Raw genomic sequence first — 111,173 nt, forward strand, 5'->3', positions numbered from 1 at the left:
GGGTGTCAGGGAGTGTGGGGTCGGCGGGTATGACGAGGGCGGCGGCACAGGCCACCAGTGCGACCGTACCCGCCATGGCGAAGGCCAGCAGATAGCCGTGCAGCGTGGGGATCGGGGCACCCCCGACGAGGCTGGTGTGGTGGACCAGGATGGCGGCGACGGCGGCGCTGCTCACGGCCTGGCCGACGGTGCGCATCAGCACGTTGACGCCATTCGCGGACGCGGTCTGCCCGGCGGGCACGGCGCGCAGGATGAGGGTGGGCAGCGCCGAGTAGGAGAACGCCGTTCCCGTCGCGCAGACCGCGGAGCCCAGCAGGATCACCAGCAGGCTGTGGCTGTTGATGATGCGTATGCCGTAACCGGCGGCGATGACCAGGGTGCCGAGGGCCAGCGTCACCCGGGCGCCGCGGGCCGCCGAGATACGCGCCGAGACCGGCGAGAGCAGCAGCATGATCACCCCGCCGGGCAGCAGGACCAGGCCCGTCGCCACGATGGACAGCTCGAGGCCGTAGCCGGTCGCCTTGGGCGCCTGCACCAGCTGCGCCGTCACCAGGGAGTTGGCGTAGAAGGCGAAGCCGGTCAGGAGCGCCGCGATATGAGGCAGGGCGACGCGGGGACTGGTCGCCAGTTTCAGGTCGACCAGGGGGCGTGCGGCGCGCAGTTGCTGCGCCCACCACAGGCCGAGGACACAGACGCTCCCTACGAACAGGCCGAGGATCCGGGGGCTGGTCCAGCCCCACTGGCCGCCCTGTGACACCCCCAGCAGCAGACAGGAGAGCCCCAGGGCCAGACCCAGCGCGCCGGTCATGTCGAAGCGGCCCGGCTCGCGGACGGGCGACTCGCGCACCGCCCACCAGGCCAGCCCCGTCCCGAGGGCGCCGACCGCGGTCGTCCCCCAGAACATGACGTGCCAGCTGGCGTACTGAACCACCATCGCGGCGATCGGCAGGCCGAGGGCGGCGCCGATCCCGACGGTGGAACTCATCAGCGCCACCGCGGAACCCGTGCGCTCGGGCGGCAGTTCGTCCCGCAGGAGACTGATCGACAGCGGTACGACGGCGGCCGCGGCCCCTTGCAGGGCTCGGGCCGCGATGAGTATGCGGATGTCGGACGTGAGGGCGCACATGAGCGAGCCGACCGTCATCATCCCGAGGGAGATCAGCAACACCTTCTTCTTGCCGTACATGTCGCCGGCGCGGCCCAGCACGGGGTTGAGCACCGCTCCGGTCAGCAGCGTCGCCGTCACCATCCAGGACACGGCACCCGCCGACGCACCCGTCAGCCTCGGCAGGTCGGGCAGCAGCGGCACCACCACCACCTGCATGACGGCCATGAGGCTCCCGCCGAGCGCGAGGACCGGGACCGTCAGTCGGTCACGCAGTGCCACCATGAACACTCCAGAAATCGGCGCGAAGAAGAAGGGTGAATAGCAATTCACCATAGCTGGTGAATTGCTATTCACCCAAGGGGCGCCCTACTTCAGTGGGTGCTACCGGCGCGAGCGGGCCTGCACCGTGCGCGCCACGCGCGGACCCAGCCAGCGCTTGAACCGGCGCAGCGCCTCCAGTTGCCCGGCCGCGCGGTCGATCCGGTAGTACAGCTGCGGCGGGATGTACGGGAGCAGTGGAGAGTGCCGCTGGCCGAGCAGGGCGAACATCTGCGCCGGAGGGAGACGGATGTAACGCGGCAGGTTCTCGTACCACTGGGCGCTGTGCCGGGCGGCGCTCTGCACCGACAACAGCGCCGTCCTGCGCTCCTGTTCGTAGTGGGCGAGGGCGGCGGACAGTTCCCGGTGCTCGCCCAGGGCTCCGACCAGGGAGATGGCGTCCTCCAGGGCGAGGGTGGTCCCCGCGCCGATCGAGTAGTGCGTGGTGTGGGCGGCGTCGCCGAGCAGGACGAGGTTGCCGCGGCTCCAGGTGCGGTTGGTCAGGGTGCGGAAGTTCAGCCACTGCGCGCTGCCGTCGGCCTGCGCCCGCCCGATCAGTCCGTGTCCGCCGAGGAGGTCGACGAAGAGCTTCTCCAGCAGCGCCAGGCCGTCGGCCTCGCTCGCCCGGTCCAGCCCGAGACCGGTCCAGGTCTCCGGCGCGCACTCGACGACGCAGGTGCTCTGCCGGGCGCTGAATCCGTAGGCGTAGCACCAGATCCAGCCGTGGTCCGTCTCCACGAAGGCGAAGGTGAAGGAGTCGAGGACCTTGGTGGTGCCGAGCCAGATGTACAAGTTGCGGCCCAGGGTGATGTCACTGCCGAAGTGGTCGGCGTGACGGGCGCGCAGTGCGCTGTTGACTCCGTCACCGGCGACGACGAGATCGGCCTCGGGCAGCCGGTCCGCGGTGACCTCGTGCTCGAACTCGACGCGTACGCCCAGGGATCGGGCCCGTTGCGCGAGGAGGTCGAGCAGGGGCCGACGGCCGATGCCGAACCCCTCGTCACCGTGATGGACCGTCGTCCGGTCGCCGACGTGGGCGACTCCGTCGCTCCAGCACACCGAGTGGTCGCGGACGGCGCGCGCGGACTCGGGGTCGCCCTCGTGGAGTTTGTCGAGCAGGCCCGCCCAGTACGTCACTCCCCAGCCGTAGGTCGATCCGGCCGGGTTCCGTTCGTAGACGGCGATGTCGTGGGACGGGTCCTGGCGCTTCATCAGGATCGAGAAGTACAGGCTCGCGGGTCCGCCACCGACGCACGCGATCTTCACGCGCACTCCAATTCGTCACACAAAGCGGTCGATTGATCACGTAGAGTAGCAGGCGCCTGTGACCCCCGCGGTTCGCGCCAGCTTGCGGGCGTGAGCCGCGCCACCCGCCACCGGCCGCCCCGGGAAGATCATCGGCGGAGCGTCCGCCGGCCGGAGGAATTCCGCCTTCCGGTCGATCACGGACACGCGCTACAGCAAGATCATCTTGGTTCAACCTTGCACGACATTTACTTAATTGTCCTGATCGCGGCCAACCGACATCCGGCGATTTCTCCCGCTCTCCGACGAACCGATAGGCATATCGGGTCATCGACCGAGCTTGATCGCAGGAGGTCTCCGCATGCCGGAACTCACCCGTCGCCGTGCCCTCGGGGCCGCGGCCGCCCTCGCCGCCGCAGCCGGCACCCAGACCGTCGCCGTGGCCAGGGCCTCGGACACCGGACACCACGGCGGGCCCGAGGCCTTCGACGAGGTCTACCGGGGTCGTCGCATCACGGGCCGCGCCGTCGCCGGCGGCGGTCACCATCACGAACACGGCGCCGGGTACGCCGTGTTCATCGACGGGGTCGAACTGCACGTGATGCAGAACGCCGACGGCAGCTGGATCAGCGTCGTCAGCCACTACGACCCGGTACCCACCCCGCGGGTCGCCGCCCGCGCCGCGGTCGTGGAACTCCAGGGGGCACCGCTCGTCCCCCTCGGCATGCCCATGCCCCAGCAGTGACCCAGCCCCGTCAGCACACCGTGGAGTCCCGCACATGACCGTACGCAAGAACCAGGCGAACCTGACCGCCGACGAGAAGCGGCGTTTCACCGACGCGCTCCTCCAGCTGAAGCGCAGTGGCCGGTACGACGCCTTCGTCACCACGCACAACGCGTTCATCCTCGGCGACACGGACAACGGCGAACGGACGGGCCACCGTTCGCCCTCCTTCCTGCCCTGGCACCGCAGATTCCTGCTGGAGTTCGAGCGGGCACTGCAGTCCGTGGACGCCTCCGTCGCCCTCCCGTACTGGGACTGGAGCACCGACCGTTCGCCCCGTTCCACCCTGTGGGCCCCCGACTTCCTCGGCGGCACCGGGCGCAGCCTGGACGGCCGGGTGATGGACGGCCCCTTCGCGGCCTCCGCGGGCAACTGGCCGATCAGCGTGCGCGTCGACGGCCGTACGTATCTGCGGCGTTCGCTCGGCAGCGGTGCCCGTGAGCTGCCGACCCGCGCGGAGGTGGACTCCGTGCTCGGCATGGCGACGTACGACATGGCGCCCTGGAACAGTTCCTCGGACGGTTTCCGCAATCACCTCGAAGGGTGGCGCGGCGTCAACCTCCACAACCGGGTACACGTATGGGTCGGCGGCCAGATGGCCACCGGTGTCTCCCCCAACGATCCCGTCTTCTGGCTGCACCACGCCTACATAGACAAGCTCTGGGCCGACTGGCAGCGCCGCCACCCCGCCTCCGGCTATCTGCCACTCGCCGGCACCCCCGACGTCGTGGACCTCGACGAGACCATGAAGCCGTGGAACGACGTGAAACCGGCGGACCTGCTGGATCACACCGCGTTCTACACCTTCGACACCGTCTGACCGCGCGTTCACAGGTCCGGTCGCATTCGCCCCTCCTCTCCGGGAGGGGCGAACGTGACCCCACGCCGCTCGTCTGGACGTCCTCCACCTGCCAGCCGTCCGCGTACCCCATCCGCACGTGCGGTGCGGTGGTCTCCGTCCCGTCCTGATGCAGCAGGACGACGGGGCGCTCGGTGAGCACGACGGCGTCCTCCCACGGCCACCAGGCGCCCACCTGGTACAAGTGTTCTCCCTCGTGGACGAGGGAGATTCCTGCCTGCCTTGCGGTGGCGGGCTTGACGCCACGGGGACGCCTGCCGACTGCCCTCCCGGCAGCCGGGATCAGGGGGGCCATCCGGTACAGGTGCGCCCGTCACCGTCGGGCAACTCCGCCGGCAGGGCCGGCGCCGCCCGTGCCGACGGTTCGGACGAGGGCTGCCAGGCGGCACGGGTATGCACGGCTGCGGCCACCGGCTCGGGCAGCCAACCGTCCCCCAACGGGCCGGAGTTGACAGCCGGTGCGCCGCCGGCCGCTCGGGCCGGCCGGTCCAGCAACGTGGGCACGGTGGGCCGCCCGCCAGGCTCCTTGACGAGGCACTCCGCCACCAAGTCCCGTACGTCGGGCGGGAGTCGGCGCAGGTCGTGTTCCTCGTAGACGACCCGGAAGCTCAGGGCGTGCGCCGAACCGGTCCCGAACGACCCGGCCCCGGTGGCGGTGAAGGCCAGGACCGCGCCCAGGGAGAAGACGTCACGGGCCGGCGACCGGCTTGCCGGTCAGCTGCTCGGGAGACATGAACCCAGGCGTGCCCACCGCCACGCCGGTCCGGGTCAGCGCGCTCGCCTCCCCGGTCACCGAGATCCCGAAGTCGATCACCCGCGGTCCGTCCGGGGCGAGCAGGATGCTGGGCGGCTTGAGGTCCCGGTGGACCACCTCGGCCGCGTGGATCGCCTCCAGGGCCTCGGCAAGTCCCGCGCCGCGCGCCGGCACCGGGCCCTCGGGCCACGGCCGTGCGCCGCCACGGCATCGCCCAACGGGACCCCGGGCACCTACGCGGTCGCCAGCCACGCGGGCGAACCCTCCGGATCGGCGTCGACCACCCCGGCGGTGAACACGCCGTTCACCCGCCGGACCGCGGCGACCTCCCGGGCGAACCGGCGCCGGAAGTCACCGTCGTCCGCCAGTTCCGGGGCGCACCACCTTGACCGCGACCGCCCGCCCTCCCGGCGAACGCCCGAGGTAGACGCGCCCCATCCCGCCCGCACCGAGCCGCGCCACGATCCGGTAGCGCCCCACCTGACGCGGGTCCCCCGCCTCCGGAGCCTCGAACGCCTCCACGCAACCCCCTGCAAGGCCCCAAGCCCCGGGCCGGTGCCGAAGATCCCGCACCCTCCCCGACGCGCCCCGTCTTCGCACCAGTGTCCGCCACGCACTTCGGGGGCTGTCCGCCGGACGTTCGGCGGACAGCCCCCGAAGGAGACCGAGGCAGGGTGAGTACTAGGCGTTGCTGGGCTCGGCCGTACGGCACTCGGGGTGCCCCCAGCCCTGACCGTTCTTGGCGATGGGCTCGCCCGCCGCGTAGGAGCGGCCGCAGACGCAGCGGCCCGGGAACTTGGCCTTGATCGTACGGGCCGACGTGCCCTGCCGGGGCGTCTTGGCGGAGGCGGTGGCCGTGGTGCGGCGGCGGCCGGCGCCGGAGGGGGCCGGGGTGTCGGGGGACGGCGGGGGCTCCGGGGAGCCGAGGTCGCTGCCGGCGGGCTGCTGGGCGAGGGCTGCCTGGCTCGCGGCGCGGTCGGCGAAGTCGTTCAGCCGGTCGCCGTCGACCTGGTGGGCGGGGACGTAACGGAACTCCACGGCGCGGCCGTCGAGGAGTTCGTCGATACGCGCGACCAGTTCCTGGTTGGCGACCGGCTTTCCGGCGGCCGTCTTCCACCCCTTGCGCTTCCAGCCGGGCAGCCAGGTCGTGACGGCCTTCATCGCGTACTGGGAGTCCATCCGGATCTCCAGCGGGACGTCCGGCGCGATCGCCGTCAACAGGCGCTCCAGCGCGGTGAGTTCGGCGACGTTGTTCGTCGCCGTGCCCAGCGCTCCCGCCTCCCAGCGGGTGGGCGTCTCCGCGCCGTCGGCCACGACCCACGCCCATCCGGCCGGTCCCGGGTTTCCCTTCGAAGCCCCGTCACAGGCGGCCACCACACGTTCAAGCATGTCCCCGATCATGCCACGGTCCGGCGGCGGCTCCCCGCACGGGCCGGAGCACGCTCTCCCGCATCCGGGGGCTGGTGCCGAGCAGCCGCATACCCAGCAGCGTCGCCGTGTGCAGGACGTACTTGCCATCACGATGGCTGGCGACCAGCCCCCCGTCGCGCAGCACGCCGATCTGGTAGCTGGCGCTGGGCAGCGCGATCCCCACGGCCTCGGCCACCTCGGAGGTGGTGCGGGCACTCTGTCCGGCGACCTCGGTCAGTACGGCGGCCCTGGTGCGGCCGAGCAGGCGCTCGACCCCGCCGTCCGTACCGTCCGCGACGGCGAGCGGAGTCTTCGCCACCGGGTACACGAGCACGGGATCCAAACCGGGGTCCGCCAGCGCGGTCGGTCTGCGCCAGCAGAAGTAGGAGGGCACCAGGAGAAGTCCGCGGCCCTCCAGATACAGGTCGCGCTGGACCGGATAGTCCACTTCGAGCACGGGGGCATTCCAGCGCGCGACCGGGCGCAGGCTCTCCAGCAGTGCCTGGGTGCCGCCGTCGAGGAGGGCTCGGGCGCGCACCCCGACATCGTTGCCGACCGCCGTACGAATATGCAGCCAGTGCGGTTCCAGGAGACCGCGGAAGTAGATCCCCAGGGAGTTCGCCAGCACCTTGAGCGCGTCGCTGCCCGGTCTGCCCAGCGAGGCGGCCCAGTTCGGGACCGGACGCGACTCGGCCAGCCGCGACAGTTCGCGGACCAGTTGCACGCGCGGTGTGCGCAGCAACTGGTCGAGTCCGGCGGAAAGACCGCCGCCGGTGACCGGCGGGGTGAGGAAGTCCGGAATATAGCCGGTGGCGGGGATCAGGGCGCGCAAGGGGCGCAGCGCGCGGACCAGGTTCGAGTCACCGGAGAATCGTTGCCGCGCCGAGCGACGCCAATGTCCGAATTCCAGGGGTCCCTGGCCGGATTCCAGACGGCAGACGCTGCACATCAGTTCCCACAGGGGATCAGGCTGCCGGGCCACTCGAATGTTCTGAAGGTCGTCCGAAGTGAAGTGAATGCGGAGCATGAGGTCTCTTTCGCTCGCAATCCTTGTGGGGGGTTCGGCCGTTCGAACGTGCCGCAACCACAAGAGGGGACGAGTAACCGCATGCGCATGGTTGCCCGGGAGGCAAAAGGCCCGGTCCGCCCCGGAGGAATTCCGCCATTCTCCGGGGGGCCGGTCCGTGGGGGATCCGTGGTCCGATCAGGACACGTCGGTCGCCTTGGGCATCGCGCCCTCGGTCGTCTTGACGTCGATCACGGAGAACGCCGCGCCCTGCGGGTCACTCAGCGCGGCGAAGCGGCCGAACGGGCTGCTCATCGGCCCGAAGCGGAGAATCGCGCCCTGTTCGGTGGCCTTCGCGACCGCGGCGTCGCAGTCCTCGACGGTGAAGTACACGTTGAAGTACGGCGGGACCTCGGGCGGGAAGTCGTCCGTCATCCGCATCCGGCCGAGGACCGGATCCTCGCCGAGGTCGTACAGCCTGAAGTCGACGGCGTCGTCGTCCAGCTGCTTCATGCGGTATCCGAAGACGGCCGAGAAGAAGGTGTCCGACTTCTCGGGCTCACGGGTGAAGACCTCGGCCCAGCAGTACGCGCCGGGCACGCCCCGGGCCTCGAAGCCCTCGTGTCGGCCGGGCTGCCAGACTCCGAAGACGACCCCGCTCGGGTCCCGGGCGATCGCCATCGTGCCGAAGTCGCCGACCTGCATCGGCTCCATCAGCACCTCGCCGCCGTCGGTCCGGATCTTCTGGGCGGTGGCGGCGGCGTCGGGCGAGGCGAGGTACAGACACCAGGCGGACTGGCCCTCCTGGCCGGGCATGGGCGGGACGACGGCGGCCACCGCCTTGCCGTTCGCGTAGGCCTGGGTGTAGTTGCCGTACTCCGAGGACGACTCGCCGAACGTCCAGCCGAGCACCTCACCGTAGAAACTCTTCGCTCCCTCGACATCGCTGAACATCGCGTCCGCCCAGCAGGGCGTTCCCTCGGGCTGTACGGCCATGGCGTTCCACTCTCCCCGGTTCGTTACGGTTCATTCCGGTTTCACGCTAGCCAGCCTCCCTCAGGGCCGCGCGCCGAGCGGGACGCCCTGGACGACACTGGAGAGAGGCCTCGGGTGGTCTTCGACGGGACGGGGACACGGGATGATGCACGCGTGGGAAGTGGCCCGGCCCGGGCCGATCGAGGGGGAAGCGCTGCGTTTCGTCGAGCGGCCCGTCCCGGTGCCGGGGGCCGACGAGCTTCTCGTCCATGTGCGCGCGTGCGGGGTGTGCCGCACCGACCTGCACGTCACCGAGGGAGACCTGCCGGTGCGCCGGCCCCGGGTCACGCCCGGGCACGAGGTCGTCGGCGTGGTCGCGGCGACGGGCGAGGACGTGCTCGACCACGCGGTCGGCGACCGGGTGGGCGTCGCCTGGCTGCGCCGTACGGACGGCACGTGCGGGTACTGCGCGCGCGGGTCCGAGAACCTCTGCCCGGCCTCCGCATACACAGGCTGGGACGCCGACGGCGGCTACGCGGAGTACACGACCGTCCCGGCGGCCTTCGCCTACCGGCTGCCCGGCGAGGTGGACGACATCGCGCTGGCGCCGCTGCTGTGCGCGGGCATCATCGGCTACCGCGCGCTGCTGCGGGCCGCGCTGCCGGACGCCGGACGGCTCGGCCTGTACGGGTTCGGCGGCAGCGCCCATCTGTGCGCGCAGCTGGCCCTCGCGCAGGGCGCCACCGTGCACGTCCTGACGCGTGACCCGGCCGCGCGGCGGCTCGCGCTGGAACTCGGGGCCGCGTCCGCCCGGGGCGCGTACGACGAGCCGCCCGAGCCGCTGGACAGCGCGATCCTGTTCGCTCCGGTCGGCGACCTGGTCCCGGTCGCGTTGCGGGCCCTCGACCGGGGCGGGATCCTGTCGGTCGCCGGGATCCATCTGAGCGACACCCCGCCGCTGCACTACGAGAGCGACCTGTTCTACGAGAAGGAGCTGCGCAGCGTCACCTCCAACACCCGCCGGGACGGGCGGGACTTCCTGGCGCTGGCGGCCCGCCACGGCGTACGTGCCACGACGCACGTCTACCCGCTGTCCGAGGCACAGCGGGCCCTGCGGGACCTCAAGGCCGGCCGTTTCGACGGGGCGGCCGTGCTGGTGAACGAATTCCCGGCGCGCAGCTGAGCATGCGCGCCCGCGACGCACGTGCGTGGATGGAACCAGACGTGTGTGCGACGGTGGAGGTGGCATGACGGGCCGAGGCGGTGACGACGCTACGGGGGCAGGGGCGTCGTTCGCCGCGATGGAGGACGCCGTCGAGGCGATCGGCACCACCCTGGACGAGCGGACCACCTGCAAGGAGCTCGCGGAGTACGTGTGCCGGGAGGTCTGCGACGCCGCCGCGGTGGATCTGCTGCCCACGGACGTCCCGGCCGCACAGCACGCGCACGAGCCGAACCTGACCCGTGTCGCCACGGGTGGCCGGACTGAGTTGCTCACCCCTTGGACCCCGCAGGGCGCCCGCCCGCTGTCCGTCCAGGCGCTCGACGAGGGGCTTCCGATCACGGCGTCGCTCGACCTGTCCGGCACGGCCCCCCGGGAGGTCATGACGGTGCCGCTGCTGGCGCACGGCCACCTTTTCGGAGTGCTGCTGGCCGTCCGGCAGGGGCGGGCCTTCAGCGACCGGGGAACCGCCGTCACGCACTACGCGGCACGGCTCACGGCGGTCCACCTCGGCCACTCACGGCAGCACGACGCCGTACGGGACACCGTGCTCTCCCTGCAGCGGGCCCTGCTGTCCGAACCGGGCCGCCCGCATCCCAACCTCGACCTCGCCACCCGCTATCTGCCGTCCGGCAGCAGCGTCCTGGTGGGCGGGGACTGGTTCGAGACGGTACGGCTGCACTTCGGGCGCACTCTGCTGGTGGTGGGCGACGTCATGGGGCACGGGCTGGACGCCGCGGTGGACATGAACGCGTACCGCTCGATGCTGCGCTACGTCGCCTCGACGGATCTGCCGCCGCACCGGGTGCTGCGCCGCCTGGACGCGGCCGTCTCCGAGGACAGCGCCCGGCGTCCGGCGACCTGTCTGCTCGTCCAGGTCGACCCGGCCCGGGGCACGGCCACGCTGGCCAGCGCCGGGCATCTGCCGCCGGTCGTGTTCGCCGGGGACGGCACCGGGGAACTCCTGCAGCTGGCGGTCGGTCCGCCGCTGGGCACCGGCGTGGGGGGCTACGAGGCGGTCATGCGCGCGCTCGCTCCCGAGGACACCCTGATGATGTTCACCGACGGTCTGGTGGAGCGGCGCGGTGAGGACATCGACGCCTCGCTCGCCCGGCTGGCCGGGCTGCGGCTGCCTCCCGGGACCAGTGTCGACGCGGCCGTCGACCGGGTCCTCGTAGGGCTCGACGCCCGGCACGCGGAGGACGACGTGGCGCTGCTGGCAGCCCGCATCCGCCACCGTCCCCCGGCCTGAGGCCCGACGCCGCCGTGACCGACGTACGTCTTCCCCCTTCTGGCCCGCTGTGCTTGCCTGGGGACCCCTTTCGGCGGGCGGGGCGGGAGTTGCTTCATGCGGAGGCCGTGGATCGTGGGGGTGCTGTTGGCCGGGCTGCTGCTCGGCGCGTGCGGGGATCCCGCGTCGGGGCCGGAGCAGTCGCCGCCGGATCCCGCGTTGCCCACGGCCGCTCCGTCACCGACCACGACCACCGCCCAGCGCCCCGCCGCCTCACCCACCGCTCCCACGGCAGCTGACGCAACGGCGAAGGCGCCCACCGTTCTCTATCTCGGGGACTCGCTCGCCATGGAGAGCCAGAAGGTGCTCGGACACTCGCTCCGGGAGCAGGTGAACGCCCGTTACACGAGCGCCCCCTATTCCGGCACCACCCTCTGCGACTACCTGGAGGGGACCGGGGAGCGATCCCTCGTACCACCCGCGGCGAAGGCCGCCGCGCTGGTGCGCTCGCTGCGTCCGGACTTCGTGGTGCTCCAGTTCTGGGGCAACTCCTGGGGCTACACGCCCTGTATGGACGGCATCACGTACGACGAGGAACCGGCCACGTACGTCAAGCGGTACGCGGCGGACATGCAGCGGCTGACCGAGCAGATCGCGGACGCGGGCGGCGCCCGCCGGCCCCGGATCGTCTGGGTGTCGCAGGGTCCGGACCCGATCACCCCCGAGCGGATCCGGACCGTGAACGCGCTCTACGCGGCACGGGCCGCGGCCTCCCACGACCTGGTCGCCGACGCCGGGAGGACGGTGAGCCCGGCGACGGCCCGCTACACGTGGGCGCAGTACCTGCCGTGCACCGCGTACGAGCACGACCATCCGTCGTACTGCACCGAGCCGGGCCGCGACCGTACCGCCCTCCACCGCGACGACGACTATCTGCACTTCTGCCTGGCCCCGACCACATCCACCCCGAAGCCCTGCCCGGTCCGCTCCCCCGGCATCGCACGGATCACGCGCGAGATCACCCGCGTGATAGCGGACCGCTTCGGCTGACGGTCCTCGGAGCCGCCCTGCCAGGGTCTTGTGGGGCGGCGAGCGGGGTGAGGAAGGCGTTGCCGTGCGGGGTGTATCGCGTCGCCGTCCGCCCCTCGCGGCGCGAGCCGTTCACACCGCACCGGCTGGTCGGGGCGCTGCGTCAGGCAGGGGTGGGCGAGGACCAGGTCGTACTCCTGCCCACCGACCACCGCGCCGCCGACACCCTCGTAGACGGAGCCGACCGGGCCATCGTGTACGGCGGCGACGAGGGCGGCACTGCGTGCGTCAACGCCACCGCGATCCTCGTCGAGGGCGACCCGGCGCCGCTCGCTCGGGCGGTTGCCGAACGCCTGGCGATGCTGCCGCGTCTGCCTCCGCAGGACGAACGGGCCGATTTGCCGGTGGTCCCACTGAGCCGGGCCCGGGCGCTCAGCACCTGTCCGACGTCGGTGGCCGCGGGCGCGCGGGCCTGGCTCGCCGGCGACGGAAGTGCCGTGCTGCGCACCGAACTCCCCTTCCCTCGCGTGTGGCTGGCGCCCTGGAGCCGGTCGGACGGCATCGCCCCGCTGCGTGACACGCTCGTGCTGTCGGCACTGACGCGCGACCAGGCACTTCTGGATCAGCTGCTGGCGGAGCCCACCATCGCCAACGTGTACATCGGCGATCACCCGACCTATTGGATGGCGCCCGAAGGGGGACGCACGGTGACGTGGCGCCGGCGGTCGCGCCGGTCAGTGCGGCATGACCAGCATGACCGCCGCGCCCAGGGCCATCGACCCGTCCCAGAAGTGGCCGTACGGGGACCGAAGTACCGCCGAGGTCCCCGGTCCTGCACGCAGTACCGGCATGTCCCGGGTCAGCGACCACAGCGCGCAGACGAGCAGGCACAGGGCCAGCAAGACCGCCACCCGTGATCCGGCGGGTGGCGCGTGGTGCAGGGCGTGCAGGGCGTGCGGAGCGCGCAGCATCCAGACCATCGCGGTCATGCCGAGCGCGGAGGGCAGTCGCCGCACCGTCGCCGCCGAGCGGGACTCACCGGCCCTGCGCACGGGGGTGAGCGGGAACCAGAGAGCCGCGGCCGTGAAGAGAACGGTCTGTCCCATCCGCGACGGCACCGGCCCCCACGGCATCGCTGCCATGGCCACAGCCATGGCGGCGTGCAGGAAATGGTCGACGCGGCCGCGCCACGCCCCGCCGGACGGTGCGCACGCGTGCCGCACGGCGTAGCCTGCCGCGCCCACGAACAGCGCGGTCAGCAGGGCGTGCACGGTGTCGGCGGCGTTCATCACCCGGCGTGCCCTCCCGCGCGGCGGCCACCCATCGAGCGCCTCACTCGGTGGGCCGCGGGGCGCGCAGATGGGCGCGCTGCTCCAACTCCTCCTCGGAGACGAGTTCGAGCATGGGCTTGCCCGGCGCGCACATCATGGTCACGACGAACCGGGTCCGCGCGTCACCGAGCGCGTTGCCGTCCTGGTAGTGGATGACGTCGCCGCCCGGCTCCCAGAACGTGCCGCCGGCCTCCACCACCCGCTCGGGCTCGCCCTCCAGCTCGAAGCGGACCGCGCCCTCCACGACGTAACCGAAGGCGGGACCCGAGTGGCGGTGCGGCGGGCTTCCCGCGTCGCCCGGCTCCCACTCGACCTGGATGGTCATGGCCGAGGCACCTTCGGGGATCGTCAGTGGGGAGGCGTCCTGCAGCAGCTGCGCCGCCTTCATCCAGCTTTCCGTCGCCCCTTCGCCGCCGGCTCCGTGCATGTGCTCTGCGTGATGGTCCGACACTGTTGTGCACCTTTCGTGAGTCACCAGGTGGCCGGGGGGCAGAACTCCCCACCCCTTCGATCCTGTTGACCGGGCAGCGAGTGGATCTGTGACACGGAGTCGGCGCTCCGCGGCCGTGTTCGCGGAAAGTGTCACAACAGCGACGCAACGACGGTCCTAGGTGTGGTGGGTGGCTGATGTCGCCGTCACGAACGCAACCGCGGGGTCGCCGACCCCCTGACGGGAAGAGACGCAGATGAGGGTCGTTGTTGCAGGGGCCACCGGTGTGATCGGATCCAGGACCGTCGCCCGGCTCCGGGACCACGGTGTGGACGTCGTGCCCGTGTCACGCCGCGAGGGTGTCGATGTCATCACCGGACAAGGGCTCGCCGAGGCCCTGCACGGCACCAACGTGGTCGTGGACGTGACCGACGCACCCTCCCGTACGGAGGCGACGAGCGTCGCGTTCTTCGACACGTCCACCGCCAACCTGCTGGACGCCGCCGCCACGGCCGGCGTCGAGCACTATGTCGCGCTGTCCCTCGTGGGCGTCGACCGGATCAAGCAGGGCTACTTCCGCGCCAAGGCGGTGCAGGAGGAGCGGGCCAGGCGCTCGCCGACCCCGCACTCCCTCGTGCGCGCCACACCGTTCTTCGAGTCGGTGGACGCCCTGTCCCGCTCGACCGGCCACGCCGACGGGGTCCGCGTCGCGCCCGTACTGATCCGCCCGATGTCGACGGACGACGTCGCGGCCCGACTCGCCCATGTGGCCGTCGGACTGCCGCAGTTCGGTGCCTTGGAGATCGCCGGGCCCGAGGAATACCGCCTCGACGAACTCGCCGCCGAACTGCAGGCCGCCCGCGGCGACGCGCGCGGCGTGGTCACCGACACACGCGCTCCGTTCTTCGGCGCCGTGGTCGGCGAACGGTCGCTGCTGCCCGGCGCGACGGCCCACCCGGGACACGAGACGCTCACGCAGTGGCTCGCGCGGCACTGACCGCCGCGGCCAAAACCCGCGCCCTCTCCACCACTGTCCAGCGCGGGAACACGGCTCCCGCGCCCGCACCGGCTCCTCCTCACCCCACGCGCCACGACAGGAAAGACCCACATGACTGACCCGGCCCGGCCCGCTGAGCCCTCGACCAGCGAACTCGACCAACTGCCCGACCGCGACGCCGAAGAGACCGCCGAATGGCAGGCCTCCCTGGAGGCCGTCGTGCGCACCGCGGGACCGGACAGGGCGGCGTATCTCCTGCGGCGCGTGCACGCCTACGCGACGAAGGCCGGCGTCCCCGTGCCGGCCCTGCTGAGCTCCGACTACATCAACACCATCCCCGCGTCGGCCCAGCCCGACTACCCCGGCGACCTCGCCATGGAAGCCCGGATCACCGCACTCAACCGGTGGAACGCGGCCGCGATGGTGACCCGTGGTTCCCGCCTGGGCCTGGGCGGCCACATCGCCACGTACGCCTCGGCGGCCTGGCTCTACGAGGTGGGCTTCCACCACTTCTTCCGCGGCAAGGAACGGGACGGATCCGGCGACCAGTTGTACGTGCAGGGGCACGCCTCGCCGGGCATCTACGCCCGGGTGTTCCTCGAAGGGCGCCTCCACGAAAGGGAGTTGGACGGTTTCCGCCGCGAGACCGACGGCCACGGACTGCCGTCGTACCCGCACCCGAGGCGGCTGCCGTGGCTGTGGGAGTTCCCCACCGTGTCCATGGGGCTCGGCCCGCTCGCCGCCGTCTACCAGGCCCGCTTCAACCGCTATCTGCACGACCGGGGCATCAAGGACACGTCCGGCTCCCGGGTGTGGGCCTTCCTCGGCGACGGGGAGATGGACGAGCCCGAGTCGACGGCGGCGCTCGCGCTCGCCGCTCGGGAGGGCCTGGACAACGTCACCTTCGTCGTCAACTGCAATCTGCAGCGCCTGGACGGGCCCGTACGGTCCGGCTCCAAGATCGTCCAGGAGCTGGAGGGACGCTTCCGCGGAGCGGGCTGGAACGTGGTCAAGTCCTTGTGGGGCGAGGCCTGGGACACTGTCCTGCGCCACGACACCGACGGCTCACTCGTCCGCCGCCTCGGCGAGGTGCCCGACGCGCAGATGCAGACGTACGCCACCCGCGACGCCGCCTACATCCGCACGCACTTCTTCACCGGTGACCCGCTCTCCGGCATCGCGGCAGGGCTGAGTGACGCCCAACTCCTCGATCTCTTCGGGGAATCACGCGGCGGCCACGAGCCGCTCAAGGTGTATGCCGCATACCGCGCCGCGACCGAACACCGCGGACAGCCCACCGTCGTTCTCGCGCAGACCGTCAAGGGCCACACCCTGGGGCAGGGCTTCGCGTCGCGCAACGCCAACCACCAGATGAAGAAGCTCACTATGGACCAGTTCCGCGACATGCGCGACACACTGGATCTGCCCATCCCGGACAGCGCGCTCAGCGGCGACCTGGTCCCGTACTGGCATCCGGGCGAGAACTCTCCCGAGGTGCAGTATCTGCGCGACCGGCGCACCACTCTGGGCGGCCCCGCCCCCGCGCGCATCGTCGTCCCCAAGCCGCTGAAGCAGCCTCCCGCGCGACCCTTCGAAGCCCTGTACAAGGGGTTCGGCCAGCAGGAGGTGGCCACCACCATGGCACTGGTCCGCCTGGTCAAGGACCTGATGCGGGACGAGGAGACGGGGCCGCGCTGGGTGCCGATCATCCCCGACGAGGCCCGGACGTTCGGCATGGAGTCGCTCTTCCCGACGGCCGGGATCTACGCCCCGCAGGGGCAGAACTACGAGCCGGTGGACGCCGACCAGTTGCTGCACTACCGCGAAGCCAGGAACGGGCAGTTGATCGACGAAGGCATCACCGAGGCCGGTTCCATGGCCGAGTTCACCGCCGCGGCGACCTCGTACGCCACCCACGGCGAACCGATGATCCCCTTCTACATCTTCTACGCGATGTTCGGATTCCAGCGCACCGGCGACCAGTTCTGGGCGCTCGCCGACCAGATGGGGCGCGGGTTCGTGATCGGTGCGACGGCCGGCCGTACGACGATGACCGGCGAAGGTCTGCAGCACGCCGACGGCCACTCCCACCTGCTGGCCTCCACCAACCCGGCGACGGTGAGCTACGATCCGGCCTTCGCCTACGAGATCGCCGTGATCGTCAAGGACGGTCTGCGGCGGATGTACGGGGAGCGACCCGAGGACGTCTTCTACTACCTGACGGTCTACAACGAGCCCAAGCGCCAGCCTGCCATACCGTCGGGCGCCACGGTGGAAGAGGGCATCCTGCGCGGCCTGTACCGCTTCCGGGAGGCGGACGCGGACGCCACCGGGCCCCGGATTCAGCTGCTCGCCTCGGGCACGGCGATCCACTGGGCGCTCGAGGCACAGCAACTCCTCAGCCAGCATTGGGGTGTTCGCGCCGACGTGTGGTCGGTGACCTCCTGGACGGAGCTGCGCCGGGACGCGCTGGACGCCGACCGGGCCCGGCTCCGCGGCGAGGAACGCGTCCCGTACGTCACCCGGGCGCTCGACGGGGCCGCGGGTCCGGTCCTCGCGGTGAGCGACTGGATGCGTCAGGTACCCGACCAGATCAGCCAATGGGTCGCGCAGGACTACTCGTCGCTGGGGACCGACGGATTCGGCCTGTCGGACACCCGGGCCGCGGTGCGCCGCTACTTCCGGGTCGACGCCGAGTCCATCGTCGTCGCGGCGCTGGACCGGCTGGCCCTGGCCGACGAGATCGACCCCGCCATGGTCGCCAAGGCCCGCGATCGCTACGGCTGGAAGGGATGACCGGCCCGACCGGGCCTGCGGTCGCCGACGCCGGACGAGGACCTGGGGTGCGACGGCGCCCCGCGACGACACGAGGAGCACGCACCATCATGACCGTTTCCGTTCCCCTCCCCGCACTGGGCGAGAGTGTCACCGAAGGCACTGTCACGCGCTGGCTCAAGAATGTCGGAGACACCGTCGAGGCCGACGAACCTCTTCTGGAGATCGCCACCGACAAGGTCGACACCGAGATCCCCTCCCCCGCCGCGGGCGTCCTGATCAGCATCACCGTGACCGAGGACGAGACAGTGGAGGTCGGAGCCGAGCTCGCCGTCATCGGCCCAGCGGAAGAGGCTCCGCCACTGCCCGCCGGCGACCTCAAGTCTCCGGGCCCTGACGAGACCATGGCGCCCGTCCCCGAGGCGGCACCGCCCGTGCCCGCGCCCGACGCGGCACCGCCGGCGCCCGTCCCGTACGTGGCACCGCCCGTGCCACCTGCGCCGCAGCCCTCGGCGCCACCACTGTTCCTGCCCGAGACCCCGGCGCCCACGGCGGTGACCCGACCCGTACCGGCCGCCCCCTCCTCGTCGCTGCGGGGCCAGACCGCCCCATTGACCCGCATTCGCAGGCTCATCGGCGACAACCTCAAGAAGGCGCTGCAGGAGCAGGCGCAGCTCACCACCTTCGTCGAGGCCGACGTCACCTCGCTCATGCGGCTGCGCTCGCGCGCCCGGGAGGACTTCGCGGCGCGCACCGGCGTCAAGCTGTCCCCCTTCCCGTTCTTCGTCAAGGCGGCCGCCCAGGCGCTCAAGACCCACCCTGTCGTCAACGCGCGGCTGGACATGGACGCGGGGACCATCACCTATTTCGACACGGAGAACATCGGCATCGCGGTCGACACCGGCAAGGGTCTGACGACCCCGGTCATCAAGGCCGCGGGCGACCTGAGCATCGCGGGGATCGCCCGCGCGACCACAGCACTCGCCGACAAGGCCCGCACCGGCCTACTCACCCCGGACGACGTCTCGGGCGCCACGTTCACCGTCTCCAACACCGGTTCCCGCGGCGCCCTGTTCGACACGGTGATCGTGCCCCCCGGCCAGGTCGCCACGCTGGGTGTCGGCAACGTGGTGAAGCGTCCTGCCATCGTGGAGGCTGCCGACGGCGCGGCGGCGATCGGCATCCGCGACATGGTGTTCCTGTCGCTCTCGTACGATCACCGCCTGGTGGACGGTGCCGACGCGGCTCGCTATCTCGGCACTGTCAAAACGATCCTCGAGTCCGACGCCCTCGGTGCGGACCTCATGCCGGTCACGCGGTCCTGACGTCGCAATCCGCTCTGCTGAGCAGCGGAATCCGCGCTGCTTCGAAGGCCCCGGTCGTCTCATGGCGCCGGGGCCTTCGCGGCGCGTGCGTCGGTTCCCTACCGAAACACACGGTTGTCACAAAAGCGAAGTGCCGCCGGTCTTGGTGTGTATGCACACAGTCATCTCCGTGGCGCCGGATCCTGCGCCCGCGCTGAACGAGTACGCCGTCAGCGCCGAGTTCTACGACGTGCTCCAGGCCCAGCAGGACGAGCTACGGGTCCACCACCTCTACGGCGACGCCGTGCGCGGTGCCCGCCTCGGCGTCCTGGATGTGGGCGCCGGAACCGGTCGTGTCACGTGGATGAGTCTGCGCGAATCCAGGGTGGGCGTGCACGCCGTCGAACCCGCTCGGGCCATGCGGACCTCTCTGATGACACATCTGGCCTCGCTGCCCGCCGAGTCGAGGACACGCGTCACGGTTCATCCCCACCCGCTCGACCGGGCCGGGCTGTGCGACGTCGCGGACGTGGCCGTCTGCCACAACACCGTCGCCTGTCTGGCGCCTGCCGTGCGCCGCGCCCTGTGGCCGTCGCTCGCCCACGCCCTCGTCCCCGGCGGCACGCTCCTCCTCCAGCTCCCACCAACTCGCCTCCCCGGCAAGGACGTCGTGCGTCACTTCCCTGCGCAGCAGGTCGGCCGGCACGAGTACGGAGGGCGCATGGTGATGTCGGCCGACGGTGCGCGGATCCGCGCACGGTTCGACTACTGGGTGCGCGCGGGACGGCGCGTACTGCGCGAGCACACGGAGACGTTCTGGATGTGGCCGGCCTCGCGCGCGGAAGTGATCGGCGAACTGCGCGCGCACGGCTTCGTGCCGCTGCCCGACCCCACCGACGAGTCCGTGCTCGCCCTCGCTCTCGACAATTCAGGGCCCGGCTCGCCGGGATGACCGTCCCCCTCCGGGCAGGAATGCCACTCGCCCACAACCTCGTGGCAGCCCGGATGTCACAAGAACGCGTACTCGTCGGTCAACCAGTCATCCGGCATCCGGATGTCCCCTGACCAAAGGACAGCGCAACGTGACACATGTCGTGAGCGACGCGCAGGCGCCCGCCCGGCAACGGGACTTCTGCCTCGCCGGCCGAGAGAAGATCCCCCCACCCGCGGGCGGTGACCCCACCGCGTCCCTGCCCTATCTGTACGTGTCACCAGGCATAGGCCCGTGCCCGTGCCACGACAACGCCGGAGTCATCCTGTGACCGAGCAGTTCCCGTTGCCGAACCTGTCCACGGAGAAGGACTACGTGGGCACGGCCTTCTCCCCCATCTACACGACGACCGTGACCGTGAGCGGCGGCGTCGCCTCCCACGGGCGCGCCTCCGGCCGGGCAGTCTCGTCCGACGGGGCCCTCGATCTCGACCTGCGCATGCCCGCCGAACTCGGCGGGGACGGCCGGGCGACCAATCCCGAGCAGCTGTTCGCCGCCGGTTTCGCGGCCTGCTTCCACGGAGCTCTGAGCCTGGTGGCGCGCCAGGAAGAACTCGACCCCGCCGCCATCTCGGTGGACGCGACCGTCTCCTTCGGACGGGATCCGGACGACGGCGGCTATCTGCTGCACATCGCTCTGGTGGTGAACTGGCCGGAGGTGGATCCGGAGATCGCGACCCCGCTGCTGGAGCAGGCCGACTCGCTCTGTCCCTACGCGCGTATGGCGTGGCGCGGCACTCCGACCACCATCAGGCTGGCTTCCTAGGGCGGGCTGCCGGCCACCGTTCGCCGACACCGGTGGCCGCGCGGACCCGGCCGCCGCGGCGGTGCGGGAGGGCGTCGGCGATGTCGCCGGCGTCCGCCCGGACCGCGCCCCAGTCACCGTGGACGGCGGCGCCCCCGAGGTGGCGGAGCAACATCGGCTGTCAGCGGGGCCGGCCGGCGCAGCCCTCTCGGCACCTGTATGACCAAGCAACACGTAAAAGTGTGACAACCGTGTGATCCCCGCTTGCCCTCACCTCACACTCGCGCCCGCCGCTCCTGTCACAAGATGGACGATCACCCGGTCTGAAGGTTGAGTCGCGCACCATGCCTCCCGCCATGGCACGACCGGAAACGAGGAACTCCATGTCTGGTGTGAATCCCTTTGTGATCGTCGGAGGCGGCCTGGCCGCGGGCACGGCCGTGGAGGCCCTGCGCGAACGCGGCTACGACGGCCGCCTCCTCGTCATCGGTGACGAACGGGAGAGGCCCTACATCCGGCCCCCGCTGTCCAAGGGCTATCTGCTGGGCAAGGAGGACCGCGAGTCGATCTACGTCCACCCCGAGAACTGGTACGCCGACCACGACGTCGACCTGCTGCTCGGCACGACCGTGCGCACCGTCGACCCGCGCGCGACACTGGTCGAACTGGAGGGTGGCCGACGCATCGCGTACGCCAGGCTGCTGCTCGCCACCGGCTCGACGCCGCGCCGTCTGCCGGTCCCCGGAGCCGACCTGGAGAACGTGCTGTACCTGCGCCGGGTCGGCGACAGTGATCGGCTCAGGGCCGCCTTCACCGAAGGCGCGCGAATCGTGGTGATCGGCGCCGGCTGGATCGGCCTGGAGACGGCGGCCGCCGCCCGCCTGGCCGGGGCGGAGGTGACGGTCCTCGAGCACTCCGAGCTGCCGTTGCAGAAGGTCCTGGGCCGGGAGGCGGCCCAGGTGTTCGCCGGTCTCCACACGGAACACGGAGTGCGCCTGCACCCCCACGCGGAGGTCGAGCGCATCACCGCGAGCGACGGCCGCGCGGACGGGGTGCTGCTCGCCGACGGAACCCACCTGCCGGCCGACGCCGTCGTCGTGGGGGTGGGCATCACACCGAACGTCCGCCTCGCGCGGGAAGCCGGCCTGGAAGTGCGCGACGGCATCGTCACCGACGAGCATCTGCGCACCTCGGCGCCCGACATCTACGCCGCGGGAGACGTCGCCAACGCCTACCACCCTCGGTACGGCCGTCATCTGCGCGTCGAGCACTGGGCCAACGCACTCCACCAGCCCCGCACGGCGGCGGCGAGCATGCTCGGCGAGCACGCCGTGTACGACCGCCTCCCGTACTTCTACACGGACCAGTACAACCTGGGCATGGAGTACACGGGCCACACCGAACCCGGCGGAAACGACCGTGTGCTCTTCCGGGGCTCGACCGACAAGCGCCAGTTCATCGCTTTCTGGATGTCGGGGAACCGCGTCGTCGCGGGGATGAGCGTCAACGTATGGGACGTCATCGACCCGATCCGCGCGCTCATCGAGTCCGGGGCCGAGCTCGACGACGACGCCCTCACCGATCCCGCCGTACCGCTGAACAGCCTTCTGCCCCGGTCGGAGTCAATGACGGACCAAGCGCTCGCACAGCAGCAGGCGTGAGCGTTCCCGCGATGGCCCGTCGACAGAGTCACCCCGTCGCGGATTTCCGCCTCAGCCCGTACCAGCCCTCTCTCCCGCCGTCCCGCCGAGACAGGACCACACGATGACGACCACCTCCCCCACCCCGCTCTCCGTCGCGGACCTCGCGAGGTCTCTGGCCGCGGAGGCCGTCTCTCTCACCGCCCGCATCTCCGAACTGCGAGGCACCCTCGCACGGCTCGACGTACAGATGCAGTCGGTGTCCGACGCCCTGAAGCAGCTTCGGGCCGCCGACGCCGAGAAGGCGCCCGCGTCACCACACCCTCGCGGCGCGCCCTGAGCTCCGCTCACGAGTCGACGCCGTGGGCACGCGGGCAACGAAGGGTGGGGCTGCCAACTCGCAGCCCCACCCTCAGAATTTGATGCCGCGTCAGCGCGCGGCTCCCGCCGCCGCCTCGACGACGCGGACGACCTCACCCGGCCGCGAGACGCTCACGGCGTGCGACGCCCGTACTTCGGTGGTGTACGCGTGGGCACGGTCGGCCATGAAGAGCTGGGCCTTCGGAGGAATGTTGCGGTCCTGGGTGGCCACGAGGACCCACGAAGGAATGGTCTTCCAGGCCGGCTCGGACGCGGCCTCCTCCAGGGCGGTACTGGTCACCGGTCGCTGGGTGACGGCCATGATGTCGGTGGTGCTGCGCGGGACGTCGGCCGCGAACTGGTCGTGGAACGTGACCTGTTCGATGTAGAGGTCGGTGCCCTGGGAACCGTCGGGCAGTGTGGCCGGGGCGGGGCGCAGGGCCTCGCCCAGAGTGCTGCCGGGGAACTTGCCCGACAGCTCGACCGCGCTCTCGCCCTTCTCCGGCAGAAAGGCAGCGATGTAGACCAGCGCCTTGAGGTTCTTCACACCCTGGGCGGCGTCGCTGATGACCGACCCGCCGTAGGAGTGTCCCGCCAGCACCACGGGCCCGTCGATGTCTGCCAAGACCTCCTTCAGATAGGCGGCGTCGATGCCGAGCCCGCGCAGCGGGTTGGCCGCGGCCACGACCGGATAGCCCTCCCTCGACAGCCGCTGCACGACACCGTTCCAGCTGCTGGAGTCGGCGAACGCGCCGTGGACGAGAACGACGGTCGGCTTTCGGCCGGGCGGCGGAGAACCCTTGCCGGAGCGCGCCGGCGCGACCGACGTGGCAAGCAGAGCCGCGGCGACACTTGCCGTGGCCAGGAGGGAGAGAGGGCCGCGGGCGCGTCGGGGCAGAGAAGGTCGTTGCATGGCGGGGCCTTTCGGACTGGAGACTGCTTCGTCCGTCCGGTCGGACGGAAGCGCGGGTGAGGGGTTGGCGCACGGCCGGGGAGGGCCGCGCCGAGGAGAACGCCGGGTGCGTGTCAGTCGTCGTGGAGGGCGGTGCGCAGGCAGCGGACGGCCTGCTGCACGGCGGCGTCGGTGGCTCGCGTGTCCCGCACGGGGTTGAGCATCATGAAGTCGTGCAGGCTGCTGTTGTAGCGAATGCTGGTGGTCGGCACGTCGGCCTGGGTCAGCTTGCGGGCGTACGCCTCGCCCTCGTCGCGCAGAACGTCGTTGTCGTCCACGAGCACGAGCGCCGGCGGCAGTCCCTGCAGGTCCTCGAGCCGGGCCCGCAGCGGCGACGCCGTGATCTCCGCGCGCTGCGCCGGGTCGGTGGTGTAGCAGTCCCAGAACCAGGCCATCGCCTTCGCCGTGAGGTAGGGGCCGTCCGCGAACTCGCGGTAGCTCGGGGTGTCCTGGCCCGCGTCGGTGACCGGGTAGTAGAGCGACTGGTGGACGAAGGTCACGTCACCACGCCGCTTGGCCATGAGGGTCAGCGCGGCCGTCATGTTGCCGCCGACGGAACCTCCGGCCACGGCCATGCGGGAGGCGTCGAGGTCTTCCCTGGCGCCGTTCGTGGTGACCCACTGGGCGGTCGCGTACGCCTGCTCGATGGCGACCGGATACTTGGCCTCCGGGGACCGGTCGTACTCGACGAACAGCACGGCGGCCCGCGCGCCGACGGCGAGTTCGCGGACCAGACGGTCGTGGGTGCCGGCGTTGCCGATGACCCAGCCCCCGCCGTGGACATAGAGCACGACCGGCAGGGTGCCTTCGGTGTCGGCGGGCTTGACGATGCGGACCTGGACGTCACCGACGTCGGCGGGCACCGTGATCCATTTCTCCTGCACATCGAGCTTCTCGACGGGCGCGGACTGCAGATCGTCGAGCACCTTCCGCGCGCCGTCCGGGCCCAGTTCGTACAGGAACGGCGGGGTGGCCGTCGCATCGGCGATCGCCTGGGCAGAGGATTCGAGTACGGGACGGTTCATGTTCCTCCTCCATGTATCAGTGGGATCACGTACCGCGTCTACTGTCATGACCGTTGACCCGTCGAAGGTGTGACATCGATGTGAAACGGTGTTTGTCAGTGCTATCAGTAGGCGACTTCCTTCTGCTGTTCCGCGCGCACGGATCGGCATGCCGTTCGCGCGAGCGTGCAGGACGAGGTCGCGGTCATGCGGTTGGAGAAGGAGGGCCTGACGTCTGGTCACGACGAAGAGCTGAGAAAGCCGTACAGACAGGTCTCCCCAAGGAAAAGGGACCAGTGATGCCGGGGCGGCGCCGGCGTTCAAGCAGAGGTGCTCGCCTCGGCGCGGTCGCCGCGTGCCCTGCGACGTCGCACGGCACGGCGTTCGGCATCCGTGGTTCCGCCCCAGATTCCCTCCACGGCTGCCACGTTCAGCGCCCAGCCCAGGCATTCCCGCATGACGGGGCAGGTGTGGCACACGGCTTTCGCCTCGTCGATCTGGTCGAGTGCCGCGACGCTGCTGCTCGCGCCGATGGGAACGAAGAGTTCGGGGTCCATGCCCCGGCAGATGGCCAATTCACGCCAGTCCATGAGCTTCCTCCTGTGCGGAAAGGTGGATGGGTTCGCAAGCGCACGGTGCGGTGTTGTGCCCCACGCCGGGGAGACGCGAGCGCGGGACCCCGCACCACGTGGAAGCCGCTCCCGGCGTTCGCCCGCGTGCACGACAGGTGACACGTTCTTTGCGCTGAACCGTTGTGGCCATGGCTGTGAGGTCGCTTGGGGGCGCAATCCTGCCTGTGCCGCTCAGAACAGCGTCACGGTCTCTGACACGTGAGACCGGGCGGACCGTGCTTGTGTGACACCGAAGCGCCGGCCGGTTCGGCATCCGAGGCACACCGCCGCGGTCGCCGCCGCGATGTCACAAGACCTGTGCCTGCCTGGTCTCGTCTTTTCGAGACGGAGAAGGAGGCGGGCATGGAGTTTACCGACGGGGCGCTGCCGATCGGGGAATTGGTGGCCGAGCGGCGTCATCTACTGGATGTTGCGCTCTGGATGCTGAGCAGTGGCGGTGAGGCCGAAGCAGTGGTGGATGAGGCCTATCGGCAGTGGTACGGACTTCCCGAGTCGAAGCAGGCGGTCATCGAGGAACCCCGCGCGTGGTTGTCACACGTGGTGGGCGGGATCTGCCTGGAGCGCCTGACGCGGCCGGGCAGGCGGCGGCGTGGCGGGCCCGCTACGGAGCCGAAGGACGCGGCCGGTGAGCAGCGGCGCATGCTGGAACAGGAGGTCAGCACGGTGCTGTTGGGGGCGCTGGACGCGTTGTCCCCGGCCGAGCGGGCCGCGTTCGTGCTCAATGATGTCTTCGGAATGGCGCCCGGAACGGTGGCGACCATCGTCGGGCAGTCCGAGCCGGAGTGTTCCGAGCTGGCGGAACGGGCCCGGCGGAGTCTACGGGCCACGCGCGGGCGGCCGACGACACCGGAGCAGCAGGACGCGGTGGTGTGCGAGGTGCGCGAGGCGTGCACGCTCCAGGATCCGGAGCGGCTGATGGAGGCGCTGGCGCAGGACGTGACGGCGTTCTTCGACGGCGGCGGCAAGGTGCGGGCCCAGGTACGGCCCGCGCACGGGCGGGAAAAGGTTGCACGGAGTCTGCTGACACTGTTGGCCCCGCGTCCGCGCACAACGGTGGACCCGCACTCCGTCAACGGGCGGACCGGGCTGGTCGTGCGCTACGACCGGCGGGTCGCCGCGGTCATCAGCCTCGACCTCGCCGGCCCTCAGGTCGTTCAGGTCTGGGTCGTCGTCAACCCCGACAAGCTACGTCCCTGGAACGAGGCCGCTCCCAGCTACCGCTGACGCACCCACGCCATGCCGGTGCGGCCGGCGAGGACATGCCACGGCGGCCGCACCGGCGCGGGAGCGGCCCGCCTCGCCCACATCTGACCGGGATCGCTCCCCTCACACGCCGAGCGCGGTCTCGTACCGCGAAGGCGAGTCGAGGAACGCGGCGATCTTGCTCGGGTTGAACACCCACATCACCCGGTGAACGCCTTCAGTCGAAGCCGCCACCGTCATGAACGTCGTGGGGCGGCCACCCCGGAAGAGCAGCGCCCCGCTACGTCCGTTCGCCTCGACGAAGCGCACCTCCACCTCGCCCCAGAACCTCGGGAACGCGGTCGACAGATTCGCCACCCGCGCACGTCCAGCACCGGAACGCGAGCGGCGCCGCGCAGACCGTTGCCTTCGGCAGACTCACGGCCCCGGGTGTCAACAGCGCCTCCAGCGAGGCGACGTCACCCTGCCGTGCCGCCGCCACGAACGCCTCGAGCAGGCGCCTGTGCTCCCCCGCGTCGACGTTCTCGCGCTGTTCGGACGCGAGGTGCTTGCGCGCCCGGCTCAGCCCCGTGGCCTTTCTGTCGAGCGCGACGACCCGGCTGGCGATCAACGTGGCTAGTCCGCCCGTGTGCGCTGGGAGACCTACATCGGCCCGTGGATGCCGGAACCGCTCGACACGAGCAGCGATCCGGACGTGGGCGCGCAACGGGCATCCCAGGTTTGTGACAGATCCGCCGGGAAATTTTGGCGCCGTCGATCGGAATCGGACAGAGGGGATGTTCGGACACCTCGTTCGCGCCGAGGTCGGCCCCTGCGCCCACCATCATCGGAACGAAACGTTGTCACAACGTGTCCGGGCGGCCCTGGCGTCACCGCGAAACTCCTGGCCCGGACCACCGTCGGCAACCAGGACTCGCATCGGCCGGAATCGCGGCGACAGGACGCTCCCAACCCTGGCTGCGACTTCGAGGAGAAGCGGATTCACCGGGTACAGCCCCAGGCACCGTGTGCATGGATCTGACGTCTTCACGGCACAAGATGGATCCCCCATATGATGGGGAGTGGTACGTGTGGGGGGGGCGGACAATTCGAGGCGAGCCGTGCCCGGACCCGATCACACGGGTTGAGGACGAGAGGAACGCATGGTGTCTGTCACCCACGCGGCACATCACATCGAGGTCACCGCCGAGAGCCTGCAGGGGGACCTGGCCCGCCTGGAGGTCCAGAAGCAGGCGCTGGAGAGGGAACTGGCCGCGGTCGTCGCCCACCTCGGCTCCGTCCAGCGGGCTCTCAGCGCCCTTCAGATCCTCATGCCGCCCGCCGGATCGAGCTCTTCGGATGCTGCGGCCGCGACGCCCGCGCCCGGCCCCTCTGTGGTGGACCCGGCTGTGCCCACGGCCGCACCCCAGGACCAGGGAGTCGCGCCGGAGTCCTCCGAAGTGACGGGCGAGCAGAACAAGTACGGCAAGCTCACCGAGCAGATCCTGGACTACTTCTCCGGGGCCGGCGACACCGACGTACGGGCCCGCGATGTCGCGGCGGCGCTCGGCCGGGCCACGGACAGTGGGAGCATCAACGCGGTCCGCAGCACTCTCGACCGGTTGGTCGGCACCGCGCGGATCCGTCGCACGGGCCGCGGCCTTTACCGTGCCGCGTAGGTCATAGGCCCGGCGCGGCCAGGGTGCCGATACGGCACGCGATCCGGGCTCGGGACGAGGCTCAACCGTAGCGTTCTTTCGGCGCCGCTCCGGGCGCGTTCAATCCCTTTGAATATGATCGATCTCGCACTTGCCGAACAGCTCCGAAGTGTGGGCACGGAAAGACACGCAAAGCCCGTGCCCACACTTTTCCGGAACAGGCACATGGGAATTCCGTGCCGGGCTCGCAATTCCCCGCACGCCGGTGATCAGTCCGTGAGATCGACGCGCACCGTCGTCAGACCGGCGCCCATCGCCCGCACCGCGGCGCTGTTGAACCGCGGCAGGCTCTTCAGTCGCGCGCGGGCGTCGTCGTCGGGCATCACATGGGCGGTCCCGGTGTACCAGCGACCCCGGACGCGGACCCGGACCCTCGGGTCCGCCTGGATGTTGCGCACGTACTGCGAACGCTCGCCGTACTCGCTGACGAACCAGAACTCCCGTCCCATCAGACGTCCGCCGACCGGGGTCCGGCGCGGCAGCCCCGAATTGCGTCCCTTGGTCTCCAGCAGGGTCTGGATCGGCAGGCGCTTCAGGAGCGGATTGCCGATCCACCGCTGGAACGACGTGACGACGCGGTATTTCCGTTCGGGGTTGCGGGACATGCGGGGTCCTCCTGCTCGGTGCCGGGCACCATTGTGCGGGACCCCGCGACCGTCTCACGACCACCGTCAGGGTTGCGTTTCGATCAGACGGTTGAGGTGGCGGCGCGCGTCCTCGGTGCTCGGCGGGGGTGCCTGCCGCAGCCGTTGCGGGGCAAGACCGTCAGCGAGGGCGGGCAGCGGACCGTGCAGCCGTCCAGGCCGTCGGAGCCGAACTCCCCTTCGGTGACACCTCGTTCGGCCAGTTCGCGGATCTGGGTGCGCCAGGCGTCGTAGCACTCGGCCTGACCGCGGGCGAAAGCATGGTCCGGGTCCTGGCCCGTCGCATGGCTATGGCTATGGCTATAGCCATGGCTGGGTCTGGGTCTGGGGTCTGGGTCTGGGTCTGGGTCTGGGTCTGGGTCTGGGTCTGGGTCTGGGTCTGGGTCTGGGTCTGGGTCTGGCCATCGTGGCCGGCATCATCCGGGCACACGACGCCACACTCCCGGCGCTGATGTTCCCCGGGTGCAAGGCGCTGGGTCCGGGCAGCGGGGTCGCGACGCGAACAACCGCGCCTTGCCCCTGTCTTTGGTGAGGTGTGCTCGTGGCCGCGAGCGCAAGGAGCCTTCGCCGAGACGGCCACTCCCTCAGGGCTCGGCACGGCACCTGGCCGGTCCGGCCGGCCTCGGGATCACGACACTCGGAGCATCCCTCTGTGAACTTCGCGCTCAGAAAGTCTTGTTGGCCTCGTTGACATGCCGCAAGCACTCGCGTTTCACTCGACTCTCGTGCATGGCAACGTTGTCAGGCCGTCGGAGCGACCGACGCCGTTGCCCCTCGCTGGCGTTTTCCGTTCCCCGAGGACGTCAGCACCGATGTGCGAATCGTGAACCGCTGCGGAGGCAACCGATGGTCAGACCTCGACGTTCTACGGCGCCACGTGACCGAATGAGATTCCGCCAACGCCTGGCGGTGGTGTCCGTCCTGGGCATCGCCGTACTCCCACTCCCGGCGATCGGGAGCGCCCATGCCGCGAGCGCCGCGACGCCGGCCCTGGTGAAGGACCCCGCGTCCCTCGTCAACCCCCTCATCGGTACCTCCGGTGCGGTGGACACCTTTCCCGGCCCCGACATGCCCGCCGGCATGGTGCAGTGGGGTCCCGACACGACGCCCGACCGGCCCTCCGGCGGCGGCTACGAGTACAACGACAACAAGATCTCCGGCTTCAGCCTCACCCATGTCTCGGGCCCCGGCTGCGGCGTCGCGGGCGACCTGCCCGTCCTGCCGGTGACCGGCGCGCTGTCGGGCAAACTCGGCGACACGTCCGTCGGCTTCAGCCACGGCGACGAGCAAGCGGGTATCGGGTACTACAAAGTCACCGACGCGAACGGGGTGAAGACCCAACTGACCGACACCACCCGTGCGGGGCTGGGCACCTTCACCTTCCCCGCGGGCCAGCAGGCGAACCTGCTGTTCAAGCTCAGCGGGGGTGCCACGCAGGTGGACGGAACCCGAGTCCAGGTGGTGAACAAGAAGGAGATCAGCGGCTCGATCGACAGCGGTCACTTCTGCGGCGCGAGCAACAGGTACACGCTGCATTTCGACATCAAGTTCGATCGGCCGTTCACCGCGAGCGGCACCTGGGTCGGCAGCACCATCAACCCCAGCGCGACGTCGCTGAAGGCGGGCAAGGCTCAGCAGAACCTGCAGACGCATCCGTCGAGACCGCTCAAGGAGAAGCACTTCACCGTTCCCGCGGCGCCCTCCCCGACCGTGCACGGGAGCGGCACCACATCCTCGAGCAGGCCGTCCCCGGCGCCCAGCGCCGATGCGGGGTCCGGGGCATCCACCACGAGCAAGGCCGCCGTCGAGCCCCCCACCACGGGGGCGAACGGCATGTACCTGACCTTCGACACCTCCTCGACCCCGACGGTGAGGGCGAAGGTCGGCATCTCGTACACGAATGACGCCAACGCCGCGGACAATCTCACCACCGAGATCAAGAACTGGAACCTCGGCGCCGTCGAGCAGGCGAACCACGACGCCTGGAACGCGGTACTGAACAAGATCCGGACCGGCGGCGGATCCTCGGACCAGCAGGTGCAGTTCTACACCGCGCTCTACCACGCGCTGCTGCACCCCAACGTCTTCTCGGACGACAACGGCCAGTACATGGGCATGGACAACCAGGTCCACAAGCTGGCCAAAGGCCAGCAGGCCCAGTACGCCAACTACTCGGGCTGGGACACCTACCGCTCCCAGACCCAGCTGATGGCGATGGTCGAGCCCAAGGTCACCAGCGACGTCGTCACCTCGATGCTCAACGGCTACGACGAGACGGGCCTGCTGCCCAAGTGGGCCTCGAACAACGGCGAGAGCTATGTGATGGTCGGCGACCCCGCCGCCGGCATCATCGCCGACGCGTACGCCTTCGGCGCCCGGAGCTTCGACACCGACAAGGCACTCGCCGCCCTGCAGCACGAGGCCACCGCCCCGAACAACGACCGCCCCGGCGAGTCGGTGCGGGACTCCAAGGGCTACCTCCCGCTGGACGAGAACGACTACGGCTGCTGCAACTTCTACGGCCCGGTCTCCACGCAGCTGGAGTACGACTCCGCCGACTACGCCGTCGCCGCCTTCGCGAAGTCGCTGGGCAAGACGGCCGTGTACGAGAAGTTCGCCACTCGTGCCCAGGACTGGATGGACGTCTTCAACCCGCAGACCGGCTATGTCCAGGGCAAGAACAAGGACGGCCAGTTCGCGACCGGTTTCACCCCCGGCACCTCCAACGGCTTCGTGGAGGGCACCTCGGCCCAGTACACGCCGATGGTCCCGTTCAACCTGCAGCAGCTCATCCAGGCGCGCGGCGGCGCCAAGGCGTACTCGTCCTTCCTGGACAGCCTGCTCGACAACATCACGCGCCCCGGCAACACCGACGCCGACCTGAGCAACGAGCCCAGCGTGGAGATCCCCTGGGAGTACGACTACACGGGCCAGCCGTGGAAGACCCAGGCGGCCGTCCGTCAGGCCCAGCAGAACCTGTACTTCAACGCTCCGGTCGGCTCGTTCGGCAACGACGACCTCGGCGCGATGAGCTCCTGGTACGTCTGGTCCGAGCTGGGCATGTACCCGGAGACTCCGGGCACGGACACCCTGGCGCTCGGCAGCCCGGCGTTCCCGGTGGCCAAGGTGACCTTCGGCAACGGCAAGTCGGTGCAGATCACCGCGCCCCAGGCCGCACCCGACGCGCCGTACGTGCAGTCGCTCGACGTCAAGGACAAGGAGTGGACGACCTCCTGGCTGACGTACCAGCAGTTCGCGGGCGCGGGCACGGTCGACTTCACGCTCGGCACCGAACCCGACACGTCCTGGGCGTCCGACCCGTCGGCGGCGCCGCCGTCCGACACCACGGGCGGCGACCGGGTCCTGGCGGCGACCGGCCCCTCCAGCGACGGCCTGGTGCTCCAGCCGGGCGCGTCCGGTGACGGCACACTGGACCTGACCAACCTCGGCGGCAAGGCCGTCACGGTCGACTGGACGGCGACGGCGCCCTCCGGCGTCACGCTGGACACGACATCCGGCTCGGTGACGGTGCCCGCCTCGGGCAGCGGCGAAGCGAAGGTCCACGTGACAGCGGGCGCGGACGAGGGAACCTTCCCGGTCACCTTCGCGCTGACCGACCACGGCACCGGTACGGCCGTGAGCGGGGCCACCCTCCGCGTGGCCGTGGCCAAGGCCGGTGCGCTGTGGCCGTACGACACCAACGAGGGCATCTACCCCGACGGCGCCCGCTACTCGGGCGGCTTCGACGGCGGCGGTTGGGCGTTCTCGCAGAACGCGCTGTCGGCGGCGGGTGTCACGAGCGGGTCCACCGCCACGGTCGACGGCGTCTCCTACACCTGGCCGACGGTGACGTCCGGTCAGCTGGACAACCTGGAGATGGCCGGCCAGACCATCCCGATGCCGGCCGGTACGTCGGGTGCGTCGCTGGGCCTGTTGGGCTCGGCGGCCAACGCGCCGACCGACGGCAGCGGGGTCTCAGGCACGGTGACCGTCGCCTACACCGACGGCACCACCTCCCAGGCGACCGTCGGCTTCTCGGACTGGACACTCAACGGCGGGTCGAGCAAGCCGCTCCCGGGTGACACGACGGCCGTCACGACGGCCTACCGGAACACCGGGAGCGGAGGCCGGGACAACGTGAAGACCTACGTCTTCGCCACGAAGGTCCCGCTCGACGCATCCAAGCAGGTGGCGTCGATCACGCTGCCCGTGACGGGCTCGACGGGCACCGGCCACCTGTTCGCCTACGGCTTCGGCCAGTAAGAGCTCGGCACACGCCGACGAATTCGGGCCGGTTCCCGGGCATGAGCCCGGGAACCGGCCCCACGCGGGCCGGCCCGTCGTGCCGGCGGTCCGCTACTCGCCCGCGTACGCCTTCTCCAGGACCGCGATGTCCAGCTTGGACATCTTGTACATCGCCTGGGTCGTCCGGACCGCCTTCTCGGTGTCCGGGTCGCTGATCAGGTCGATGAGCCGGCTCGGGACGACCTGCCAGGACAGGCCGTACTTGTCCTTGACCCAGCCGCAGGGACCCGCCTCGCCGCCGTCCTCGACGAACTTGTTCCAGTAGTGGTCCACCTCCTCCTGGTCGTCGCAGTGGATCTGGAACGAGATGGCCTCGTCGAACGTGAACTGCGGGCCGCCGTTCAGCGCGACGAACTTCTGTCCGTTGGCCACGAAGTCGGCGGCCATCACGGAACCGGCGGTGCCATGCTCGGACTCGGAAAAGCGGACGATCCTGCCGAGCTGGGAGTTCTTGAAGATCGAGACGTAGTAGTGCGCGGCCTCCTCGGCCTGACCGTCGAACCACAGACATGTGGTGAATCCGTCGGCGGACATACGTACCTCCTGCGGCGGGAAAAGTTTCGTCATCTCTTTCGACCGATCGTCGTCCCAAAACTCATCGGCGTCGCGCGGGATTCTTTCGCCGGGGGGGAAGGCGGCGGCCGATCGCGTCGTTCGCCGCGCACTCCAAGGGGCGCTATAGCATGCGCGGACATGACTTCCTCCGCTGATCACTCCAGCCCTTCCTCCGCCTCGGACAGCGCGCGCATCGAGCCGTTCCGTATCGACGTCCCGCAGAGCGACCTCGACGACCTGCACCACCGACTCGATCGCACCCGCTGGCCCGACGAACTGCCGGGGGTCGGCTGGGCCTACGGCGTCCCGCGGGAGTACCTGCGCGAACTCGTACGGTACTGGCGGCACGACTACGACTGGCAGGCGGCGCAGGCACGGCTGAACGCATGGCCGCAGTTCACGACGGAGATCGACGGCGCGCGGATCCACTTCGCGCATGTCCGTTCCCCGGAGCCGGACGCGACCCCGCTGGTCATCACGCACGGCTGGCCCGGCTCGATCGTCGAATTCACCGACGTCGTCGGCCCGTTGACCGATCCGCGCGCGCACGGAGGCGATCCGGCCGACGCCTTCCATCTCGTCGTACCGAGCATTCCCGGCTTCGGGCTGTCCGGTCCCACCCGGGACACCGGCTGGGAGTTCCAACGGGTGGCCGCCGCCTTCGCCGAGCTCATGACACGGCTCGGCTACGAGCGGTTCGGCGCCCAGGGCGGCGACTGGGGCGGGGCCATCTCCCGGGAGCTGGGCCGGGCGTACCCCGAACGGCTCGTCGGTGTCCACCTGAACCTGCTGCCCGGATCGTCCGCGGCCACCGAGCCGACTCCCGAGGAACTGGCCTCGCTGAGCCCCGAAGAACGCGAGCGCACGCTGCTGTCGTGGCGACGGAGTCTGGAATGGCGCCGTGAGGAGGCCGGTTACGCCGAACTCCAGGGCACCCGGCCACAGACCCTGGCCTACGCGCTGACGGACTCTCCCGTCGGTCAACTCGCCTGGATCACAGAGAAGTTCAGGGCATGGACGGACGCGAAGGACCGCCCCGAGGACGCCGTCGACCGGGACCTGATGCTGACCAACGTGATGCTGTACTGGCTGACCGCCACGGCGGGGTCCTCGGCCCGCATCTACTACGAGCGGGCGCACGCGCACTACTGGGGCACCGCGCCCGAGCCGTCGACGACGCCGACCGCCCTGGCCGTCTTCCCGCACGAGCCCCAGGTACCGCTGCGGCACATCGCGGAGCGTACGAACAACATCGTGCGGTGGACGGAATTCGACCGGGGCGGACACTTCGCCGCGGCGGAGCAGCCCGAGCTGCTGGTCGAGGATGTGCGGTCCTTCTTCCGGGACCTGCGCACCGACGCCTGAGCACGGGTCGGACACCTGAGCCCCGGTCCCCGCCGGGGCCGCCGGTGACGTCGGTGACGCGGGTGGCACCCGTGACGGCAACCCCGTAGCCCCTCTGCCCGTGGCGAATCTGCTGCGGGCCGAGAAAGCTGATCCGCCAGGCCCTTCGGTCCGAGAGTGGGGAGCGCGGCGACGCCAGCCGCGCCACCACGAGGAGGACCGATGACTCCACTCATCACCGGCCGGTACCCGGCCCACGCACCGCGCGCCGAGGACGGCGACACCCCCGCGACCCGCTTCGACGACCATCTGGCCGCCCAGCTGCTCGCGCAGCGCATCGTCCTTCTCGGCACCCAGGTCGACGAGGTGTCCGCGAACCGGGTCTGCGCCCAGCTGCTCGTGCTGTCGGCGGAGGACCCGCGCACCGACATCAGCCTGTACATCAACAGCCCGGGCGGATCGGTGACCGCGGGGCTCGCGATCTACGACACCATGCGGCTGATCCCCAACGACGTCGCGACCCTCGCCATGGGATTCGCCGCGAGCATGGGACAGTTCCTGCTCAGCGTCGGCACCCACGGCAAGCGCTACGCGCTGCCCAACGCGCGGATCATGATGCACCAGCCGTCGGCGGGCATCGGCGGCACCACCGCCGACATCGAGATCCAGGCGCAGAACCTGGAGTTCACGAAGCAGGCCATCGAGCGGATCACCGCGGAGCACACCGGCCAGAGCGAGGAGACGATCTCCCGGGACGGCGACCGCGACCGCTGGTTCACGGCCGAACAGGCCAAGGAGTACGGCATGGTGGACCGGGTCGTGGAGTCGCTCGACGACGTCCGCCCGGCCGCGTCACGGCGACGGATGGGGCTCTGACATGGGTACGTACACGATTCCGAACGTCGTCGAGCGGACCCCGCAGGGTGAGCGGTCCTACGACGTCTTCAGCCGGCTGCTGTCCGAGCGGATCATCTTTCTCGGCACCGAGATCGACGACGGGGTCGCCAACGTCGTCATCGCGCAACTCCTCCATCTGGAGTCGTCGAGCCCGGAGAGCGAGATCGCGATCTACATCAACTCGCCCGGTGGGTCGTTCACTTCGCTCATGGCGATCTACGACACGATGACGTTCGTACAGGCGCCCATCTCGACGTTCTGCGTCGGCCAGGCGGCCTCCACGGCGGCGGTGCTGCTGGCCGGCGGCGATCCCGGGCGGCGGTTCGTGCTGGAGCACGCGCGTGTGCTGCTCGGCCAGCCCGCGAGTGGCGGCCGGCAGGGGACGGTGTCCGACCTCGCTCTCCAGGCCAAGGAGATGCTCCGTATCCGCGCCCAGGTCGAGGAGGTCCTCTCCCGGCACACGCACCACGACGTGCCGACCCTGCGCGCGGACATGGACCGCGACAAGGTGTTCACCGCGCAGGAGGCCGTGGCATACGGACTCGCGGACGAGGTCCTGAGCCGACGGCTCGCGACGGTCTGAGACCGGACCACCGCCAGGGCCCGCGTCCGCGGCGCGGTTCGCCGGGCAGGCCCTGGCCGGTCGGCCCGGTCAGGCGGCGAGGCACATGCCGTTGTGGTGCGAGGCCGACGGGGTGCGGCGGCGGGCGGGCCGCACCTGGGCGAGGCGGGTGAGTTCGCCCTGGGCCAGCGAGAGCAGATCGGTGAGCCCGAGGCCCAGGGCGCGCGCGGCGGCCGCGAGGACTTCGGACGAGGCCTCCTTGCGGCCGCGCTCCAGCTCCGAGAGGTACGGCATCGAGATCCGAGCCGCGTCGGCGACGTCCTTGAGCGTCCGCTCCTGCGCGAGCCGCTCGCGCCGCAGGACGTCACCCACCACGTCGCGCCACAGCGGCTCCCTGATCCTGGGCGCCCGTGGCGTCTGCCGGGGCGCGAGGGCCGGGCGGGGCCGCTGGGGCGCGTCGGCCACGGGGGCGGCGGGGCCGGTGGGACGGGTCGCCGGGCCGGTGGCCGGAGCCGGTGCGGTCGCCGGGCGGAGGGGAATGACGCGGGCTTCGTTCGGCGCTTGGTTGTTCACCCCTTCAGCCTAGAAGCGCCGAGCCACGACGGAAGGGATCGGCTCGGCATTCCGCTCTCGGGGGAATCGAGCCACGTCACCCGTGCGTCACTGCCCGACGCGCCGTCACTGTCCGACCCGCCCGTCGATCCGCTCGCGCAGGAAGTCCGCGTGGCCGTTGTGCCGGGCGTACTCCTCGATCAGGTGCACCAGCACCTCCCGCAGCGCGATCGGCTCGTCGTCGTGGGTGCCGGTGATGTCGAGGTCACGGGCCTCATCCACGAACCGCTCGGCGAAGGCCACCTCGGAGCGCCAGGTGTCCCAGGCATCCGCCACCACCTCGGGGTCGGGTACCGCGCCGTTGAAGTCGCCGTTCGGGTCGCCGTCCGAGCGGTAGTGCCGCGGCGCGTCCTGGCCGGCCAGCACCCCGCGGAACCAGGCCTGTTCGACCCCCGCCAGATGACGCACCAGCCCGAGCAGCGACATGTTCGAGGGCTCGACGGAACGCCGGGCCATCGCCTCGGCGTCCAGACCCGCGCACTTCATCTCCAACGTCAGCCGCTGGTCGCGCAGATACCCGACGAGCGTGTCCCGCTCCCCCACGAACCCCCCGTCGGAGCGCGGATCGTCGTCCGGGTGCACGAACATGTCCCACCACCCGAAGCTCCGCTCGGACGGGGTGTTCCCGGACTGGGGAGGCTGAGGAGGCTGGGGAAGTGTGGTGTCGGCCATGCCTACGAGCATCGGCGCACCGAACCCGATCCGCCACCGGTTTTCCGCCGCCCCGAAACGATGTCAAGTCGCCCGCCGTACCCGGGAGTCGGGGCGGGACCCGGCCCACGTCGATCGGGAGGAACCGGGTGGCCGGGGCCCTTCAGCCCCGTCAGCGCAGCCACTGGTCCTTCTCCGCGGGCCGGTACAGCGTCACGGCGCGTGTCACCTTGTCGAGCACCAGCCTCGGCGCCGCGACCCGGGTCACTTCGCCGTCGTAGGAGAACCGCGGGTCGCCGTGCAGCACTTCGAGCCGCAGGCCGCGCACCTGCGCCGTGGTGAGGACCCGGCTGTTGTGCAGGGTGCCGGTCAGGACGGCGAGCAGCAGCCGGGTCCTGGCCAAGGGGGTGCCGGCGTCGACGGCACGGACGTCGAGCAGTCCGTCGTCGAGCTGGGTGCGGTAGGTGGGGGCGAACCCGGCGGGGTGGTAGATGCCGTTGCCCGCGAAGAGGAGCCACAGGCGCTTGGGGCGGCCGTTGACCGAGACGTTCACGGGGCTGCCCTTGGTGAGGACCCTGGCCAGTCCGACCACCAGCGCGGGCCACTTCCCGATCCGCTGCTCCAGCTTCTCCCGGGCACCGACCAGGTCCGAGTAGACGCCGAGGCTGAAGGTGTTGAGGAACACCTGCTCCGGTCCGCCGGGGGCGCGGGCCCGCCCGAGGTCCGCGACGACCGCGTCGCCCGCCTGCACGGCTCGTACGACGTCCTCCAGGGTCTGGTTGCCGAGGTCGACGGCGAAGTGGTTGAAGGTGCCGCCGGGGAAGACCGCGAGCGGCAGGCCGAGCCGGGCGGCGATCTCCGTCGCGGCGTTGATCGTGCCGTCGCCTCCGCAGGCGCCGAGGGCGCCGCCCTCGGCCTTGGCCCGCCGGGCGGCCTGTTCCAGGAGTTCCACCAGGTCCTGGTCCTCCTGCGGCACCGTGATCTCGGCCTTGGGCAGCGCGGCGCGCAGATACGCGCTCGCGTCGGGGGTGTCGGCGCTCCAGGAGAGCCCGGAGGACGGGTTGACCACGATGTGCAGTCCGGCGCCCCCGGGCAGCGCCGGAGCGGGCCGCCGCGGGGGTGCCGCCGCGGCCGCCGCCTCCGGTTTGACCGGCCACCAGCGGGCGGTCAGCGCGGCGGCGCCGACACCGATCGCGACGCCCACGGCCACGTCGCCGGGGCGCCGGTCCCCCGAGCGCGTGCGGGCCATGGTCAGCGCCGCGGCGCCGGGCACCGCGAACAGGCCGTACCGGGGCGCTTCGAGCAGGACGCCGACGGCGAACGCGGCGGCCGATGCGACCCGGCCGGCCGCGCCCGGCGGCTGCGCCTTGCGGGCCGCGGGGCGCGCCAGCACGCGGGTCACGGCCGAGGCGATGGCGACGGTGCCGATGCCGCGCAGCGCGGCCCGGCGCGCGGTCCGGTTCCCCGACGCGCCGAGGGCCGCGGCGGCGGCGCCCCACGCGAGTCCGCCGGCCACGGTCCGCCGCCATCCGGAGGGCCCGGCCGGTCCCGTGCCCGCCCCGCCCGGCCACCACGGCGTGCCACCGCCTGTTCGTCGCCCCGTCCCGCGCCTTCTCATCTGAGGCCCACCCCTCGCGTCTCGACAACAGATCTCCTGGTCGGCAAGGTTGTGCCGCCGTTGTCCCTGTTCCCCGACTTCGCGCATTCATGGACCCCGGCCGGTGCGGGGGTCAGATGGTCTTGGGCAGCTTCACCACGGTCACGAAGAAGTCGTCGATCTGGCGGACCGCGGCGATGAACTGGTCGAGGTCGACCGGCTTGGTCACATAGGCGTTCGCGTGCAGTTTGTAGCTGCGCAGGATGTCCTCCTCGGCGGAGGAGGTGGTGAGGACGACGACGGGGATGTGGGCCAGTTGGTCGTCGGACTTGATCCGCTCCAGGACCTGGCGCCCGTCGTACTTGGGCAGGTTGAGGTCGAGCAGGATCAGGTCGGGGCGCGGAGCCTCGGTGTACTGGTTGGCGCGGTAGAGGAAGTCGAGGGCCTCCTCGCCGTCCCGTACGACATGCAGGGTGTTGCGGATCTTGTTGTCCTCGAACGCCTCGCGGGTCATCAGCTCGTCGCCGGGGTCGTCCTCGACGAGCAGGACCTGAATGGGTACGGCGGGGGTGCTCACGGGTGTGCTCCTTCGGCTGGGCGCGCTGCCTCCTCGGCCCCCAGGGCGGGTTCCGGTCGCGCCATGGGCAGGGTGAAGGACACGCGTGTGCCCGCACCGGCGGCGCCGTCCAGGGTGATGGCGCCCCCGTGATGCTCGACGATCTTGCGGCAGAGGGCAAGGCCGATCCCCGTGCCCTCGTACTCGTCGCGCCCGTGCAGCCGCTGGAAGATGACGAAGACCTTCTCCCTGAACTCGGGTTCGATGCCTATGCCGTTGTCCTGTACGGACAGCCGCCACGGTCCGTCCTGCGGCTCCGCCTCGCAGCGGACGGCGATCTCGGGCGGCCGGTCGGGGTGACGGAACTTCACGGCGTTGCCGATCAGGTTCTGCCAGAGCATGGTCAGGGTGGTGACGTCGCCCGTCACGGTGGGCAGCGGACCCTCCCGTACGACACGCGCACCCGTCTCCTCCAGGACCACGCTGAGGTTGCCGAGTGCCCGGTCCAGTACGTCGTCGAGGGCGACGGGGACCAGCTCCTCGCCGACGCGGCCGACGCGGGAGAAGGTCAGCAGGTCGTTGATGAGGATCTGCATGCGTTTGGCGCCGTCGACGGCGAAGTCGATGTACTGCTTGGCCCGGTCGTCCAGTTGGTCGCCGTACCGCTTCTCCAGGAGCTGGCAGAAGGACGCGATCTTGCGCAGGGGTTCCTGCAGATCGTGCGAGGCGACGTAGGCGAACTGTTCCAGCTCCGCGTTCGAGCGCTTCAGCTCCAGGGTCTGGGCGTCGAGTTCCTCGGCCTGCCGCTCCAGGAGGACCTCACGGGCCTGGGAGGCGGAGAGTTCCTCGACGATGCGGCGGCGCATCTCCTCGACGGCCCGTGCGACCCTTTCCAGGTCGCGTGGCCCGTCGAGCCGGATCCTGCGCTCGAACGCGCCGCCGCTGACGTCCACCGAGGCCGCTTCCAGAACCCGCAGAGGGCGCCCCACGATCCGGTGCAGCAGCAGGGTCAGCGCGAGGCCGCTCGCCAGGAAGGCGGCGAGCATGCCGCCGAAGAGGAGGTTGCGGGACCGGCGGCTGTCGTCGGCTGAGACGCGGGTCCGGTCGCGCAACTGCTGGATGTCCTTCTCCAGGGTGGCGAGTTGACCCCGGATCTCGTCGAACCTGGCCTTGCTCGCCTCCAGGGAGGGGGCTTGGGCGCTGCCGGGCGTGCGGGCCGCCTCGATCAGCGGCTCGGCGTAGTCGCGGCGCCAGGCATCACTGAGGCGTCCGGCCGTCTTCAGGTCCGCGGCGGCCTTGGCGTGGTCGGCGAGTTGCGTCGCCAGGCGGGCCTCGAAGGTCTTCTCGTCCCGTGCTCCGGACGCGTACGGATCGAGGAAACCGGCGTCCCTGCTCAGTACGTAGCCTCGTACGCCCGTCTCCTGGTCCACCAGCGAGGTCTCCAACTGGTAGGCGGTGGCGCGGGCCGGCTGGATGCGGTCGGTGAGCAGATCGGTGCGGTCGTCGGCGCGGGCCTGGAGGACACCGCCGGACACGGCGAAGACGATCACCAGCAGCACGTTGGCGGCCAGCACCACGTGGATCCAGCCCTGTACGGTCAGCCGGGCGACGCGTGGGGGCTTCGCGTCCTCGGGAGTGTCCGCCGTGGCGTCGTCCGGCCCCGGGGCGTTCGGCGTACGGGTCATGACATCCCGTCCGTCGCCAGGTGCAGGACGGCCACGTCGTCGGCGAGTCCGCCGTGGGAGGCGGTCAGCGCGGCGACGTCCTCGACCACCGCGTCGGCGAACGGGCGCCCGCGCAGGGCCTGGTGTTTCCTCGCCACCGCGAGCAGTCCTTCCTCTCCCAGCCGCCGGCCCGGGGCCACGACGCCCTCGAAGAGACCGTCGGTGAACAGCGTCACGGCGCTGATGTCGTGCGCGGGCAGCTCGGTCTCCGGCCAGTGGGTCCGGCCCGGAAGCAGTCCGAGCGCGGGGCCCGGGGCCGGCTCGAACAGCTCGATGCCACGCGAGGTGCTCACGAGCAGTCCCGGGTGTCCGGCGCGGATCACGCTCATACGGCTGCGGTCCTTGGCGATCCGCAGGACGGTGAGGGTGGCGAAGATGTAGTCCGCGGCGCGCTCGGCACCGATGATCTCCTCCAGGAGCTCGAGCTGACGCGTGCCCACGCATCCGGAGAGCACGGCGGCCCGCCAGGCCACCCGAAGACACACGCCGAGGGCGGCCTCCGCCGCGCCGTGGCCGGAGACGTCCCCGATCACCGCGTGCACGGTACCGTCCTCGCTCTCGACGACGTCGAAGAAGTCGCCGCCGAGCAGGGCGTGGTCCCGTCCGGGGCTGTAGCGCGAGGCCACCTGGCAACCGGCGCCCCGCAGCAGGGGTGTGGGCAGCAGTCCGCGCTCCAGGCGCGCGTTCTCCCGGGCCAGCAGCCGGCTCGCCTGGAGTTCGGCGCCCGAACGCTCCACCTGCTTGCGTTGCAGGGCGTACCGGACCGCGCGGCTGAGCGCCTCGGCGTCCAGGCCGTCCTTGGCCAGGAAGTCCTGCGCTCCTTCGGCCACCGCGGCGAGCCCGGCCTCGTTCTCGGCGACTCCGGTGAGCACCACGACGGCCGCGTCGGGCGCGGCGTCACGTACCTGACGGACCGCGCTGAGTCCGTGGGTGTCGGGCAGATGCAGGTCCAGCAGGACGCACACGGAGTACGGCGTGGCGTCGAGGAACACGCGTGCCTCGGCGAGGGACTTGCACCAGGTGACCTCCATCGGCAGTCCGCTGTCGGCCAGCACCTCCCGCACCAGCAGCGCGTCTCCGGCGTCGTCCTCGACCAGCAGCAGTACCGCGGTGGCGTCCAGGCCCCAGCGGGGATCCGCACTCCCCTGCCGGGGCACCGCGCCTCGTTCACCTGTCCGCGGCAGGCGATCCGCCACGCTCGCCCCCCTTGGATGACCCACGACGGCCATGGTCCGCTGTGAGCCTACTGGTACGTCCCTCCGGGTCAACGGCGAAGGGCGAGCCGGGCCTTGACGCACTTTCCGACCGGTACCCGCCCGACGGTCACCTCCGTCGCGAGCGCGTGCACGATCTCCAGGCCGTGCCGCCCCACGCGTTCGGGATCCCGGGGATAGCGCCGGGGCAGGGCGGCGCTGCTGTCGTACACGATGACGGTCACGGAGGTGTCGGTTCCCTCCAGTTCCAGGATGTACGGCCCATGGCTGTGCCGGTCCGCGTTGGTGACCAGCTCGCTGACGACCAGCAGGAGGTCGCCGGTGGCCTGTGTACCGATCTCGGCACACCACTCCGAACGGAGCTGTTCGACGAACAGCTCGGCGAAATGGCGCGCTTCGGCGATGCACCCCGGCTCGCCGGTGTAGTGCGCCGCCCGCCGAAGCGGTTCCACGGGCACGTCGAAGCCAGTCGGTATCACCGCTCCGTCCAAGCGCTCGGTCATGTGGGTCTCTCTCGGATGCCGGTACGTCGGGACATTGCGCGTCCGGACGCTGCTGCACAGGGGCTCGTACCCCGTGAAGTCCTCCACAGTCACCCCGATGTTCCCCCGTCCCGGTGGCTTCCGCACACGATTCCCACAAGGGAACGGTGTCAGCCCGACGCGGCAGGGCAGGGCCTCCAGGCGAGGCATGACCGGTCACCGAGTTCTCGGTACGAGCAAGGGGCGCGGACGGATGGACGGACAGGACCCCGAAGTACGGGACGGCATACCGCCCCGGGAACGGGACAACGCCCTGCTCCAGGCCGCCGACCGGCTCGCCGCCGCGGCGGAGATCCTGGTCTCCGTGTCGGCCCGTACGGCGGTCGCGGTCGACAGCAGACTCTCGCCGCCGCTGCTGCGCGCCCTGACCCTGGTGGGCACGGATCCGGGTCTGACGCTCGCGGCACTCGCCGAGCGGGCGCAGATCAGCCGCTCCCGGGCGAGCCGGGTGTGCGACACGCTCGAAGAGGCAGGGCTGCTGGCCCGTTCGCCGCGCACCGAGGACCGCAGGGGCGTCGGCCTGAGTCTGACCGGCCGCGGCCGCTCGGCCCTCGACCGGGTGCGGGATCGGCGCGCCGCCTGGATCAAGGACGCGCTGCTGCGGATGCCGGAGTCCGATCTGAGCGGACTGCTGGCCGCGCTGCGTTCGCTCGGCCCCTCCCTGGCCCATGGGCATCCGGAGCACGTGCAGACACCCGGGCCACCCGACCGGCCCGCCTGACACGCTCTCAGACCGCATCGGCCTCCAGTGCCTCCCCCACGCCGGGGAAGACCGGCAGCACGTCCGAGACGCCGGTGATGCCCAGCACCCGTTCCACGAACGGGGAGAGAGCGGCCAGCCGGAGCCGCGGGCCGAGCACCCCGTGGGCCCGCAGGACGACGTTGATCGTGGTCGAGTCCAGGAAGGTCACCGCGGCCAGGTCGAGGACCACCGCTCCCGGACCGGCGCGGCCCGCCGCCGCGAGGGCCTCGTCGAGCTCACCCGCGTTGTCGAGATCCACCTCGCCGCGGACCGCGATGACGGTCGAACGACCGGCCTCGCGCATCGACAGCGACATGGCCGCCTGACCTGGACTCCGGCCTGAATGCACAGCGATCCCTCGAAATGTTGTCGAATCCGCGGAGAGTGGGGTAACCGCATGGGGACGGTGCGCCACAACGCCGCGATGGAGCGGTGTCAGGCCCTACCGTAGCCGATCGTTGTCATTTGACAACAATTGCCGTCAGGCAACAATCTGGTGTTCCTGCGATCCCAAGTCCGGCGACCCGTGGGCCGGTTGTCGCAGTGATGGGGTCGCAGTGATGGGTCGCACCGAAGGGACGCAGATGGAGCTAACCGGTACCGGTCGCATGCCCGGGCTCCCGGCCGGACCCGCCGGAGCGCTCTTCGAGCTGGTCCAGCGCGGTCGCCCGGAACGCTTCGAGGCCTTCGGTGAGCCGGGCGACGTCCGCCGAGGACATCTGCTCCAGCACGGCCCGCACCTCGCGCGCACGGTGCTCCCGCAGTTCGCTCAGCACCTGCTCGCCGAGCGGGCTGAGGCCGACCTCGACCTCGCGCCGGCTCGTCGAACTCGGCACTCTGCGGATCAGGCCGACTGCCTCCATCCGGTCACACAGACGGCTGACCGAGGAGGGACGCGAGGCCAGGGCGTCACCGAGCGAGCGAAGATTCATGGACCCGCCCTGCTCGATCACGATCAGGGCCCGTAGCTGAGAGGGCGGCACCGGTCCGGACGGCGCGGACTCCTGCCCTCGACCCCACAGGAGTTCGAGGAGCTCCGAGACGGCGTCGAGGGTGTGCGCGGCTTCGTCTCGGGAGACGGGTGGACGGATCGAGCGAGGCACCGATCCACCTTGTCATCAACTCAAGGCCATTGCCAGCCGCGCCGGTCCACCGGAGCCCTCGAAACAGACCCCCGCGACCACGCAGACGCCCTCGCACGACCACCGCACGAGAAAGTCATCACGACCGTGACCTCTGTGAACGACGTCGACAGAGCCCTGCGCGCGGCACCGCCGCACGCGCTGCTCGACACCCTGCGCCCCCTCCTGACGGATGTCTGGGGGGCGATCGACGCCGACCTGCTGCTGGCGGACTACGGGATGACCGTGCTGCAGCCGGTCGAGGAGCCCGGCGACCCCGCGCGTGCCGTGTCCCTGCACAACACCCCCGAGAGCCGCGCCTTCGGCAGTCAGGAGCCGCACGAGGAACACCCCCGCAACGCCGAACGGACGCGCCTGCATCTGCCGGTCACCGCCCGGGGCGAGCGCCTGGGCATCCTCACCGTCCTGCTGCCCCCGGGGCCCGTGGCCCCCTCGGTGACCGACGAACTCGTGCAGGTCGCCGATCTGCTGGGCCACGCGATCGTCGTGGCCGAACGGGACACGGACGTCTACCGTCAGGCCCGGCGGGTCGGCCGGCTGACGCTGGCCGCCGAAATGCAGTGGGAGCTGCTCCCGGGCCGGGCCTGTGCCCGCGAGGAGTTCGCCGTCGGCGCCCAGCTGGAGCCCGCGTACGCGGTGCGCGGGGACAACTTCGACTGGTCCTCGGACGCGCACCGGCTCACCCTGTCGATCATCAACGGGATGGGGGACGGCATCCACGCGTCCTTGCTGACCCACCTGGCCGTCGGCGCCCTGCGCAACGCCCGCCGCGCCGGGCTCCCGGTCGCCGACCAGGCCAGACTCGCCGATCAGGCCCTCTACGCCCAGCACCACGGCGACCAGCACGTGTCGGCGCTGTTGCTCTCCTTCGACCTCGCCACCGGCAGCGCGCTCGCGGTGGACGCGGGCTCGCCCCGGATGTGGCGCCGCCGGGGCACGGCCGTGGAGCGGATCGAGCTGGAGGCGCAGCTGCCGCTCGGCATGTTCGAGGAGTCCGACTACGTGGCGCAGGAGTTCGGCGTCCTGCCGGGTGACCGACTCCTGGTGGTGAGCGACGGGGTGTACGACGCCCTGTCCCCGCTGGGCGAGGTCTTCGGGGAGCGGGCGCTGGCCCGTGCCGTGTCGGCCACCGCCCTGCTGCCCGCGGCCGACGTACCGCGCGCCGTCCTCGACGAGCTGGCCCGGTACCGCGTCACCGAACCGCTGGACGACGCGCTGATCGTGTGTCTCGACTGGTCCGGCAGCCCGGTCGGCACGCCGTCCGGCTGACGTCTCGCCCGGGTTCGGCCGCCGAAATGGCGGTGGCCACCGCGCATTCCCCGGTCCGCTCGGGGCACCCGGACCGGGCGGAATCCGGCCGACGGCGGCCGGGGCCCGAAGACCCGGAGGTGGACGGTGGACTGGTGGATGTGGCCGGTCGTCGTGGTCGCGGCCCTGGTGCTGCTGAGCGCGGCGGCGGTCTGGGTGCAGACGAGCAGACGGTCGGGGACCGTCATCGCCGTGCGGCGCGGGCACCGGTTCGGGAAGCGGGAGGTGTGATGAGCGAGTTGATGTCCGCGCGCGACCTCGGCGGACGGCCGGTGGTCACGCTCGGCGGTGAGGCGGTGGCGCGGGTCAAGGACACCGTCTTCGACGGGCCCGCGGGACGTGTCACCGGCTTCACGCTCAACGGCCGGGGGCTGCTCGCGGGCCCGCTGAAGCAGAGCCTGCCGTGGAGCGCGGTCCACTCGCTGGGCCGCGACGCCGTCATGATCCTCGGCCGGGGGGCCCTCGCCGAACCGGCCGCGGTGATCGCCCGGGACGAGGCGGCGCACGGCCGGGTGCTGGGCGCCAGGGTGCTCACGGACGGCGGCACGGAGGTGGGGAGCGTGCTCGACCTCGTCGTCGAGGCCGGTATCAGCGGCCGCGTGGTGGGGTTCAAGATCGCCGCCAGTCAGTCCCTGGAGTCCGGTTCGAAGCGCCGCCGCCGCAAGGTGTACGTCCCCCGGGGCGAGACGATCGCCGTGTCGGGACAGGCTCTTGTCATCCCCGCGGACGCGACCCGCTTCGTCGCGGACGACCTGGCCGGTTTCGCCACCCAGGTCGAGGCGTTCCGGCTGCGGGACACCGCCGACCGGACGGAACCCACACCGTGACGCTGTTCTCCGGGATCCGCGGCCTGCCGGTCGTCACGCTCGGCGAGGCGAACGAGCTCGGCGTCGTCAGGTCACTCACGATCGATGTCGTATCGGGGCTGATCGGCCAGGTACGGCTGTCGCCGGCCCGGGGTCGCAAGGAGTTCGCGATCGACTGGAGCGCCGTGCACGTGATCGGCCCGGACGCCGTCCTCGTCCGGTCGGGCACCGCCCTGGACACCGCCCCAGCCCCGGCGCCCGTGGACATCCTGGGCGTCCGGGTCCTGACCGAGGACGGGGACGAGCGCGGCACCGTGCGGGACATCGCCTTCGACCCGGTCACCGGCCTCGTCGAGAAGATGTGCACGGCCCTGGGCGACATCCCGGGCGAACGGCTGGTCGGGCTCGGGGACTACGCCCTGGTCGTACGGACCGGCTGAGGTCGCCTCAGTACCCGGGAGGCGTCAGGGCCGGCTCCGGCGCGTCGTAGGACGACGAGGTGTCCGGCGTCGTGGCGCCCGCACTCGCCGTGATGTCGGTGGTCGTGTCAGGAGACGTGCGACCGGAGTACGCCCCCGCCGACTCCGATGCCGTCGTGGCAGGGGCGGTGGAGGGGTACTCCGGATCCGATGACGAAGAAGTGGTCGGGGACGGCGCATCAGGCGACGACGGGTACGCCGAGGGGGAGGAAGGGGAGGCAGAGACGGAAGGGGGCGAAGACTTCGATGCCGGAGACTTCGGTGGCGCCGACGACTCGCTCACCGCGGGGGACGGCTTCGCTGGAGGAGACGTCTCCTTGTCCCGGCTGCCGTCGGAGTCGCCCCGGTGACGGCCGACCCATGCGTCGCGGTGGGGGTCGTAGATGACGAAGACGTCGATGGTGGTGGCGGCGGGCACGACGACCACCACGTTCTGCGACCGGTACGAGGCCCAGGTGTCACCGGTCCGCCTGGGCACGGTCTGCTGTGCGACCGCCGGTGTCAAGGGGTTCCCGCAGGCACAGCGCACGCGCGGCACCCCGTGGCCGTCGACGAGGACAGCCGTGCCCGTCTGGAGCACCGCCTGGTAGCTGGTGGCCGCGCCGCCCCCGTAGCCGTGGTTGGTGACGCGGGTGTCCATCCGCAGCTGTACGGGGGTGAGCGAGCGCAGGTAGGCGGGGACCTCGGTGGGCCGGACGTCCTCCACGGAGGCGAACGCCTTGTTCTTCGCCGGCTCCGCCTCGAGCGCCTTGACCTGCTTCTCCACATCGCAACTCGCGGTGTTGCGGGTGCCGCCGTAGAGCCCGGGTGCGGAACCCGACACACCGCGCGTCACATTGGCGGACTCCGGCGCGTTCGCCGCCGGTGTCACCGGCGCGAGGGAACTGTCCTTCGCCGTCGACTCCGTGAACGGGGCGGGACCCGATTTGCTCGCGGCCTGCAGGAACAACTCACCGCCCGACGCCGTGCCGGACGTGCCGCCCGAGCGGGAGAGGACGACACCGAGCACCACCCCGGCCGCCACGACCCCGGTGATCAGCGTCACCCGCGGCGCCGACTTCCACCAGGGACGGTCCGGGCCGCCGCCGTGACGGGGCCAGCCGCCGGGACCGCCACCTCCGGAACCGGCGCCGCTCGGCGGACCGGTCGGCGGACCGGTCGGCGGACCGGTCGGCGGACCGGTCGGCGGACCGGTCGGCGGACCGGTCGGCGGACCGGTCGGCGGTGGCGGGAGCGGGCGGCCCATCCCTTGGGTCGGAGCGTCGTCGGAGGCACCCGGCCGGGGGGAGCCCGACAGCGGTCCCGAGGGAGGGCCGGTGGGCCGGTCGGAGGACGGCGGGTCGACGCTCACTGACTCTTCCTCCGAGCGTAGGGATCTCGCGGCATCTCACGCCTTATATGCCGTTTCATTCCACAACGAGCCCATTGTGTGCTCCGGCCGGGTGTCCCCCGCAAGCTGACGCGGTCGGCCCTCCCGACGGGCGGTGGACCCCGGTGCTGCTTAGCGTGGCAGCGTGCGCATGCAGACACCGTCCGACCAGGTCATCGCCACTCCAGGCGAGCGGACGGCCGCCCGTCACGGCTGGGTCCAGGCCCTGCTGGCGGTGGTGGCCGGGGTGATCGTCATGCTCGCGGTCGCCGCCCTCGGGCTGTGGGGTGCCGGTGCGACGGGCCTGCCCGAGCACGCCTACCCACGGGTCGTCGCGGCCTCCGTCGTGACCGCGGTCGGCGGCACCATCGAGCTCGCGGGGGACGCGGGCGTGATCGCCGACACCCGGGCGGGACTGACGGTGATCCCTCTGTCGGTCACGCTCGTGGGGGCCCTGATGATCGCCGCCGGGTTCCTGCGGCCGCTGCGGCACCGGGCCGTCGCGGGTGCCGCCGAGTTGGCCGGCTGGGCCGCCAGGATCGCGGTCCTGTGGCTGCTGGCCCTCCTCGGACTCGCGCTCTACTCCCACCAGAACTTCAAGATCTCCCTCGGTACCGGGACGATCAGCGACATCGGCGACCTCATCGGGGTCTCGCCCGAGGTGGGCTTCAAGACAGCCGTGCCCGTGACGCTGTTCTACGGGGTGCTGTGGCTCGCGGGCGTCCTCGTCCTCGCCCTGCTGGTGTCGCGCGGAGCTCCGCTCCCGGCCCGGCTGCTGCGCTTCCAGGAGTCGGTGCGCCCGGCCGCGTACGCCATGGTCGTCCTGCTCCTCGCCTGCGTCGCGGCGGGAACGGTCGTCGCGCTGGTGGTGGCCGCGACGCGCGGACACGTCCCCGAGACCTTCGCGGTGATCTTCCTCGGGCTGCCCAACCTCGCCTGGCTCGCCTTCACGATCGGGCTGGGCGCCACCTGGCGGGGGCGCGTGGACGGGCCGTTCGGGCTGCCCGTGCCGCACGTCCTCGACCAGGTGCTGCGCACCCCGGACGTCTCCGCGGTCAACCTGCGCGCCCTGGGCCACTACGACGGCAGGGTGTGGTGGCTGCCGGTCGTCGACGCGCTGCTGCTTCTGGGCGCCGCGTTCCTGATGGCCGCCCGCTCACCGGCCCGGATGCGGGCCTGGCAGCACGCCGTCCGCATGGCCCTCGCGCTGGCGCTCGCGGTGCTCATGATCTGCCTGGTCGGCAGGATCTCGGCGCACTACGGCCTGTCGCTCATCGGCATCGGTGACGCCGGCGGCGGCCTCGCGGGCGAACTCTTCCTCGAGCCGAAACTCTGGAGCGCGCTCGGCCTCGCCGTCGTGTGGGGCCTGGTGACCGGGTTCCTCGGCGCCCTGCTGGCGAGGGGAATCCGCCGAAAGGGCGAGGTCGTCCAGGACACGGTCGGCTAGAAAGGCGGCGAGGAAGGACACCGGCGGCCAGGGCGGTCGGCTCCCGCGCCGTCAGCGGTCACCCGGCTCGTCCGCCACCCCCGGGACCAGACGGGTCGGTTCATGGTCGTCGGGCGCTCGTACGACACCTGTGCGCGCCCGGCCCGGAACGCTCCCGTTCCGCTCCCCGGTCGCCGCCGGTTCGTCCGCGACCGCGTACGTGCTCAGCCGCGTCCCGTCGGTGTACACCCAGCGCTCGTGCTCGGCGTCGTACAGCCAGAGGGACTCGCCGTCGACGACCACCCCGATCCGCTGCCCGCGCGTGATGCCGCGGAAGGACGCCCCGTCCAGCCGCCCGGCCGCGAGGTCCTCGGCCGCGCTCCGATAGCGGATGAGGGCCTGCTCGACGCGGGCGAGGAGCGGGCGCGGGTCGGCCGTTCGGGTGAGGGGGTCGCCCTCCGCGGGCGGCGGCTGCGGTACGGCGACCAGCAGCCGGCCGTCGACCCAGGCCGACCAGCCGTTGGCGCAGACGACCCGGCCCCAGTCACCGAGCCGCTCGACGAGCTGCACGGGGAGCAGCGCGTCGAGCGGCACGGTGGGCCGGGAGGGGTCCGGCGCCTCCCAGGCGGGCAGGCCGTCCGGCGGAACGACGTGCGTCGGGCGGAACTCGTCGGTCGTCGCCGGGTCGGGAGTCGTCATCGCACCTACTTCCGCATGACCTCGGGTTCGTGCCGCCGCAGCAGCCGGGCCACCACGCACCCGAAGACGATCGACAGCACGACCAGCATGCTCATGTTGACCAGCCACACGCTGGGCTCGTGCCGGAACAGCGGGTCGGAGGTGAGCGACCCCGGGACGATCCGGCCCAGGGCGATGGTCCCCGACATCGCGCCCAGGGCCCAGCGGGCGGGGACGAGCCAGGCCAGTTGCTCCATGCCGGGCACCCCGTGCAGCTTGAGCAGCGCGCCGCTGAAAACCACCTGGACGACGGCGATCAGCACCAGCAGCGGCATGGTGACCTCCTCCTTGGTCACCACGGCGGAGACCAGGAGGCCGAGCATCATCGCGCTGAAGGCCAGCAGGGCCACGGCCAGCGTGAGCTCGAGAAGCGGCGACATGAGGACACCTTTGCCGCGGGGCGCGTTGAGGTCGACGCCGAACAGCGCGACGAGGGTGAGGACGACGGCCTGGAGAACGGTGATGGTGCCGAGGACCACGATCTTCGACATCAGGTACGCCGACCGGGACAGGCCGACCGCGCGCTCCCGCTGGTAGATGACCCGTTCCTTCACCACTTCGCGTACGGCGTTGGCCGCGCCCGCCAGGACTCCGCCTATGCACAGGGTGAGCAGCGCGTTCATCGACGTCTCCAGCGTCAGTTTGCTGCCCGCGACGGCTCGGGCCATCACGCCCATGATGCACGGCAGCGCGATCATGACGGCGAGGAAGGTCCGGTCGGCGCTGAGCACGGCCGCGTACCGGCGCACCAGGGTGCCGAGTTGCGCGCCCCAGCTCTGGGCCTTGGGCGGCGGTCCGACGGGGGCGGCCGGGCCGGGCCGGAGCAGATGAGGCTGTGGGCTGGAGCTGTCGATGTACCGGCCCTGGAGCGGCGAGCTCCGGTACTCCCGCGCCCAGTCCCGGTCCTGGTCCCGCTCGAAGGCCTCGAAGGCTTCGGGCCACTGCTCGTAGCCGAAGTAGGCGAGCGCGTCTTCGGGCGGTCCGAAGTAGGCGACCTTGCCGCCGGGAGCGAGCACCAGGAGCCGGTCGCAGACGTCGAGGCTGAGCACGCTGTGGGTGACCACGATGACCGTACGGCCGTCGTCCGCGAGGCCGCGCAGCATGTGCATCACCGAGCGGTCCATGCCGGGGTCGAGACCGGAGGTGGGTTCGTCCAGGAACAGCAGCGACGGTTTGGTCAGCAGCTCCAGGGCCACACTGACCCGCTTGCGCTGACCGCCGGACAGACTGTGGATGGGCAGGCCGGCGCGCTGCTCCAGGCCCAGTTCCTGGATGACCTCGTCGACCCGCGCCTGGCGCTCCGCCTTCGCGGTGTCCTGCGGGAAGCGCAGCTCGGCGGCGTACGCAAGGGCGCGCCGCACCGTCAACTGGGCGTGCAGGATGTCGTCCTGCGGCACGAGGCCGATGCGCTGGCGCAGCTCGGCGTAGTCGCGGTAGAGGTCGCGGCCGTCGTACAGGACCGCTCCGCGGTCGGCGGGGCGCTGCCCGGTGAGGGCGTTGAGGAGCGTGGACTTCCCGGCGCCGCTGGGGCCCACGACGGCCAGCAGGCACTTCTCGCCGACGGGAAAGGACACCTGGTCGAGGAGGATCTTGCGGCCACGGTCGACGGCGACGGTCAGTTCCTGGACATCGAGGGAGACCTCGCCGGTGTCGACGTACTCCTGCAACTCGTCTCCGACGAGGCAGAACGCGGAGTGGCCGATGCCGACGATGTCACCGGGGGTGATCGCGGCGCGGGTGACGGGCTGCCCGTTGAGGAACGTGCCGTTGTGGCTGCCGAGGTCGAGGATCTCGTACGTCCTGTCCGGGTGGGCCAGCAGTTCGGCGTGCCGCCGGGAGACGACCAGGTCGTCGATGACCAGGTCGTTGTCGGCGCCGCGGCCGATGCGGACGGTGCGGGTGGGCAGCGGTCGTACGGTGGTCGGCCGTGGGAAGGAGCCGCTGGCCCAAGGCTGGAATTCGCCCGAGAGCCGCTGCGGGGTCTTGTCGGCGAAGACCGCCCGGGGGCCGTCGGAGGGGCTGCCGAAGTGGATGACGCTGCCGGGTCCGACGCCCCATTCGCGGACCCGCCTGCCGTCGGCGTACGTGCCGTTCGTGCTGTTCTCGTCCTGGATCGTCCAGTGGTCGGCCTCGGGCCGCAGGACCGCGTGGTGCCACGAGACCCGGACGTCGTCGATGACGATCTCGCTCGACGGGTCACGCCCGACGTGATAGTCGCGGCTCGGACTCAGCACCGTGGAGCCCGTCTCCGTTTCGAGGACGAGTTCGGGCGCCGTCGGCGCGACCGACCGCTCTCCCATGCCCAGAATTCTAGCTATTCGTTCACATATGCGCCTGATCAGCGGCTCATGGCGGCGAGACGAAGATGATCATCGCCGCCCCGGCGACCGGCGAGGACGTCACGATCGTCCTCGGCGTGCACCCGTACGCCCACGACCCGCGGCGGCGCACGCTCGTCTCCGACATCACCGACCTGACGCTGCTGGTCGGCGGGACCCTCCGGGACCCGCCCGGCGGCGGTCAGGCGGCGGTCAGGCGGCGGAGCTGCCGAGGGCGGCGGCGGTCCGCTGCATGCGCAGCGCGTCGACGGATTCGGCGAGCAGTTCGTACTCGGTGGTGTCGTCGCTGGTGGCGATGCGGACGAGCTTTCCGGCGGCCAACTCCTCGGCGACCAGCTCCTGCTGGAGGGTGTCACCGCACCAGGCGCGCAGGACGCTCGGCACGTCCGGGACGGTGTCCGCCACAGGCGCGATCGAGTTCGGCGGGAAGGTCGGATCGTCGGGCTGCGGATCGAGCCGCGACGCCATCCAGGAGGCACGGTCCCGCATCCACCACAGGGCCAGCGCCAGGGTGGGCGCGCGATAGGTCCCCAACGGGACGCCGATGCGTCTACCTCCGCATATTCCGTATGCGGTCACATGGCACAGGAATTCGTCGTGCACGATCGCTCCCCCATTGCAACGCTCTCCGCCGGCCCGGCCTCGCTTTCCCTGCGGCCTCGTTCACTACGTGCGGCTCGTTCGTGGTGCACGGTGGTGCTGCGCGCGTCGTGCATGGTCGTGCAGCGCGCGGGCGTGGCTGAATCGCCCTGTCACTCGAGTATCGCCACTCCTGACACTCTGTCACCATGCCATTCCAGCCAGTCTCCTGGCATATTCACTGCCCGGTTTGGCCGAAACGCGACTCGCTGTCCTTTACCCGGGAGGTAATCGACGCCCTCGGGCATCGGCGGGCATGGTTGCGGTATCGGATCCCGGCGGGGAACCACCGCCCGGAATCCACTGGCTGAGCAGCAACTACCCTACTTTCCACGGAGGTTGATCCACCATGTCCGCAGTCGACAACCGTTACGAGAACGCCGTCGCCCGCTACTTCGAGGCCTGGAACGCCACTGACCGCGATGCGCTCGCCAAGGCGGTCGCCGCCGCCTGGAGCGCGGACGGCAGCTACACCGACCCACTGGCCGAGGTCCGCGGGCACGACGGGATCGCGGCGGTGATCGCGGCGGCGCACGAGCAGTTCCCGGGGTTCTCCTTCCGGCCCGCCGGGCCGGTCGACGGGCACCACGACATCGCCCGCTTCGGCTGGGAACTGGTCAACGAGGCCGACGGCACGGCGCCCGTCGCGGGATTCGACGTGATCACCCTGGACGGCGACGACCGGATCCGCGGCGTGCACGGATTCCTGGACCGCGTGCCGACCCAGTGACGTTCCCGCGCCTCCACTGCTTCAGCGCGGAGTCCGATGAGTTTTCCCGCCTCCGGTGGTCTCTTGAGCAGGACACCCACCGGAAGCGGAGGACCACATGAACAGCGTCGGCAAGAAGGACAGGGCGGGCAGGCTGGACCAGCAGTTCAGCGCGGTGCTGCGCAAGAGCCCCGCCAAGGGCGGCTGGACCTATGTCGTCTGGCCTGAGTCCGTCGCCTTCTTCGGAACCCGCGGGCTGGTGAAGGTCAGCGGCACGATCGACGGGCACCCCTTCCGCAGTTCCTTCATGGCCCTGGGGGACGGCTCCCACAAGCTGCCGGTGAAGGCCGATGTGCGCAAGGCGATCGGGAAGCAGGAGGGCGACACCGTCACGGTCCGTCTGGAGGAGCGCCTCAGCCCGTGAGGGCCGCCCGTGCGACGTCACGGTAGCGCCGCGGCGCGACACCCGTCGTTCGTTTGAAGGCGTTGCTGAACGCGCTCTCGGACGTGTAGCCGACCCGCTGGGCCAGGGCCGACACCGACGTCTCACCGTCCCGCAGGGCCCGGCGGGCCAGACTCATCCGCCAGTCCAGCAGATACGTCAGGGGCGGCACCCCGGCCACGGCCCGGAAGCGCTCGGCGAAGGTGGTCCGGGACATGGCCGCCGCCCTGGCGAGCTCCTCCAGCTGCCAGGGGCGGCCCGGGTCGGCATGCATGAGCCGCAGCGCCGGGGCGATGCGCTCGTCGGCGAGGGCGCGCAGACGTCCGGCAGGCAGGGCGTCAGCATCCGTGAGATAGGCGCGCAGGACCTGGACGAACATGAGCTGGGCGAGCTGGTCGGCCGCGAAGTCGGCCCCGGCCCGCTCGGTGGTCAGTTCGCGCAGCAGCTGGTCGAGCAGCCAGCGCATGACCGGCGCCTCCTCGGCGCCGGACCGCACACACAGCAGCGGCGGCAGGGCGTGCAGGAGCAGCTCCTCGCCCGCCCGGCCCAGTTCGATGTGCCCGCCGACGAAGACGGCGTCCTCTCCTCCGCCGTAACGAATCACGGACCCGGAGGTGTCCGCGAAGAGTGTCGCGGCGTCCGCCGGCTCCACGGACGGATCGCTCGCGACCACGAACGCCCGGCTGCCGTCGAACACGGCCACATCGCCCGGCCCCAGCCGGGCGAACTCCGGCAGTCCGTGCAGGGACACCGACATGCCGCCCTTCACCATCGCGGCGATCTTGAGCATCCCGGGCGGCGGGAAGCGCAGCGCCCAGTCGCCACCGGCCGTGAAACCGCCGGAGATGACGCACCGGGCGTCCATGAGGCCGAGGGTGTCGGAGAGAGGATCCGCAGGCATGTCCGTACTATCGCGCAAGTAATGCGGACTATCAAGCATTCATCGTACGGAGACGCGGTTCTACGGTGGTCGGGAAGGCACACATGAGGAGAGCCGAACCATGACCACCGAGCAACAGCAGCAGCCCCTCCACTCCGGATTCGACGCCGCGTCCAGCGCCGAGGACGTCATCAAGGGCATCGACCTGACCGACAAGGTCGCCCTCGTCACCGGCGGCTACTCCGGCATCGGCCTGGAGACCGTGCGCGTCCTGCGGGCCGTGGGCGCCGAGGTCGTCGTACCGGCGCGGGACACCGCAAGGGCGCGGGCCGCCCTCAAGGGGATCGACGGCGTCGAGACCGCGCCCATGGATCTGCTGGATCCGGCCTCGATCGACGCGTTCGCCGAGCGTTTCCTCGACTCCGGGCGGCCGCTGCACATCCTCGTCAACAGCGCGGGCGTCATGGCGACGCCGCTGACGCGCGACGCCCGGGGGTACGAGGTGCAGTTCGCCACGAACCACCTCGGCCACTTCCAGCTGGTCGCCCGCCTGTGGCCGGCACTGCGCCGGGCGCACGGGGCCCGGGTCGTCTCGGTGTCCTCGTGGGGCCACCGGTTCTCCCCCGTCCTGTTCGACGACCCGCACTTCGAGCACCAGGCGTACGACCGCTGGGTCGCCTACGGGCAGTCGAAGACGGCGAACATCCTCTTCGCGCTCGGTCTCGACGAGCGGGGCAGGGCGGACGGGATCCGGGCCTTCGCCCTGCACCCGGGAAGCATCGTCGCCACCGGCCTGAAGAAGTACCTGGCCGAGGAGGACCTCAGGGCTGTCGGCGTCCTCGACGCGGACGGCCGGCCGATCCTCGACCCGGAGCGGCAGTTGAAGACCGTCGAGCAGGGGGCGGCCACCAGCGTGTGGTGCGCGACCAGCCCCCTGCTCGAGGGCAGGGGCGGCGTCTACTGCGAGAACAGCGACATCGCCCCTCCGATGTCCGCGGAGGAGGGCCGTGAGTGGTCCCTCGGGAACAGGTCGTGGAAGGCCGGCGTCGTGCCCTACGCCGTGGACCCGGTGGCGGTCGACCGCCTCTGGGAGCTCAGCGAGCGGCTCACCGCCTGACGACCGGACCGCACGGCCGGGTCGGCTTCTGCCACGGCCTGACCAGCGGGGCTCAGGCCTTGATGATCGCGTCGATCCGCGCCAGCTCCTCCGCGGTGAAGTCCAGGGCGCGGGTCGCCGCGACGCTGTCCTCCAGCTGCTGGGGGCTGCTCGCGCCGATGAGCGCGGAGGTCACCCGGCCGCCGCGCAGCACCCAGGCGAGCGCCAGCTGCGCCAGGGACTGGCCGCGGGACTTGGCGATCTCGTCGAGGGCGCGCAGCTGCCCGACCAGGTCCTCGGTGACCGTGTCGGCGCTCAGGAAGGGGCTGTCGCTCGCGGCGCGCGAGCCCTCCGGGATGCCGTCGAGGTAGCGGCTGGTGAGCAGGCCCTGCTCCAGCGGGGAGTAGGCGATGGAGCCGACCTGCAGCTCGTCCAGCGTGTCCAGGAGCCCCTCGTCCTCGGGGCGGCGGTCGAGCATCGAGTAGCGCGGCTGGTGGATCAGCAGCGGGGTGCCGAGCTCGTCCAGGATGCGGGCGGCTTCCCGGGTCTGCTCCGCGGAGTAGTTGGAGATGCCGACGTAGAGCGCCTTGCCCTGCTGGACCGCCGAGTGCAGGGCGCCCATCGTCTCCTCCAGGGGAGTCTCCGGGTCGGGGCGGTGCGAGTAGAAGATGTCCACGTAGTCCAGGCCCATCCGGGCCAGGCTCTGGTCGAGCGAGGACAGCAGGTACTTGCGAGAGCCCCACTCGCCGTAGGGGCCCGGCCACATCAGGTAACCGGCCTTGGTGGAGATGACCAGCTCGTCGCGGTGGTGCGCGAAGTCCGCCGTCAGGGCGTCGCCGAGCGCCGACTCGGCGGCGCCGGGCGGCGGACCATAGTTGTTGGCCAGGTCGAAGTGGGTGACCCCGAGGTCGAAGGCGCGGCGCAGGATCGCGCGCTGAGTCGCCACCGGCCGGTCGGGGCCGAAGTTGTGCCACAGGCCGAGCGACAGCGCGGGCAGCTTCAGGCCGCTGCGTCCGGTGCGCCGGTAGGGCATGTCCGCGTAACGGTCGGGGTGTGCGGTGTACAACGCGTACTCCTGGAAGGCCGGGAAAACAGGTCTCCACTCTCGCGCGGGCACGGTGCAGAGGTCCAACGGGAGAATCGGATGGGACTGAGCGACGGCGCTTCTCAATCGGCGACTACTGTGGTGCCCCATGGAACTGCGCCACCTTCAGCACTTCGTCGCGGTCGCCGAGGACCAGCACTTCACCCGGGCGGCGGAACGGCTGATGGTGTCGCAGTCGGGACTGTCGTCCTCCATCCGTGCCCTGGAGCGGGAGCTTCAGGCCCCGCTGTTCGTGCGCACCACCCGCCGGGTCACGCTCACGGAGGCCGGTCGCGCGCTGCTCGGCGAGGCGGAGCGGATCCTCGCCCAGGTGCGCTCGGCGCAGGACGCCGTGGCCGCCGTACAGGGCGTCCTGCGCGGCACGCTCTCCCTCGGCACCGAGCAGTGCATCGCGGGCGTCGACGTGGCCAGGCTTCTCGCGGCGTTCCGGCGGCGCCATCCCGACGTCGAGATCCGGCTGCGGCAGGCGGGTTCCGAGGCGCTGGCCGAGGAGGTCGCCGCGGGCCGTCTCGACCTGGCCTTCGCCGTCAGGACGCGGGCGGACGGGGACCAGCTGCGGTCGGTCCCGCTGACCAGCGAGCCGATGACCGTGCTCTGCCATCCCACGCACCACCTCGCGACCGCCGCCGTGGTCACGCCCCAGGAACTGGGCGGCGAGGCCTTCGTCGACTTCCACCCCGACTGGGGGCCGCGCCGCACCACGGACGCGGCCTTCGCGGCGGCAGACGTACGGCGGACGGTGGCGCTGGAGGTCAGCGACGTGCACAGCCTGCTGGAGCTGGTCCACGAGGGCCTCGGCATCGCCGTCGTGCCCCGCCACTTCGGCCACAAGCGCGAGGCCGGGGATCTCACCGCCCTCCCTTTCAAGGGCGCCTGTGAAGCCTCGTACGAGACGGTCGCCATGCTGCCGCCGCCGGACGCCACCAGCCCGGCGGCGCGGGCGCTGATGGTGCTTCTCGACACCCCGCAAGAGGGGGCCTGACACCACCCCCGGAGGGGCTCCAGCACTCCTGACCCGGCCCGCTGCCCGGCCGCAGACTCGTGGACGTCCACGAAGGCAACTGCGAGGCTGGAGTACGGAGATGACGGATCACACACGGCGGACGGTCCTGCGCGGGACGGCGGTCGCGGCGGCGGGCGGGCTCGTCGGCGCGATGGGAGGCCGGGTGGCAGCGGCGGCACCGGTGCCGGGCACTGCGGCACAGGGCGGGCATCGGTTCCCCTTCCTGGAGGGGGCGTTCAAGCCCGTCACCGAGGAGCTGACGGCGTTCGACCTACCGGTCACCGGACACATCCCGCGCGAGCTGAACGGCCGCTTCCTGCGCAACGGCCCCAACGTCCTGGGCCTGGAGGACCCGCGCGCCCACCACTGGATGCTCGGTGAGGGCATGGTGCACGGCGTGCGGCTGCGGGAGGGGCGCGCGGAGTGGTACCGCAACCGCTGGGTCCGCTCGGCCTCCGTGGCGAAGAAGCTCGGCGAGCCGTACCCCGGGCCCGTCCCGCCGGACGACTTCCCGTGCAACACCCATGTGATCGGGCACAGGGGACGGATCCTCGCACTCCAGGAGAGCGGGCCACTGCCGTACGAACTCGACCACGAGCTCGACACGGTGGGCACGTACGACTTCCGCGGCACCCTCGAAGGGGCCTTCACCGCCCACACCAAGTTCGACGCGGCGGCCGGAGAACTGCACGCGATCGCCTACTACCCCACCTGGGACCACGTCCGGCACCAGGTGATCGACCACACGGGCCGGGTCGCGCGGACCACGCGGATCCCGGTCGCGGACGCGCCGATGATGCACGACTTCGCGCTCACCGAGAAGTACGTCGTGATCTTCGATCTGCCCATCACCTTCGACCCCGCGGGAGCCGAGCGCGGCGACCTGGTGCCCTACGTCTGGAACGAGAAGCACCCGACGCGGGTCGGTCTGCTGCCGCGCGCGGGGGGCGAGGTCCGCTGGTTCGAGGTGGATCCGGTCTACTACTCGCACACCCTGAACGCGTACGACGAGGGCTCGTCCGTGGTCGTCGACATGACGACCTACCCGGCGCCCTTCTACGTCGCGGGCCGCGGCTCCGACGGACCGTACGGCGCCGGCACCGCCTCGCTCGAACGCTGGACGATCGACGTGGCGCACGGCCGGGTGCGCACCAGGACGCTCGACGACCGCCCCCAGGAGTTCCCGCGCGTCCACGAGGCGTTGGTGTCCAGGCGGCACCGTTACGCCTACACGGTCGCCGCCGCGGACATGACCCTGGCGTATCTGACACCCGACGGGAACCCGCCCGACCGGGCCTTCGCCAACGCGCTGATCAAGCACGACCTGCTGCGCGGGACCACTCAGGTCCACCGGCTGCCGCGGGACGCCGCCGCGGGGGAAGCCGTCTTCGTCCCCTCCGAGGGCGCACGGGCGGAGGACGACGGCTACGCGATCGCCTATGTGCACAATCCCGATCGCGGAGCCGCCGACCTGGTGATCCTGGCCGCCCAGGACTTCACGGGCGAGCCGGTCGCCCGGATCCATCTCCCGGGGCGGGTGCCGCTCGGCTTCCACGGGAGTTGGATTCCGGACGCGTGAGGGACCGCGATGCGCGATGGTGGACGCATGCATGCAAAGGACATCCTCATCGACGCGTACAGCCGCATCCAGGAAGAGGTCCATGCCGCCGTCGGGGGCCTGCCGCCGGACGTTCTCAACGCCCTCCCCTCGGACGACGCCAATTCCGTCTCATGGCTGGTCTGGCACCTCACCCGCGTCCAGGACGACCATGTCGCGGACGCCGCCGGGCTCGAGCAGGTCTGGCTCACGCAGGACTGGGAGAAGCGCTTCGGGCTCGATCTGCCGCGCCGGGACACGGGGTACGGGCACAGCTCCGCGAAGGTCGCCAAGGTGCGGGTCGACTCCGGTGACCTGCTGACCGGTTACTACGACGCCGTGCACGAACAGACGCTGGAGTTCCTGCGCGGGCTGACCGCCAAGGACTTCGAGCGGATCGTGGACGAGCGCTGGGATCCCGCGGTCACGCTGGGCGTACGGCTGGTCAGCGTCCTGTCCGACGATCTGCAGCACGTCGGACAGGCCGCCTATGTACGGGGGCTGGTTCAGCGGGCGTAGCCGGGCAGCACGACGTCCTCGATGAGGGCCTTGCGCTCGTCGAACGGGATGAACGCGCTCTTCACGGCGTTCACCGTGACCGTGCGCAGGTCCTCCACCGTCCAGCCCGCCTCCTCGACCAGCAGCGCCATCTCGCGCGTCATCGTGGTGCCCGACACCAGACGGTTGTCGGTGTTGAGGGTGACACGGAAGCCGAGGTCGCGCAGGGCGGTGATGGGGTGCTCGGCGATGGAGGTCGCGGCGCCCGTCTGGAGGTTGGAGGTCGGGCACATCTCCAGGGCGATACGGCGGTCGCGCACCCAGCCCGCGAGGCGACCGAGCTTGCCGTCGACGATGTCCTCGGTGATGCGGACGCCATGGCCGATGCGCTGGGCACCGCAGACCTGGAGGGCCTGGTGGATGCTGGGCAGGCCGTGGGCCTCACCGGCGTGGATGGTGAACGGGACGCTCTCGCCGCGCAGGTGCTCGAAGGCGGCGAGGTGGTCGGCGGGCGGGAAGCCGTCCTCGGCACCCGCGATGTCGAAGCCGACGACGCCGCCGTCCCGGAACGCCACCGCGAGGTCGGCGATCTCCCGGGTGCGGTCGAACATGCGCATCCCGCACAGCAGGGTGCCGACCCGGACCGGGGTGCCCGCTGCCGCCGCCTTGGCCATACCGGCCGCCAGGCCCTCCTGCACGGTCTCGACGACCTCGGGCAGGGTCAGCCCGCCGTTCACCATCAGCTCGGGTGCGTACCGGACCTCGCCGTAGACGACGCCGTCCTCGGCCAGGTCGAGCACGTACTCCTCGGCCGTGCGCAGCAGGCCCTCGCGGGTCTGCATCACGGCGAGGGTGTGCTCGAAGGTGGCTATGTAGCGCACCAGGTCACCGGAGTTGGCTGCCTCGTAGTACCAGGCGGCGAGCGCGTCCGGGTCGGTGGTGGGCAGCGTGTGGCCGACCGTCTCGGCGAGCTCCACGAGCGTGGCGGGGCGCAGGCCGCCGTCGAGGTGGTCGTGCAGCACGGCCTTGGGGAGGCGGCGGATGGTGTCGATGTCGATGCGGGGCGCGGTCATGCGTGTCGTTCCTCGGCAGGTTCTGAACAGATGGGTGGATGTCAGGCGGTGGCGGGCTGGAGCAGGTCCCAGCGGTTTCCGTACAGGTCCTGGAAGACGACGACCGAGCCGTACGGTTCGTGGCGCGGCTCCTCCAGGAAGGTGACGCCCGCCTCGCGCATGCGGGCGTGGTCGCGGGCGAAGTCGTCGGTGTGCAGGAAGAAGCCCACGCGCCCGCCGGTCTGGTCGCCGACCCGGCCGCGCTGCGCCTCGTCCTTGGCCCGGGCCAGCAGCAGTCCGCTGCCGCCGCCCTCCGTGCCCGGCTCGACGACGACCCAGCGGGAGCCGTCGGGCCGCGGCTGGTCCTCGACGAGCCGGAACCCGAGGGCTTCGGTGTAGAAGCGGATCGCCTCGTCGTAGTCGTCGACGACGAGCGTGACCAGCGCGATGCGTCGCATCGGGACCCCTTAGGTAGTTATACGTAACACGCTAGGGTACGGCATCCCACCGCATGCTCCCGCCCGCCCTGCCGCACGCTCCCGCCCGCCCCGCCCATGCCGAGTCGCCAGGTGCGGCGGGGTGCGGGACGCTGGGCACACCCTGGGCCTCCGTCGCCCGCCGGCGTCCGGCAAGGCCGCGCCCCACGCGCGGCGTTCATCTTTCGCGGCCGCCGCGGGAACGATCTCGGCGCGCCAATCGTCTACAGTTCTGTAGACCGTCTACAGAACTGTAGTCACCGCGGACGCGGTCTTCCGACGCGCCCGCACGCCCATCATGGAAGGGGCCTCCGTCGATGTCCGCAGCCCTGCGCGCCGCGCCGCCGTACGCGGTCGATGTCCTCCGGGCCCTGTCATGAGGCGTGCGGACGCGTCGGACCTCGCGGGATCGACCGCGGTCGGCAGCCTGGTCGCCTTCGTGCTGCTGGCGCTGGTCGTGACCGGCCGGGACGGCGCCCCGCTCTTCGGCGACCAGGACCTCAACGCCTGGTCCGCGGACCACCGCCCACCCGTGGCGCTGGCCGTGGCCCGCGGGCTGACCTACACGGGCACGGGCGTCCTGCCGTACCTGCTGGTCGCGCTGGCGGGTGTCGTCCTCGGTCGCACCGCACGACAGCGCATCCTCTTCGCCCTCGGCTGCGTCGGCTGTCTCGCCGCCGCCCAGGCCGTTCGGTACGGCGTGATGTCCCTCGTCGCCCGCCCCCGCCCCGCGACGGTGGAGTGGGCCACGCAAGCCTCAGGCTGGTCCTTCCCCTCGGGCCACACCACCACGTCCGCCATCACCGGCGGTCTGCTCGTCCTCGCGGTGCTCTCGCGGGCGCCCCGCGGCGGGCGGGCCCTCGCGGCGCTCCTCGCATGCTGGGCCGTCCTCGTCGGACTCACCAGGGTCTACCTGGGCGTCCACTGGTTCTCCGACGTGCTCGGCGGCTGGCTGTTCGCCCTGTGCTGGCTGAGCCTCAGCGTCTATGTCCTCGCCCGCATCGCCCCGCACACGTTCTCTTCCATATCGGCGCTCCGTCTCCGCCCTGGTCCCACGCCGACGGAAGAGCGCCCCGATGACTCCCACCCGCACCGCGAAGTCCCCCCTCACTCGGCTCCGTGACCGCCTCGGCTGGGCCGTCGGCGCGTCGTACCTCGCCGCCGCGGCCCTGCCGGCGCCGGGGCGGTGGTTGCGTCATCCGCACCTGATCGGGGCGGCCGGGTTACCGCACATCGCCTTCGAGACCCCGCGTCTCCTGCTGTCCCTGCTCCTGTTCACCGCCGGCCTGCAGGTGCCGGTCCACGCACTGCGGGCGTTGGTCAGGCACCCCGCCGCACTGCTGACCGGGCTCGTCCTCCATCTGGTCGCACCCCTGCTGATCATTCCGGGCGTCGCCTTCGCCCTGAGCCGGTCGCCCGACAGCGACGGGGGCAGCGGAATGATCGCGGCGATGATCCTGATCGTCGCGATGCCGGTGGCGGCCGGGGCCACCGTGTGGACGAGCAAGGGGGACGGCGACCAGTCGACGACCGTGGGCCTGGTGCTGGCGTCCACGATCGTCAGCCCGCTCACGATCCCGGTCACCATGACGGCCCTGTGCCCCCTGCTGAGCGGCGACTACGCGAACACGCTGTCGGGGGCCGCCCGGACCGCCGGACACGCCTTCGCGCTCACCGGAGTCCTGCTGCCCTGCGGCACCGGAATCCTGTGCCGGCTCGCCCTGCCGGACCGCGCGCTGACCCGCCTCCTCGCCGCCGCGGTCCCCACGGCGATGATCGGCTCACTGCTTCTGACGTACGTCAACGCCAGCGGTGTCCTCGGCCCCTTCCTCGCCCGTCCCGAACCGGTGCTGCTGGTGGCGGCGCTGGTCGTCGCCGCCACCGTCTGCGGCCTGTCGTTCGCCCTGGGCGGGATCACGGCCCGCGCGCTGCGCCTGGACGCTCCGGCGGGCGCCTCCGTGACACTGGCCTGCGGGATGAACAACAGCAGCGCGAGCGCGGTCCTCATCACGACGACCCTGCCCGACCGGCCGCACGTCCTGCTGCCGGTGCTCGCGTACAGCCTGCTGCAGAAGGTGGCCGCGGGGCGCGTCGTGCGGGCCGGGGGCAGGCCGGACGCCCGCGCATGACATCGTGGAGATCGACTCGGGGCCGGCCCCGCCGGCTCCTGCCCAGCGCTGCCCCACAGGAGTTGAGTGCGATGTCCGAGCTGCCGAAGCCGACCGGAGCCCCCGCCCATCAGAACGTGACCTTCCCCAGCGCCGGGACCACGGCCCACGGCTATCTGGCACTGCCGCCGTCCGGGCAGGGCCCCGGGGTGATCGTCATCCAGGAGTGGTGGGGTCTGACCGACCACATCGCGCAGGTGGCGGACCGGCTGGCCGCGGAGGGCTTCGTGGCCCTCGCGCCCGACCTGTACGGCGGCAATGTCGCCCATGACAGCGGCGAGGCCTTCCGGATGATGAAGGAGTTGCCGGTGTCGCGCGGCGTCGAGCTGCTCTCCGGTGCGGTCGATCATCTGCTCGGGCTGCCCGAGGTCACCTCGGACACGGTGGGCGCGGTCGGCTTCTGCATGGGCGGCGGCTTCGTCCTCTACCTGGCCGCGGCCGACCCCCGGGTCAGCGCGGCGGTGCCGTTCTACGGCGTGATCCAGGGTGAACTGCCCGACTTCTCCCGCCTGAAGGCACAGATCCTGGGTCACTACGGCGAACTCGACACGAGCATCCCGAAGGAGAATCTGGACCAGTTGAGGGAGGCGGTCCGGCAGCAGGCCGGCATTTCCGCGGACTTCCGTCTCTACCCTGCCAACCACGCCTTCTTCAATGACGGCCGATCGGAGACGTACGACCCCGAGTCGGCCGCGCGGGCCTGGGAGCGCACGGTGCCCTTCCTGCACGAGCAACTGGGCTGAGCGGGTCACCCGGGGCGGCCCGACGAGGACCGCCCCCGTGACGGGGCCCATCGGTCACTCGCCCGACCGATGGAGTGCGTCGAGGCGGACCATCTCGCCGTCGGTGAGCCGCAGCGCGCCCGCGGCGACGTTCTCGACGAGGTGGTCCGGGCTGCCGGTGCCGGGGATGGCGAGCACGTGCGGGCCCTGCCGCAGGGTCCACGCGAGGCGTACCTGCGCGGGCGTCGCGCCGTGCGCACGCGCGACGGCGAGCACCTCCTCGTCGCCGTCGCTGCCGCTTGCGCCCTGCTCACCGCCCTTGCCGGCGATCGCGAAGAACGGCACGAACGCGACGCCCAGCTCCCCGCACCTGCGCAGGAGTTCGTCGGTCCCGGCGTCCGGGGAGTCGAGCCCGTACCGGTTCTGCACGCTCACCACCGGCGCGATGGCCAGCGCCTCCTCGAGGTGCCGGAGCCCGATGCTCGACATGCCGAGGTGCCGGATCAGCCCCGCCTCGCGCAGCTCGGCCAGCGCGCCGAAGTGCTCGGCGATCGAGTCCTGCCCCATCCGCCGCAGATACACGAGGTCGAGGTGGTCGCGGCCCAACTGCCGCAGGTTCTCCTCGACATGGGCACGGAGCTGGTCCGGCCGGGCCGGGGTGCCCCACTCCCCCGCGTAGTCTCGGAACGGCCCGACCTTGGTGGCGATGACCAGGTCGTCGGCGTACGGGGCCAGCGCGCTGTTGATCAGCTCGTTCGCCGAGCGCACCGCCGAGAAGTAGAAGGCGGCGGTGTCGATGTGGTCGACGCCCAGCTCGATCGCGCGGCGCAGCACGGCGATCGAGCGGTCGCGGTCGCTCGGCGTGCCGAGGTGGAAGGCCGCGCTGCCCGTCAGCCGCATCGCGCCGAAGCCGATCCGGCGGACGGGGAGATCTCCGAGCGTCCAGGCGCCGGAAGCTGCCGCGGTGATCGTTTCCGAGGTCATCGCGGCAGTTTCGCACACCTTGTGCGGGCCCGGGCGGCTGCCGTCGAGAGCCGATCAGCAGGAGAGGTTGCCGCCGGCCGAGGTCCCGAGGACCTGCACGAAGCGCTGGTAGGCGTCCACCCTGCTCTGCACCTGGGCCGGGTTCTTGCCGTCGCACTCCAGGGAGCCGTTGATGCTGCGGATGGTCTGGCCGAATCCCGCGCCGTTGACCATGGCGTTGTGGCCCGTCATGCTGCCGGGACCCGTCTGGGTGTTCCAGTACCAGAGGCCGGTCTTCCAGGCCACGGCGGCATCGTTCTGTACGAGGTAGGGGTTGTTGAGGAGGTCGATGCCGAGCGCGTCGCCCGCGGCCTTGTAGTTGAAGTTCCAGCTGAGCTGTATCGGGCCGCGGCCGTAGTAGGCCGACTGTCCGGCCGGGCAGCCGTAGGGCTGGCTCCAGTCGCAGTAGTGCGGGTAGTTGGCGGTGTTCTGCTCCACCACGTAGACGAGGCCGCCGGTCTCGTGGCTGACGTTGGCGAGGAAGGCCGCGGCCTCCTGCTTCTTCACCGTGTCGCTGCCGGTGTTGGCGAAGGCCGGGTAGGCGCTCATCGCCGCCCGCAGGCCGCTGTAGGTGTAGAAGGAACTCCGGTTCGGGAACATCTGGTTGAACTGCGCCTCGCTCACCACGAAGCCGTCGGAGGGAGGCGTGGAACCTCCGTCGCAGGCGTAGGGGTCCCAGAACCAGGTGCTGATGGTGGGGTCGTAGCCCGGGTTGTCGTGCTCGGCGATGTAGGTCTTCCCGTCGGTGTAGCGGACGACGTCACCGGTGACGTACGACCTCCCGGCCACCCAGCTCGGATAGCTCGAACAGGCGGCGGCGGAGGCGCCGGCGGCCGGCAGCAGCACGGGGGTGGCGGACGCGAGGGCGAGGGCTGTCAGGACTGCGGAGATGCGGCGCCTCGACACAGGTCAACTCCTTTGCGGGACACGGCCGCTCCCCGTCAAGGGCAGCGCGGAGCTGAGCCTTGTACGCACGTGCCGGCGGGGCCGGCCACGGCATCGGGGGCGGCCGTGGTGGGGGGTGTGGAGCCACACTCAACCGCTTTGGTATGTACCAGTCAAGGGTGTAGACCAGTCAGATCTGACAACGTTGGCAGAGAGGCTCGCACAACGGTGCCCCGGCAGATCCTCAACGATCTGCCGGGGCACCGCCGGGGCCATCCGGGGCACTGCCGGGCCGGACAGGCCCTAGCCCAGCGGCTTCTCCAGCACCGCCTTGCGGTGGCTGAACGTCTCGAGGGAGTAGCGGCCGTGGTAGCGGCCCATGCCGCTCTCGCCGACCCCGCCGAACGGCAGGTCGGAGACGGTCAGATGGGCGAGCGGCAGACCGAGACCGAGGCCTCCGGAGGACGTCTCCTCGGCGATCCGCTCCCGGGTGGTGTCCGACTCGGTGAAGACGTAGAGCGCCAGGGGCTTGTCGCGGTCGTTGATGAAGTCGATGGCCTCGTCCAGCCCCGCCACCGTGACGATCGGCAGGATCGGTCCGAAGATCTCCTCCTGCATCACGGGGGCCTTGGGATCGACGTCGGCGAGGACGGTGGGCGCGAGGTACTTGGTGGCCCGGTCTCCGGTGCCGCCGATGACGGTGCGCCCGGAGTCCAGCAGCGAACTGAGCCGGTCGAAGTGCCGCTCGTTGACGATCCGCCCGTACTCGCCCGAGCGCCGCGGCTCGGCACCGAACAGGGCCTCGACGGCGCGGGCGAGCTCGGGCTCCAGCGCGCGGGCGGTCTGCGGGTCGGTGAGGACGTAGTCCGGTGCGACGCAGGTCTGCCCGGCGTTGAGGAACTTGCCGCGGGCGAGCCGGTCGGCGACGACGGACAGGTCGGCGTCCCGGTCGACGAACGCCGGGGACTTGCCGCCCAGTTCGAGGGCGACGGGGGTGAGGTGCTCGGCGGCGGCCCGCATCACGATCCGGCCGACCGCGCCGTTGCCGGTGTAGAAGATGTGGTCGAAACGCTCCGCGAGCAGCGCGGTGGTCTCCGGAACCGCGCCCTCGACGACGGCGACCGCGTCCGTGTCGAGGTAGCGCGGCAGCAGCCGCGCGACGGCCGCCGAGGTGGCGGGCGCGAGCTCGCTGGGCTTGACGACCACTGCGTTGCCCGCGGCCAGCGCGCCGAGCATCGGCGTCAGCAGGAGCTGTACCGGATAGTTCCAGGGGGCGATGACGAGCACGACGCCCAGCGGGTCGTACCGCGTCCAGGCCGTCGCGTCGGCGCCGAGGTGGGCGGGGACCGGGGCGGACTCGGGGCGCAGCCACTCGTCGAGGTGGTCGAGGGTGTGGTCGATCTCGCGCACGGTGAAGTCGATCTCGGTGCGGAAGGCCTCGGTGGAGCTCTTGCCGAGGTCCGCGTGGAGGGCCTCCGCGAGCTCGGCGCCGTGCGTGGTGAGCAGTTCGCGCAGTCGGCGCAGCTGGGTGGTGCGCCACGCGAGGGGCTTGGTGCGGCCGGAGCGGAAGGTGGCGCGCAGCCGGGCCACGATGCCGGCGGGCTGCTCGGGGGTGCGGTCGTTCACAGTGCCTCGCTGATCGGTGCGGACCTGGCGGCCCACGGGCGGTCGTCTTGAGCCGGAGGGCTCGGTGTAAACGCCAACCTTTCATGTGCCCAAATAAATTCCGGGTGCACGAGAAACACGTTCCGCGATCACGGCGTCACGGACGGAGGTCGGAGGGCGGGCTTCGCGGGAGTGCCGCGCGGGCCCGTTCGAGGTAGGCGCGCTCCGGTGCGCTGTCGGTCAGCGCGATGGCCGCCTCGTACGCCCGTACGGCCTCGGTGTGGCGTCCGAGGCGGCGCAGCAGGTCCGCGCGTACGGCGTGGAAGGCGTGGTAGCCGTCCAGGTCGAGCGCGTCCACGAGGGCGAGCGCCGGCTCCGGGCCCTCGACCTCGGCGACGGCGACGGCCCGGTTGAGGGTGACCACCGGGCTCGGGGCGAGCGCGGCCAGCTGGTCGTAGAGCTGGAGGATCTGGCCCCAGTCCGTGGCGGCCGCGGTCGGGGAGTCGCTGTGTACGGCGTTGATCGCGGCCTGGATCTGGTACGGGCCCGGCCGGTCGCGGCGCAGACAGCGGCGTACGAGGGTCTGTCCCTCGGTGATGAGATCGTGGTCCCACCGTGAGCGGTCCTGGTCGGAGAGGAGGATCAGGTCGCCGTCCGGTGTGGCGCGGGCGGGCCGACGCGACTCGATGAGGAGCATCAGGGCGAGCAGGCCGAGGGCCTCGGGCTCGTCCGGCATCAGCTCGACGAGGAGTCGGCCGAGCCGGACGGCTTCGGCGCAGAGGTCCTCCCGGCCGCCGTAGCCCTCGTTGAAGATGAGGTAGACGACCGCGAGCACCCCCCTGACACGGTCCGGGAGGTCCGCGTCGCGCGGGATGCGGTAGGGGATGCGGGCGTCGCGGATCTTGGCCTTGGCGCGGACGATCCGCTGCGCCATGGTCGGCTCGGGGACGAGGAAGGCGTGGGCGATCCGCGGCGTGGTCAGACCGCCGAGCAGGCGCAGGGTGAGGGCGACCTGGGCCTGGGTGGCGAGCGCGGGGTGGCAGCAGGTGAAGATCAGGCGGAGCCGGTCGTCGCGCACGGGGCCCTCCTCGGCCGGGTCGCCCCGGGCGTACAGCCGCTCGGCCTCGGCGTGCCGGGCCTCGCGCGTGGACTCGCGGCGCAGCCGGTCGACGGCGCGGTTGCGCGCGGTGGTGATGATCCACCCGGCCGGGCTGGGCGGTATGCCCGACTCCGGCCACTTCCGCAGGGCGGTGGTGAAGGCGTCCTGGACCGCTTCCTCGGCGAGGTCGATGTCGCCGAGGAAGCGGACGAGGACGGCGACCGCGCGGCCGTATTCGGCGCGGAACACGGCCTCGATGTCGGCGTTCGGGGTCATCCGTCCTCGGCTTCGCCCATGAAGGGCCGCACCTCGATGGGGAGCGTGGTCGCCACCGTCGCCTTGCGGCCCCATGCGAGCGCCGTGTCGAGGTCGGGTGCCTTGATCAGACAGATCCCGCCCAGGTACTCCTTGCTCTCGGTGTACGGGCCGTCGGTGACGAGCACGTCGCCGTCCTTGGCACGCACCACGGTGGCCGTCTCCGGTCCGTGCAGTCCCCCGGCGAACACCCACGCACCGGCCTCGCGCAGCTCCGCGTGGAAGACGTCGAGATTGTGCATGATCTCTTTCAGGATCTCGGGCGCGGGCGGCTCACCGGGCGGCTGCATCACGCTCAGCAGGTAGTACTTCATGTGTGCTCCTCGGCCGTGTCGTTCTCGGCTCGTTCTCGGGTGGTCTTTCACTGACTACACGAACCGGAGACGGCCGGATCGACACACGACACGACGACAGCGGGAGATTTTTTTCGATGACCACCGCACCGCATCCGCTCGTCGCGGCGGCCGGGCGGCTGGCGGCCGAGGTGCTGGCCCCACGGGCGGAACGCGTGGACCAGGAGGGCATGCCGGCGAGCAGCATCGAGGCGGTCAAGCGGTCGGGGCTGCTCGGGGTGAGCGCGCCGGTGGCCTACGGCGGGTCGGCCGCGCCCGCCGCGGTGGTCCGGGAGACCGCCGAGATCCTGGCCGGGGCGTGCTGCTCGACCTGGTTCGTGCAGACCCAGCACCACACTCCGGTGCTGACCCTGGCGAAGGGCGAACGCGCGGCGCGGGAACGGCTGTTGGGACCGCTGGCGAGCGGGGAGCTGCTGTCCGGCGTCGCGTACGCACAACTGCGGGCCTACCCGCGCATCCCTGTCCGGGTCACCCGTGAGCGTGGTGGCTGGCGCTTCGACGGGACGGTCCCCTGGTACACGGGCTGGGGACTGAACGACGTGCTGATGCTCGCCGGGGTGACGGAGGCGGACGAGGCGCTGTTCGCGTTCACCGAGGCGCGTGAGCAGCCCGGACTGCGCCCCTCGCCGCCGATGCGGCTGGCGGCGCTCACCGCCTCGCGCACGGTGTCCCTGGAACTGGACGGGCTGTGGCTCCCGGACGACGCCGTGGCCCTGCGCACGCCGTACGAGAGCTGGGCGGTCACCGATCGCCCCAAGAACACCAACGCCTCGCCGGCGGTCTTCGGGATCACCGCGTCGGCGCTCGGTCTGCTGGACGGCGATCCCGCGGCGCAGGAGACCGGGCAGGTGCTGCGCGCCCGCCTCGACGAGGTCAGACGGCAGGCGTACGAACTCGCCGACCACCCGGTGCCCACCGAGCGGATCGAGGAGCGGCTGGCGGTCAAGACGCGGGCGTACGACGTCATGCGCGCGGCCACGACCGCCGCGGTCGTGGCCGGTGGCGGGCGCGCGATGGACCTGGGCAGCCCGGCGCAACGGCTGGCACGCGAGGGGATGTTCCTGCTGGTGCAGGGGCAGACCGCCCAGGTGCGCGCCGCCCACCTCGGTTCGCTCGGTTCGCTCGGCTCACCCGGTTCACTCAGCCCGTGAAGGGCACCTGCGCGGCGGGGACGGACGTAGGTGCGAACGGGTGCTGCCACAGGCCCTGTGCGGCCAGGCGCGGCAGGACGCCCTCGCCGAACCAGTCCGGAGGCGGAGAGACGGTCCGGCTCCTCGGCGAGCGCGGCGGCGACGGCCAGGGCCTCGACGTCGTCGGCGATCGCTCTGGCGGACATCGCCTCAGCCCGCCGCGGCCAGCAGGGGCGCGCTGCCGAGGGCCGCCGAGAACTGGTCGACCACCTGGGTGAGGGCCTCGGCCGTGGCCGGGGCGACGGTGATGCCGCCGTCCTCGCCCGTGGTGATGTCCTTGTCGAGGGTGAACCAGCCCTGGACGATGTGCGCGGCGCCCATGGAGTTGAGGACCGGGCGTAGGGCGTAGTCGAGGGCGAGGACATGCGCGGTGCTGCCACCGGTGACGAGCGGCAGCACGGTCTTCCCGGTGAGGGCGTACTGCGGGAGCAGGTCGAGCAGGGCCTTGAGGACACCGGAGTAGGCGGCCTTGTAGACGGGGGTGCCGATGACCACGCCGTCGGCGCGGGCGAAGAGTTCGGTCGCCGCGACGATGGCGGGGTGCTTGAAGTCGGCGCCGAGCAGGGCGTCGGCGGGGATCGTGCGGACGTCGAGCGGGATCACCTCGTGTCCCTGCGCGGTCAGCCGGGTGTCCAGATGGCGCAGGAGCTTCGCGGTGCGGGAGGAGACGGACGGACTGCCGGAGACGGACAGGACGGTGGCCATGAGGTCCTCTTTCGGGAGCGGGAGCTGGGTGGGGAACGGAGTGGGGAACGGATTCAGACGTGCGCGGAGACGGACTCGGGCTCCGTCGCGGTCTCGGTCGCGGTCCCTGTGTCCGGCAGTCGCGCTACCAGTCCGCGCACCAGGGGCAGCACCCGACGGCCGAAGTCTCCACCTCCTCCAGAAGTCCCCGGCGAGTTCGGTGTGGTCCTCGGTCCAGATCTGGCGCGGGGCGCGGATGAACCCCTCGGAGCGAACGGACCTGGCGGTGCGCTGCCCGCTCCTGCTGGTGACCAGGCCGCCAAGGGCGTTGGGAACCCCGTCGCGAATTTCACAGGATTCACGGGATTCACGGGGTTCAGGGGATTCACGGGCCCTGCGGACATGCGGAACTCCTGTTGCGGATTGCGGGTACGCCGAATTCAGAGGGCGCGTTCATGACGGCGCACGGGATCGCGGAATTCAGGCGGTGTTGTGAGAACGCCGCACACGGCTGTCCGACGACAGCGGTGGGGCCGATGGGGTGCGGCGGATCCGGGGACTCAGGCCGCGATGCAACAGGAGGCGCTGGAGACGCGCGCGAGGTCGACATGGCGTCGCCGCGTGAGGTCCAGTCGCATCATCATGCCGTCGATCGTGGCAGCCTGCCGCGAGGGCAGTCAAGGAAAACCCGACCGGTCTCGTATCGCGGACCACCGAATTTCACGAACATGTGACAGGGAAGCCCTTGAACGGGCCGTGAAATGGCCCGCATTCCGCCGGCGCGCGGACAGAACAACTCGAATACATCGCGGCGGTCACCCGGCTCGGCTCACCGCGCCGGGCAGCCGAGGAAATCCGCCTCCCCCAGCGGGCGTTGAGCGAGACCGTGCGGAACCTGGAGCGCCGACTCGGCGTCGATCTGCTGGAGCGCAAGCGGTCCGGAGCGCGGATGCGCGCCGAGGGGCGGGAGCTGCTGCCTCACCTCATCAACGTGCCCCGACGGTCAGGGAATTCCGCGCGGCGCATCCGCTGACGCAGGTCGAGGTGGTCGCCGCCCAGCAGACGGCAGATCCACCGGGCGCTGTCGGAGGGCCGCCTCGACCTGGGCCCGGTGAACCATCTCGACGGCGACGACCTGCCCGCCGACTTCGAGACCACCGAACTGCTGCGCCGCTGACCGGTGGTGTGCCTGCGCCCGGACAGTCCGCTCGCCGCACTCGCCGCGGTGTCGGCGGCGGACCTGCTGGACGGACGCGAGGCACTGATCGCCATGCGCTCCGGGTACGTCATGCACCGCTGTCTCCACCGGTTCCTGGAGGGCCACGGCCCGGCCCTCTCGTACACGACCGACGGCGCGGAGACGGGCAAGCTCATGGTCGCCGAGGGGCTGGGTGCGACGGTCCTGCCCGATTTCAGGGTGATCGGGGATCCCTTCGAGCGGTGCGGCGCGATCACCCACCGGCCGCTCACGGACGACACGACACGGGTCCTGCCGATGCTGCGGCGCCGCCGGGCGGAGTCGGTGCCTCGTGAGGCCCACGACCCGCACGAGGCGTTCGTGCGCAGGGCGGCGGAGCTCGGCACCCTGCTCTCGGGTCGGTCCTGACCGGGGTCGTTCAGTCCTCGTCGCCGACCGGCACCACCACGAGGAAGGCGTCCGACTTCAGGTCCATCACCACCGTCGCGGGCTGCCCCTCGGTGCGGCGCCGGGCCGCGTACTCCTCCGCCGTCCAGGATCCGCGCGGGCCTCCCGCGGGAAACCGCTCCAACACCTTCGTGCCCCTCACGGCAGACACCTCCAGCTGTGACCTCGGACTCTCGTGTTCTCCCGTCTGCCCGCGATTCCCCCGGACATGTCCGCAAAGACTCCGCCGGACAGCTCCTGGGCGCATCCGACCGCCGTGTTCGCGTGGAAGAGATGAGAGAGGGAACACGGAAAGCCGGTGGCCCGGTGAACGACGGAGGGACCCATGAGCGACGACGATCCCCGCCCCGGCCCGCGCTGTCTGGTGACAGGCGCCACCGGCTACATCGGCGGCCGGCTGGTCCCCGAGCTGCTGGAGGCGGGTCACCCCGTACGGTGTCTCGCCCGCTCCCCCGCCAAGCTGCGCGACTACCCGTGGGCGGGCGACGCGGAGGTGGTGCGCGGCGACGTCACGGACGCCGACTCGGTCGCCGAGGCGCTGCGCGGCATCGACGTCGCGTACTACCTGGTGCACGCCCTGGGCACGGGCCACGACTTCGAGGAGACCGACCGGAAGGCGGCCCGGATCTTCGGCGAGCAGGCCCGCGCCGCCGGGGTGAGCAGGATCGTCTACCTGGGCGGCCTCACCCCGGCGGGTGTCCCCGAGGAACGCCTCTCGCCGCACCTCAGGTCGCGCGCCGAGGTCGGCCGCATCCTGCTGGAGTCGGGCGTGCCGACCACGGTCCTGCGGGCGGCCGTGATCATCGGTTCCGGCTCGGCCTCCTTCGAGATGCTCCGCCACCTCGCCGAACGCCTCCCGGTCATGGTCACGCCCCGCTGGGTGCGCACCCGGATCCAGCCGATCGGCGTACGCGACGTGCTGCGCACCCTGGTCGGCTGCGCGCGGATGCCCGCCGACGTCAACCGCGCCTTCGACATCGGCGGTCCCGAGGTCCTGACCTATCTGGAGATGATGCAGCGGTACGCCGCCGTCGCCGGGCTGCCGCGCAGGCTGATCCTGCCCGTGCCGGTGCTCACCCCCGGGCTCTCCAGCCATTGGGTCGGCCTGGTCACCCCGGTGCCCGCGTCCATCGCGCGCCCGCTCACCGAATCGCTGCGCCACGAGGTCGTCTGCCACGAACACGACATCGCCCGGTACGTCCCCGATCCCCCGGGGCGTCCGATCGGCTTCGACGACGCGGTGTCGCTGGCCCTGCAACGGGTGCAGGACGCCCAGGTCACCACCCGGTGGTCCTCGGCCTCCGTGCCCGGCGCGCCCAGTGATCCCCTCCCCACCGACCCCGACTGGGCGGGCGGCAGCCTCTACACCGATCGACGCGAACAGGCGGTGAACGCGCCGCCCTGGGCGCTGTGGCGGGTGATCGAGGGTGTCGGAGGTGAGAACGGCTGGTACTCCTTCCCGCCCGCCTGGGCGCTCCGGGGCCGGCTGGACCGGCTGGTGGGCGGTGTCGGCCTGCGGCGCGGACGGCGCGACGCCGCCCGGCTGCGCGTGGGCGACTCGCTCGACTTCTGGCGCGTCGAGGAGATCGAGCCGGGCCGTCTGCTGCGGCTGCGCGCAGAAATGCGACTGCCGGGCCTCGCCTGGCTGGAGATGTACGCCGAGCCCGGCGCCGAGGGCCGGTCCCGCTACCGGCAACGGGCCCTGTTCCATCCGCACGGCCTCCTGGGACACGCCTACTGGTGGAGCATCTCGCCCTTCCACGCCGTCGTGTTCGGCGGCATGGCCCGCAACATCGCCAGGGCGGCGGCCGAGGCCGACGTACTGTCCGGAGCGCGGCAGCCCGTCGCGCCGTCCCGCTGAGTCCCGCATCCACTCGCCGATGACCGCATCCGCCGGGAACCGCGGGCCCGAAGCAGTCATGGCCGCACTCGTCGCCGCGCCGTCACAGCACCGCCTCCCCCTGTCCCGGAGTCACCCCATGAACGTCTCGGTCGTCCTGTTCACCTCGGACCTGCGCCTGCACGACCATCCGGCGCTGCGCGCGGCGCGGGACGGCTCGGCCGCGCTGGTGCCCCTGTTCGTACGGGACGACGGCGTCGCGGAAGCGGGGTTCACGGCGCCCAACCGCATGGCGTTCCTCGCGGACTGTCTGGCGGACCTGGACGCCGGACTGCGGGAGCGCGGCGGCCGTCTCGTGGTGCGCTCCGGCGATGTCGTCGCGCAGGTGTGCAAGGTGGTCGCCGAGGCGGACGCCGACGAGGTGCACATGGCGGCGGGGGTGAGCGCCTACGCCCGCCGCCGTGAGGAGCGGCTGCGCACTGCCCTGGAGGGCGAGGGGTGCCGGTTCCATGTCCACGACGCCGTGATCACCGCGCTCGCGCCCGGCGCCGTCACGCCGTCCAGCTCGGACCACTTCGCCGTGTTCACGCCGTACTACCGGCGCTGGTCGCAGGAGCCGCTGCGCAACGCGGTCGCCGCGCCCCGGGCGATCCGGGTGCCGGACGGCGTCAGCTCGGAGGAGATCCCCTCCCGCACGGGTCTGTCCGGGCTGTCGCCGGGGCTGGCGCGAGGCGGCGAGCGGGAGGGCAGGCAGCGGCTCACGGCCTGGCTGCGGGCGGGGATCACCTCGTACGACGACGGCCGTGACGACCTGCCGGGCGACGCCACCTCCCGGCTCTCCCCCCATCTGCACTTCGGCACCCTCTCCCCGGTCGAACTCGTGCACCGGGCGCGCGCGGCGGGCGGCCCGGGCGCCGAGGCCTTCGTACGCCAACTGGCCTGGCGGGACTTCCACCACCAGGTGCTCGCCGCCCGGCCTGACGCGGCTGTGGCCGACTACCGCACCAAGCACGACCGTTGGCGCTCGGGGAGGACCGCGCGCGGGGACATCCGGGCGTGGAAGGAAGGACGCACCGGCTATCCGGTCGTCGACGCGGCGATGCGCCAACTGCGCCACGAGGGCTGGATGCACAACCGGGCACGGCTGCTGGCCGCCAGCTTCCTCACCAAGACGCTGTACGTGGACTGGCGGATCGGGGCCCGGCACTTCCTGGACCTGCTGGTGGACGGCGATGTCGCGAACAACCAGCTCAACTGGCAGTGGATGGCCGGAACGGGCACGGACTCGCGGCCGGGCCGCGTCCTCAATCCGGTGACGCAGGCCAAGCGGTACGACCCGGACGGGGAGTACGTCCGGCGCTGGGTGCCGGAGCTGGCGGGGCTCGCGGGCGGCGCGGTGCACGAACCCTGGAAACTCCAGGGCCTGGAGCGCGCAGCGTACGACTACCCGGAGCCCGTCGTCGAACTCTCCGACGGGCTGGCCCGGTTCAGGGCCGCCCGGGATCTTGGCTGAGCGGCATCGCGGCTGAGCGGCATCGCGGCTGAGCGGCATCGCGGCGGGTGGGACCGCAGATGAGACGGGGGCTCAGCGGTTCGCGACTGCGCGCGTGGCGGCACATGTTTTACTTTCCCTAAAGATTCCTCCGGCCCGCACAGCCGTACTGGTGAACGTCCGACACACCCGTACCGGATCCACGCACCGGATCCACCGAGCGGCCCACCGGAGCCTCACTCCGGGCCGCCGCCCCGCCAGGAGGCGCAATGCGCATTGCACGAACCGCAGGAACCGTCTTCGTGGCAGGTGCGTTGGTCATGACTCTCGCCGCGCTCGCGTATCCCAGCATGCTCGGACTGCAGACCACGGCCGCTGATCAGAGCCGCGTCATCGAAAATACTGCGACGGGCCCGGTGACCGAGGCCGACCGCGACTTCGTCGTCAAGGTGCGGGCGGCCGGCCTGTGGGAGTACCCCGTGGGGATGCTGGGTCTGCAGAAGGGCACCACCCCGGCGGTCCGGACCGCCGGTGACCACCTGGTCAAGGGCCATGCCGCGCTGGACGATACCGACCGCAAGGTCGCCGCCGCACTCGGCATCACCATCCCCAACAAGCCGTCTCCTCAGCAGCAGGGCTTCGTGTCGACGCTGAGCGGAGAATCCGGCAAACAGTTCGACACCGACTTCGCCAACATCCTGCGGATGACCCACGGTTCGATCTTCAACACCGTCGCCAAGATCCGGTCCACCACCAAGAACTCGCTGGTCCGCCAGCTGGCCGACCAGGCCAACGTCACGGTGCTCGACCACATCACGGTGATGGAGAAAACCGGGCTGGTCAACTTCGACCAGACGCTGTTCCAGCAGACCAGCCCACCGAAGCTGCCCGCCTCCGATCTCACGCCGCCCGCGCCCGCGCCGGGTGAGCCGACCGTCGTGCTCACTCCGCCCGCCGGCAGCTCCCCCTCGCCCACCGGCACGGTCGGCTGAGCCGTCCCGGCCCCACGGCGCGCGGGCGATCAGCTCCGGGTGACCGGGACGGGCGGGCCGTACAGGGCCGAGAGGGTCCCGAGGGCGTCCCGAAGCCCGGGCGGGCGGAGCATCCCCCGCACCGGGCGGCCCGCCCAGCCCGGCCCGCCGAGCAGCACGGCCGGGTGACTGCGGGCCCCCTTGACTCCCCACCGGGTGTCCGCGACATGCCGGGCCAAAGGCAGGTCGGCCGTCGAACGCGTCTGGGCCCACAGCAGTACGGCCTTCGGGCCCAGCCGTCGTACGGCGGCGGTCAGCGCCTCCGTCGGAACCGCCGCGCCGAACATCCGGGTCGGCAGGCCGAGTTCGACGAGCCCCGCGTGCAGCGCCTCCAGCGCCAGGCTGTGCTGTTCGCCCGGGACGCACGCCAGCACCACCGGACCCGCGGCGGCGGCGGCCTGGGTTCCCACGGGCCCGACCGGCGCGGCGGCACGATGCAGGGCACGTGAGATGTGCCAGGACAGCAGGTGTTCCACCTCCACGTAACGGTCGCCGGACGACTCCCACTTGCGTCCGACGGCGTGCAGGGTCGGCACCATCACCTCGTCCCAGGCGAGGACCACGCCGTAGCGCGCCACGAGGGAGGCCAGCTGGTCGCCCACGGTCGGTGCGTCGAGGCGGACCGCGGCGCGCGCGAGACCCCTGCACTCCTGGCGGACGTCACCGAGCGGCAGCACGCCGGCCGCCTGCGAACGATGCCCACCGGGCCGGCCACCTCCCCCGGGCTCCGGTTCGGGCCGATTCCGCCCGACGCCCTCCTGGGCGGTCCTGGCCGCCTCGGCGGGCGGTACCCCGGCCGCGGTCAGCCGGCACATCTCCTCGAGCATCGCCACGTCCTGCGGCGCCCAGCGGCGGTGCCGCCCGTCGGAACGCACCGCGGGCCCCACTCCGTACCTCCGGTCCCAGGAGCGCAGGGTCGTGGGCGACACCCCGAGGCGGCGGGCCAAGGACCCCGTCGTGACGCCCGCTTCGACGGGCCGCGAGGCCGCCTCCCGCCGCTGTGCCGGTTGGTTCTCGCCCATGCGGCGACTATACGACGCACAAACGATGCGAGTTGTCCGTCTTGTGCCTCGGTTCACACGATGGGGATCACCGGGCGCGTCGCGGGAAGCGCACGGTGACCGGGAGCCCGCCCGAACCGAGGAGCCGTGGCCATGACCGTGGATTCCATCACCGAGCAGTGCGTCGACGGGCGGTGGGAGGCGCTCTCCGACACGGATCTGGCCCAGGGCCTCGTGGACGGCGACGAGGAGTGTCTGACCGCCGCCTACCACCGCTGGGGAACCCTGGTGCAGACGCTGGCCGGACGTTCGCTGGGCGACGCCCGGGACGCCGAGGACGTCACCCAGCAGGTGTTCCTTGCCGCCTGGCAGGGCCGTCGGGGGTACCACCCCGAGCGGGGCGCGTTCGTGGGCTGGCTCGTCGGCATCACCCGCCGCAAGATCGCCGACGCGCTCTCGGCGCGCACCCGCCGTACCGATCTGGTCGCCGCCGCCGGAGCCCTCCTCGGCCCGGTCGACGACACCCAGGGCCGCCCGGAGACCGTGCTCGACCGCGTCCTCCTGCGCGGCGAGCTCGCCAGACTTCCCGCGCCCCAGCGCCGGGTGCTGCACCTCGCGTTCTACGAGGATCTGACCCAGCCCCAGATCGCCCAGCGCACCGGCTGGCCACTGGGCACCGTCAAGAGCCACTCCCGGCGCGGACTGCACCAACTGCGCCGCTGTCTGCGCGCGCAGGCCGTCCGCTGAACGCCTGCATTCGCCCCCGCGAGCCGGTCCGCCCCAGCAGCGGGGCCTGGCCGGGGTGGACCGCGATCACGACGGAGTCGTTCCCGGACCCTCGGCCCCGCCCGCGTAGCGCGCCAGTTCCCACGGGTCGTGTGCGCTGAAGACCTCCACCTCGTCGCCGTGCAGCCGCACCAGTTCCCGCAGACGGGCATGGTTGCCGAGGCGCAGCGGCCGGTCCACCTCGGTGATCTGCTGGAGGACGTCCAAGCCGGGGTGTCCCCGGGGGTGGTCGGGGTCGATCTCGTGGTGGAAGTAGTACGCGTCCCCGCAGTGCAGCAGCCGGCGATCACCGTCGGGGACGGCGATCGCACTGTGGCCGCGCGTGTGGCCGCCGAGCGGGACCAGCAGGATCTCGGCGTCCAGGCCCTCCAGCGGGCGCACGGCGTCGAAGCCGAACCACGCCTCGCCGTGCGGCTGCGCGTACGTCACCCAGTGCGGCCGGTGCGCCCACTGGGCGGGGCGGTAGCGGACGCGGTCCTCGGGGTGAGCCCCGGGGGCCGCCATCGCCGCGCGGTGTTCGGCCTCGCTGAGATGGACCTTGGCCCAGGGGAAATCGGGCAGTCCCCCGGCATGGTCGAGGTCGAGGTGGCTGAGGACGATGTGCCGGACGTCCTCCGGACGGAAGCCGAGCGCGGTGACCTGGCGCAGGGCGGTCTCCGCGAGGTCGAGGACGGGCTGGGCCCGGCCGAGGAAGTCCGGGCCGAGGCTCTCCTCGGGCCGCGCCACGTCCTGCGTACCGATGCCGCTCTCGACGAGGACGAGCCCGTCCCGGTCGGTCTCCACGAGAAGACAGTGGCAGACCGCGGGAAGGCTCCCCTCCTCGGTGTCGATCGTCCGCATGGAGCCGCAGTTCAGGTGATGGATCTTCACGGTCAGTCCCTTCGGTGGGTCGCTTCGGTGAATCGCTTCGTGAATCGCTTCGATGGGTCCCTCGTACGCGCCCGGTACCGCCCGCTCACGAACCCGAGCACATAGCTACCGAACGATCGTCAGCTAATTGCGAACGGTCGTTAGGTTAAAGTGACGGCATGAGCCCCCGCAAGTCCGTTGCCGAAACCGCCGCCACGCGGAGCCGGATCATCGACAGCGCCCTGACGCTGGCCTCCACGGACGGCCTCGAAGGCCTCACCATCGGCCGTCTGGCGACCGATCTGGAGATGAGCAAGGCCGGAGTGATCGGCCACTTCGGCAGCAAGGAAGCGCTCCAACTCGCCGTTCTGGCCGCGGCCGTCGAGAGGTTCCGGCTACGCGTGCCGGCCCGTGCCGTCGGCGCCAGACCCGGCACGGAGCGGCTGACGCGCGCCTTCGACGAGTGGATCGACTACATGACGGAGGGCGAGGGGCACGGCGGCTGTTTCCTCACCTCGGTGGCGAGCGAGTTCGACGGCCGGCCCGGTCCGGTCCGCGACGCGGTGCTCGATGCGCTCGCCTCGTGGTCGGCATATGTCGCGGCGGAGTTGGGCATGGCGGTCGAGGCCCGCGAACTGCCGCCGCACACCGATGTGGAACAGCTCGCCTTCGAGCTCAACGGTGTGGCCCTGGCGGCCAATCAGTCCATCCAGCTCCATCGCGACCCACAGGCACCCACGCGGGCCCGCCGCGCCGTCGCCCGCCTCCTCATCGCCCCCTGAGGATGGATCCCGCCCCGGCGGAGCGAAAGGCCACCTCTACACATAAAGAAGAAATAAGCGCACAATGAAAACAAGCGGCGCCAACCGCATACCGCACCAGAAGCGGTCAGGCCTGCACGGAACGAAGGAGACGACTCATGGCCAACGTCTCGCACCCCAGAAGTGACATCACGACCCACCCCGATACATCCGAAATGCGGGAGCGGTACGACCGCATACTCGGTGGCCGCGATGTGGCGCTCGTGGACGGACCGGTGTTCCTGCTCGGTCTGTACTGCGCTGCGTCCCCATGGATACTCCACTACACGACGAGCCAGCCCGCCCTGGCGACACACAACCTCATCATGGGCATCGCCATAGGCCTGCTGGCCCTCGGATTCACCATGGCCCCCGAAAGGATGTACGGCCTGAGCTGGGCCATCTGCGCGATGGGCGCGTGGTTGATCATCTCACCGTGGGTGGTCGGAACCAGCCCGGACACCGGCGTCGTCCTCAACAACATCATCATCGGCGCGTTGGCCGTGGTGCTCGGGGCGCTGTGCGCGGTCACGACGACAAGGAACACTCCTCGGGCGTAGGCCCGACGGACATCCTCCGGAGCGGTCCCGACGGACACTCCCGGGACCACCGCCGGAGGCCCCCTACCCGGGCTCAGCCCCGCGAGTCGATGCCCAGGCTGAGCCCAGGCCCACGAAAGGAAACGGACAACCCCACAGGCCGGCCCGCCCACACGGACCGGCCTCCTTCACGCCCACCCCGCGCACATCCCGACCCAGGCAGTCGACCGGCCACGGACAGTTGCACAGGTGATTGCTTGCGTGTGGGCGGGCCGAAGAGCCGCAGGCCTCTAGATACCCGCGCCGAGCGACCAGCTCGGGGCGCTGCCCGCCAGGCGGCAGGTGAGGAAGTACAGCGGAATCGGCGGCGTGTACGGCGAGTCACCTTCGGGCCGGTGGATCAGACGGGGGCGCGCGGACCGCGAGCGCGGCAGGGCCCGTGTCCAGGACGGGTCGGCCAGCCGGGCGCCCACCGCGTAGCTGGTGGAGGGCGGCCAGGTGACGCCTATGTGGGAGCCGGAGGGGACGATCCACCACCACCGCTCGTCGTCGGCGAAGACACAACCGACACGGGGCAGACAGTCCATGATCCGCTCCCCGTGTTCCGGGGGGGTGCCCACGGCGTCGTATCCCAGGCCGGCGGACAACTCGGCGGGTATCGCCAGTCGTGCCGGCGACTCGTGCGGCGGCGCGGTGGGGAGGTACACGCGCAGGCCAAGGACGGCGGGATACGCGCGCGGTTCGACGGCGGCGGTGTGATCGCGGCCGTCGGGGGCCAGGAGAGGGCCTCGGCCGTCGGGGGCCGGGAGACGGTCTTGGCCGTCGAGGGCGGAAAGGTGGTCGCCCGGGTGTCCGGCGGGCTGGTGATCGCGCAGGTCAGGAATGTGCTGTCGTTCCATCAGATAAAGATCCTTCGGCCGAGTGGGGGATGGGCCGGGCCATGGTCACGGTCGCCGGCGAGCCGGTCGACACGGTGTCTCCTCCCTTCGACGGCAGTACGGCCCAGACGATGCGCCCGGAGCCGTCGGCGGTGTCTTTGACGCCCCAGTCGCTGCTCAGGGCGCCGACCAGAAGGAGCCCTCGTCCACCCTGGTCGTTGGGCCCCGGCCTGCGCTGGGCCGGAAGGCTCCAGCCGCGGTGCTGGTCCTCGACTTCGATATGGAGCCGCTCCTCGGCGATGTGGACCCTGCACACGATCCACTCGCTCGCCGTGTGCGTCAGGGCGTTGGTGACGAGCTCGGAGGTCACGAGGATCGCGTTGTCGCGGGTCTCGGGGTCGATGCCCCACTCGGTGAGCCACTCACGGACGTCTCTTCGGACCATACCCACGGAGGCGGGGGCCGCGGGCAGGGCGAACACACCTGCCCGATGGGGATATTCGTCCCCTGGTGGTAGGCCCAAAGGCTGGGGGAGGGAGGGCGGGGTCATCGCCGTTCGCCTTTCGTCTGCCTTCACACCACAAGTGGTGCCAATGCCGTCCCCCGCGGCCTCGCACTGCCGCGAGATGTACACAACTCGCCGCGCAAGACATCACGTTGCAGCCCCGTCTCCCCCAACTGGGCCGCACAACCACTCCCTTCACCGGGTCAGGGACGATAGGACCACTGTGGCAGCTGCCAACAACACCTCGCAACCGACAAGTTGAAAATTGCAATGTGCCAGGTGCATGCTTCCCCCGTTGACGGATGATCGTGACAGACTGCGACCTCGAAGCCCGCTGTGAGGGGGTAAGGCGTGTCCGCGGAGACCGACTGGGGCGGCGCCCCCTCCGTCCTGCGCATGATTCTCGGCAAGCAGCTCGAGGAGCTGCGCACCCAGGCCGGGCTGACATACGAGCAGGCCGGCGAGGCGATCGGCGTCAGCCACTCCACCATCCGCAGGATGGAAGCCGCCAAAGTGGCCCGGCTCCGGCTCACCGACGCCGAGAAGCTCCTCCAGACGTACGGCGTGACGGACCAGCAGGAGATCGACACCTTCCTGAAGTCGGTCCGCGAGGCCAACAAGCGCGGCTGGTGGCACACGTACCGCGATGTCCTGCCCGACTGGTTCTCGGCGTATCTGAGCCTGGAGCAGGCGGCCCTCCAGATCCGCGCGTACGAGGCGGAGTTCGTGCACGGGCTGCTGCAGACGGAGGCCTACGCCCGCGCCCTGCTCGGCGCGGGCAATCCGCACGCCTCCGCCGAGGCGACCGAGCGCCGGGTCGCGCTGCGCATGCGCCGCCAGGAGCTGCTGTCCCGGCCCGCTCCGCCGCGCGTCTGGGTGGTGATGGACGAGACCGTGCTGAGGTGGCCGGTCGGCGGACCCGAGGTGATGCGCGCGCAGATCGACCATCTGATCGCGGTCAACGCACTCCCCCATGTGACCCTGCAGATCATGCCGTTCAGAAACGGCCCGCATCCCGCCATGCGGGCCGGCGCGTTCCATCTCTTCCGGTTCAGGGCACGCGAGTTGCCGGACATCGTCTATCTGAGCGGTCTGGTGGGCGCCGTCTACCTCGACAAGGACGACGACGTCGTGGTGTACCGCGAGGCCCTGGACCGGCTGGGCGCACAGTCGGCGCCCGCCAGGAAGACCGAGGAACTTCTCGGTGCGATTCGCAAGGAGCTATGAGTGCACCACCACATACGCAACGGTATGCCGTCCCGTGAACTGGGCACGCAGGGCTGGTCCAAGCCGTGGAGCGACGACGCGGGCGGCGCGTGCGTCGAGGCGAAGAAGCTGGGCGACGGCCGGATCGCGCTGCGTCAGTCCACGGATCCCGAAGGGCCCGCCCTGGTTTTCACGCCCCGTGAAATGACGAGCTTTCTTGCGGGCGTCAAGGCGGGGGAGGCCGACTTCCTCCTCTGACAACCTTGTCTGATTCCTATGCCCTGCTCTTTCCCCCACGACGTTCTCGTTCCCCACGAAGTTCTCTTTCCCCCACGAACCCCCGCTGTGCACCTACGACTTGATGGGAGGGGCGGCGTTGCCCGACAACGGATGGCCTGCCGACCGTATCGACACCGAGAGCGCACACTCCGCGCGCATCTACGACTACATCCTGGGCGGTAAGGACTACTACCCCGCCGACAAGGAGGCCGGCGACGCGATGGCGCGGGAGTGGCCCGCCCTGCCGATCCACATGAAAGCCAACCGCGACTGGATGAACCGCGCGGTGGCCTATCTGGCCAAGGAGGTGGGGATACGCCAGTTCCTCGACATCGGCACCGGCATCCCCACCTCCCCCAACCTCCATGAGATCGCCCAGTCGGTCGCCCCCGACTCCCGGGTCGTCTACGTGGACAACGACCCCATCGTCCTCACCCTGTCGCAGGGTTTACTGTCGAGCACCCCCGAAGGCAAGACGGCGTACGTCGAGGCGGACATGCTCGACCCGGCGACGATCCTGGGCGCGGCGGAACTGCGCGACACCCTCGACCTCACCCAGCCGGTCGCCCTCACGGTGATCGCGATCGTCCACTTCGTCCTGGACGAGGACGACGCGGTCGGCATCGTCCGGCGCCTCCTGGAGCCCCTTCCCTCGGGCAGCTATCTGGCGATGTCGATCGGCACCGCCGAGTTCGCGCCCGACGAGGTGGCCCGGGTCGCCCGTGAGTACGCGGCCCGCAACATGCCCATGCGGCTTCGCACCCACGCGGAGGCCGAGGAGTTCTTCGAGGGCCTCGAACTCGTCGAGCCCGGCGTCGTCCAGGTCCACAGGTGGCACCCGGACGGCACGGAGACGGGCATCCGCGACGAAGACATCGCGATGTACGGAGTGGTGGCCCGCAAGCCGTAGCCCGTCCGCTCCCCACCACCCGTGCCGTCAGTCCCACGCGAAAGGGGACGGCGGTACGGGGCCTGTCCGGCGGATCGTGCCGAAGACGCGGGGCTTGGCACGGCACCCTGTGCCGATGAGGCACCGTCGCTTCCGTCCGGCGTGATCCGCCGGACAGGCTCAGGCGTCCGCCGTGGAGTCCAGCAGGGCCGCACACTCGGCCGCGAGGGCCGACATGCCGTACGTCCGGGCCACGCGCAGTGCCTCTCGCAGCAGTCCGGAGGCGTGGGCGGCGGCGCCGGGGCGGTCGGACCTGCGCAGCGCGCGGGCCTGGGCCAGCCGGAGGCGGGCGAGCTGGGGCTGGGAGGAGCGGACCGGTTCGGTCGCGGTGCGGAAGTGGGCGAGGGCGGTGTCCGGCTCTCCGGCGGCCAGGGCCAGCAGTCCGCGGGCGCGGGCGGTCGGTCCGATCAGCACGGTGGGCCAGCCCGCGAGGGCGATCTGCTCGCCGTCGTGGGCGGCGAGCCGCTCCCGCAGGACCGGCAGGACCTGGCGTAGCTCGGCCTCGAATCCACCCCGGGCGTCGAGCGCGGCGCTCACCTCGGCGAGCAGCACCAGTGTGGGCACCGCCCATCCGGAGGGCGGGAACCGGCTGAAGCCGGCGGTGTCGTGGGCGAATCCGACGAGCCGGTCCGCCCCTTCGGCGTACTGACCCGTCTCGCACAGCGCGAGCGCGAGTCCGGCCCGCCAGACGGGGAAGTAGCCGTGCCGTTCGACGGTGTCGGCCAGACCGGAGGCGAACAGGTCCGCCATCCGGCCCTGTTCGCGCAGCAGCCAGTAGGCCTGGCCCAGGCGGGTCTGGTGCAGGTTGTCGGCGGGGACGGCCAGATCGGCGGGTAATCGCTCGACGAACGTCAGCGCGTCTCCGAAGATCCAGCCCGCCGCCTTGTCGAACCGGCCGTGCCAGAGGTCGAGCAGGGCGTCCAGGGTGTGCTGCTGCCAGGTGGTCAGCACGCCGCGGGTGTCCGCGGCGTGCTTGCGGTACTGGTTCGCCGTGGCCAGTGCGCTGTACACCTTGCCGGCCCGCAGCTGGTCGAGGGCGACGGCCATGAGCGCCTCGCCGCGGAAGTAGGCCGAGCCGTGCCGGGCCGCGGCGTCCCGCAGGCGTTCGGAGAGCGTCAGGGACTCGGCGGTGGACATGAAGTCGTACAGTCCCCACCGGCATTCGGTGAGCACCTCGCAGGCCACCTCGTCGTCCTTGCCGTCCACGGACAGCCTGCGCAGCGTGCTGCGTGCCAGCCGTGCGCCCTGCTCCGGGCCCGCCTGGCCGGCGGCGGTGTCCTGGCTGACCGCCATGGACAGCTTCTTCGCCAGATGCGCGTTGAGCCTGAGGCGCAGTCCGGCGGCCTCGGCGCTCCCGTCGTCGCCCAGCGCGGCCAGGCTCTCCCTGATCAGCTGGAGCAGTTCGTGGTCGACCTGTCCGGGGTCCGACCAGCGGCGGGCCATCCTGATGACGGCCTCCGCCCGTGCCGTGGGATCCCCCTCGGCGCTCGCGTACGCCGCGCGGTAGAGCCGGTCCGCCTCGCGCATGTCGCCGGCGGTGTGGCTGAGGTCGCCGCGCCGCAACAGCCGGTCGAACTCGTCCCGTTGCCGGGCGGCGGAACCTCCCCTGCCCGCACCGGACTTGACCAGTTTGGCCGCCCGCTCCCCCGGGCCCGGGCCGATCGTCTTCGAGATCCGCTCGGTGGACGGATCGGGAACCAGGGCGAGCAGCGCGCCCTTCGCCTCCAGCCGTTCGTCGCACAGCTGCGCGAGCTCGTGCGTGACACGGCGCTGGCCCGTCTCGATCCTGCTCAGAAAGCTGCGGCTGCAGTGCACCTCTTCGGCCAGCTCGCTCAGTGACTTGCCGGCCGCCGTCCGACGTCGGCGCAGCTCTGCGCCGAACGCGTTCTCTTCGATCGCCATCCTCCCAACGGTCCGCTCCCCGCCCTGTGTTGCCAGAAAGCGTTGGCAACAGCCGACCGCTCCACGTCGCCGCGGAAACCCACCACTCTGTCTGTGAGCGAGCTTACAGCGAGCAAGGGTGCGAACACCGGCGGACAGGAGCACTGGTCATGGGATCGGACGAAGCCAAGGTGGTGGCGGCCGTCGACTTCGGCACGCACGGCACCGGCTTCGCCTGGACGGTGCGAACGCCGCTCAACGACGATCCGCTGACCAGGCGGGTCCAGTTCTTCACCCGGTTCCCCGGCCGGCAGTTGGACGGTCCGAAGAACCTGACCGCGATCCTGGTGACAGAGGACGGGGACACGGTCGCCTGGGGCCACGAGGCGCGCGCTCGGTGGGTCGAGGCCCTGGCGAAGGGGGAGACCGAAGGGCTCGGCTACGCCTACGCCTTCAAGGCGGCGCTCAAGAGCGGCGGTTCGATGGCGGACCTGCCGATCACGGGCGGCTTCGTCGACCGCTCCGACCGCGGTCTGATACGGGAACTGGTCACCGCCTACCTCAAGGAGATCCGCGAACTGGCGACCGCGGAGATCAAGAGGATGACGTACACGGAACGAGAGGTCCGCTGGTGCATCACCGTCCCCGCGATCTGGGACGACGAGGACAAGGCGGTGCTGCGGCGGCTGGCCGTGGACGCGGGGTTCCCCGGTGATCCCGAGCGGCTGCTGCTGGCCATCGAGCCGGAGGCGGCGGCCCTGTACTGCCATGTGCGGATGCCCGACGCCGCCTCGGGTCCGCACGGGCGGGCCCGGCTGCCCCTGCACCTCGACGGCTTCCGGTCCGTGGTCGTCGACTGCGGCGGCGGCACGGTCGACATCACGGCGTACGAGTCGCACGGCGACGCCGGTCGGTCCATCGCGCTGCGCGAGATCGGCCTCGCCACCGGTGGGTGGCTGGGTTCGGAGTACGTCAACCAGGCCTTCCTCGACAAGACGCTCGGCGACCGCTTCGGCCCCGCGGCCCTGAAGCGGATCGAACGGGATCACCCCAGCGAGCTGCTCAAGCTGTCCGGGCAGTGGGAGCGGGCCAAGGCGACGGTGGAACTGGACGAGGAGGCGGATCCGGTCGCCCATGTGCTGGACCCGGTGCGGATCGAGGTTCCGGTCACCGTGTGGGAGCTCCTGGACGAGCAGGTGCGGGCGCGGCTGACACACGACGCCGCCGGCCTGCCGCGGCAGATCGTCCTGCCTCCCGAGGAGGTGGAGGGGCTGCTCGACGAGCGGGTGGACGGCATCCTGGACAAGGTCGCGGAGCAGCTCGCGACCATCGGCCGGACCAGCGGCGCGGGCGCGGAGCCGGAGACCCTGGTCCTGGTGGGCGGATTCGCCCGCTCCCCGTGGCTGCGCGAGCGGATGCGGGCCCGCTTCGGCGAGCGGCACCGCATCCTCGTCCCGCCGGACCCGGCCCTCGCGGTCCTGGAGGGAGCCGTCCACTTCGCCTACCGGCCGGACGTGTTCGTCTCCCGGCAGGCCAAGTACACCTACGGCTTCGAGACGGCCAAGCCCTTCGAGGAGGGGGTCGACTCCACGATGCGCATGTACCGCGACGACGAGGGCGACCTCCTGTGTGTCGGCCGCTTCGGTGTCGCGGTCCGGCGCAGGGACAGCGTGCGGGTGGACGACGCCCACCCCTTCCGGATCGTGCCGGTCCGCGAGGACCAGGACGAGCTGGACGTACGCCTGTACCGCTCCGCGAAGGCCGATCCCCGGTACGTCGACGAGGACGGGTCCGAGGAGATCGGCCGGCTGACCGTCGATCTGTCCGGCACCGTCGGCAGACCGCTGCGGGAGCGTCCGATCATGCTGCTGTTCTACTTCGGCGCCGCCGAACTCCGGGTCGAGGTGTTCGACCCCGCCACCGGAGAGACCAGCCGGGTCTCCGTCGACTTCGACCGCGTATAGCCATGGCCTACCGCCCCGAAGGAGGAGACGTGCTGTTCAACCGCGACAAGGGCAAGCGGCCGCAGGAAGTGAGTATCAGGCTGGACGGCTTGGACACCCTGGAGTCGCGGATCCGGAAGCTGGAGGCCGCCGCGGACGACCAGCGGGCCGCGCTCGCCGCGCTCGACCCGCTGGGTGACCGGCTGATCGAGTTGAGGATGCGCCAAGAACGCGCGGAGGAACGGGCCCGGACGCTGGAGACGGCCGTCGCGGACGTCCGCCGCGTGCTCGACGAGCAGGGCGAGGCACTGGACCTGGTGCGGGTCACCCAGGTGGCGGAGCGGGACGATCTCACCCGTGAGGATTTTCTCGTCCACTACGAACTCGCCCAGCGATTGCGGGCGTTGTACACCCAGCGGATGCCCGATCTGATCCAGCCACGGCTGACGGCGGAGCACCCCCATGATGTCGTACGGCGCCAGGCGCAGTTGATCAGCCGGCTGTGTGTGGTGCTGTTCGGCCCCGACGAGCAGGGTGGGCTCGGCGAGCCCGACCTCGCCGCACTGGCCCGCATCGCCACCGACGCCGGGGTGGTGGGGCTCGACGCGCGCCACCAGCGGCTGTTGGAGCGGGTCGGCACGGAGGCCGCCCATCTGTTCCGGGCCATGACCGGCAGTGGCCATGCCGGCCACTTCGACTTCGCGGTGGAGTCCGGCGCCCCGGCGGATCCGGACCAACACGCTCTCTGGCCTTCGTGCGAGGCCGGGCGCCCGGTCGCCTTCGTGGTGTGTCCGGGGTACCGGGCGGCGGACCGCCGGCTGTTGGAGACCTTCGTCTACACCGAGGCCGAGGGCTGACGCCGGGGGTTTCGTTCGATGTGCTGTCCGGCCCCCGGGTCCGGGTCGGACAGAAGGATTTCGGTCCGGGGCGCGCGGGGGGCGCTCCGGCCCGGAAGGCCACAGGGCCCGAGGGGGGACCGGGTTGGGGGACCCGGGGGAAGGGGAGCGGAGTCGCCGCATCGGCTCCGCTCCCCTTCCGATGTGTGTGTCGTCCGATACCTGTGCCTTCCGACGCGCGCCTCCCGGCCGCCGATAATCGCTGGCCGGGGGCGCATCCGGTCGTTCACACTCGCGCGGTGACAAGAACTGTGAGTGCGCGGGTGACTTCGGGTGACGAGTTCCTCGGGAGCGTGGGGCCGTTCGCCGTGGACGTTCCCTGGTGGTCCGAAGTGGGGCCGGTCGTCGGGTGGTTGGAGGGACTGCTCGGGGTGCCCGTGCTGGTACTGCGTCTGCTGGACGTGGTGGGGGGTGCGGGCGGGCGGGACGGCCATGTGACGTACCACGTCGAGGCGTTGGAGCGTCCGGCGAGCGGTCTGCTGGATCAACGACCCTTCGAACCAGGGGTGTTGGACGGCTCCGAGGCGCTCAGGTCGCCGTGGGCCCGGGCGGAAGGGCTGCGCGAGCTGCTCGACTGGGCGGCCGGGGAGCTGGCTTCGGCGGGGCGGCCGGTGAACGGTCCGGTCGTGCAGCGGCGTACCTGGAATCTGGCCGGGCTCTTTCGTCTGCCCACCGCGCGCGGTCCGGTCTGGCTCAAGGCGACACCGCGCTTCGCGGCGGACGAGGCCGCCGTCATCGCCGCGCTCGCGGGGGTCGACCCGGGGCTCGTTCCCCCGCTCCTCGGCGCGGGTGAGCGGCGCGTCCTGATGGAGCACGTTCCCGGTGAGGACTGTTGGGGGGCCTCGCCGGAGACGGTCGGTGCGGCGATGGAGCGGTTCGTCGAAGCGCAGGCCGCGGTCGCCTCCGGGGGTTCGGGTGAGAGCGGCTTCGTGGCGGGGGTGCGGGACTGGCGTGCGCCGGTTCTCGAGGTGGCGGTTCGTGATCTGCTCGACGGGCCCCTCGCGCAGGAGTTGACCGAGCGGGAGGTGCGGGGAGCGCGGGAGTTGGCCGGGCGGTGGGAGCTTCTGTCGGAGTGCGGACTGCCCGACACGCTGGTGCACGGCGACTTCCACCCCGGGAACTGGCGCAGCGACGGTGGGGCGCCCGTCGTGATGGACTTCGCCGATGCCTATTGGGGCAATCCGGTGCTCGACGGTCTGCGCGTCCAGGGCTTCCTTCCCGAGTCGGGTCGTGCGGCAGCCGCCCGGGGCTGGGTGGCGGCCTGGAAATCGCGGGTGCCCGGCAGTGACCCGGCTCGGGCGCTCGACCTCGCCGCGCCGCTGGCTCATCTCACGTACGCCGTCCGGTATCAGGAGTTCCTGGACGGCATCGAGCCCTCGGAGCGGCCCTACCACCGTGGGGATCCGGCGGACGAGGTCCGGGCGGCGTTGCGTTGCGCGGGGATCGAGGGGTGACGGGCGCCGACGCGGTCGTGGGTGGTTCGGGGCCGTGCCGGTACGTCGAGCCCGTCGCCGCCGGATCAGGCGTTGCCCTGGAGGGAGCCGTTTCCAGATCCGAGCGTAAGCGACGGGCTGCGGTACCGACACGGCCCCTTCCGTGCGTCGTCGGGTGCGGGCGGTGGGCTGTTCAGGCTCCGGCGGGCTCCGGGTCCGGGGTCGAGGGGGTCAGGTACTCCTCCTTGATCTCCTTCGGGCCGAAGGGCCACACCTTTTCCAGGTTCGCCCAGATGACGAAGGCGACGCAGCCCAGGGCCACCCAGGCCAGGGACCATTCGATGGGGTGGCGGCCCGGGGAGTTCTTGTCGGCGTAGCCGTAGATCGTGAGCCAGCCGACGAGGGCGAGGAGGCTGGGGATCGGGTAGAGCCACATCTTGTAGGGGCGGTGGAGGGTGGGCTGGCGCTTGCGCAGGACGGAGAGGGCGACGATCTGGGCCAGGGCCTGGACGATCACCATGACGGTGGTGAGGAGTTGGATCAGGGTGGCCAGGTCGGTGTGGCGGCCGATGAGGAAGCCGATCGCCGTGATGACGCCCATGGTCGCCAGGCCCAGCATCGGGAAGCGGTGCTTGGGGTGCAGCTTGGCGTACGGGCGGAAGAAGACGCGGTCGCGGGCGGCGTCGTAGGGGACGCGCGAGCCGCCGAGGAGTCCGGTGAAGACCGAGGCGAACGCGGTGATGAGGATGAGGATCGTGACCGTGTCGGCGGCTCCCTTGCCCCAGGTCTTTTCGAGGACGGCCGAGGCGACGGAGGTGGAGGCGATGTCCGTCGGATCGGTCATGCGGTGCCAGTCGATGACACCGAGCGTGCCGATCTGGAGGAGGAGGTAGATCGCCATGATGCCGAGGATGGAGAAGACGATGGAGCGGGGCAGGGTGCGGCCCGGATCCTTGATCTCGGCGCCCATGTACGCGGTGGTGTTGTAGCCCAGGTAGTCGTAGATGCCGATGGTCAGGCCCGCGGCGAAGCCGATCCAGAAGTGGCTGCTGGTCAGTTCGAAGGCGTGTGCCGGGTAGGTGAAGGCCAGATGGGCGCTGAAGTCGGTGGCCGCCGCGATGATCACCAGGAAAACCGAGGTGATCATGACCGCCCACATGACCGCCGTGATGCGGGCGATGTGTTCGATTCCGCGCCACAGGAGCAGCACCACGAGGGCGACCACGGCCAGGCCGATGAGGTCGCCCGTCGTCTTGCCCATGTCGGGGGCCAGGTAGCCGAGGTACTGGACGAAGCCGACCACGCCGGTGGACATGATCAGGGGGATGAAGAGCATGGCCGTCCAGACGAAGAGGAACGGCATGAGGCGTCCGGTGCGGTACTGGAAGGCCTGGCGGAGATACACGTAACTGCCGCCGGAGCCGGGCATGGACGCGCCCAGTTCGGCCCAGATCAGGCCGTCCGCGAGGGCCAGCAGCGCGCCCGCGACGAAGCCGATGATCGCCTGCGGGCCGCCGAACGCGGCGACCATCAGCGGGATCGTCACGAACGGGCCGATGCCGCACATCTGGCTCATGTTGATGGCGGTGGCCTGGAACAGGCCGACGCGGCGGACGAAACCGCCGGTGGGTGGCGGGCTACCGGACATAGGGGTCTCCTGATATCGGGACGCGGGGAGGCGGGCTCCCCTTCGGCCGGCCCGGCGAGGCTGACTGGGCGATAAAGTTAAGGAGACTTACTAGATGCGTCAAGAGGGTATAAGGCATGCGTGAGAATGGTGCGATGCCCGCCAGCGACGCCATAGCGCAGCCCGAACAGCCCTGGAACCGGCAGCGTCTGCGCAGTACCAACGAGCGACTCCTGCTCGACCGGTTGCGTACGGGCGGCGCCGCCTCGCGGGCTCAGCTCGCACGGGAGACGGGGCTGTCCAAGCCGACGGTCTCCAGCGCGCTCGCGGCACTGGAGGAGGCGGGGCTGGTGCGTGAGGCGGGCACTCACGCACCCGAGCGCGGCCGGGTGGCGGTGCTCTACGCCCCGGATCCCGCGGCCGGGTACGCGCTCGGCATCGACATCGGGCGCAGCTGGCTGCGGGTGGCGGTCGCCGATCTGGACGGCGGCGTGGTCGCACGCGCCGATGTGCGCAATCGGGCGCGCAGTTCGGGCGCCATGGCCGACCTCGTCGTCTCCACCGCCCGTCAGGTCGTCGCCAACTCCGGTGCGGGAGCACACGAGGTGGCGCACGCGGTGGTGGGCACGCCGGGCGTGTACGACGAGGAACGGCGCCGGGTGCGGTACGCGATGCATCTGCCCGGGTGGGGCCGCGCGGGGCTGTTCGACCGGATGCGCGAGGAGCTGGGCATCCCGCTGGAGGTGCACAACGACGCGAACCTCGCGGCGCTCGGCGAGTACACGTACGGCGTCGGCGCGGGCAGCCGGCTGTTCACGTACATCCTGATCGGCACCGGTCTCGGCATGGGCGTGGTGAGCGAGGGGCGGCTGTTCACGGGGGCGCGCGGCGGGGCCGGGGAAATCGGGTTCCTGCCGTGGCCGGGGCTGCAGAAGCCGGAGACGCTGGAGGACGCGGTGTCGGGGGAGGCCGTCGTCGAGGCCGCGCGGCAGTTCGGCATGACCGGCCAGCTCACCGCCAAGGCCGTGTTCGACGCGGCGCGCGCGGGGGACTCCGCCGCGGTGCGGGCGGTACGGCTGGAGGGCGAGCGGATCGCCTACACGGTGGCCGCGGCCGCCGCGGTGCTCGATCCCGATCTGGTGGTGCTCGGTGGCGGCGTGGGCCACAGCATCGACCTGCTGCTGCGACCCGTGCGCGAGACCCTGCGTACGCTCACGCCCCTGCGTCCGAAGATCGTGCCGAGTCGGCTGGGCGAGGACGCGGTTCTGCTGGGCGCGGTGGCGACGGCCCTCGGGACCGCGAGGGACGTGGTGTTCGAGCGACGCTCGGCGTCCTGAACCGGGCACTCGCCTTCGGTGATTGACACGGATTGCTGGGCCGCCTAGCTTGTGGGCCAGTTAGTAAAGTTTCCTAACTTGCAGGCCCGGCTCGCGCCTCCTTGCTCCTGCCTTGCTCATGCCTCGCAGTGCCGACATGCAGTCTCGTAGCGCGGATGCTCCCCACCCCCAAGGAGACCACCGTGTTCCATCACCCTGCCCCAAGACGGCGTTCCACCACGGCCGCCGTCGCCCTGTGCCTCCTGTGCACCCTCTCGACCAGCGCGTGGGCCGGGTCCCGGAGCGCCGGACCCGACGCGCCCGCACGCGTGCCCCTCACCCCGGTGCCCGCCATCGCGGGCAGCACCACCGCGCTGTCCGGGTACGCGATCCAGTCGACGGCCAAGGTCACGGACGCGGCGTCCGACGTCTCGAGCCCGGGCTATCCGGCGAGCGGCTGGTACCCCGCGGGTTCCCGCTCCACCGTCCTCGCGGCGCTGCTCGCGGACGGGACGTACGCCGACCCGTTCTTCTCGACCAACCAGCAGAAGATCCCCAAGGCCGACTTCCAGGTCCCCTGGTGGTACCGCTCGGACTTCACGGTCGCCGACACCACCGAGCGCAGCTACCTGGACTTCAGCGGGGTGATCTCGGCGGCCGACGTCTACGTCAACGGCAAGCAGGTCGCCACCGCCGCCGATGTCACGGGCGCCTACACGCGGCACGAACTCGACATCACCTCGCTGGTGCGATCGGGCACGAACACGGTCGCCTTCCGCATCCGGCCCAACGAGCCCAACAAGCACCTGACCATGGGCTGGCTGGACTGGCTCCAGCCCCCGCCCGACCAGAACATGGGCATCGTGCGTGACGTTCTCGTCCGCCGGGGCGGTCCGGTCGCACTGCGCGACGCGCACGTCGTCACCGAGCTCGCCGTCCCCTCGCTCGCCTCCGCGGACCTGACGGTCAAGGCACAGGCCCGCAACGAGACGAGCGCTCCCGTCACGGCGACGGTGTCCGGCAGCATCGGCTCGGACGCCTCCTTCAGCAAAACCGTTTCCCTCGCCGCGCACGAGACGAAGACCGTCACCTTCTCCCCCGCCGACACCCCCGGCCTGCAGCTGAGCGCGCCGAAGGTGTGGTGGCCCGCGGGCATGGGCGGACAGCCGCTGTACGGCCTCGACCTGACGGCCTCCGTCGGCGGCACCGCCTCGGACACCGCGCACGAGGACTTCGGTATCCGTGAGGTGAAGGCGCCCCTCAACTCCGACGGCGCCCGGCAGTACAGCGTCAACGGCCGCAGGCTGCTCATCAAGGGCGGCGGCTGGTCCCCGGACGAGTTCCTGCGCTGGGACCGGACGTATGTCGAGGACCGGCTGAAGTACGCGCTCGACCTCGGCCTCAACACCATCCGCCTCGAGGGCCACATCGAGCCGGACGAGTTCTTCGACCTCGCCGACCGGTACGGCATCCTCACGCTGCCCGGCTGGGAATGCTGCGACAAGTGGGAGGGGAACGTCAACGGCAGCGAGGCAGGCGACAAGTGGACCGCGGCCGACTACCCCGTGGCCAAGGCGTCGATGGCCGCCGAGGCCGCCCGGCTGCGCGACCACCCGAGCGTCATCTCCTTCCTCATCGGCAGCGACTTCGCGCCGGACGCGACGATCGAGAAGAACTACCTCGACGCGTTGGCCGCCGCCGACTGGCCGAACCCCGTGGTCGCCGCCGCCTCCGACAAGTCCTCCCCGGTCAGCGGCAGTTCGGGCATGAAGATGACCGGTCCCTACGACTGGATCCCGCCGAACTACTGGTACGCCAAGCGCGAGGGCGGCGCCACCGGCTTCAACTCCGAGACCAGCGCGGGCCCCGACATCCCCACCCTCGACACCCTGCGCCGCATGATGTCCCCCGCCGAGCTGGACACCCTGTGGAAGAGCCCGACCACCAAGCAGTACCACCGCTCACCGTCGTCGACCTTCGGCACGCTCAAGCTGTACGACGCCGCGCTCGCGGGACGGTACGGAGCACCGAGCGGCCTGACCGACTACGTGCGCAAGGCGCAGCTCGCCCAGTACGAGAACGTACGCGCGCAGTACGAGGCGTACGGGCGCAACGCCACCGACTCCGCCAAGCCCGCGACCGGGGTCGTCTACTGGATGTTCAACAGCGGATGGACGTCGCTGCACTGGCAGTTGATGGACCGTTACCTCGACCAGGGCGGTGCCTACTTCGGGGCCAGGAAGGCGAACGAGCCGCTGCACATCCAGTACTCCTACGACACCCGTTCGATCGTCGTCGTGAACAACCGGCACGCCGCCGCGTCCGGACTCACGGCCCGGGTCACGCTCTTCAACACCGACGGCACGCAGAAGTACGACAGGACCGCGACCGGGGTGGACGTGGACGGGGACGGCGCCCACAGCACTCCCCTCACCGTGCCGTCCTCCGTGAGCGGCCTGTCGACGACCTATCTGGCACGCCTCGTCCTCACCGATGCCGAGGGCAAGGAGGTCAGCCGCAACGTCTACTGGCTGTCCACCAAGTCCGACACCCTCGACTGGGCCAAGACCGACTGGTATTACACGCCGACGACGAGCTACGCGGACCTCAAGGGGCTCGACTCCATGGCACAGGTCCCGGTTTCCGCGACGGCTTCGACCTCGGCCGGTGCGGACGGCGCTTCGATGACCACGGTCACGCTGCGGAACACCGGGACCGGCAGGACGCCGTCGCTGCTGACCGACGTGCACCTCGTGGACTCGGCCGGCAAGCCCGTCCTGCCCGTCCAGTGGTCCGACAACCAGGTCAGCCTGTGGCCCGGCGAGTCCACGACGCTCACCGCCACCTACCGCACGGCCGATCTGCACGGTTCGGTGCCCCGGGTACGGGTCTCGGGATGGAACACGCCGGAGACGACCGTCCCGGCGGCCGACGCCGAATCCGACCAACACGGAGAGTGACATTTGCCCGCACTTCCAATGCATTATGACCTGAATAGTCATATGCCGACGGTATGTCGCTACCGCTTTCGTCACGGAGAGTCGAATAGCGTGACGGCCGTCGCGCCGATCGAACACCGGCGCACGTCCGACCCTTCGACTACCTGCAAGGAGTGAGCGTGAAAGCTCGTTTTGGCGTGAGCCGAGGAAAGGCGCTTGCGGTCACCGCACTGGCCGCGATCCTCGCCTCGACCGTCCCGGGATCGGTGCCCGCTCTCGCTGATGGAAGCCGAGTGCGCTCGGAGCACTGGGGCGTGATCACCCGCAACACGATCGGCTCCCCCGTCGCCGCTCTCAGGAACGGCCCCTACGGCTCGTTCGGCGTGCTGGACTCCTCAGGCAGGCCGCCCTACGGAAGGGGCAGCCTCGGAATCGAAGTGGCGGACAACTCCACCTCGCTGACTCCTCACAGCGAGAAGGTCGACTTCGGCAACGAGGTCGACTTCTTCGGGGACCCGGTGCTCGGCCTGAACAAGGTCGGGTTCCACGTCTTCCAGACCGGCGAGAACGTCGACTACGGCGGCCCGGCGAACCTCCCGAACATCAAGTTCGAGATCAATCCGAACGTGAGCGCGCATCCGGGCGACACCTACTCCACGCTGGTATGGGTGCCGGACGCGCTCACGGTGACGAACCGCTGGAGTGGCTACATCAATGCCACCACGAGTGGCTACTGGTATCTCACCGGCGGCGAGACCGCCTGCAACGACGCCGCCCACTGCACCTTCGCGCAGGTGAAGACCTCACTCGACGACGGTGGCGCGGTGCCGGTCATCTACTCCGCCGCCGTGGGCAAGGGCCGCGACCACTTGTGGACCGGAGCCGTGGACGGACTGCGGATCAATCAGTACGTCTACGACTTCGAGGCCGACGGCGTCAAGGTGCGCCGCGCCTGATTCGGCGGACCCGTCGGACTCCGGCACACGACGGGCGGGCCCGCTCCCGGGCCCGCCCTCTCGCTCGTTCGCGCTCAGCTCACGTTGAGAGCCGTGTCGTCGAGGACGAACGACGTCTGCAGGGTGGAGCCCTCGGTGCCGGTGAACTTGACGGTGACCGTCTGCCCGGCATAGCCGGACAGGTCGAAACTGCGCAGCGTGTAGCCCGACGCGGCGTTCAGGTTCGAGTACGTGGCGAGCGTCGACAGGACCGTGCCGCTGCTGTTGAGCACCTGGGCCTTGAGGGTGTCGTAGGCCGTGCTGGTGGTCGTCTCGGCCGTGTCCACGTGGAGATAGAAGTTCAGGGCGGCCGCGCAGCCGGACGGGATGGTGACCGACTGGGCGAGCGTGTCCGTGTTGGCCGAGCCGTAGCCGTTCAGCCAGGCCTTGTAGGAGCCCGTACGGGCGGCCTCGCTGGAGCTGTTGGTGATGACACCGCTGGTCGCGGTCCAGGACGTGTTGCCGGACTCGAAGCCGGGGTTGGCGAGCAGCTGGGCGGCCGTGCAGGTACCGCCACCCCCTCCACCGCCACCGCTGCTGCTGCCGCCCGCGAGCCACTCGGTGGCGTTCAGGGCGAGGGCGGCGTTGGTGGCGCCGGTGTCGTTCCAGCCGTCGTACAGGGTGTTGCCGGACTGGCCGGTGCCGTCGTCGATCGGTGAGCTGTCGCCCCAGAACGCCACTCGGCCGCTGCCGAAGGTGCTGGTGGCGAAGAAGGCCCCGGTGTTGCCCGAGTAACCGGAGCGGTACAGCAGGCCCGTGACCGCCGAGTTGTCGGCGGGCTTCAGCGTGGCCGTCGTACCGTTGGCGATGAGGCTCTTGGTGACGGTGCCGAAGGGGCCGTGCAGGACCGGGTTGGTGCTGTCGCTGATCGCCGCGGGGTAGCCCGAGCTGATGTTCAGCGAGTCGATGGAGAAGCCGAACGGGTCGGTGGAGTCGACGCTGTTGTTGGTCATCAGGTCGTTGAGGATCTCGACCGCGTCCTCACCGTCGTTGTTGCGGTCGGCTCCGGTGTGGTCGGAGACCATGAACAGACCGCCGCCGTTCTTCACGAACGTCATGATCGCGGTCTTCTCCGCGGTCGTGAAGAGCGTGTTGGGCTCGGGCAGCACCAGCGTGTCGAAGTTCGACAGGTCGGTGGCCGTCGAGCCGCCGTAGGCCAGGCTGGAGCCTGAAGGCAGCGTCTTCAGGCTGTAGTCGCCGGTCTTCTGCAGGGCCACACCCCAGGAGGAGAGGGCTCCGGTCCAGTCGGTCTCCGCCGACGGCGAGGAGTCCTGGCCCAGTGGGTCGGGCTGGCTGGTGGAGATGATCCAGTCGGCGTTGCCGGCCGTCTCCGCGTGGGCGTTGTCGAACAGGATGCGGTGCGGGGTCGCGGCGGCGGCCGGAGCGGCCGCGGACGCCTGGACGGCCGCACCCGCGACGAGCAGTCCGAACACGGCCGCGGCCGTGGTGAGTCTGTGGCGGGATCGTCTGAATCTGAGCATCCTGCAAACCTCCGTGAGGGGTGGGGAGAGGCGGTGCGGGCGCCAAGTCTGCGCGCGTAGAACGGTGGTTGGCCGTCTGCCGCGCGACAGATTCTTGAACGGTACATGGCAGGAACGCGACTGAACAGGAGCCCGCCGGAGCGGACGCGGGACGGCCGGAAAGCGGAACGGACTGTCTTCGCCCGCAGGGGGAACACACCTAACTGCGGGGGTCCTGACAAAAAGGGGCGGAGATGGAGATCTCAGGCATCATCAGTGCCATTCTCATCGGCATCATCATCGGCGTACTGGGCCGGCTCGTGGTCCCGGGACGCCAGCGCATCGGCATCCTGTGGACGATCCTCGTCGGCATCGTGGCCGCGTTCATCGGCTCGGGGATCGCCGCCGCGTTCGGCGTGGCGGACACGAAGGGCATCGACTGGATCGAGTGGGTCATTCAGATCGGACTCGCGGCGGTGGGCGTCGCGGCGCTCGACCGGGTGAAGGTGCGCCGCTGACGGGGCCGGCCTGCGGTCGGTGACGCCGTCCCCGCCCGGACGGCGTCCGGGGTCACCCGTACACGTACGGCGTTGTCGTGGTCAGGGGTTCGAAGCCCAGACGGGCGAGGACCGGGCGGCTCTGGCTGGTGGCGTCGACCTGGACGTAGCGGTAGCCGCGCTCGGCGGCGACGCGGGCGCGGTGGGCGACCAGCGCACGGTAGATGCCGCGGCGGCGCCAGGAGTCGATGGTGCCGCCGCCCCAGAGACCGGCGAAGCGGGTGCCGGGGACCATCTCCATGCGGGCGGCGCTGACCGGGACGTCACCGGCGAGGGCCACCACCGCGACGACGTTGTCCTCGTCGCCGGTGAGCTGGGCGAGGAGCTGGTGGCGCATCCGGGTGCTTTCCGTACCGAAGGCCTGTTTGTGGACGTCCGCGACGAGGTCGACGCCCGCGCGGTCGGTGACGGGCAGCAGCCGTACACCCTCGGGCGGCTGGGCGTCGAGCGCGAGGTCGCCCAACTCGGCGATCATCAGGGTCTCCTCGGGCTGGGCGACGAACCCGGCGGCGCGCAGCCGCTTTCCCAGGCCCTCGGGCTTGTCGTGCCCGTACAGCTTCCACTCGAACTCGCGGCCGAGCTCGCCGAAGTAGCGCATCTGCTCGGCGATCGCGGCATCGGCGATCGATTCGTCCAGGTCCGACCAGATCACCCCGTTCCAGCCCTGCTCGGTGCCGACCTGGCGCACCACCTTGCCGACGCGCTCGACCCGGGCTCCCGGGCTGTCGGGCCGCGCGCCCTCCCGCATGTCCCGGTCGAACAGGGCCAGTACCGCAACGTGATCCATGAGGTCACTCCAGCACCCCGGAGCGCATAGGGCAACGGCTCCGCACCGGGGCGGAGTCGATCGGGCCACCCCACCCCGGTGTTTCGTCGCTGGTCAGGCGTGGTTCAGTTGCGGGTCCACTGCTGGTTGGATCCGCCGTTGCACGACCAGAGATCGATCAGGGTTCCGTTGGCCGTCGCGGCGCCCAGCGCGTCCAGGCACAGGCCCGAGACGTTGTTGGTGACGGTTCCGTTGGAGTTGAAGGTCCACTTCTGGTTGGTGCCGCCGTTGCAGTCCCACAGGACGACCTTGGTGCCGTTGGCGGTACCGCTGTTGTAGGCGTCGAGGCACTTGTTGCCGTAGACCACCAGTTCACCGCGCGAGGTGGAGGTGAACGTCTGGTTCTGGCCACCGCCGCAGTCCCACAGTTCGGCCTGGCTGTTGTTGGTGATCGTGCTCTTGAAGAAGTCCAGGCACCGTCCGGATCCGGTGCCGACAACCGCGGTCCCGTTGGTGCCCGGGACCGCGCGCACGGCCACGGCGTCGATGTCGGGCGCGGTGCCCGAGGCCCCGAAGGTCAGCGTGTTGGAGCCCTTCGCCAGGGACGCGAGGACGGAGACGGTCCGGTAGGTGGTCGCCGAGCCGGTGGGCGGGAAGGCCAGCGTCTGCGCGTACTGGCCACCCACCTGAAGCGTCGCCCTGCGGTCCGCGGTACCGCCGTTGGCATAGGTGATGTCGATCAGCTTGGTGCCCGCGGCGGACGCCGTGACTCCGGTGAAGGCCGGGGTCGTCGCGGAGGTGGTGTCCTCGTACGTCGTCCCGGACGCCTCGGTGCCGGAGACGGTGAGCAGCACACCCTCGCCCGCGGGGACACTGGTGGTGTAACTCGTCGCGAACGAACCGGCGTTGGACGCCGACCAGACGTTGCGCACGGCGGCGGAGGCGGTGGTCAGACCCATGTCCTGCCAGCGGGCGGTGATGTTCGCCGCGGCGGACGTACGGTTCAGCAGCAGGACCGCGCGCTTCCCGGTACCGGAGAGGATCTTGCTGTAGACCTGCAGGCCCGTGCTGTCCTCGGCGACCTTGACGCCCTGGAGGCCGCGCGGGTCCTGGTCGATCGCGACGACCTCGGAGTTGGTGAGGATCGAGGCGGTCGTCGAGCTCATGGTGGCCAGGTTGTTGCCCGCGAGCAGGGGGGCGCCGGCGATCGCCCACAGCCCCATGTGGGTGCGGTTCTGGGCCGCGCTCAGGCCGTTCATGCCGACCGTCATCATGTCCGGGTCGTTGTAGTAGCCGGTGTGCTGGGCGGCGGGGTGCAGCGACTTGTCGAAGTTGGCCAGGATGTTGGTCATCGACGGGTTGTCGGGGTAGTAGACGATGTCGGTGCTGGTGCGCCACATCGCGCCCGTGCCGGCGGCCCAGTTCCAGGGGTTGCCCGTGCCCCACTCGCACAGCGACAGGACGAGCGGGCGGCCGGTGACGGCGGTCGCGGCGGTGTTGGCGTCGCGGATCGCCTTGTACGTCGTCTCCTGGTCGAGGCCCTCGGCGTCACCGCCGCACCAGTCGATCTTCAGGAAGTCGAAGCCCCAGTTCTGGAAGGTCTCCAGGTCCTGCTGGTTGTGGCCCTCCATACCGGTGTTGGGCGCGGCGGGCGTTCCCGAGGGCGTCGGATAGTAGTAGCCGCAGCCGTTCTTGCCCGCGTCGGTGTAGATCCCGGCCTTGAGGCCCTTGCTGTGGATGTAGTCGACGATGGCCTTCATCCCGCCCGGCCACTTGGCGGTGTCGACGGTGATGTTGCCGTTGCTGTCGCGGGTGCCCAGCCACCAGCCTTCGTCGATGTTGACGTACTTGTAGCCCGCGGCGGCCATGCCCGACGACACGAGGGCGTCAGCCTGGGCCTTGATGGTGTCGTAGTCGATGACGCTGGCGAAGGTGTTCCAGGACGCCCAGCCCATCGGGGCCGGGGCGACCCCGATCTGGTTGGTGCTGACGGCGGTCGGCTCGGCGGTGAGCGAAGTGGCGGAGCGTCCGACTCCGGCCAGTGCGGCGACGGCCAGGCCCAGGACGGCACCATGAACGGCTGCGCGCTTCAGGAGGCCTCTGAGGCGCTTGGTGTGCGAATGGGGGGACATACGGCTCTCCCTTGAGCGGTTTGTTCGCAGACTCGAACAAAAGTCAACGAGACTCGCCATATGGGAGCCGCCACTCCGCGGGCGCGTCAAGTCCTTTGCCGGCAGGGCCCGTTCACGTTCGGCCACGCCGTCGGTGAACGCGTCCGTGTCCCGGAGGCCGCCCGTCGCGTCGTCACCCGCACGCGGTACCTTCAGTGCGATCCGGTCCGACCTGGCCGGCAAAGATCTCAAACATCGGGATGGTCATGCGCGAGGACGCGATCGTCGAGGTGGCCGCCGGAGTCCATCTGGTTCACGGCAGCAACACCAACTGGGTGATCCTGACCGAGGGGGACGCCGTCACCCTGATCGACACCGGATACCCGGGCGACCGTCCGGACGTCCTCGCCTCCCTCGACGCGCTCGGCCACTCCCCCGAGGCCATCAGCGCCGTACTCATCACCCACGCGCACAACGACCATCTCGGGTCGGCCGAGTATCTGAGCAGCACCTTCGGCGTCCCGGTCCATCTGCACGAGGAGGAGGTGCCGCACGCGCGCCGCGAGTTCCTCCAGCAGGTGAGCGTGGGCGAGGTGATGCGCCAGGCCTGGCGTCCCGGCGTGCTGCCCTGGGCCATGCACGCGATCAGGTCCGGCGGCACGGCGGACGTCCGGATGACCCGGCCCGAGCCGTTCCCCGGCCAGGGGGCGCTCGATCTTCCCGGCGGTCCGGTGCCGGTGCACACACCCGGGCACACCGCCGGACACTGCGTCTACCACCTGCCGGACGCCGGCATCGTGATCTCCGGCGACGCCCTGGTCAGCGGTCACCCCACCTCGCGCATACAGGGCCCGCAACTGCTGCCCGCCATGTTCCACGCCGAGCGCGCGAACGCCCTCGCGTCGCTGAAGCTCATCGAGGCACTCCCGGCGGACGTCCTGCTGCCCGGGCACGGCCCGGTGCACCGCGGATCCGTGAGCGAGGCCGCCCAGCGCGCCGGGGCGCTCGCCAACTGACGGCCGCCGTGAGCCGGCCGGCTCACATCCGCGGGGTTCCCGGCTGGACGGTGTCGAGGTAGGCCCGCAGCGCGTCCCGGTTGCGGGCCAGGCAGTCGATACGGCTCTGGATGCGGTCGATCTCGCCCCGCAGGAGCGCGGCGGTCTCCTGGCTCAGGCACTCGGGGTGGAGATGGATCTCACCGGGGTCGGAGAGGAAGGGCAGGATGACACGGATGATCTCGGTGGTGAGCCCGGAGTCGAGCAGCCCGCGGATCTGGCGTACGCACGGGACGGCACCGTCGCCGTACGAGCGATAGCCGTTGGCGGCCCGCTCGGGGCACAGCAGGCCCTGTTCCTCGTAGTAGCGCAGCATCCGGGTGGGGACACCGGTGCGGCGCGACAGCTCACCGATCCTCATGACTCCGCTCCCCGGGTTGGACGCGCTTGCCTTCACACTGATGTGAAGGTTTCAGCATGGTCGCATGTCGCTCGCACCGCCCGCCAAGGGCACCGCTCCGCCCGCCTCCGGGCTGCCGCTCTCGGGGCTGCTCGCTCTGTCCACGGCCGCCTTCACCGCCGTACTGACCGAAATGCTGCCCGCCGGTCTGCTGCCGCGGATGGCTCCGGCCCTGGGGGTGTCCGAGGGGCGCGTCGGTTTCCTGGTGACCGGATACGCGCTCGCCTCCTTCCTCGCCGCGGTGCCCCTCACGGCCGTGCTGCGCGGGCTGCCGCGCCGCCGGGTCCTGACCGGCACCCTCCTGGGTTTCGCCTTCTGCAACGCCGTCACCGCGCTGTCGTCCTGGTACGCGCTCACGTTCGCGGCCCGGCTCGGGGCCGGGGTCATGGGCGGCACGCTGTGGGCGATGCTCGTGGGCTACGCGGCCCGGATGGTGCCCGCCGAACGGCGCGGCCGTGCCCTCGCGATCGTCCTCGGGGGCATCACCCTCGCCCTGTCGCTGGGCGTGCCCGCGGGCACCGCGCTGGCGGGCGCCGTCGGCTGGCGCGCGGCCTTCGGCGTGCTGTCCGTACTCGCCGCACTGCTCGTGCTCTGGGTGCGGTGGCGGGTGCCGGGCCTGCCCGGCGAACCGGCGGGCGGGCGCATACCCGTGCGCCGGGTGGCCGCACTGCCCGGCATCGTGACCGTCCTTTCCGTGACCCTCCTCCTGCTTCTGGGGCACCAAGTGATGTACACGTACGTCGCCCCCTTCACCGAGCACACCGGTTTTGGCCACACCGGTCTCGTCCTGCTGGTGTTCGGGGTGGCCACGGTCGTGGGGATCTGGATCGTCGGCGCCCTCGTGGACGCGCACCTGCGCCCTGTCCTGCTGACGGCTCTCGCCCTGATCGCCTGCGCGATGGCGGCGCTGGCCGTGTCCGCGGGCGATACCCTCGTGCTCCTCGTCTCGGTCGCCCTGTGGGGCGCCGCGTTCGGCGGGGCGCCGACGCTGATCCAGACCGCGCTGGTCGACGCCGCGGGCCCCGCCCACGCCGACGTGGCCACCTCCCTGCAGACCACCGTCTACAACGCCGGTATCGCGGCCGGTTCCCTCACCGGAGGACTTGTCCTGCAGAGCGCGGGAGCCCCGGCTCTGCCCTGGACGTCACTCCCGCTGATCGCCGCCGCGGTCGGTGTGGTGGCGGTGGGGCGGCGGCGGGCGTTTCCCGTGCGGCGCCCCACCTGACACCCCGCCCACCGGGCACCAGTACCCCTCCGGACGCCCCTCGTTCAGCGGGCTTCCCCGGCGGGGGCGCCGTAGCGGAGTCCGTCGACGAGCAGGGCGATCATGCGGGGGGTGTGGCCGTTGTCGTCCTCCTGGGCGGGCAGGGTCAGATTGCGCGTGGCGACCAGGAGGTCTTCCGCATCGACGTCGGAGCGGATCTCGCCGGCCTTCGCCGCAGTGTCGAGGAGCGCGCCGAGGACGGGCATGAAGCGCTGCTCGAAGTAGGCGGGCAGGGTGTCGTAGGTCGGGTCCCCCGAGTGCAGGGCCGCACTGAGTCCCCGCTTCGTGGCGATGAAGCCCGCGAAGCGCTGGAGCCACTTGGCGAGCGCTTCGGCCGGCTCGTACCGCGCCGCCAGGGACGGGGCGGCGTCGGCGCAGGCGTCGACCTCGTGGCGGAAGACCGCGGCGATGAGGTCCGAGCGTTGCGGGAAGTGGCGGTAGAGGGTGCCGGCCCCCACGCCCGCCTTGGCGGTGATCTCCCGCACGGGTGCGTCCACTCCCGAGATGGCGAAGACTTCCGCGGCTGCCGTGAGCAGGGCGTCGGTGCTGCGTCGCGCGTCGGCTCGCAGCCGCTTGCGGGGCTGCCCTTCCGCCGCGGCGGCGTCGGCTTCCCGAGTCGTTTCCTCGCCCACGATGCTTCCCCTTGCTAACCGGAACACGGTTCCGTATTGTCCGGGCTGAACGCTGTTCCGTTTCCGCCAGCCTAACGCGCAGCGGCGGGCGCCGGCCTACGTACAAGGAGACTCATGAAGTACCGCACACTGGGCCGAACCGGCATCAAGGTCAGCCCTTACTGTCTGGGCGCGATGATGTTCGGCGCCATCGGCAACCCCGACCACGACGACTCCGTCCGGATCATCCACAAGGCGCTGGACGCGGGCATCAACTTCGTCGACACCGCGGACGCCTACTCACGCGGCGAGTCCGAGGAAATCGTCGGCAAGGCCCTCAAGGGCCGCCGGGACGACGTCGTACTCGCCACCAAGGCCCACCTCCCCATGGGGGACGACCCCAACCAGCGGGGCAACTCACGGCGCTGGCTGGTCCGCGCGCTGGAGGACTCGCTGCGCCGGCTCGGTACCGACCACGTCGACCTGTTCCAGATCCACCGGCCCGCCCCGGACACCGACGTGGAGGAGACCCTCTCGGCCCTCACCGACCTGGTGCGCGCGGGCAAGGTCCGGGCCATCGGCACCTCGTCCTTCCCCGCCTCGGACATCGTCGAGGCGCAGTGGGTCGCCGAACGACGGGGCCTGATGCGGTTCCGCAGCGAGCAGCCGACCTACTCGATCCTCAACCGCGGCATCGAGCGCGAGGTGCTGCCCGTCTGCGAGCGCCACGGCATGGGCACTCTGGTCTACAGCCCGCTCGCGGGCGGCCTGCTGACCGGCCGCTACCGCAAGGACCGGCAGGCCGACAGCCACCGTGCCGCCTTCGGCTTCGGGCACCTCAGTGACGAACGCCGTCTCGACACCGTCGAACAGCTCATCCCCCTGGCCGAGAAGGCGGAGATGCCGCTGACGCACCTGGCCATGGCGTTCGCGATCGCCCACCCCGGCGTCACCTCCGCGATCATCGGACCGCGCACGATGGCCCACCTGGACGACCTCCTCGCGGGCGCGCAGACCACTCTGACCGACGAGATCCTCGACCAGATCGACGCGATCGTGCCGCCCGGCACCGACATCGGGACGCTCGACATGGCCTACCACCCACCCGCCGTCCAGCAGACCGCCCTGCGCCGCCGCCTGCCCGCCGAACGCTCCGCCGCCTGAACCCACGCCCGACCTCATCCGCCGGACAGGCCCAGGGCCGACAGGACCTAGCCGAGTTCGAGCGTGGTGACCCCGAAGACGCGCTCGCCGTTGAACGGCCTGACCGGGCCGGTGTACATCCGGGCAGTCTCGAAGGAGGGGGTGAGGCCGAACTCCTCGGCGAGGGCGACGCCGGGCGCGTTCGACTCGGGGATGTCGATGGCGACCTCGCCCCCGGGAGCGTCGGCTGCCAGCGCCAGCAGGAGGGCGCGGGCATCCTCGGCGGTGTCGGCGAACAGCGGGCCCACCCGCGGGCGGTCGAGGGCGGGCCGGACCACCGCGTAGCCGGTGAGGTGGCCGTCGGCGACGCGGACGAAGGTGCGGTGGCCGGGACCGGTGAGCCACCGCGCCAGGAAGCGGGGGCGGTCGGCCGGGCAGCAGGCGCTGTCGTACGCCGCGATCGACGCGAAGTCGGCCGCTGCGGCGGCCCGCACCCCCGGTGGCGTCTGTTCCGCCGGCACGGTTCCGATGAACCGGACGGTGCGGTGGGCGAGTTCGAAGCCGGACTTGCGGTAGTTGTCCTGCTGCGCCACCACACCGTCCAGACCGACGGTCCGGCCGCCTGCGTGGGCGAGGGCCGTCTTCCAGGTGGTGAGGCCGTGGCCGCGGCCGCGCAGATCCGGTCGTACGAGATAGAAGCCCAGGAAGGCGTAGTCGGCGTCGTACGTCACGACCGAGACCGCCGAGACCGGCTGCCCGTCGATCCTGCCGATGAAGAAACCCTCGGGATCCTGGGCGAAGAAGCTCGGTGCGTCGGACAGCCCCGGATTCCATCCCTCGTCCCCCGCCCACCCGCTGATCACCGACCAGTCGTCGAGCGAGGCCCGGGCGACGACGAGATCCGCGGGACCCGGAGAAGTCATGTGTGCGCTCCATTCGCTTACGGCGGGGTGCGCGGCGGTCGCCCGCGCCCGCAGCATCCTTCCCGATCTCCACAGGGATTTCAGCCTCCGTCACTCATAGGCTTGCCGTCCATGAGTGTCGACGACGTGACCCTGCGCCCGGTGGCCGAGGACGACCTGCCCGTCCTGGAGCGGTTCCTGACGGAACCCGAGACCGCCACACCCTTCCAGTGGTTCGGCTGGCGGGACCCGGACCGCTGGCAGCGCAAGTGGGCGGAGGACCGCATGCTCGGCGACGACGCGGGGCATCTGATGGTCGTGCGCGGCGAGGAGCGCCTGGGCTTCGTCGGGTGGCGCAAGATCCGACCCACCCCGAGCACGTACTACTGGAACATGGGCATCGGCCTGCTGCCGGAGGCGCGTGGCAAGGGCTGGGGCACGGAAGCCCACCGGCAGCTCGTCCGCTACCTGTTCGCGCACACGACCGTGGTGCGGATCGAGGCGGACACCGAGGCGGAGAACATCGCCGAGCAACGCGCCCTGGAGAAGACCGGGTTCACCCGCGAGGGCGTGCTGCGCAGTGTGACGTTCCGGGACGGTCGGTGGCGCGACGGCGTGCGCTACAGCATCCTGCGCGACGACCTTCCCGAGATGCGCTGACCCCGCCCGGGCACCGCTCGCGGAAGCCACCCGAACGGGGCCCCACCGGTCGTGAGCCCGGTGGGGCCTGGCGCGTCAGCGGACCCCCGTGGGCCGGAACCGCCGGTACAGCACGGCCCCGCCCAGCAGCAGGGCGGCGCTCGCGGCGACCGCCGGCATCGTCTGGTCGGCGCCCGTGTGGGCGAGGGAGGCCATGGGCCGCGGCGGGGCCTGGTACGGCGTCCCCTGCGCCCTGGGCGTGTGCGGCCTCGGGGCGGTCTTCACCGGCTGGGGGTGGTCGCCGGAGGTGTTCGTGGACGTGTTCCCCACGGACGCGTTGC

At 71.0% G+C, this 111,173-nt stretch carries 107 protein-coding genes and 3 pseudogenes (2 of these 110 running past the window's edge); 58 read left to right on the top strand and 52 right to left on the bottom strand.

Going from position 1 to position 111,173, the window contains the following annotated elements:
* A protein-coding gene (locus ACZ7M2_RS38660) for an MFS transporter (RefSeq protein WP_471599252.1) crosses the window boundary here: on the bottom strand, positions 1–1,390 show its 5' portion. 56 nt of this gene lie to the left of the window's left edge; the window shows 1,390 of its 1,446 coding nt (coding positions 1–1,390); its start codon is at positions 1,388–1,390; its stop codon lies off the left edge, out of view.
* Between the two features lie 99 nt (positions 1,391–1,489).
* The gene (locus ACZ7M2_RS38665; RefSeq protein WP_471599253.1) at positions 1,490–2,692 is read right to left on the bottom strand and encodes an FAD-dependent monooxygenase; all 1,203 of its coding nucleotides are present in this window, start codon (positions 2,690–2,692) and stop codon (positions 1,490–1,492) included.
* A gap of 340 nt (positions 2,693–3,032) precedes the next feature.
* Here ACZ7M2_RS38665 and melC1 point away from each other — a divergent pair, with 340 nt between their 5' ends.
* The gene (melC1, locus tag ACZ7M2_RS38670) at positions 3,033–3,416 is read left to right on the top strand and encodes an apotyrosinase chaperone MelC1 (protein WP_471599254.1); all 384 of its coding nucleotides are present in this window, start codon (positions 3,033–3,035) and stop codon (positions 3,414–3,416) included.
* Positions 3,417–3,450: 34 nt separating this feature from the next.
* Positions 3,451–4,275, top strand: a complete 825-nt coding sequence (melC2, locus tag ACZ7M2_RS38675) for a tyrosinase MelC2 (protein ID WP_471599255.1) — start codon at positions 3,451–3,453, stop codon at positions 4,273–4,275.
* A 727-nt stretch (positions 4,276–5,002) separates the two neighbouring features.
* Here the strand turns inward: melC2 and ACZ7M2_RS38680 are convergent.
* The 4 genes from ACZ7M2_RS38680 to ACZ7M2_RS38695 all read right to left on the bottom strand — a co-directional run bounded on the left by ACZ7M2_RS38680 (position 5,003) and on the right by ACZ7M2_RS38695 (position 8,480).
* On the bottom strand, positions 5,003–5,242 hold the full coding sequence (locus ACZ7M2_RS38680; protein ID WP_471599256.1) for a protein kinase domain-containing protein: 240 nt from the start codon (positions 5,240–5,242) through the stop codon (positions 5,003–5,005).
* A gap of 507 nt (positions 5,243–5,749) precedes the next feature.
* Positions 5,750–6,469 (bottom strand): ribonuclease H family protein, encoded by a 720-nt coding sequence (locus ACZ7M2_RS38685; protein ID WP_352050256.1) that lies wholly within the window; start codon positions 6,467–6,469, stop codon positions 5,750–5,752.
* Entirely contained in the window at positions 6,450–7,505 is a 1,056-nt protein-coding gene (locus ACZ7M2_RS38690; protein ID WP_471599257.1) for an ArsR/SmtB family transcription factor, read from the bottom strand. The genes ACZ7M2_RS38685 and ACZ7M2_RS38690 overlap by 20 nt, the downstream gene beginning before the upstream one ends.
* Positions 7,506–7,682: 177 nt before the next feature.
* Positions 7,683–8,480 (bottom strand): VOC family protein, encoded by a 798-nt coding sequence (locus ACZ7M2_RS38695; protein ID WP_471599258.1) that lies wholly within the window; start codon positions 8,478–8,480, stop codon positions 7,683–7,685.
* A 145-nt stretch (positions 8,481–8,625) separates the two neighbouring features.
* On the opposite strand from ACZ7M2_RS38695, the gene ACZ7M2_RS38700 reads away from it, so the two are divergent.
* The 4 genes and pseudogenes from ACZ7M2_RS38700 to ACZ7M2_RS38715 form a co-directional block, all read left to right on the top strand.
* A complete protein-coding gene (locus ACZ7M2_RS38700; protein WP_471599405.1) occupies positions 8,626–9,642 on the top strand; it encodes a zinc-binding alcohol dehydrogenase family protein in 1,017 nt (338 codons plus the stop codon).
* A gap of 64 nt (positions 9,643–9,706) precedes the next feature.
* A complete protein-coding gene (locus ACZ7M2_RS38705; protein ID WP_471599259.1) occupies positions 9,707–10,933 on the top strand; it encodes a PP2C family protein-serine/threonine phosphatase in 1,227 nt (408 codons plus the stop codon).
* A 96-nt stretch (positions 10,934–11,029) separates the two neighbouring features.
* A complete protein-coding gene (locus ACZ7M2_RS38710) occupies positions 11,030–11,962 on the top strand; it encodes an SGNH/GDSL hydrolase family protein (protein WP_471599260.1) in 933 nt (310 codons plus the stop codon).
* 53 nt (positions 11,963–12,015) lie between these two features.
* A pseudogene (locus ACZ7M2_RS38715) lies at positions 12,016–12,633 on the top strand (aldehyde dehydrogenase family protein); the annotation flags it as partial.
* Between the two features lie 42 nt (positions 12,634–12,675).
* On the opposite strand, the gene ACZ7M2_RS38720 reads toward ACZ7M2_RS38715, so the two are convergent.
* Both ACZ7M2_RS38720 and ACZ7M2_RS38725 read right to left on the bottom strand, forming a co-directional pair.
* Positions 12,676–13,230 carry a DUF5134 domain-containing protein gene (locus tag ACZ7M2_RS38720; protein WP_471599261.1) on the bottom strand — a complete coding sequence of 185 codons (555 nt, stop codon included), beginning with the start codon at positions 13,228–13,230 and terminating at the stop codon, positions 12,676–12,678.
* Between the two features lie 43 nt (positions 13,231–13,273).
* Entirely contained in the window at positions 13,274–13,660 is a 387-nt protein-coding gene (locus ACZ7M2_RS38725; protein WP_471599262.1) for a cupin domain-containing protein, read from the bottom strand.
* A gap of 298 nt (positions 13,661–13,958) precedes the next feature.
* Here ACZ7M2_RS38725 and ACZ7M2_RS38730 point away from each other — a divergent pair, with 298 nt between their 5' ends.
* From ACZ7M2_RS38730 to ACZ7M2_RS38765, 8 genes are all read left to right on the top strand, one after another.
* Positions 13,959–14,699, top strand: a complete 741-nt coding sequence (locus ACZ7M2_RS38730) for an SDR family oxidoreductase (RefSeq protein ID WP_471599263.1) — start codon at positions 13,959–13,961, stop codon at positions 14,697–14,699.
* A gap of 111 nt (positions 14,700–14,810) precedes the next feature.
* Complete coding sequence (aceE, locus tag ACZ7M2_RS38735) at positions 14,811–17,495, top strand: pyruvate dehydrogenase (acetyl-transferring), homodimeric type (RefSeq protein ID WP_471599264.1); 2,685 nt, start codon at positions 14,811–14,813, stop codon at positions 17,493–17,495.
* 89 nt (positions 17,496–17,584) lie between these two features.
* Complete coding sequence (locus tag ACZ7M2_RS38740; protein ID WP_471599265.1) at positions 17,585–18,799, top strand: 2-oxo acid dehydrogenase subunit E2; 1,215 nt, start codon at positions 17,585–17,587, stop codon at positions 18,797–18,799.
* A 169-nt stretch (positions 18,800–18,968) separates the two neighbouring features.
* Positions 18,969–19,730 carry a methyltransferase gene (locus ACZ7M2_RS38745; protein ID WP_471599266.1) on the top strand — a complete coding sequence of 254 codons (762 nt, stop codon included), beginning with the start codon at positions 18,969–18,971 and terminating at the stop codon, positions 19,728–19,730.
* A gap of 130 nt (positions 19,731–19,860) precedes the next feature.
* On the top strand, positions 19,861–20,040 hold the full coding sequence (locus ACZ7M2_RS38750) for a hypothetical protein (protein ID WP_471599267.1): 180 nt from the start codon (positions 19,861–19,863) through the stop codon (positions 20,038–20,040).
* Entirely contained in the window at positions 20,037–20,534 is a 498-nt protein-coding gene (locus tag ACZ7M2_RS38755; protein WP_352050244.1) for an Ohr family peroxiredoxin, read from the top strand. The genes ACZ7M2_RS38750 and ACZ7M2_RS38755 overlap by 4 nt, the downstream gene beginning before the upstream one ends.
* A 362-nt stretch (positions 20,535–20,896) precedes the next feature.
* Complete coding sequence (locus ACZ7M2_RS38760; RefSeq protein WP_471599268.1) at positions 20,897–22,174, top strand: NAD(P)/FAD-dependent oxidoreductase; 1,278 nt, start codon at positions 20,897–20,899, stop codon at positions 22,172–22,174.
* Positions 22,175–22,277: 103 nt separating this feature from the next.
* The gene (locus ACZ7M2_RS38765) at positions 22,278–22,493 is read left to right on the top strand and encodes a hypothetical protein (RefSeq protein WP_471599269.1); all 216 of its coding nucleotides are present in this window, start codon (positions 22,278–22,280) and stop codon (positions 22,491–22,493) included.
* A gap of 90 nt (positions 22,494–22,583) precedes the next feature.
* Here ACZ7M2_RS38765 and ACZ7M2_RS38770 read toward each other — a convergent pair whose 3' ends face one another.
* From ACZ7M2_RS38770 to ACZ7M2_RS38780, 3 genes are all read right to left on the bottom strand, one after another.
* On the bottom strand, positions 22,584–23,426 hold the full coding sequence (locus ACZ7M2_RS38770; protein WP_471599270.1) for an alpha/beta fold hydrolase: 843 nt from the start codon (positions 23,424–23,426) through the stop codon (positions 22,584–22,586).
* Between the two features lie 113 nt (positions 23,427–23,539).
* Positions 23,540–24,490 carry an alpha/beta hydrolase gene (locus ACZ7M2_RS38775; protein WP_471599271.1) on the bottom strand — a complete coding sequence of 317 codons (951 nt, stop codon included), beginning with the start codon at positions 24,488–24,490 and terminating at the stop codon, positions 23,540–23,542.
* A 299-nt stretch (positions 24,491–24,789) separates the two neighbouring features.
* A complete protein-coding gene (locus tag ACZ7M2_RS38780) occupies positions 24,790–25,059 on the bottom strand; it encodes a WhiB family transcriptional regulator (protein ID WP_471599272.1) in 270 nt (89 codons plus the stop codon).
* 384 nt (positions 25,060–25,443) lie between these two features.
* On the opposite strand from ACZ7M2_RS38780, the gene ACZ7M2_RS38785 reads away from it, so the two are divergent.
* Positions 25,444–26,325, top strand: coding sequence for a sigma-70 family RNA polymerase sigma factor family protein (locus ACZ7M2_RS38785; protein WP_471599273.1), 882 nt, complete (start codon positions 25,444–25,446; stop codon positions 26,323–26,325).
* A gap of 102 nt (positions 26,326–26,427) precedes the next feature.
* Here the strand turns inward: ACZ7M2_RS38785 and ACZ7M2_RS38790 are convergent, their stop codons facing one another.
* Complete coding sequence (locus ACZ7M2_RS38790) at positions 26,428–26,661, bottom strand: hypothetical protein (RefSeq protein ID WP_471599274.1); 234 nt, start codon at positions 26,659–26,661, stop codon at positions 26,428–26,430.
* A gap of 191 nt (positions 26,662–26,852) precedes the next feature.
* Here ACZ7M2_RS38790 and ACZ7M2_RS38795 point away from each other — a divergent pair.
* A pseudogene (locus ACZ7M2_RS38795) lies at positions 26,853–27,016 on the top strand (RNA polymerase subunit sigma-24); the annotation flags it as partial.
* A 430-nt stretch (positions 27,017–27,446) separates the two neighbouring features.
* The gene (locus ACZ7M2_RS38800; protein WP_471599275.1) at positions 27,447–27,962 is read left to right on the top strand and encodes a hypothetical protein; all 516 of its coding nucleotides are present in this window, start codon (positions 27,447–27,449) and stop codon (positions 27,960–27,962) included.
* A 248-nt stretch (positions 27,963–28,210) separates the two neighbouring features.
* Here ACZ7M2_RS38800 and ACZ7M2_RS38805 read toward each other — a convergent pair whose 3' ends face one another.
* Positions 28,211–28,606, bottom strand: coding sequence for a nitroreductase/quinone reductase family protein (locus ACZ7M2_RS38805; RefSeq protein ID WP_471599276.1), 396 nt, complete (start codon positions 28,604–28,606; stop codon positions 28,211–28,213).
* Between the two features lie 924 nt (positions 28,607–29,530).
* On the opposite strand from ACZ7M2_RS38805, the gene ACZ7M2_RS38810 reads away from it, so the two are divergent.
* Positions 29,531–32,908 (top strand): GH92 family glycosyl hydrolase, encoded by a 3,378-nt coding sequence (locus tag ACZ7M2_RS38810; protein WP_471599277.1) that lies wholly within the window; start codon positions 29,531–29,533, stop codon positions 32,906–32,908.
* A gap of 93 nt (positions 32,909–33,001) precedes the next feature.
* Here ACZ7M2_RS38810 and ACZ7M2_RS38815 read toward each other — a convergent pair whose 3' ends face one another.
* Entirely contained in the window at positions 33,002–33,484 is a 483-nt protein-coding gene (locus tag ACZ7M2_RS38815) for a VOC family protein (RefSeq protein ID WP_471599278.1), read from the bottom strand.
* 159 nt (positions 33,485–33,643) lie between these two features.
* Between ACZ7M2_RS38815 and ACZ7M2_RS38820 the strand changes: the two genes are divergently transcribed.
* The 3 genes from ACZ7M2_RS38820 (at position 33,644) to ACZ7M2_RS38830 (ending at position 36,329) form a co-directional block, all read left to right on the top strand.
* Positions 33,644–34,870: an epoxide hydrolase family protein gene (locus ACZ7M2_RS38820; protein ID WP_471599279.1), complete on the top strand. Its 1,227-nt coding sequence runs from the start codon at positions 33,644–33,646 to the stop codon at positions 34,868–34,870.
* A gap of 201 nt (positions 34,871–35,071) precedes the next feature.
* A complete protein-coding gene (locus ACZ7M2_RS38825) occupies positions 35,072–35,725 on the top strand; it encodes an ATP-dependent Clp protease proteolytic subunit (protein ID WP_352051625.1) in 654 nt (217 codons plus the stop codon).
* A gap of 1 nt (position 35,726) precedes the next feature.
* The gene (locus tag ACZ7M2_RS38830; RefSeq protein WP_388528179.1) at positions 35,727–36,329 is read left to right on the top strand and encodes a ClpP family protease; all 603 of its coding nucleotides are present in this window, start codon (positions 35,727–35,729) and stop codon (positions 36,327–36,329) included.
* A 69-nt stretch (positions 36,330–36,398) separates the two neighbouring features.
* Here the strand turns inward: ACZ7M2_RS38830 and ACZ7M2_RS38835 are convergent, their stop codons facing one another.
* The 7 genes from ACZ7M2_RS38835 to ACZ7M2_RS38865 all read right to left on the bottom strand — a co-directional run bounded on the left by ACZ7M2_RS38835 (position 36,399) and on the right by ACZ7M2_RS38865 (position 43,165).
* Complete coding sequence (locus ACZ7M2_RS38835) at positions 36,399–36,881, bottom strand: helix-turn-helix domain-containing protein (protein WP_471599280.1); 483 nt, start codon at positions 36,879–36,881, stop codon at positions 36,399–36,401.
* Between the two features lie 105 nt (positions 36,882–36,986).
* A complete protein-coding gene (locus ACZ7M2_RS38840; RefSeq protein WP_168500816.1) occupies positions 36,987–37,508 on the bottom strand; it encodes a DinB family protein in 522 nt (173 codons plus the stop codon).
* A gap of 235 nt (positions 37,509–37,743) precedes the next feature.
* Positions 37,744–39,087, bottom strand: a complete 1,344-nt coding sequence (locus ACZ7M2_RS38845) for a diacylglycerol/lipid kinase family protein (RefSeq protein ID WP_471599281.1) — start codon at positions 39,085–39,087, stop codon at positions 37,744–37,746.
* A gap of 214 nt (positions 39,088–39,301) precedes the next feature.
* Entirely contained in the window at positions 39,302–39,745 is a 444-nt protein-coding gene (locus ACZ7M2_RS38850; RefSeq protein WP_471599282.1) for a response regulator, read from the bottom strand.
* Positions 39,742–41,409, bottom strand: a complete 1,668-nt coding sequence (locus tag ACZ7M2_RS38855; RefSeq protein WP_471599283.1) for a sensor histidine kinase — start codon at positions 41,407–41,409, stop codon at positions 39,742–39,744. The genes ACZ7M2_RS38850 and ACZ7M2_RS38855 overlap by 4 nt, the downstream gene beginning before the upstream one ends.
* Entirely contained in the window at positions 41,406–42,644 is a 1,239-nt protein-coding gene (locus ACZ7M2_RS38860; RefSeq protein ID WP_471599284.1) for a PP2C family protein-serine/threonine phosphatase, read from the bottom strand. The genes ACZ7M2_RS38855 and ACZ7M2_RS38860 overlap by 4 nt, the downstream gene beginning before the upstream one ends.
* A 68-nt stretch (positions 42,645–42,712) precedes the next feature.
* The gene (locus ACZ7M2_RS38865; protein WP_352051618.1) at positions 42,713–43,165 is read right to left on the bottom strand and encodes an ATP-binding protein; all 453 of its coding nucleotides are present in this window, start codon (positions 43,163–43,165) and stop codon (positions 42,713–42,715) included.
* Between the two features lie 232 nt (positions 43,166–43,397).
* On the opposite strand from ACZ7M2_RS38865, the gene ACZ7M2_RS38870 reads away from it, so the two are divergent.
* Positions 43,398–43,925 (top strand): MarR family winged helix-turn-helix transcriptional regulator, encoded by a 528-nt coding sequence (locus tag ACZ7M2_RS38870; RefSeq protein ID WP_471599285.1) that lies wholly within the window; start codon positions 43,398–43,400, stop codon positions 43,923–43,925.
* 7 nt (positions 43,926–43,932) lie between these two features.
* On the opposite strand, the gene ACZ7M2_RS38875 is transcribed toward ACZ7M2_RS38870, so the two are convergent.
* Together ACZ7M2_RS38875 and ACZ7M2_RS38880 are read right to left on the bottom strand one after the other, a co-directional pair.
* A complete protein-coding gene (locus ACZ7M2_RS38875; RefSeq protein ID WP_470046645.1) occupies positions 43,933–44,262 on the bottom strand; it encodes an STAS domain-containing protein in 330 nt (109 codons plus the stop codon).
* A gap of 274 nt (positions 44,263–44,536) precedes the next feature.
* Positions 44,537–45,049, bottom strand: coding sequence for a MarR family winged helix-turn-helix transcriptional regulator (locus ACZ7M2_RS38880; RefSeq protein ID WP_352051615.1), 513 nt, complete (start codon positions 45,047–45,049; stop codon positions 44,537–44,539).
* Positions 45,050–45,175: 126 nt separating this feature from the next.
* Between ACZ7M2_RS38880 and ACZ7M2_RS38885 the strand changes: the two genes are divergently transcribed.
* The 4 genes from ACZ7M2_RS38885 to ACZ7M2_RS38900 all read left to right on the top strand — a co-directional run bounded on the left by ACZ7M2_RS38885 (position 45,176) and on the right by ACZ7M2_RS38900 (position 47,642).
* Entirely contained in the window at positions 45,176–46,357 is a 1,182-nt protein-coding gene (locus ACZ7M2_RS38885; RefSeq protein WP_471599286.1) for a PP2C family protein-serine/threonine phosphatase, read from the top strand.
* Positions 46,358–46,483: 126 nt separating this feature from the next.
* Positions 46,484–46,627, top strand: a complete 144-nt coding sequence (locus ACZ7M2_RS38890) for a hypothetical protein (RefSeq protein WP_471599287.1) — start codon at positions 46,484–46,486, stop codon at positions 46,625–46,627.
* Entirely contained in the window at positions 46,627–47,223 is a 597-nt protein-coding gene (locus ACZ7M2_RS38895) for a PRC-barrel domain-containing protein (protein WP_471599288.1), read from the top strand. The genes ACZ7M2_RS38890 and ACZ7M2_RS38895 overlap by 1 nt, the downstream gene beginning before the upstream one ends.
* Positions 47,220–47,642, top strand: a complete 423-nt coding sequence (locus ACZ7M2_RS38900; RefSeq protein WP_471599289.1) for a PRC-barrel domain-containing protein — start codon at positions 47,220–47,222, stop codon at positions 47,640–47,642. The genes ACZ7M2_RS38895 and ACZ7M2_RS38900 overlap by 4 nt, the downstream gene beginning before the upstream one ends.
* A gap of 7 nt (positions 47,643–47,649) precedes the next feature.
* Here the strand turns inward: ACZ7M2_RS38900 and ACZ7M2_RS38905 are convergent, their stop codons facing one another.
* On the bottom strand, positions 47,650–49,032 hold the full coding sequence (locus ACZ7M2_RS38905; RefSeq protein WP_471599290.1) for a DUF6777 domain-containing protein: 1,383 nt from the start codon (positions 49,030–49,032) through the stop codon (positions 47,650–47,652).
* A gap of 169 nt (positions 49,033–49,201) precedes the next feature.
* On the opposite strand from ACZ7M2_RS38905, the gene ACZ7M2_RS38910 reads away from it, so the two are divergent.
* Complete coding sequence (locus ACZ7M2_RS38910) at positions 49,202–50,497, top strand: streptophobe family protein (protein WP_471599406.1); 1,296 nt, start codon at positions 49,202–49,204, stop codon at positions 50,495–50,497.
* A gap of 51 nt (positions 50,498–50,548) precedes the next feature.
* On the opposite strand, the gene ACZ7M2_RS38915 is transcribed toward ACZ7M2_RS38910, so the two are convergent.
* The 3 genes from ACZ7M2_RS38915 to ACZ7M2_RS38925 form a co-directional block, all read right to left on the bottom strand.
* A complete protein-coding gene (locus ACZ7M2_RS38915) occupies positions 50,549–51,175 on the bottom strand; it encodes a hypothetical protein (protein ID WP_471599291.1) in 627 nt (208 codons plus the stop codon).
* 5 nt (positions 51,176–51,180) lie between these two features.
* The gene (locus ACZ7M2_RS38920) at positions 51,181–53,514 is read right to left on the bottom strand and encodes an FHA domain-containing protein (protein ID WP_471599292.1); all 2,334 of its coding nucleotides are present in this window, start codon (positions 53,512–53,514) and stop codon (positions 51,181–51,183) included.
* Positions 53,515–53,745: 231 nt separating this feature from the next.
* A complete protein-coding gene (locus ACZ7M2_RS38925) occupies positions 53,746–54,156 on the bottom strand; it encodes a hypothetical protein (RefSeq protein WP_261688162.1) in 411 nt (136 codons plus the stop codon).
* 385 nt (positions 54,157–54,541) lie between these two features.
* Between ACZ7M2_RS38925 and ACZ7M2_RS38930 the strand changes: the two genes are divergently transcribed.
* Positions 54,542–54,922 carry a nuclear transport factor 2 family protein gene (locus ACZ7M2_RS38930; RefSeq protein ID WP_471599293.1) on the top strand — a complete coding sequence of 127 codons (381 nt, stop codon included), beginning with the start codon at positions 54,542–54,544 and terminating at the stop codon, positions 54,920–54,922.
* Positions 54,923–55,019: 97 nt separating this feature from the next.
* Positions 55,020–55,325, top strand: coding sequence for a DUF1905 domain-containing protein (locus ACZ7M2_RS38935; protein ID WP_471599294.1), 306 nt, complete (start codon positions 55,020–55,022; stop codon positions 55,323–55,325).
* Here the strand turns inward: ACZ7M2_RS38935 and ACZ7M2_RS38940 are convergent.
* Positions 55,315–56,244, bottom strand: coding sequence for a helix-turn-helix transcriptional regulator (locus ACZ7M2_RS38940; protein WP_471599295.1), 930 nt, complete (start codon positions 56,242–56,244; stop codon positions 55,315–55,317). The genes ACZ7M2_RS38935 and ACZ7M2_RS38940 overlap by 11 nt on opposite strands.
* A 100-nt stretch (positions 56,245–56,344) precedes the next feature.
* Between ACZ7M2_RS38940 and ACZ7M2_RS38945 the strand changes: the two genes are divergently transcribed.
* A complete protein-coding gene (locus ACZ7M2_RS38945) occupies positions 56,345–57,340 on the top strand; it encodes an oxidoreductase (RefSeq protein ID WP_471599296.1) in 996 nt (331 codons plus the stop codon).
* 52 nt (positions 57,341–57,392) lie between these two features.
* Here ACZ7M2_RS38945 and mgrA read toward each other — a convergent pair whose 3' ends face one another.
* The gene (gene mgrA, locus ACZ7M2_RS38950; protein ID WP_471599297.1) at positions 57,393–58,385 is read right to left on the bottom strand and encodes an L-glyceraldehyde 3-phosphate reductase; all 993 of its coding nucleotides are present in this window, start codon (positions 58,383–58,385) and stop codon (positions 57,393–57,395) included.
* A gap of 127 nt (positions 58,386–58,512) precedes the next feature.
* Between mgrA and ACZ7M2_RS38955 the strand changes: the two genes are divergently transcribed.
* The 3 genes from ACZ7M2_RS38955 to ACZ7M2_RS38965 all read left to right on the top strand — a co-directional run bounded on the left by ACZ7M2_RS38955 (position 58,513) and on the right by ACZ7M2_RS38965 (position 61,543).
* Positions 58,513–59,406, top strand: coding sequence for a LysR family transcriptional regulator (locus ACZ7M2_RS38955; protein WP_352051602.1), 894 nt, complete (start codon positions 58,513–58,515; stop codon positions 59,404–59,406).
* Between the two features lie 100 nt (positions 59,407–59,506).
* Entirely contained in the window at positions 59,507–61,006 is a 1,500-nt protein-coding gene (locus ACZ7M2_RS38960) for a carotenoid oxygenase family protein (protein ID WP_471599298.1), read from the top strand.
* Between the two features lie 27 nt (positions 61,007–61,033).
* A complete protein-coding gene (locus tag ACZ7M2_RS38965) occupies positions 61,034–61,543 on the top strand; it encodes a mycothiol transferase (protein WP_352051600.1) in 510 nt (169 codons plus the stop codon).
* On the opposite strand, the gene ACZ7M2_RS38970 is transcribed toward ACZ7M2_RS38965, so the two are convergent.
* The gene (locus ACZ7M2_RS38970) at positions 61,531–62,595 is read right to left on the bottom strand and encodes an adenosine deaminase (protein WP_471599299.1); all 1,065 of its coding nucleotides are present in this window, start codon (positions 62,593–62,595) and stop codon (positions 61,531–61,533) included. The two genes, ACZ7M2_RS38965 and ACZ7M2_RS38970, sit on opposite strands and share 13 nt — an antisense overlap.
* Positions 62,596–62,636: 41 nt before the next feature.
* On the bottom strand, positions 62,637–63,032 hold the full coding sequence (locus ACZ7M2_RS38975) for a VOC family protein (RefSeq protein WP_054233807.1): 396 nt from the start codon (positions 63,030–63,032) through the stop codon (positions 62,637–62,639).
* A 394-nt stretch (positions 63,033–63,426) separates the two neighbouring features.
* Between ACZ7M2_RS38975 and ACZ7M2_RS38980 the strand changes: the two genes are divergently transcribed.
* The 3 genes from ACZ7M2_RS38980 to ACZ7M2_RS38990 all read left to right on the top strand — a co-directional run bounded on the left by ACZ7M2_RS38980 (position 63,427) and on the right by ACZ7M2_RS38990 (position 65,961).
* Positions 63,427–64,173, top strand: a complete 747-nt coding sequence (locus ACZ7M2_RS38980) for a phosphatase PAP2 family protein (RefSeq protein ID WP_471599300.1) — start codon at positions 63,427–63,429, stop codon at positions 64,171–64,173.
* A complete protein-coding gene (locus ACZ7M2_RS38985; RefSeq protein ID WP_471599301.1) occupies positions 64,127–65,179 on the top strand; it encodes a bile acid:sodium symporter family protein in 1,053 nt (350 codons plus the stop codon). Before ACZ7M2_RS38980 ends, ACZ7M2_RS38985 begins: the two co-directional genes overlap by 47 nt.
* Before the next feature lie 71 nt (positions 65,180–65,250).
* On the top strand, positions 65,251–65,961 hold the full coding sequence (locus ACZ7M2_RS38990; protein WP_471599302.1) for a dienelactone hydrolase family protein: 711 nt from the start codon (positions 65,251–65,253) through the stop codon (positions 65,959–65,961).
* 54 nt (positions 65,962–66,015) lie between these two features.
* On the opposite strand, the gene ACZ7M2_RS38995 is transcribed toward ACZ7M2_RS38990, so the two are convergent.
* From ACZ7M2_RS38995 to ACZ7M2_RS39015, 5 genes are all read right to left on the bottom strand, one after another.
* Positions 66,016–66,924 (bottom strand): aldo/keto reductase, encoded by a 909-nt coding sequence (locus ACZ7M2_RS38995; protein WP_471599303.1) that lies wholly within the window; start codon positions 66,922–66,924, stop codon positions 66,016–66,018.
* A gap of 54 nt (positions 66,925–66,978) precedes the next feature.
* Positions 66,979–67,869: a glycoside hydrolase family 19 protein gene (locus tag ACZ7M2_RS39000; RefSeq protein ID WP_471599304.1), complete on the bottom strand. Its 891-nt coding sequence runs from the start codon at positions 67,867–67,869 to the stop codon at positions 66,979–66,981.
* 282 nt (positions 67,870–68,151) lie between these two features.
* The gene (locus tag ACZ7M2_RS39005; RefSeq protein ID WP_471599305.1) at positions 68,152–69,510 is read right to left on the bottom strand and encodes an aldehyde dehydrogenase family protein; all 1,359 of its coding nucleotides are present in this window, start codon (positions 69,508–69,510) and stop codon (positions 68,152–68,154) included.
* Positions 69,511–69,610: 100 nt separating this feature from the next.
* A complete protein-coding gene (locus ACZ7M2_RS39010) occupies positions 69,611–70,828 on the bottom strand; it encodes an RNA polymerase sigma factor (RefSeq protein ID WP_471599306.1) in 1,218 nt (405 codons plus the stop codon).
* Positions 70,825–71,181: a YciI family protein gene (locus ACZ7M2_RS39015; RefSeq protein ID WP_471599307.1), complete on the bottom strand. Its 357-nt coding sequence runs from the start codon at positions 71,179–71,181 to the stop codon at positions 70,825–70,827. The genes ACZ7M2_RS39010 and ACZ7M2_RS39015 overlap by 4 nt, the downstream gene beginning before the upstream one ends.
* Before the next feature lie 116 nt (positions 71,182–71,297).
* Between ACZ7M2_RS39015 and ACZ7M2_RS39020 the strand changes: the two genes are divergently transcribed.
* A complete protein-coding gene (locus ACZ7M2_RS39020) occupies positions 71,298–72,371 on the top strand; it encodes an acyl-CoA dehydrogenase family protein (protein ID WP_471599308.1) in 1,074 nt (357 codons plus the stop codon).
* 189 nt (positions 72,372–72,560) lie between these two features.
* Here the strand turns inward: ACZ7M2_RS39020 and ssuE are convergent, their stop codons facing one another.
* Together ssuE and ACZ7M2_RS39030 are read right to left on the bottom strand one after the other, a co-directional pair.
* Positions 72,561–73,115 carry an NADPH-dependent FMN reductase gene (gene ssuE, locus ACZ7M2_RS39025; protein WP_471599309.1) on the bottom strand — a complete coding sequence of 185 codons (555 nt, stop codon included), beginning with the start codon at positions 73,113–73,115 and terminating at the stop codon, positions 72,561–72,563.
* Positions 73,116–73,654: 539 nt separating this feature from the next.
* On the bottom strand, positions 73,655–73,738 hold the full coding sequence (locus ACZ7M2_RS39030) for a putative leader peptide (protein WP_471599407.1): 84 nt from the start codon (positions 73,736–73,738) through the stop codon (positions 73,655–73,657).
* A 161-nt stretch (positions 73,739–73,899) separates the two neighbouring features.
* Between ACZ7M2_RS39030 and ACZ7M2_RS39035 the strand changes: the two are divergent.
* A pseudogene (locus ACZ7M2_RS39035) lies at positions 73,900–74,700 on the top strand (LysR substrate-binding domain-containing protein).
* A gap of 10 nt (positions 74,701–74,710) precedes the next feature.
* On the opposite strand, the gene ACZ7M2_RS39040 reads toward ACZ7M2_RS39035, so the two are convergent.
* Complete coding sequence (locus tag ACZ7M2_RS39040; RefSeq protein WP_352051588.1) at positions 74,711–74,890, bottom strand: hypothetical protein; 180 nt, start codon at positions 74,888–74,890, stop codon at positions 74,711–74,713.
* Positions 74,891–75,064: 174 nt separating this feature from the next.
* Between ACZ7M2_RS39040 and ACZ7M2_RS39045 the strand changes: the two genes are divergently transcribed.
* The 3 genes from ACZ7M2_RS39045 to ACZ7M2_RS39055 all read left to right on the top strand — a co-directional run bounded on the left by ACZ7M2_RS39045 (position 75,065) and on the right by ACZ7M2_RS39055 (position 79,063).
* The gene (locus ACZ7M2_RS39045) at positions 75,065–76,600 is read left to right on the top strand and encodes an SDR family oxidoreductase (protein ID WP_471599310.1); all 1,536 of its coding nucleotides are present in this window, start codon (positions 75,065–75,067) and stop codon (positions 76,598–76,600) included.
* Between the two features lie 118 nt (positions 76,601–76,718).
* A complete protein-coding gene (locus tag ACZ7M2_RS39050; RefSeq protein WP_471599311.1) occupies positions 76,719–78,092 on the top strand; it encodes a cryptochrome/photolyase family protein in 1,374 nt (457 codons plus the stop codon).
* A 248-nt stretch (positions 78,093–78,340) separates the two neighbouring features.
* Positions 78,341–79,063: a DUF4142 domain-containing protein gene (locus ACZ7M2_RS39055; protein ID WP_471599312.1), complete on the top strand. Its 723-nt coding sequence runs from the start codon at positions 78,341–78,343 to the stop codon at positions 79,061–79,063.
* Positions 79,064–79,092: 29 nt separating this feature from the next.
* Here the strand turns inward: ACZ7M2_RS39055 and ACZ7M2_RS39060 are convergent, their stop codons facing one another.
* Positions 79,093–80,124: a MerR family transcriptional regulator gene (locus tag ACZ7M2_RS39060; protein WP_471599313.1), complete on the bottom strand. Its 1,032-nt coding sequence runs from the start codon at positions 80,122–80,124 to the stop codon at positions 79,093–79,095.
* A gap of 132 nt (positions 80,125–80,256) precedes the next feature.
* On the opposite strand from ACZ7M2_RS39060, the gene ACZ7M2_RS39065 reads away from it, so the two are divergent.
* Entirely contained in the window at positions 80,257–80,850 is a 594-nt protein-coding gene (locus tag ACZ7M2_RS39065) for a sigma-70 family RNA polymerase sigma factor (RefSeq protein ID WP_471599314.1), read from the top strand.
* 66 nt (positions 80,851–80,916) lie between these two features.
* Here ACZ7M2_RS39065 and ACZ7M2_RS39070 read toward each other — a convergent pair whose 3' ends face one another.
* Positions 80,917–81,759: an MBL fold metallo-hydrolase gene (locus tag ACZ7M2_RS39070; RefSeq protein ID WP_471599315.1), complete on the bottom strand. Its 843-nt coding sequence runs from the start codon at positions 81,757–81,759 to the stop codon at positions 80,917–80,919.
* Between the two features lie 158 nt (positions 81,760–81,917).
* Here ACZ7M2_RS39070 and ACZ7M2_RS39075 point away from each other — a divergent pair, with 158 nt between their 5' ends.
* Positions 81,918–82,520, top strand: coding sequence for a TetR/AcrR family transcriptional regulator (locus ACZ7M2_RS39075; RefSeq protein ID WP_471599316.1), 603 nt, complete (start codon positions 81,918–81,920; stop codon positions 82,518–82,520).
* Positions 82,521–82,657: 137 nt separating this feature from the next.
* The gene (locus ACZ7M2_RS39080) at positions 82,658–83,098 is read left to right on the top strand and encodes an SPW repeat protein (protein WP_471599317.1); all 441 of its coding nucleotides are present in this window, start codon (positions 82,658–82,660) and stop codon (positions 83,096–83,098) included.
* 269 nt (positions 83,099–83,367) lie between these two features.
* Here ACZ7M2_RS39080 and ACZ7M2_RS39085 read toward each other — a convergent pair whose 3' ends face one another.
* Both ACZ7M2_RS39085 and ACZ7M2_RS39090 read right to left on the bottom strand, forming a co-directional pair.
* Positions 83,368–83,976 (bottom strand): hypothetical protein, encoded by a 609-nt coding sequence (locus ACZ7M2_RS39085; protein WP_471599318.1) that lies wholly within the window; start codon positions 83,974–83,976, stop codon positions 83,368–83,370.
* On the bottom strand, positions 83,954–84,505 hold the full coding sequence (locus tag ACZ7M2_RS39090) for an ATP-binding protein (RefSeq protein WP_471599319.1): 552 nt from the start codon (positions 84,503–84,505) through the stop codon (positions 83,954–83,956). The genes ACZ7M2_RS39085 and ACZ7M2_RS39090 overlap by 23 nt, the downstream gene beginning before the upstream one ends.
* 306 nt (positions 84,506–84,811) lie before the next feature.
* On the opposite strand from ACZ7M2_RS39090, the gene ACZ7M2_RS39095 reads away from it, so the two are divergent.
* From ACZ7M2_RS39095 to ACZ7M2_RS39105, 3 genes are all read left to right on the top strand, one after another.
* Entirely contained in the window at positions 84,812–85,687 is an 876-nt protein-coding gene (locus tag ACZ7M2_RS39095) for a helix-turn-helix domain-containing protein (RefSeq protein ID WP_471599320.1), read from the top strand.
* Positions 85,688–85,711: 24 nt separating this feature from the next.
* Positions 85,712–85,924 (top strand): DUF397 domain-containing protein, encoded by a 213-nt coding sequence (locus ACZ7M2_RS39100; RefSeq protein ID WP_054233852.1) that lies wholly within the window; start codon positions 85,712–85,714, stop codon positions 85,922–85,924.
* Positions 85,925–86,042: 118 nt separating this feature from the next.
* Positions 86,043–86,855, top strand: coding sequence for an SAM-dependent methyltransferase (locus tag ACZ7M2_RS39105; RefSeq protein WP_471599321.1), 813 nt, complete (start codon positions 86,043–86,045; stop codon positions 86,853–86,855).
* Between the two features lie 159 nt (positions 86,856–87,014).
* Here the strand turns inward: ACZ7M2_RS39105 and ACZ7M2_RS39110 are convergent, their stop codons facing one another.
* Positions 87,015–88,796 carry a helix-turn-helix domain-containing protein gene (locus ACZ7M2_RS39110; RefSeq protein WP_471599322.1) on the bottom strand — a complete coding sequence of 594 codons (1,782 nt, stop codon included), beginning with the start codon at positions 88,794–88,796 and terminating at the stop codon, positions 87,015–87,017.
* Positions 88,797–88,945: 149 nt separating this feature from the next.
* Here ACZ7M2_RS39110 and ACZ7M2_RS39115 point away from each other — a divergent pair, with 149 nt between their 5' ends.
* The 3 genes from ACZ7M2_RS39115 (at position 88,946) to ACZ7M2_RS39125 (ending at position 93,068) form a co-directional block, all read left to right on the top strand.
* Positions 88,946–90,739, top strand: coding sequence for an Hsp70 family protein (locus ACZ7M2_RS39115; RefSeq protein WP_471599323.1), 1,794 nt, complete (start codon positions 88,946–88,948; stop codon positions 90,737–90,739).
* Positions 90,740–90,768: 29 nt separating this feature from the next.
* Entirely contained in the window at positions 90,769–91,575 is an 807-nt protein-coding gene (locus ACZ7M2_RS39120) for a hypothetical protein (protein ID WP_471599324.1), read from the top strand.
* A 278-nt stretch (positions 91,576–91,853) separates the two neighbouring features.
* Positions 91,854–93,068, top strand: a complete 1,215-nt coding sequence (locus ACZ7M2_RS39125; RefSeq protein WP_471599325.1) for an aminoglycoside phosphotransferase family protein — start codon at positions 91,854–91,856, stop codon at positions 93,066–93,068.
* A 172-nt stretch (positions 93,069–93,240) separates the two neighbouring features.
* On the opposite strand, the gene ACZ7M2_RS39130 is transcribed toward ACZ7M2_RS39125, so the two are convergent.
* Positions 93,241–94,695 (bottom strand): APC family permease, encoded by a 1,455-nt coding sequence (locus ACZ7M2_RS39130; protein ID WP_403696257.1) that lies wholly within the window; start codon positions 94,693–94,695, stop codon positions 93,241–93,243.
* Positions 94,696–94,811: 116 nt separating this feature from the next.
* Here ACZ7M2_RS39130 and ACZ7M2_RS39135 point away from each other — a divergent pair, with 116 nt between their 5' ends.
* The 3 genes from ACZ7M2_RS39135 (at position 94,812) to ACZ7M2_RS39145 (ending at position 99,885) form a co-directional block, all read left to right on the top strand.
* Entirely contained in the window at positions 94,812–96,011 is a 1,200-nt protein-coding gene (locus ACZ7M2_RS39135) for an ROK family transcriptional regulator (protein WP_471599326.1), read from the top strand.
* A gap of 182 nt (positions 96,012–96,193) precedes the next feature.
* On the top strand, positions 96,194–98,950 hold the full coding sequence (locus ACZ7M2_RS39140) for a glycoside hydrolase family 2 protein (protein WP_471599327.1): 2,757 nt from the start codon (positions 96,194–96,196) through the stop codon (positions 98,948–98,950).
* A 158-nt stretch (positions 98,951–99,108) separates the two neighbouring features.
* Positions 99,109–99,885, top strand: a complete 777-nt coding sequence (locus tag ACZ7M2_RS39145; RefSeq protein WP_471599328.1) for a hypothetical protein — start codon at positions 99,109–99,111, stop codon at positions 99,883–99,885.
* 74 nt (positions 99,886–99,959) lie between these two features.
* Here ACZ7M2_RS39145 and ACZ7M2_RS39150 read toward each other — a convergent pair whose 3' ends face one another.
* Positions 99,960–101,405 (bottom strand): hydrolase, encoded by a 1,446-nt coding sequence (locus ACZ7M2_RS39150; RefSeq protein WP_471599329.1) that lies wholly within the window; start codon positions 101,403–101,405, stop codon positions 99,960–99,962.
* A gap of 233 nt (positions 101,406–101,638) precedes the next feature.
* Here ACZ7M2_RS39150 and ACZ7M2_RS39155 point away from each other — a divergent pair, with 233 nt between their 5' ends.
* Entirely contained in the window at positions 101,639–101,902 is a 264-nt protein-coding gene (locus tag ACZ7M2_RS39155) for a GlsB/YeaQ/YmgE family stress response membrane protein (protein WP_403696242.1), read from the top strand.
* Between the two features lie 52 nt (positions 101,903–101,954).
* On the opposite strand, the gene ACZ7M2_RS39160 is transcribed toward ACZ7M2_RS39155, so the two are convergent.
* Complete coding sequence (locus tag ACZ7M2_RS39160) at positions 101,955–102,728, bottom strand: GNAT family N-acetyltransferase (protein ID WP_352051899.1); 774 nt, start codon at positions 102,726–102,728, stop codon at positions 101,955–101,957.
* Between the two features lie 104 nt (positions 102,729–102,832).
* Entirely contained in the window at positions 102,833–104,839 is a 2,007-nt protein-coding gene (locus ACZ7M2_RS39165; RefSeq protein ID WP_471599330.1) for an RICIN domain-containing protein, read from the bottom strand.
* 245 nt (positions 104,840–105,084) lie between these two features.
* Between ACZ7M2_RS39165 and ACZ7M2_RS39170 the strand changes: the two genes are divergently transcribed.
* Positions 105,085–105,834, top strand: coding sequence for an MBL fold metallo-hydrolase (locus ACZ7M2_RS39170; RefSeq protein ID WP_471599331.1), 750 nt, complete (start codon positions 105,085–105,087; stop codon positions 105,832–105,834).
* Positions 105,835–105,856: 22 nt separating this feature from the next.
* Here ACZ7M2_RS39170 and ACZ7M2_RS39175 read toward each other — a convergent pair whose 3' ends face one another.
* Positions 105,857–106,234 carry a MerR family transcriptional regulator gene (locus ACZ7M2_RS39175; RefSeq protein ID WP_471599332.1) on the bottom strand — a complete coding sequence of 126 codons (378 nt, stop codon included), beginning with the start codon at positions 106,232–106,234 and terminating at the stop codon, positions 105,857–105,859.
* Between the two features lie 64 nt (positions 106,235–106,298).
* Here ACZ7M2_RS39175 and ACZ7M2_RS39180 point away from each other — a divergent pair, with 64 nt between their 5' ends.
* Positions 106,299–107,498 carry an MFS transporter gene (locus tag ACZ7M2_RS39180; RefSeq protein WP_471599333.1) on the top strand — a complete coding sequence of 400 codons (1,200 nt, stop codon included), beginning with the start codon at positions 106,299–106,301 and terminating at the stop codon, positions 107,496–107,498.
* Positions 107,499–107,542: 44 nt separating this feature from the next.
* Here ACZ7M2_RS39180 and ACZ7M2_RS39185 read toward each other — a convergent pair whose 3' ends face one another.
* A complete protein-coding gene (locus ACZ7M2_RS39185) occupies positions 107,543–108,169 on the bottom strand; it encodes a TetR/AcrR family transcriptional regulator (protein ID WP_471599334.1) in 627 nt (208 codons plus the stop codon).
* A 114-nt stretch (positions 108,170–108,283) separates the two neighbouring features.
* Between ACZ7M2_RS39185 and ACZ7M2_RS39190 the strand changes: the two genes are divergently transcribed.
* Complete coding sequence (locus tag ACZ7M2_RS39190; RefSeq protein WP_471599335.1) at positions 108,284–109,312, top strand: aldo/keto reductase; 1,029 nt, start codon at positions 108,284–108,286, stop codon at positions 109,310–109,312.
* Between the two features lie 47 nt (positions 109,313–109,359).
* On the opposite strand, the gene ACZ7M2_RS39195 is transcribed toward ACZ7M2_RS39190, so the two are convergent.
* Positions 109,360–110,214, bottom strand: coding sequence for a GNAT family N-acetyltransferase (locus ACZ7M2_RS39195; protein ID WP_471599336.1), 855 nt, complete (start codon positions 110,212–110,214; stop codon positions 109,360–109,362).
* 111 nt (positions 110,215–110,325) lie between these two features.
* Here ACZ7M2_RS39195 and ACZ7M2_RS39200 point away from each other — a divergent pair, with 111 nt between their 5' ends.
* On the top strand, positions 110,326–110,853 hold the full coding sequence (locus ACZ7M2_RS39200; RefSeq protein ID WP_352051907.1) for a GNAT family N-acetyltransferase: 528 nt from the start codon (positions 110,326–110,328) through the stop codon (positions 110,851–110,853).
* 75 nt (positions 110,854–110,928) lie between these two features.
* Here ACZ7M2_RS39200 and ACZ7M2_RS39205 read toward each other — a convergent pair whose 3' ends face one another.
* On the bottom strand, positions 110,929–111,173 hold the end of the coding sequence (locus ACZ7M2_RS39205; protein ID WP_471599337.1) for a chaplin. Its footprint extends 457 nt past the window's final position; the window shows 245 of its 702 coding nt (coding positions 458–702); its start codon lies off the right edge, out of view — the gene reads right to left on this strand; it ends in the stop codon at positions 110,929–110,931.

The organism is Streptomyces sp. NPDC111507 (assembly GCF_055638955.1).

Coding starts and splice junctions, on each gene's coding strand:
- ACZ7M2_RS39180 (WP_471599333.1), top strand. CDS start 106,299: ATGTCGCTCGCACCGCCCGCCAAGGGCACCGCTCCGCCCGCCTCCGGG.
- ACZ7M2_RS38685 (WP_352050256.1), bottom strand. CDS start 6,469: ATGATCGGGGACATGCTTGAACGTGTGGTGGCCGCCTGTGACGGGGCT.
- ACZ7M2_RS38975 (WP_054233807.1), bottom strand. CDS start 63,032: ATGCGACGCATCGCGCTGGTCACGCTCGTCGTCGACGACTACGACGAG.
- ACZ7M2_RS38995 (WP_471599303.1), bottom strand. CDS start 66,924: ATGACCTCGGAAACGATCACCGCGGCAGCTTCCGGCGCCTGGACGCTC.
- ACZ7M2_RS39160 (WP_352051899.1), bottom strand. CDS start 102,728: ATGGATCACGTTGCGGTACTGGCCCTGTTCGACCGGGACATGCGGGAG.
- ACZ7M2_RS38870 (WP_471599285.1), top strand. CDS start 43,398: ATGGACGGACAGGACCCCGAAGTACGGGACGGCATACCGCCCCGGGAA.
- ACZ7M2_RS38760 (WP_471599268.1), top strand. CDS start 20,897: ATGTCTGGTGTGAATCCCTTTGTGATCGTCGGAGGCGGCCTGGCCGCG.
- ACZ7M2_RS38695 (WP_471599258.1), bottom strand. CDS start 8,480: ATGGCCGTACAGCCCGAGGGAACGCCCTGCTGGGCGGACGCGATGTTC.
- ACZ7M2_RS38710 (WP_471599260.1), top strand. CDS start 11,030: ATGCGGAGGCCGTGGATCGTGGGGGTGCTGTTGGCCGGGCTGCTGCTC.
- ACZ7M2_RS39115 (WP_471599323.1), top strand. CDS start 88,946: ATGGGATCGGACGAAGCCAAGGTGGTGGCGGCCGTCGACTTCGGCACG.
- ACZ7M2_RS39075 (WP_471599316.1), top strand. CDS start 81,918: ATGAGCCCCCGCAAGTCCGTTGCCGAAACCGCCGCCACGCGGAGCCGG.
- ACZ7M2_RS39060 (WP_471599313.1), bottom strand. CDS start 80,124: ATGGGCGAGAACCAACCGGCACAGCGGCGGGAGGCGGCCTCGCGGCCC.
- ACZ7M2_RS38705 (WP_471599259.1), top strand. CDS start 9,707: ATGACGGGCCGAGGCGGTGACGACGCTACGGGGGCAGGGGCGTCGTTC.
- ACZ7M2_RS39065 (WP_471599314.1), top strand. CDS start 80,257: ATGACCGTGGATTCCATCACCGAGCAGTGCGTCGACGGGCGGTGGGAG.
- ACZ7M2_RS38915 (WP_471599291.1), bottom strand. CDS start 51,175: ATGACGACTCCCGACCCGGCGACGACCGACGAGTTCCGCCCGACGCAC.
- ACZ7M2_RS38840 (WP_168500816.1), bottom strand. CDS start 37,508: ATGTTCGTGCACCCGGACGACGATCCGCGCTCCGACGGGGGGTTCGTG.
- ACZ7M2_RS39090 (WP_471599319.1), bottom strand. CDS start 84,505: ATGACCCCGCCCTCCCTCCCCCAGCCTTTGGGCCTACCACCAGGGGAC.
- ACZ7M2_RS38780 (WP_471599272.1), bottom strand. CDS start 25,059: ATGGACTGGCGTGAATTGGCCATCTGCCGGGGCATGGACCCCGAACTC.
- ACZ7M2_RS38800 (WP_471599275.1), top strand. CDS start 27,447: ATGGTGTCTGTCACCCACGCGGCACATCACATCGAGGTCACCGCCGAG.
- ACZ7M2_RS39165 (WP_471599330.1), bottom strand. CDS start 104,839: ATGTCCCCCCATTCGCACACCAAGCGCCTCAGAGGCCTCCTGAAGCGC.
- ACZ7M2_RS38965 (WP_352051600.1), top strand. CDS start 61,034: ATGCATGCAAAGGACATCCTCATCGACGCGTACAGCCGCATCCAGGAA.
- ACZ7M2_RS38985 (WP_471599301.1), top strand. CDS start 64,127: ATGACTCCCACCCGCACCGCGAAGTCCCCCCTCACTCGGCTCCGTGAC.
- ACZ7M2_RS39010 (WP_471599306.1), bottom strand. CDS start 70,828: ATGACCCCGAACGCCGACATCGAGGCCGTGTTCCGCGCCGAATACGGC.
- ACZ7M2_RS38690 (WP_471599257.1), bottom strand. CDS start 7,505: ATGCTCCGCATTCACTTCACTTCGGACGACCTTCAGAACATTCGAGTG.
- ACZ7M2_RS38730 (WP_471599263.1), top strand. CDS start 13,959: ATGAGGGTCGTTGTTGCAGGGGCCACCGGTGTGATCGGATCCAGGACC.
- ACZ7M2_RS39150 (WP_471599329.1), bottom strand. CDS start 101,405: ATGCTCAGATTCAGACGATCCCGCCACAGACTCACCACGGCCGCGGCC.
- ACZ7M2_RS38945 (WP_471599296.1), top strand. CDS start 56,345: ATGACCACCGAGCAACAGCAGCAGCCCCTCCACTCCGGATTCGACGCC.
- ACZ7M2_RS39055 (WP_471599312.1), top strand. CDS start 78,341: ATGCGCATTGCACGAACCGCAGGAACCGTCTTCGTGGCAGGTGCGTTG.
- ACZ7M2_RS38720 (WP_471599261.1), bottom strand. CDS start 13,230: ATGAACGCCGCCGACACCGTGCACGCCCTGCTGACCGCGCTGTTCGTG.
- ACZ7M2_RS39015 (WP_471599307.1), bottom strand. CDS start 71,181: ATGAAGTACTACCTGCTGAGCGTGATGCAGCCGCCCGGTGAGCCGCCC.
- ACZ7M2_RS38810 (WP_471599277.1), top strand. CDS start 29,531: ATGAGATTCCGCCAACGCCTGGCGGTGGTGTCCGTCCTGGGCATCGCC.
- ACZ7M2_RS38770 (WP_471599270.1), bottom strand. CDS start 23,426: ATGCAACGACCTTCTCTGCCCCGACGCGCCCGCGGCCCTCTCTCCCTC.
- ACZ7M2_RS38700 (WP_471599405.1), top strand. CDS start 8,626: ATGCACGCGTGGGAAGTGGCCCGGCCCGGGCCGATCGAGGGGGAAGCG.
- ACZ7M2_RS38895 (WP_471599288.1), top strand. CDS start 46,627: ATGAGCGAGTTGATGTCCGCGCGCGACCTCGGCGGACGGCCGGTGGTC.
- ACZ7M2_RS38765 (WP_471599269.1), top strand. CDS start 22,278: ATGACGACCACCTCCCCCACCCCGCTCTCCGTCGCGGACCTCGCGAGG.
- ACZ7M2_RS38815 (WP_471599278.1), bottom strand. CDS start 33,484: ATGTCCGCCGACGGATTCACCACATGTCTGTGGTTCGACGGTCAGGCC.
- ACZ7M2_RS39190 (WP_471599335.1), top strand. CDS start 108,284: ATGAAGTACCGCACACTGGGCCGAACCGGCATCAAGGTCAGCCCTTAC.
- ACZ7M2_RS39020 (WP_471599308.1), top strand. CDS start 71,298: ATGACCACCGCACCGCATCCGCTCGTCGCGGCGGCCGGGCGGCTGGCG.
- ACZ7M2_RS38875 (WP_470046645.1), bottom strand. CDS start 44,262: ATGTCGCTGTCGATGCGCGAGGCCGGTCGTTCGACCGTCATCGCGGTC.
- ACZ7M2_RS39050 (WP_471599311.1), top strand. CDS start 76,719: ATGAACGTCTCGGTCGTCCTGTTCACCTCGGACCTGCGCCTGCACGAC.
- ACZ7M2_RS39135 (WP_471599326.1), top strand. CDS start 94,812: ATGCGTGAGAATGGTGCGATGCCCGCCAGCGACGCCATAGCGCAGCCC.
- ACZ7M2_RS38940 (WP_471599295.1), bottom strand. CDS start 56,244: ATGCCTGCGGATCCTCTCTCCGACACCCTCGGCCTCATGGACGCCCGG.
- aceE (WP_471599264.1), top strand. CDS start 14,811: ATGACTGACCCGGCCCGGCCCGCTGAGCCCTCGACCAGCGAACTCGAC.
- ACZ7M2_RS38855 (WP_471599283.1), bottom strand. CDS start 41,409: ATGACCCGTACGCCGAACGCCCCGGGGCCGGACGACGCCACGGCGGAC.
- ACZ7M2_RS38740 (WP_471599265.1), top strand. CDS start 17,585: ATGACCGTTTCCGTTCCCCTCCCCGCACTGGGCGAGAGTGTCACCGAA.
- ssuE (WP_471599309.1), bottom strand. CDS start 73,115: ATGGCCACCGTCCTGTCCGTCTCCGGCAGTCCGTCCGTCTCCTCCCGC.
- ACZ7M2_RS39175 (WP_471599332.1), bottom strand. CDS start 106,234: ATGAGGATCGGTGAGCTGTCGCGCCGCACCGGTGTCCCCACCCGGATG.
- ACZ7M2_RS39195 (WP_471599336.1), bottom strand. CDS start 110,214: ATGACTTCTCCGGGTCCCGCGGATCTCGTCGTCGCCCGGGCCTCGCTC.
- ACZ7M2_RS38920 (WP_471599292.1), bottom strand. CDS start 53,514: ATGGGAGAGCGGTCGGTCGCGCCGACGGCGCCCGAACTCGTCCTCGAA.
- ACZ7M2_RS38805 (WP_471599276.1), bottom strand. CDS start 28,606: ATGTCCCGCAACCCCGAACGGAAATACCGCGTCGTCACGTCGTTCCAG.
- ACZ7M2_RS39110 (WP_471599322.1), bottom strand. CDS start 88,796: ATGGCGATCGAAGAGAACGCGTTCGGCGCAGAGCTGCGCCGACGTCGG.
- ACZ7M2_RS38935 (WP_471599294.1), top strand. CDS start 55,020: ATGAACAGCGTCGGCAAGAAGGACAGGGCGGGCAGGCTGGACCAGCAG.
- ACZ7M2_RS38775 (WP_471599271.1), bottom strand. CDS start 24,490: ATGAACCGTCCCGTACTCGAATCCTCTGCCCAGGCGATCGCCGATGCG.
- ACZ7M2_RS39130 (WP_403696257.1), bottom strand. CDS start 94,695: ATGTCCGGTAGCCCGCCACCCACCGGCGGTTTCGTCCGCCGCGTCGGC.
- ACZ7M2_RS39100 (WP_054233852.1), top strand. CDS start 85,712: ATGCCGTCCCGTGAACTGGGCACGCAGGGCTGGTCCAAGCCGTGGAGC.
- ACZ7M2_RS38820 (WP_471599279.1), top strand. CDS start 33,644: ATGACTTCCTCCGCTGATCACTCCAGCCCTTCCTCCGCCTCGGACAGC.
- ACZ7M2_RS38970 (WP_471599299.1), bottom strand. CDS start 62,595: ATGACCGCGCCCCGCATCGACATCGACACCATCCGCCGCCTCCCCAAG.
- melC1 (WP_471599254.1), top strand. CDS start 3,033: ATGCCGGAACTCACCCGTCGCCGTGCCCTCGGGGCCGCGGCCGCCCTC.
- ACZ7M2_RS39170 (WP_471599331.1), top strand. CDS start 105,085: ATGCGCGAGGACGCGATCGTCGAGGTGGCCGCCGGAGTCCATCTGGTT.
- ACZ7M2_RS38825 (WP_352051625.1), top strand. CDS start 35,072: ATGACTCCACTCATCACCGGCCGGTACCCGGCCCACGCACCGCGCGCC.
- ACZ7M2_RS39045 (WP_471599310.1), top strand. CDS start 75,065: ATGAGCGACGACGATCCCCGCCCCGGCCCGCGCTGTCTGGTGACAGGC.
- ACZ7M2_RS38930 (WP_471599293.1), top strand. CDS start 54,542: ATGTCCGCAGTCGACAACCGTTACGAGAACGCCGTCGCCCGCTACTTC.
- ACZ7M2_RS38980 (WP_471599300.1), top strand. CDS start 63,427: ATGAGGCGTGCGGACGCGTCGGACCTCGCGGGATCGACCGCGGTCGGC.
- ACZ7M2_RS39200 (WP_352051907.1), top strand. CDS start 110,326: ATGAGTGTCGACGACGTGACCCTGCGCCCGGTGGCCGAGGACGACCTG.
- ACZ7M2_RS39080 (WP_471599317.1), top strand. CDS start 82,658: ATGGCCAACGTCTCGCACCCCAGAAGTGACATCACGACCCACCCCGAT.
- ACZ7M2_RS39030 (WP_471599407.1), bottom strand. CDS start 73,738: ATGATGATGCGACTGGACCTCACGCGGCGACGCCATGTCGACCTCGCG.
- ACZ7M2_RS38955 (WP_352051602.1), top strand. CDS start 58,513: ATGGAACTGCGCCACCTTCAGCACTTCGTCGCGGTCGCCGAGGACCAG.
- melC2 (WP_471599255.1), top strand. CDS start 3,451: ATGACCGTACGCAAGAACCAGGCGAACCTGACCGCCGACGAGAAGCGG.
- ACZ7M2_RS38830 (WP_388528179.1), top strand. CDS start 35,727: ATGGGTACGTACACGATTCCGAACGTCGTCGAGCGGACCCCGCAGGGT.
- ACZ7M2_RS38725 (WP_471599262.1), bottom strand. CDS start 13,660: ATGAAGGCGGCGCAGCTGCTGCAGGACGCCTCCCCACTGACGATCCCC.
- ACZ7M2_RS38960 (WP_471599298.1), top strand. CDS start 59,507: ATGACGGATCACACACGGCGGACGGTCCTGCGCGGGACGGCGGTCGCG.
- ACZ7M2_RS39085 (WP_471599318.1), bottom strand. CDS start 83,976: ATGGAACGACAGCACATTCCTGACCTGCGCGATCACCAGCCCGCCGGA.
- ACZ7M2_RS38990 (WP_471599302.1), top strand. CDS start 65,251: ATGTCCGAGCTGCCGAAGCCGACCGGAGCCCCCGCCCATCAGAACGTG.
- ACZ7M2_RS39155 (WP_403696242.1), top strand. CDS start 101,639: ATGGAGATCTCAGGCATCATCAGTGCCATTCTCATCGGCATCATCATC.
- ACZ7M2_RS38865 (WP_352051618.1), bottom strand. CDS start 43,165: ATGACCGAGCGCTTGGACGGAGCGGTGATACCGACTGGCTTCGACGTG.
- ACZ7M2_RS38785 (WP_471599273.1), top strand. CDS start 25,444: ATGGAGTTTACCGACGGGGCGCTGCCGATCGGGGAATTGGTGGCCGAG.
- ACZ7M2_RS38910 (WP_471599406.1), top strand. CDS start 49,202: ATGCAGACACCGTCCGACCAGGTCATCGCCACTCCAGGCGAGCGGACG.